The sequence below is a fragment of the Limnospira indica PCC 8005 genome, assembly GCF_000973065.1.
GTDB classification, from domain to species: domain Bacteria; phylum Cyanobacteriota; class Cyanobacteriia; order Cyanobacteriales; family Microcoleaceae; genus Limnospira; species Limnospira fusiformis.
Genome location: NZ_FO818640.1, coordinates 4235132 through 4350474 on the forward strand (window position 1 = coordinate 4235132; position 115343 = coordinate 4350474).

A 115343-nucleotide genomic window follows, 5' to 3' on the forward strand; every position below is an offset into this window, starting at 1 on the left:
TTCAGAACCCCAGGAATCTCCCTCCGTGTCTGTCCCCTCTTCTAAGGAGGTGCATCCCTCCTCAAAACCTACGAAATCCAAGATTTTACGCCCCCAATTACCGGCCGTAGAAGAGACTTTGGTCGAAATGACCCTAAAAGGATATGTGCGACGAGTGACTCCCAGCGCCCTGTCTCGTCCCCAGTCCCGTGAGGATATTACGATTGAGGCGATCGATGATTTTCCCGTAGCTTCTTATCTAACTACCACAGCGGAAACCCTGGTGATTATTAACCGCATGGGTAAGGCTTACCCCTTGAGCGTCGCTGATATCCCCAGTGTTTCTCAGAAGTCCCGTGGTGTACCTTTAATCACGTTATTATCCCCCTCCGCCACCAAAGATGCCAGTAGTCGCCCTCAAGATTTGATTGTAGCTGCATTTGCGGGGGCGGGTTTACAAAGCTCTCCCCTAAGACGGACAACTGATGGCGGAACCTCCCCCAAGAGTGCTTTTTCCCCAGAGACTGATTTAATCATGCTATCAGCAGAGGGGAAGATTAAGCGCTTCTCCGGGACTGATTTCATGGATTTGAGTGCTAGGGGGATTACGGTAATGAAACTCAAAGATAATGATGAGTTGAGTTATGCTAATCTGGCTGCTACAGGCGATCAAGTGGTTTTAGCTACCTCTGGAGGGCGGCTGTTGCGTTTGGATATTAATTCTGAGCAGATCCCGGTCATGGGAAGAACCGCTCAGGGTTCTGTGGCTACCCGACTCCGAAAAAATGAACAGTTGGTGGGCTGTATTACGCTGTCATCAACGGGTGAGTTAAACAACCAGTTTATTCTGTTGGTGTCAGAACAAGGGTATTTTAAACGGATTTCTCTACAAAGTCTCCAACGTTCCCGTCGAGGGGGAATTGGTACTCAAATGTTACAGTTTCACACCCGTGATGATGCTTGTCGGGGGTTGGCGGCGATTAGTCCCGGTGAGGTTGTCTATTGTTTAACCAGTGAAAATCGTATGGTAACTTTAGTTCCTGATGTGGTTCCGGTTTGGGGTAAGGATGGTTATGGCGATCGCATGGTGGAATTGAATTCTGGGGAACGCATTTTGTCGGTGGTTAGCCCCATTTACCGTACAACAATGGAGGGTTAATCACTGAGAGCGATCGCTTTTTCCGTCATATCTCTCCCTGTTGGGTTTCACCCTAGCAACAAATGTTGGGTGAAACCCTAGCAACAAAGAGCGATCGCTTTTTCCGTCATATCTCTCCCTGTTGGGTTTCACCCTAGCAACAAAGAGCGATCGCTTTTTCCGTCATATCTCTCCTCTCCCTGTTGGGTTTCACCCGAGCCACAAAGGGCGATCGCTTTTTCCGTCATATCTCTCCCTGTTGGGTGAAACCCGAGCCACAAAGGGCGATCGCTTTTTCCGTCATATCTCTCCCTGTTGGGTGAAACCCAAGCAACAAATGTTGGGTTTCACCCGAGCCACAAAGGGCGATCGCCTATTTGAGTAGGTTGGGTGGAGGTACGGAACCCAACACCACCATCTCACCCTACTAACTGAGCGCGAATCAAACGATCGCACCCGGTGGGGGTAGGCGGTTGATGATCAGATCGCTCCGAGTTATTAAAATCCCTCAAAAATGAATTGCGATCGCTTAAACCTCCATAGTCCAGTTAGTCCTTGGTACTCAGATGTTAAACTCTCCGTCATCATGATATGCTTGTCGGGGGTTAGCCGCGACTACTCCCGGTGAGGTTGTATATTGTTTAACCAGTGAAAATCATTAGGTAACTTTAGTTCCTGATGTGGTTCCGGTTTGGGGTAAGAATCGTTATGGCGATCGCCTGGTAGAATTGAATGCTGGGGAACCGATTTTGTCCGTGGTTAGCCCCATTCACCGTACAACAATCGAGGGTTAATCACTATGGCGATCGTCGTTTTGGAGAATATTTATAAGCGTTTTTCCCCGGAAAATACCCCCTCGGAAACCGACCGAGATAGAGCCGTCCTTCGTAATATTAACCTCACCGTCCGTGATGGTGAATTTATGGTGTTTGTCGGACCTTCTGGCTGCGGAAAAAGTACCCTATTACGCTTGATTGCTGGCTTGGAAACTCCCACAGCCGGAAAGATTTGGATTGGCGATCGCTTAGTTAATGATTATCCTCCCAAAAACCGCGATGTCGCTATGGTATTTCAAAATTACGCCCTATATCCCCACATTAAAGTTTATGATAATTTGGCTTTTGGGTTGCGACGTACTGGCCAACCCGAAAAATTGCCTCAAAGACTAGCCGGAACTATAAAGCGATCGCTCCCTTTTCCTAATTCCTTCCGTAACCAGTCTAGTCGGGAACGTTCCATTGCGCTGCGAGTACAACAAATTGCTGAGATGTTGCAAATTGAACCCCTACTAGATCGGTTTCCCAAACAACTTTCCGGCGGTCAAAAGCAACGGGTCGCTTTAGGAAGGGCTATGGCTCGAAATCCCCAGGTTTTTCTCATGGATGAACCCTTATCTAATTTGGATGCTAGGTTACGCACCGAAATGCGATCGCAAATTGTTGACTTACAACGACAGTTAGGAACTACCACTATTTATGTTACCCACGACCAAACCGAAGCTATGACCATGGGGACTCGAATTGCTGTCCTGAATGGCGGACAAATTCAGCAAATTGACAGTCCCATGGTTTTGTATAACTCCCCCGCTAATCGTTTTGTCGCCGAGTTTATTGGCTCTAGTCCCATGAATTTTATCACCGTTAAACTGTCCAAGTCCGGTGAGTTAATCCATCCCCATTTTCGCCTCAGTTTATCTCAGGAAACCATAGCTAATCTCACGAATTTGGCTGATCAGTCTATCGTTTTGGGCGTGCGTTCGGAACATTTAACCCTCGCAGAACCTAGCCCGAATCATCTTAATGTCAGGGTTGAACGGGTCGAATCCTTGGGACATGAAACCCTGTTATTTGCTAGGTTTACCCACCCCCCAGAAGATGGCTTACAGGTGAGGATTCCCGCAGCCATTGATGTCAGTTTGGGGGATAAAATTAACTTGGCGATCGCCCATGAAAAAGTGCATCTTTTTCACCCACAAACAGGCGATCGTCTTTGATTAACTATGTTTAATTAACTCTATAACTGCTTTTCCACAGGATATATAAGCCATACCTGGTCTCAGGGCATACCCAACAAATACTAGATATCTGTTAGGTTAACATATAGTTATATGTTCATTGAATCATAGTCTAGGGCTTCCAGATAGCCACGACAATTATAAAGTTTTACTAACAACAATTCACTCCCAGAAGCAGACGTGATAGCATTGCTGCTTAAACTTACCCAATTAGTTATTTGAGGTGAAAAAAATGCCCCTGAATAAACGGTGCATCGCCGAGTTTCTCGGTACGTTTTGGCTCGTGTTCGGAGGTTGTGGTAGTGCGGTATTAGCAGCCGAATTTCCACGGGGTGTTGATAATCCTTTTGGGATTGCCTTTATTGGTGTGGCGATCGCCTTTGGTCTCACCGTATTGACTATGGCTTATGCCATTGGTCACATTTCCGGTTGTCACCTTAACCCGGCAGTTTCCTTTGGTTTATGGGCAGCAAAACGCTTCCCAGCCTCGGATTTACTCCCCTATATTGTCGCTCAGGTTATAGGTGCGATCGTTGCCGCCGGTTTGGTCTATCTAATCGCCATAGGTCAACCAGATTTTATCCTTACTGGTACTAATCCTCTGGCTACTAATGGTTTTGGGCCTCACTCTCCCGGTGGCTTTTCCTTACTTTCGTGTTTAATCACAGAAGTAGTTCTGACATTCATGTTTTTGATGGTGATTTTGGGATCAACAGATAGCCGAGCCCCCAAGGGCTTTGCTCCTATTGCTATTGGTTTAGCCCTAACCCTAATTCACTTAATCAGCATTCCCGTGACCAACACTTCTGTTAACCCCGCTCGCAGCACAGGACCAGCCCTGTTTGCTGGCGTAGAATTGTTTAGTCAAGTGTGGTTATTCTGGTTGGCTCCCATTGTAGGAGCGATCGCCGCCGGATATGCCTATACAGCCTTATTTTCTGAAACGCCAATCGAAGAAACCCCCGCTATTGTCGAATAACTAACTATTGCGCTTCCCTCCATATACAACACCACAAGGATCCTCATTGTCTTTCTGTCAATTCTGTATATACACACAAACGATAGGGACAACTATATGTTGTCCCTACTCAATTTTTCCCACTATTGCGGTTGCTGACCCGACACCACCGGAGCCGAACTTCTTAATTCCAGTTCTGGATGTTCCGACTGTACCTGTTGACAATTCCACTCATTCTTAAATAACAAAACTGGGCGACCCCAACTGTCCTTAACAGTAACAGTATTAAACAGTCTTCCCACCTTGGTTAACGCTTCCCATCCCCCTGCTACCCATCTAGCCACACTATAGGGTAACAATTCTAGGCGAGTTTCCACCCCATATTCATTCTGCATCCGAAACTGAACTACCTCAAACTGAAGTTGACCCACCGCCGCCAAAATTGGATCGCGTTTAGAATCATCCTGAGAATACATGATCTGAATTGCTCCCTCTTCCCTCAGTTCTGTAATACCCTTATTGAACTGCTTAAATTTAGACGGATTAGGATTTTTCAGATAGGCGAAAAGTTCCGGCGAAAAACAGGGAATCCCCTCATATTCCAGTTTTTGACCATTGTAGATAGTATCACCGATCGCAAATACTCCCGGATTATTTAAACCAATGACATCCCCAGGATAAGCCGCCTCAATTGACTCACGATCCTGCGCGAACAGTTTTTGCGGACGTGACAGACGCACCGTTTTTCCGGTTCTAGCATGGCTAACCGTCATGTCCTTCTCAAATCTTCCTGTACATACCCGCACAAAAGCCACGCGATCGCGATGTTTCGGGTCCATATTCGCCTGTAACTTAAACACAAACCCTGTAAACTCTGGATAATCTGGGGGAATATCCCCAATCGTGCTATTGTGGGGACCTGGTTTTAACGAATATTCTAGGAAAGCATCCAGAAACAGTTGTACCCCAAAGTTAGTCATGGCGCTACCAAAAAATACTGGGGTCATTTTCCCACTATGTACCGCCGACAGATCCAAGTCTGAACCTAAAGCGTCCAACAGTTCCAATTCTTCCTTGAGTTGATAATACAGATCCTGGTCTAATAAATCCTCAATGCGCGGATCTCCCAAATCTATCACTGTATCTACCGCTTCCCGAGAACCGTGGGCTGTCCGTTCAAATAGATGAATTTGTCCCTTATGGCGGTCAAAAACTCCTTTAAAGCGATCGCCCATACCAATTGGCCAGTTTACCGGGTAAGGGTGTAACCCTAATTCCTGCTCAATTTCATCAAGAAGTTCCAAAGGTTCCCGACCAGGGCGATCCATTTTATTAATAAACGTAAAAATAGGTAAGCCCCGCATCTTACACACTTCAAACAGCTTCCGGGTTTGAGGTTCTAAACCCTTAGCTGCATCTTCCAGCATCACCGCATTATCCGCCGCCGCCAACGTCCTATAGGTATCTTCACTGAAATCTTGGTGTCCGGGAGTATCCAGTAAGTTAATCTGAGTGTTATGATATTCAAACTGCAACACTGTTGAAGTGATGGAAATCCCCCGTTGTTGTTCCATCGCCATCCAGTCTGATGTCGCGTGACGCTGCGACCTGCGGACTTTTACCGCTCCCGCTTCGTGAATGGCTCCTCCATACAGAAGTAGTTTTTCTGTTAACGTGGTTTTTCCCGCGTCTGGGTGGGAGATAATGGCGAAATTACGGCGGCGTTGCACTTCTAGCTGTAATTCGTCCTTAATTTCTGTTGACATAGGACCTTGATAGATTTTGCCATCTCCGACGTGACATCCTCCCGTCATCGAATCAAAGATTACGACACGGGCTTCCTTACCTCACGATAAGGCATTCCTGCTTCCTTGGTCTTCCCCAGCAGTTGTTGGTACAAGTGGCCGAAACCTCCCAACAGTCTTACCCCGTTCCGACAGCTCCACAGGCATTACCACCCAGAGTACCTGGGCTATTGAATTATCATAGCAGATACAAGACTTTTCTTTCCGCATTGACAGTAGGGGCGGGTGCTTCTGTCAGCTACTACCAACACCAGCAAGACTGCTACACCCGCCCACGGGGTGCTTCTGTCAGCTACTACCAACACCAGCAAGACTGCTACACCCGCCCACGGGGTGCTTCTGTCAGCTACTACCAACACCAGCAAGACTGCTACACCCGCCCACGGGGTGCTTCTGTCAGCTACTACCAACACCAGCAAGACTGCTACACCCGCCCACGGGGTGCTTCTGTCAGCTACTACCAACACCAGCAAGACTGCTACACCCGCCCACGGGGTGCTTCTGTCAGCTACTACCAACACCAGCAAGACTGCTACACCCGCCCTCGGACTGCTTCTGTCAGCTACTACCAACACCAGCAAGACTGCTACACCCGCCCTCGGACTGCTTCTGTCAGCTACTACCAACACCAGCAAGACTGCTACACCCGCCCTCGGACTGCTTCTGTCAGCTACTACCAACACCAGCAAGACTGCTACACCCGCCCTCGGACTGCTTCTGTCAGCCACGAACTGCTACACCTACCCTAGCCAAATAGCTGCCCAATTTTGGGATTAATGGGTAACTGTGTGTCCAAACATTAGCTTACAGACTAATCCCTTCCTACCAAACTAGAACTTTATTAACTTTTGTAACAAAATTTTAAGAAATGTTGCAAAAAATTTTTTTGGGGGGAGGGGGGGTTGCCTTTCGTGGCTACTTGCGCTATACTTTTAATATAATGGGATGGTTGTAAAATTTTTATTTGTGGCTATACCCAATTATTAAAGATATTGTCAATATAATAGCAGGAATGCCCTGGGTTGTCAATGCCCGCGAGGCAAAAAAGCGACCCCAATTTTTTTTTGAAAAAAAATCAAGATACATCAAGACCGAGGGGGTGGGACTTTAACTTCGGAAATGGAAGATTTAGGGTTTTGATCGTTGGCTTTTTGGTTCAATTCTCGGATGCGGCGAGATAGTAAGCGAATAATATTAACCGCAATACCAGGAGTCTCATCAATAGCATCATAAAGCTGCATCTGTGTGAGCATGAGACATTCACAGGGTTCTAGGGTAGTGACAGAAGCCGATCGCGGTTCAGCATCAAATAGAGACATTTCGCCAAAACAGTCTTCCTTACCCAAACGAGCCAATTCACGATCGCCATGATGAACCTTGACCTGACCAGAAACGACAATATAAAGCGATCGCCCTTCTTGTCCCTCAGTAAAAATACTTTGATTAGGGGGAAAAGACAATTCATCCATAACAGAAGCAAGACGCACCAAGAAATCATCCCTAAGTTCTTGAAAAATGGGGACTTTTCGGACAAACAATAGGCGTTGTACGCTAGTTAACATAATCAGACGAGGTAAAGCGCGAGTTAGTAAACTTGAATCCAGAGGGACTCCCCATTGCTCAAGGCATTTCGGTTTTTATGTGTACAGCTAATTCCGAGATTAATTGTTGTACTTGGTGAGCCACCAAAGGGTCTGGATCGGTTTGTAGCATTGGCAATAATTCTACCAAAGCCTGACGCGCTCCCATCTTGAGGTAAGCCAAAACAGCTTCCCGGACAAAACCTGTGGGATGTCTCAGACACATCAAAGTCTGTTCAGCGGTGAGACTCCAACTGGCGGACCGCGCTTGGTGGAAGCAACAAGCCAAAGACCAATCCGAGAGGAAATGGCGAAACTCCAGTAAACGACGAAGGCGCTCGCTAGGTGTCATTGGTTTATAGGAAATCAAAGGGGAGAGGTCCTCAATTTTTTGGACAATAGAGTGATTATCCAAAATGCCAATCAAGGCTCGTTTACGGGAAATATCAACAGTATTATCCAAGATTTCCAACCCACGAGCAATATTTCCCTGTTGTCCAGAGCGAATATTGAAAGCCGCCGCCTGAATAGATCCGAGGGAGTAAAGGAACTTCATCAGCAGAAAACAGCGGTCTATGGCATCAGATTCAAGATTACGGAGCGCGCGACAGAGCATTTCTAGGGGGGAAGCGACCTCAAGGGAGACAGTAGAAGGTAAGATAGGAGCTGTAGGTTTTTCAGGTTCGAGGTCTAAAAGAGTGCTATAGATTTGACCAATAAACATCAACTCCTGTTCAATTAACGTTTCCACCCCATTACGTCCAATGCGGTCTAAAGTTCTTTCAATCCCCGCATCATCGGGAATTTTCAGGAGAATGCGGAGAATATTACGTCGGGTGGTTCCCCAGGAAATTAACAGATTATCAATGAGAGTATCTAAGGCTTCTGGCGTACCAATTTCTCCCAAAGCAGACCAAGCCTGAAGTCTGACCAAATCTGATTTATAGATATCCGTTGCTATTCTCATTAATAGAGGAATAGCCTCATTTCCCAATCGGACTAAGGCCATTCTTGCTGCTTCTCTGGTAGAACGGTAGGAAACGGCTTTTAATAGGGAGCCATAGTATTCTTCCATCTTAGTAGCCGCAATGACTTCCAAGACCGAACAGCGGACCCTGAGAGATTCATCAGCGAGGAGGTCATTAAGATAAACTCGCAACCCTTGCAGATAATCAGCATCACCCAGAGCCCGGACTCCCATCACCCGTTCGGGTTCTTGATTAGAGACGATCATGCGGCGGATAGTATTAGTAGCCGCCGCTTTTTGTTCGCGATCGCCACGACGCATAATCAAGGCTGCGGCTGTTCCCCGTACCACCGGATCGACCCTTGGTTGTAGGTAAGGTTTCAACTGATTAATATCTGGGTTAGATTCAGTTAACCAGATATAGCGTAGTGCCAAAGCCAAAACTTCAGGAGGTAGACTGCTACGAGATAGGGATCTAATCGCCTCTAAATGAGCGGGATTAGGATAATCTAGCATCAGTTCTAGGGCTTGACGCTGAAGATTCGGGGACATAATCTCCAGTAGTGGAACCAGAGTATCCCCGACATTTTTAGGATCAAGTTGGCTGAGTAATTCAATACAGGAACGCTTATCAGCTTCTGGGGTTGGCTGTTTCAACTCATCGACCACCGATCGCTTGAGGCTACGCATATCAATATCTGTAGTTCCCAGGCGACCGCGTTCAGCACTACGGACTAGAAGTCTTACATATTGGGAGCGAATTTTCCAGACCACCCACAACCAGACAAAAGCCAACAAAATAATAGTTACGACAAAAATCAGACTTTGGTCTTGCAGGAAAATACCTTCTGGGACACCATCGGGTAAAAATAGGTTAATCAGCCACAGCAACAGCAAAATCCCGATACCACTCAAACCCGTTGACAGGGGTTCAAAGACACCATTAACCAGGGTCTGAATATCACTCCTAATATTTTCTGGTAGGGGTTGAAATAGAACCGTCCCGGTAGTTTCGATGAGAGTGTAGTGGAACAGTTCATCTAAAAATCTGAGAATCAAAAACCCTATAAATATGGTAAATAAACCCGTAGCCCCCCCTATCAAGGAAAACAGGCCCAAGGCGACTACCCCCACAGGAAGGATAGATGCTGTACCAAACACGCCTATTTTTTCGACCAAGCGACTGGAAGCAAACCACTGAGTGGCTACTTGGAAGGTACTCAAAACCCCCTCAAATAGTCCCAGGAAGCTAACAATCCAACTAGCGCCACCGATACTACGGTATTCTAATTGACTGAAAAACTGGAAATCGACCATGACATAGACGACTTCAGCCATGACGAAAAATAGCACCAAGGGAATGACATAGCCTTGTAGGGGACCTTTGAGGCTACGGGTACTAAATTCGGGGAGTTCGTCTTCGGGGGTCCACCGGGAAGAATCTGGGAAAGACTGTTCATATCTTTGGGACAGATAAAATAAAACACCTGCACCCACGAGAACCATAGTCCCAGATACTAGGGTGACATTGTTTAATCCTACAAATCTCAGCAATAGAGGTAGGGAGAAACCGCTAACCACCCCAGCCACCAGATAACCACTACTGATAATGGGATAGGTGCGCTTGATCTCCCGAATGTTAAAAAGTTGATTAGAGGTAATGGAGGTATTGAGATCGTTGAGAAGATAACAAGCCTCAACCCACAGCCACATGACAAATAGGGTAACAAACTGAAGACTTAATCCCAAGAACCTGAAATTTTCTATTCTCAAACCAAAACGAAATAGAAACAGGGGGATTGCCATCAGTAGTAAAATCAGAACAATCACCCGGCGCAGGGGTAAAAAGGTCTGTAACCGAGAGTAAACTACACCCAAACTAGACCCGATCCCAGCACTAGCAATATAAATCCAAGGCAGTTTTTCTGCCCCATATTGATCAATAAATAGGCCGACGGTACTTAGTTCTAACCAAATCAGTCCGATGGATGAAAAAGTATAAACTGCGAACATTAATAAGGTTCGCTCTACTTCTTCTGGGCGGAGATTTAGACCGCGTAGCACACCCTGTCCCACTCCTGCGGGTTCACCAATTCGCTTTTCCATCCCGTATTGAGACCCCTCAATGTTATCTGAAAACACCTGATAGCCACTTTGGCCGCCTCTCTTTATAGGGCGGATGTAGCGGCTAGGGCAAATTTATTCGCCTACCTACTATTGCTATCTTTTCATTGGTATCCTATAATAGCATAAGGTTGCTAGAGTGAGCAATGATTGTATACGAGTTCGCCCATCAAAGCTAAACCATCTCAGTACCAAGCTATAGACGAGGCTATTCGCACATCTCAGTTTATCCAAAACAAATGTTGGCGCTATTGGATGGATAATAAAGGGGGGGGTAAATATGACCTAAATAAATATTGTGCTGTCTTAGCGGCTGAGTTTCCTTTTGCCAAGGAATTGAACTCGATGGCTAGACAATCAGTGGCTGAACGCGCTTGGTTTGCTATTTCTCGGTTCTACGATAACTGTCAGAAAAAAGTTAAAGCCTTGACTTCGCTGAGTGTTAAGGGTAAAAAAGGTTTTCCTAAGTTCAAAAAACATAGTCGCTCTGTTGAATATAAAACTAGCGGATGGCAACTTTCGGAAACCAGAAAAGCTATTACCTTTTCTGACAAAAAAGGTATCGGGACTCTGAAATTAAAGGGAACCTGGGACCTGAACTACTACGACATCACACAAATTAAGCGAGTAAGATTAGTCCGCCAGGCTGATGGATACTATGCTCAATTTGCGATCGCTGTAGATGCTGTAGATGCTATGGTAGAGAAGTCTAAAAAGTACAGTTACGCTCAAAAGAAAGCCAGACAAAAACCATCTAAAAACTATCACAAAGCTAGAAATAGATATGCTCGTAAGCATTTAAGAGTAAGTAGGCAGCGAAAAGAATATTGCAAGAGATTAGCATATTCCGTTATCCAATCTACAGACTTGAATGTGAAAGGGCTGGCAAGAAATCGAAAACTAGCTAAATCTATTTCTGATGCAGGTTGGTCTACTTTTCGCAGTTGGCTAGAGTATTTTGGTGTGAAATATGGCAAGGTGACGGTAGCTGCAGAGCCTCGCTATACCAGCCAAGAATGCTCAAACTGGGGTCAATGAGTCAAGAAAACCCTATGAGAAAGAACACATAATGTGTTCGCACTGTGGGTATGTAGCCGACCGTGATGTTAATGTGGCAGTGAATATCCGGAAACGCGGACTAGCTAAGGCGGGGCACGCCGGAACTTACGCTGGGGGAGATTGGCTATCTTGGGCTGTTGGTGTAAACCTGCGGTCTAATGGCGAGTAGCGCGAACCAAGAATCCCCGTCTCTTTAGAACGGGGAGTGTCAACTCTTTTCTAAATTATCAGTTATGGGGGGGGAACTGGGGTTACTGGTTTATCATAACTGTAGCAGCAACAGGTTTGATAAATGACAATGGCCCGCAATTCCTAAGTCTCAGCTAGTTGTTTTTTTGGGAGCCAACAGCATCATCATGCTCCGTCCCTCTTGTTTGGGGGACTGTTGAACTTCTGCGTGTTCTTCTAGGTCTACTGCCATACGTTTGAGCAGTTCCCGGGCCAGGTTGCTATGCTGAATTTCTCGACCCCGGAACATGATTGTGGCTTTGACCTTATCGCCGGATTTAAGGAAGCGCTTGGCTTGATTCACACGCACCTGATAGTCGTGATCATCAATTTTGTAACGCATCTTAACTTCTTTGACATCGGCGGTATGCTGCTTTTTACGAGCTTCCCGAACTTTCTTTTCCTGTTCATATTTGAACTTCCCATAGTCCATAATCCGGCATACGGGAGGGTCAGCTTTATCGCTAACCAGAACTAGGTCTAGTTCCTTTTCCTGAGCTAGTTTCATGGCTTCCCTGGGAGTCATGATCCCTAGCTGACCGCCTTCGGTATCGATCAGGCGAATCTTAGGAAAGCGGATATTGTCGTTGATTTGAGGTAAGTTGCGATTTCTTTTTGATTCTATCACAGGCATTACAGGAATTTTAAGTTAATGAGGTTAACGAATGTCTCGAAAATTGTGGGTCGCACTAACCGAACATTGTACTGATTTCCCATATCAATAGGCTTGACATTTAATCTAAACTTTAGGGACCCTAGTATTTTAGGGGTAACTTTCAAGTTATGTTGCACTCAGGACGACGGTTAGATGGATTTACCAGACTTGCACAAACAGATGGGCTTTCAGCGTGATTGGATTTGGAGGGGTTGGAGAGTTCGCTATACTTTTCTGCGTTGGCAGCACCCTAAAGAGGCTAAATCGCCTATTTTTGAGGTTCAAGACCCACTCGGGAGCAACTCTCCTGTTCCTTTAATTTTCCTTCACGGCTTTGGTGCATCTATCGGCCACTGGAGACACAATTTGTCGGTCTTCAGTCATTCGCACCCAGTTTATGCTTTGGACTTATTGGGGTTTGGTGGTTCTGAAAAGGCGATCGCTCCATATAATGTTTCCCTCTGGACCGAATTGGTGCATGACTTTTGGCAAACTTTTATCCGCCGTCCGACCATCTGGGTGGGAAACTCTATTGGTTCTCTAATCGCCTTAGCAACTGTTGCTCAATATCCCAAAACCGCTAAAGGTTTGGTTATGCTCAGTTTACCCGATCCCGCCGCTCAAGCGGACTTATTACCTGGGTGGATGGTTCCCCCAGTTGAGTTAATCCAAAGTTTGGTTGCTTCCCCTATTATATTACGTCCCATATTCTATCTAGTGAGACAACCATCTGTCATCAGTCGTTGGGTTAAATTAGCCTATCACAATCCTGATGCAGTTACAGAGGAACTGATACATATTCTATCTACTCCACCCCAAGAACGAGGGGCAGCTAGGGCTTTTACTATTCTGTTTCGGATTATGGGGAGTTCTAAACTCGGCCCTGCTGTACGCAGTCTATTTCCCCAGGTGCAGGTTCCCATATTACTACTCTGGGGAAAACAGGATCGACTGATTCCCCTGAAACTGGCTAAACCTCACCTCTACCTAAAATATAATCCCCACATCAAGTTAGTAGAACTGGAGGGCGCGGGTCACTGCCCCCATGATGAATGTCCCGAACGGGTGAACCGGGAAATTTTCGACTGGATTAAAAGTTGCTTAGGGGAAACTCTAACTCTACCCTAACGCCGAACTCGTCACTGATATCGTCAGTCGTCCAGAGCTGTATCAATTTTCTGGCGGATTTGTTGATAATCCTGATGATTGAGGGCATACAACGGGGCTAATCCAATCCCCGCTGCGCTGTGAGACCAAGCTAGAAGACGCCAGTTCCCTAACCTGGGAGAAGGGTCAAATTCTGGAAAATCCGGTCAGTTGCACGCCAGGGGTTAGAATTGAGGCAGAAACTGAATTTTTCCGGATCCAGGAGACAGCCAGAAAACTCGCGCTAAGTTAATGAAGTCGAATTAACCGCCCGGGGGCGGCATCAGTCAACACATAGAGATGACCATCAGGACTTTCCCGAACATCCCGCACACGCTGACCGATCGCGATCGCTCGTTGGTCTATCACCTCACCGGACTCATTTAATTGGATATGATGCACGGATTGGGATACCAAACCCCCAGCAAACAAATCGCCCCCATGCACGGCTAACCCGGACGGAGCGATCGCTGGTGTCCAAACGATATGGGGGTCAACCATATCTGGATGGGTTTGGCGATCGGAAATCTGCCCCCCCGTATATTCCCGACTATGGGTTACAAGAGGCCAGCCGTAATTTTTCCCCCCTTTAATCAGATTTAACTCATCCCCACCAAGCGCCCCATGTTCCGTAGACCAAACGTGACCCCGTTGGGAATCAATGGCTAACCCCTGAATATTCCGATGACCATAACTCCAAATAGCAGGGTCACTATCAGGGTCTCCCTGCCAAGGATTATCACCGGGAATTGAGCCATCGTCATTCAGGCGTACAATCTTACCCAAATGACTCTCTCGATTTTGAGCCTGTAAGCGAATCAGTTCCCCATCGAGTTCCAGCGGTGGATTTCCGCCATCACCAATCGCCACCAACAGAGTATCATCGGGTAACCACACGATGCGCGAACCAAAGTGTTGTCCTCCCCGCTTCAAAGGAACAGCTTGGAAAATCACCTCGACATTCTCTAGGCTGTTTCCCCTTAACTCCCCTCTACCCACTGCCACCCCATTGGCTTCGGGCGTTCCTTGGGAATAGGTGAAATAAATCAATGAATTTTCCTCAAACCGGGGATGAACGGCAATATCGAGTAAACCTCCCTGATTCAGGACTAAGATTTCTGGCAACCCAGCTACAGGAGTAGGGTCGAGAACCCCATCGCGCACTATCCGTAAGCGTCCTGGTCGCTCAGTAATCAGCATTGTCCCATCAGGAAGCCACGCTAATCCCCAGGGATGTTCCAAATTCTCCACTACTGTGGTTTGTTCCCACTCCCGATTCAGAGGGATAGATGCACCAGACTCAACCTCGGTGGATAGGATTTGTCCTATAGGGTTTTCCGGTTGGGTTTCTACTCCGGTTGGTGTTGCACAAGCCATCAAGAGCAAACTTCCTAGCAAACTGCCAGCAATGGGAGTAAGGAGTTGAATCATCTTGAATCTCATGGGGCCTTGGTCACGGTCAACTGTTAACTATGCACTATTATTGATTTAGATAGCTGCGAAGAACTCTTTAGACTTAACTGGGTCGGGGTTCATGGTTTTATCTCCTGGCTTCCAACCTGCGGGACAAACTTCGCCGGGGTTAGCTTGCACATATTGGATCGCTTGTAAGGTCCGTAGGGTTTCGTCTACATTACGACCGAAGGCGAGGTTATTGATAGTGGCGTGTTGAATAATGCCATCTTTGTCAATAATGAACAGACCCCGCAGTGCAATTCCGGCTTCTGGGTCAAGCACATTGTAGGCGGCGCTGATTTCTTTTTTAATGTCAGACACTAGGGGATAGTTGAGGTCGCCAACTCCACCGGACTGGCGATCGCTTTGAATCCAAGCTAGGTGAGAAAATTCGCTATCGACAGAAACCCCTAAGATTTGGGTGTTAATGGCTGAAAATTCTTCAGCGCGATCGCTAAATGCGGTAATTTCTGTCGGACAGACAAAAGTAAAGTCCAGGGGATAAAAGAACAGAACAACGTATTTACCCCGATATTCAGATAACTTAATAGTTTTGAACTCTTGGTCAATAACCGCTGTGGCGGTAAAATCCGGGGCTGCTAAACCAACGCGAATACACTCACTTGTCATGGGTCAATCTCCTAATTCCTCTGAAAACCCAGTTTTTTATGGCTGAGTTTACCATTTGTTATGCTTGCATCATCCTGATCATACTATAATTGACCGCCAGATATTTCCGCCGGCGCGTTGGTTAGAGGCCCCGGTTTATGGGGGGCCTGGCTCAAAGGGTCCCATGTGTTTTTGTGTAGGACCCTAGGTTAAATCAGTTCAATAAATGGCTCTGGCGGGATTTGAACCTGCGACCTTGGGCTTATGAGTCCCCTGCTCTAACCACTGAGCTACAGAGCCTTGTTCTTCAACAATTTATAATCCTAGCACCTTTTCCCCATATATGGCAAGCTATCGCCCAAAAAATTTTCAACCTGTTAAGGGGGGGGAACAGACCAGGGGAAGATCTGGGTCTGTTCTTAGCCGCAAATTGGTCATTAATCCCTGGACAACAAAGCCATAGGATTGACAGCCCCATTTCCGGTGGGGTGAATTTCAAAGTGCAAGTGAGGACCAGTGCTAAACCCGGTGCTACCCATTTCCGCAATTAGCTGACCTTGGGTAACTTTCTGCCCTTTACTGACCAGATTCCGGTGATTATGAGCATAAAGGGTAACACTGCCATCAGGATGCTCTAGTTCCACCAAGTTGCCATAGCCACCGCTGTTCCAACCAGAAAAGATAACCACTCCCGGAGCGGCTGCTAAGATGGGAGTACCCACCGGACCGGCAATATCAATACCTCGGTGCATTCTTCCCCAACGCCAACCGTAGCCGGAGGTTAAAATTCCCTCGGCTGGCCAAATATAGCCAGCAAACCGTGTGGAGCCTCCCGGTAGGTAGGCATCCGGGCCAAGTAGTGGCGGTAAATCGGGGGAAACAATGCGACCGAGAGTAGGGTTCTGAAGTGGATCATAAGCACTAGCCCCCAGAGGAGCAGTAGCAACCAATGAATTGGGGTTATCTTCGGAACCTGGTTCTGGGCGGCGGGAAATCTCTTGAGTAGCCCCGTCTGAGGGTTTTTCCCCATCGATATCCTTTTGATATTGGTAGGCTGTGGGGTTAAACTCAGGGTTAATCCGTTGTAGTCGTCTGGGGTTAGGTTCAGTAGCAGCCAACACCTGATCAGCGGTTTCGGCTTTTTCGGCTTTCGCCTCGATCACTACTTCTTCTGGTTCCTGAGAAAAGCTGACAGTTTGATAGGAATAGGTGGGTTGAGACTGTTGAGCGTGGTACTCGTTTCGCAGTCGCTCAATCTCAGTTCTCAGGCGATCGCTATAGAGTCTACTGCCGCTGTGGCGGCGATTGAGAGGGGTAAGCCTTCTCTCCTCAGCATCAGCAAGACTAAATTCCCCATTACTACTGGGTTGGGACTCACCACTAGTTGATAGATCCTTTCGTGAAGCTGTAGTTGAGTTATCAGTATAGTTAGACTCTATGACAGGGGTTTGTTGACTGAGTTCCGAAAGTTTCCTGGGGGAAATGCGATCGCCGCCATCATTTGATGTACCCAAGCGATCGCCCAAATCCACTTTCAGGCCCACCGGTTTGGTGATATCGCCAGATATTTGGGACGGGAGAACTGTAGGAGTCACAGTTTGACTCAAGCGTAGTCTAACAGAAGCTCCCGGAGTATTGTTGTTAGTAGATGCTCTGTGGCTAGGAGTAGTAGTTTGGGCAGAACCCAAATCAATTCTGGAGTTGTTTAAGTTGTGATCTGCTGTGTAACTATCTCTTGGAGATGCCAGATAGTTATGCAAACGTTTAGGAATCCTCAGTTCTTGATCAACCTTAATCAAGTGAGGGTCAGTCAAATTATTAGCTCTAATCACATCATCTACTGACACCCCGTGGGCCTCAGCAATTCGAGCTATAGTGTCTCCTGAACTGACCTTATAGACCACCGAAACCGACTGAGTGGGGTCTGAGTCAATCACCAAGGTACCGGGAACCCTATTAAAGGAACTGATATCAGTTTCCCTAATTGTCTCCCTAACCGCATTGCTCACCTGGGAAGGTTGAGAAAACCGTGGGCTAGGGGCAGTGTTTTCCGTCACATCAGAGCTATAGGAGTCTGAACCGCTAATGCCATTTCCCACAGCCCTTTCTGTGGTGTCAAACCTTTCTATGGTGTCAAACTGATAGGGGAAAGGTTTTTCTTCAGATTTTGATAAAGACGGTTCCGAGACAACCACAGACCCAGGCTGGGCTTGCTCTTGGGCTTGAGTCTCGTTTTCCTGATGGTCAATAACTGCTGCTGGTTCTACTGGGGTTGCCGAACCCATAGACCCAGAATTAGATTCTGTCAGGTTTCGCAGAATGGATGGTTGCCAATCTGATGAATCAGATACTGAGTCGCCGTCTTGATTAAGTGCAGCTTGATTGGAAGAAGACTGCATCGATTTGGTGCTATCGGCTTTTAGTGACTCAGTAGCAGCACTACCCCCTTCGGGAAACAGAAGACCTGATGCAATCGCTAAACCCAAGAACGCAGCAGAGGTTTTTACCTTGCTCCGACTGGGGGCTGTCACCTGTTGTGTAGTTTCCACGTTCATATCTGTATTAATGGCATCCGTAACAACAGGCTGATTGTTGTGTGGAACTGTTCCTTTCAAAGAACGACCTCCTATGGAGAAGCGCTTAAACTGTTTTTGGGGCTGGTTTTCCTCAGTTATCTGTATTTAACACGGCTTTAAGCAGAACCTGCGATTACAGTAACTGATAAGTGATATTTATCATGCTGATTGCATGATGCCCACCACTGGCAGCCATATTGATATTGATTAGGTCAGATTACCTTGCTTTTTGAATTTCGACAAGCCACCTTTACCCATCAATTACCACAAAGTTGAGAGTGTGAGTTAACAATCTGGCAATTCCCTTGATGTCATAGATAAAAGACAGTTGGCAGGAAATGCAGATTGGGAATCCGTTGATCCCGAATCAAACTTTACACCATCTACCTCAAAAAACACAATGGCTTGGGAACCATGTTTTGTGGTTTCCCAACTTTAGCAGAGTAGTGTTAAGAATATACTCAAGTAGCCAACAACTTGATACATCAATCCTTACGCCGACTTTACCCTCTCACCCAGACATCCTTGGATTTATCACGAAAATCTATCAGAAGACATAGAGCTACTCCTCCTAGAGGATATAATCAAAACTTATGTTTGAACCGTGGGGGTTAAGCCAGCAAACCTAGTTGTCGGCGGGCTTCAAACAATCCTACAGCGGCACTAACGGAGAGGTTCAGGCTGCGGACATTCGGCTGACACATGGGGATGTAGACGGTAGCTTGACAGAGGGCTAGAACTTCTGGGGGGAGCCCTTCTGTCTCGCTACCAAACAGCAGCCAATCATTTTCCTGAAATTGAAAGGACACATAATTCTGTTTTCCACGGGCGCTAAATCCTACCCAGCGGCCCCCTAATGGTTGGTGAAAGGCTTGGAAATCCTCTATATGGGTATGGTATTTAAGGGGTACATAGGGCCAGTAATCTAGTCCTGCCCGTTTCAGATAGCGATCGCTAATTTCAAATCCCAGGGGGCCCACCAGATGCAAGGGTGTTTGGGTCGCCGCACAGGTGCGGGCAATATTCCCTGTATTTTGGGGGATTTGAGGATTAACTAGAACGAGTTGGGGCATAGTCGATCGCATTGAAAGGCCAGGAATTTACCCGCCAGAAGTTAATACTATATAATCCCCAACTCCTGAACTAAAAGCCACATTTCTATAGCTTTTCTTTATATTTCCTCCTTGGCTGAGGACATAAGATATATTAATAGGTCTTTTGCATCAACCCACTAGGTAACCAGTAATTGACATAATTTATCTTCAAGTTCCTGCTCCTGTTCATAAGCATCAGCGATCGCCTTTTTGATAATACTACGAGTATCGATGCCACTTTCATACTGTTTTAGCCACTGTTGGGCGCTGTTTCCCGACCGCAGAATCTTTTTGAGGGGAGACAGAAAACAGCTAAAACCACGCTGTTTAGCCACTGGCCAAACTTCTTGATACAGATTATCGATCCAATCGCGGGCTAAAATACTGCTGCCATCTTTCCAGTGTTTCAGGTTAGCATCCAGACTCCGGTGCGCTACTGCTTCCTCGTTGGCATCTGCGATCGCCACTAATTCCTGATTGCGGGTGTTTGCTGGTAGGCTACTCAATTCCAGGGGGTCTAGGTTCGGGGTCTCCATCAGTTGCCATAGCCTTGCCTCTAAGAGGGCTGTAGTCGCCAGTAAGGCTATGGGATTCACCATTAGGTCACAAATCCTTAATTCCAGGCGATTGAGGCTGTAGGGGCGACGAACCCCATTAGGACGCACGGAACACCACAGGTGTCGCACATTTCTCATAGTTCCGGCTTCTAGTTGTTCATTAGTCCACTGGATATAATGAGAATGACTTTCAAAGAGGGGAACGTGGCGGGGAGTTTTGGGGAACAAATGCCACCTATGGGAGTGATAACCGGTGGGTTTACCGTCCAAAAAGGGAGAGGAGGCACTTAGGGCGAGGTATAATGGTGCTTCTACCCGCACTAGGCGCACGGCACGCATTAGCACTTCTGGATCATCAATACCGATGTTAATATGGATGCTGGCCGTAACTACATCAGTTCCGTAGGTTTCCTGAATGTAGGCATGATAGGGGTTGTTGGGGTCAGAACGGTAAAAGCGCCGACTATCTCCCAGAGAGAGAGTGCTACCTGGTATAATGGTGTAGTTGCCAAGTTGGCGCAGGTATTGTCGCAGTTGTTGCCGAGGTTTGACTAAAGCGCAAAGAGAGCGATCGTAACTGCAAATTGGGGCGGTGATATACTCCACATTGCGGGTATCTGGTTCCCGGACAAACCCATCAAGATTTTTAACTATTTTATCGGAAAAGCCTACTATGTCCCCCTGGGGTGTACCCGTGTACATTTCGACTTCAAAACCTTTGGGTAGTAACACTTTTGTGCCTCACTTAAATTTAGATGAACGGAAACTAGGATAGGGTCCCTATAGTGGACAGTTGACAGCTATTAAGTAAGGACTCCGACTTTCCCAGTTCCCGTGTTTATAGACATGACGACTAAGACCCACTCTGAGAGTGAGTTTTAAGTTGATTCTAGCATTGATTCGGAGTTCCAAGGAAAAATACTTTCCGATTCCGAAAAGTTAAAAATATAGTCATAATCAAATTCTAGCGCCCGGATATGCCTAGTTACAGAAAAGCCACAGTTAACAATTTGGTCAGTGGTAAAAGTTGCCATAATTAAAGCCATGAGTTTTTGAGAACTGACTTCCGGTGGTTTCACAAAATAATCTCGTTTGGCAAAAAATACTTTTTCATCTTTCGGGACCACCAGGCGATTAATGCGGTGGGCATATTGAATAGGTTTAATATATTGTTTGATAAAATCGTCCTGATTTTTTTGCAGTCGGGCGAGTCTTTCGTGTTGTTGCCAACTCATTGTGAACATGATTTTAATCAATTCAAAGCCGACAATATAATTAAAAACGTTCTCTTTTTCTTGGGTGCTGGCTACCAATTTTAAAGCTGATTCCAAGTAGATATCTGGCTGACATCTGGCATCTTGGGCGGAGTGTATATAAAACTGACGGATATATTTGCGGAGAACTCCCTCGGTCAAGGGGCTAGTCACTTTAAACCAGTTAAAGTATCTTTGAATCCGATTAATTGAGTCGATATCTTCCAGTAATTTAGACACTAAGCCATCGGCGGTATATTCATCTAAAAATTCCGCCTGTTTTTCGGGAGGGGAGGCACAGAATATATAACACAAAGACAGTAAATAGCGCCGCTGTTTCCAAGGCAAACTTTCCGCCCATTCTTGGGCTTTGGGAGGTAGTTTATCAAATAAAATGTTATTTTTGAGAGGGGCTAAAATGTCAGCGTTTGATTCGAGTTTCATAGTAGTTGTGTCCCACTGTCGGTTTTTTGATATTAGCTGACAGCAATTCTAAGCCACTGCATCACTGGAGACATTGTTACCATTTTCACAGGGGCGATCGCCATTTTCCACCTATGCCAACCGGGGCAACTTTGTGGGGGGTAAAAATCCTATTTCACAACTTATGATCGCTGCCAATTACGTCTCAAAATTTTCGGAACTACCAACACCAGTACGATCGCCACTGTTATCGCCCCCAATATAGGCAGAGAAATCGCCAATACTGATAAGATCATAGCGCACAGCAACTCCATTGTGGATACCAATGGATTAGCCAAGCCTCCGGTGGCCATAGTAGAGGCGACACGGGTAATACCCATTAACATTTCAATCACTCCGGCTGATCCAGCCCCCAGAATTATAGAGACTGTCCACATCCACCGAGGTTCCATGTCTGGTAAAAATGCAGCTACAATCAAAGTAGCCACCACCATAGCGATCGGTGCTTCCAGGATATCCAAAGCATGATCGACTCCGGGGATAAAATAGACGATCGCCTCCACTGCTAACAGAGTAGCGACGGCTATCAACCCCGTCTCGGTTCCCAAAATCTCTAAGTCGGGGGGTAGGTCAAAATCGCCGTATATGGCGGCTGTGCTCAAAATTACCGGGGGTACAAATATTCTAAACCCACAGGCGGCGCTTAAACCAACGCCGCAAAAAATCCCTAACAGATAATTCATCATCATATTTTCACTTTCTACTATTATCTAATTACAGGCGATACTGGCGGTAAACGTCCGTAGCGGCGCGGTGTAGGAGAGAATGGCGGTAAACCAAACTCTGCATATCTTCACAGTAACCACCGCCAATAATTCCCGCCACCGGATATCCCATTCCCACACAGGTAGACAAAACTTGCATTTCCCGCCGCCATAACCCAGAGTCAGTTAGGGCCAATTTTCCTAAGCGATCGCCAATATGGGTATCTACTCCTGCATCATAGATCACTAGATCTGGGCGAAATTCCGTAAGCAAGTCAGGTAAATGACTGGCTAAAATTTGCAAATATTCTTCGTCTTCCATACCCACGGCTAGGGGAATATCGCGATCGCTTGTTTGTTTTTTAGCCGGAAAGTTAGCTTGACAGTGCATTGAAAAGGTAAATACATGGGGGTTATCTTGAAAAATTACCGCCGTTGCGTCCCCCTGGTGTACATCAAGATCCACAATCAGGATTTTTTTGGCTAGTCCTAATTTTTGCATGACACAGGCAGCGATCGCTATATCATTGAATATGCAGAAACCAGATCCATAGTTAGGGAAGGCGTGGTGAGTGCCTCCGGCCGTGTTGCAGGCTAAACCGTGAGATAATGCTAGTTTAGCCGTCAATATGGCACCCCCCACTGCGATACAGGTCCGCTGTGCTAAAGCCTGACTCCAGGGGAGACCTATGCGACGTTGTGCTTTCGGGTCTAGTTTCCCCTGACAGTAAGCCTCTACATAGTCCCGGTGGTGGACTAATTCGATCCACTCAGTAGGTGGCAGTTTGGGTAGGTGAAGTTGCGATCGTCTGATTACGCCTTCTTGGAGTAACATATCACAAAGTAACCCAAATTTCGGCATCGGAAAACGGTGTCCTGGTGGCAGGGGGGCTACATAGTCGGGATGAAAAACAATCGGCAAATTCATCGGTGCATATATTCAGGTTGTACAATCTAACTAATATTAAATTCAACTAGAGACAATTAACATGGATAGCACAACTATTTGGGAGTTAGGCAGCAGCAACCCTGATAATGCCAATAACCTGGAAGTTATTAGACAATGGTGGGCTAACCTCCAGAATATTAAAATCGACTGGCAACAGCGACTTATGCCACAGGATACAGACCCCAGTCAGTTAAACTGGGAACCCCAAAAGTTTGACGAAAATTTTGTAATTTGCAACCCCGAAATCAGGGGAATCACCATTTTTTGGAGTAAACCAAACAACCCCGACCAACGTAGTATCACCCCCCGGAAAATGGTGCTTTACCTTGACCACCAACAGCTTTATATTTTCTCTCAATCTCAACAGCAACTGGTGCTGAAAGTTAGTATCCCTGAGCTTAAATATGACACCATCAATATCGAAAATCCTCATATTGCCGTGGGCAATAATGGCTTAATGATACTATTTAGAGACCCGGCACAATTATTGGATGTCAAGGTAATTCTTACCCCAGAAAAATTACAGCAACTCAAGCAAAAATTAATTTAATAATTGAGAAACCGGGTTTCTTGACCTCTGGGACAAACGGGTTTCTTGACCGCGATATCGGTGGTGTGTCAGATGAATAAAATTTGCCGTTTACCCGATAGGTTATCCCTCGGACGCTACGAGGGTAATAATTATTAATTATTAATTATTAATTATTAATTATTAATTATTAATTATTAATTATTCTTGACCTCTGGGACAAACGGGTTTCTTGACCGCGATATCGGTGGTGTGTCAGATGAATAAAATTTGCCGTTTACCCGATAGGTTATCCCTCGGACGCTACGAGGGTAATAATTATTAATTATTAATTATTAATTATTAATTATTAATTATTAATTATTCTTGACCTCTGGGACAAACGGGTTTCTTGACCGCGATATCGGTGGTGTGTCAGATGAATAAAATTTGCCGTTTACCCGATAGGTTATCCCTCGGACGCTACGAGGGTAATAATTATTAATTATTAATTATTAATTATTAATTATTAATTATTAATTATTCTTGACCTCTGGGACAAACGGGTTTCTTGACCGCGATATCGGTGGTGTGTCAGATGAATAAAATTTGCCGTTTACCCGATAGGTTATCCCTCGGACGCTACGAGGGTAATAATTATTAATTATTAATTATTAATTATTAATTATTCTTGACCTCTGGGACAAACAGGTTTCTTGACCGCGATATCGGTGGTGTGTCAGATGAATAAAATTTGCCGTTTACCCGATAGGTTATCCCTCGGACGCTACGAGGGTAATAATTATTAATTATTAATTATTAATTATTAATTATTCTTGACCTCTGGGACAAACGGGTTTCTTGACCGCGATATCGGTGGTGTGTCAGATGAATAAAATTTGCCGTTTACCCGATAGGTTATCCCTCGGACGCTACGAGGGTAATAATTATTAATTATTAATTATTAATTATTAATTGGTTTCCAAGCCTTTTTGCTGGAATTTTAGGGTTTGGCAATTTTCCATAATTGTCCGGGCTACATTTTCCGGGATACCGTCGGGAATGTCTGCCTGAATTTCTAGGGTAATTTTTACCTTGGTGTTTTTGAGAGAGATTAAATGTTGAATGACTTCATCGCTAATTACTCCCGCGTCTCTGTTGAGTCGTAAAGCCTCAATTTCTACCACCCCGTAAAAGCGTCTTAGGGGCTGATTTTGAGCCGGGGAAACTCTATAATTTCCGGGGTTTATGTCCTCCCCTACGATCGCATTTACCTCCCTTTCCTGACCCGGTGAGGGGGCGGAATATTGCTCCAAGGAATTGGGGCTGGGCTGCTGGCTCAGTTGTAACTGTTTTTGGGCTACATCGGGCTTGACAATTAAACTATTTTGAGCTATTGTAGGATTGATGGATTCCCCGGCTTTCAGTCCCTGATAGGTGCCGGTTTCTGGATCGAAGCCTTCCGCGTAGGCAAACCACTGACTCCAAGCGGTCGAGGATACGCCGTCGGCGATCGCTTTTAGCAAAACCTGTTCATCCTTGAGGCGGGGCAGATAGGGATATTTAGTTAGATATTCCCAGATATCCTGTAGGCTGATGTGGTTTTTGTCGCGCCAGACGAAGGGTGCCAACACCTCTAAATATAGGTTTAGGGGGGCGTAGGTATCTGAGAGGTGGGATTCGTCGATCGCCTTTTTGCTGGCGTTAAGTGTCGGGGAGGACTCAAGATTACGGAGGCGGATAGTTTTCCAGGCGATCGCTTCTTTGGGGTCTGGTTGTTCAGGGACTAATAACCATTGGTAGGTTTCGGAAATCTGCTTTTGGACATCATCATCAAACTGCTGTAGTTTGGTGTGGGCTTGTTTAGCCTGAAAAGCATCTAGGTTCAACTCTTCCTTTTCGCGACAAATGGACTCCCAGGCGAGATATTGGGCGGCATTTTTTCCCAGGGTTTCCCACTTGGTTTTATCAGCAGCCAAAAACACCAGGGTATTTTGGTAATAGCGACGAGTCTCCCCCCTGTAGTCTAACACATCAGCCACCCGTTGGCAAGCCGGACTCTGTAAATTTAAGCCTTGGTCGTGGGGGAATTGTGGGGGGAGTATAACCAGACGCACACCGGAGCGGTTATCATCAGGGATATCCCCGCTAGAATTGGGGGCCACATGAACCGTGGTAAAGATACCCCGATCGCCAAATTTTTTGAGACGTTTAACAATTTCCTCCTCGACCAAATAGCGATCGCCTTCACCGAGAAACTGATCAGCCCTTTCTGCGGCTGTGCGGTTAACATTAGGTTGAGTGGAAATCCAGTAGCGGTTATTATCAACATAGAGATAGGTAGCGCGATCGCTGAGTCGTCGGAGTGCGTCCCCAAAAGTCGCGGCCGACTCTCCCGGTTGCACACAACCTAGTTTTATTCTACGGTCTTCCAAGCCACGGTTAGCCGCTTTCTGGGTTGGTGCTGACCCCATGTAGATAGTGCGGGTAACGCGACGACAAGCCGAATAACGGCCGAAATTAGGGTATTGGCGATCGATATCTAGGGGTAAAGATAATGGTCCATCGACATCTTTATCAATAATGGGAGTCCAATTATCTTCCAGGTAGCGGGTAAGTTCCGACTGCACTTGATGGTCATCCATCGGCACATTTCCCGGCATAATCAACAGATTAGCATCATTACGTTCCCATAGGGTATGAATCACCTTAGCCATGAGACGCAAAACCCCACGGGTCCGCTGAAACTTATCTAAACTCGACCAGTCCTCATAAAGGCGATCGAACAATTCTGGGTGAATAGGATAAGCCTCTCGCATACGGCGTTTATAGTTAGCCTCCTTGGTATCCGTGGGAAACTCCTGGCTATGTTCCCGATACATATTGTAAAAGGTATCTATCACCGCATCTCGTTGAGCCAAGAGAGTTGTATCCGTGGTAGACTGAAATAAGCGCCGCCGGACGATTTCAAAACCTTCTTCGGCGCTGGCAGGTCGCCAAGGGGACTCTACGCGACCGATCGCATTTTTCAGCCTGTCGGTCGCTTCGTATCCCTTCTCGCCGCCTTTTTCAATATCCGACGCGGGAACACTCACCACCAGCAGGGTATCCTTAGCATTTTTGGCGGACTCACTCAAAGTTTGGGCAAAAGTGAATTGAGTATCGAAAGTCCCCCCCACCACATCAGGTTTTTCGTGGAGTTGTCTAGCATAGGCGACCCATTCATCAATCAGAATTAGACAGGGGGAGAAGTGGTTAAACAGTTGTTTAAGTATATCACCGGGATTAGTTGCCGTTTCGTCAGCCTCCCGCAACATTTGATAACCTTCTTCTCCTCCCAACTGCCAAGCCAACTCCCCCCAGAGGGTTTTAATTATGGGGGGGCGGTTACGATCGCCTTTTCCATAGGGTTTAATGCCACTGGGGGGCAGTTTATTCCCCACCAACACAGCCACGTTAACATTTTGGGGAGGTTGAGATATACCCACCTGTTGAAAAATCTCTTCCATCCCTGGTAAGTTATGAATATGGCAGGCTTGGCAAAGGTGATAGAGGGATAACAGGGCGTGAGTTTTGCCGCCGCCGAAGTTAGTTTGCAATTCAATTACCGGGTCTCCCCCTTGACCACTCAACCGTAGCAGTGCATTACTGAGAAGCTGTTTTAGGCCTTCGGTGAGGTAAGTGCGGCGATAAAATTCGGTCGGGTCTCTATATTCATCAGACCCCTGATCGAGGTATACTTCCCATAAGTCCGCGGCGAATTCTGCTTGTTGGAAAGTCCCGCCAGCCACGTCAGGATGAGGTGTAACAATCTCTCGCCAGGGTTTGAGTCCGGTTTGAGGTTGTCCTTCCGTGGGGGTGACGGTGACTTTCCTTCTTTCGCGACGGGCTTCGGCTTCAAAACGCGATCGCATCAATTCATTTTTCTCTTTTTCCACTTGGCTGGCTTCTGGGGCGGAAATAGCGGTTAAGAGACGGGCGATATTATCAAGGATACGGTAAGCATCATCAGTGGAAAAAGTCCCTTGGTGCGCCCATTGGTTGCGGTTGTCGCGCAATTCGCTGGCAATGCTGCGTTCACTCCTTCCCAGAATTTGGCGAAATACGTCATTCCAATGTTCCCACAGGATAATCAGCAGGGCGGATACATCTTTTTTCAGGACTTCCTCGACAGATTGTCGGCTAACATAATTATCGGGGAGGGAGGCGCTGGCGGCGGTCAACCAGTGATTATCGCCATAATGCGATCGCATTTCCCTTTCCACGAAGGGATACAATCCTTCTTGGAGTATCCTTAAAGCGCGAGTAACTCTCTCATGATTGCTGATAGCCATAATCGGTAGGATGCGTAATTGAGATCAATTATATGCCAAAACCGCCAATTGTGTTCACCTGTTGAAGTCAAGAAACCCGGTTTCTCAAAGAAACCGGGTTTCTAACCCGCCACAAATAAGCCGGGTTTCTCAGCCTCCAGTCAACTGGGTTTCCCCCCCAGAAGTCAAGAAACCCGGTTTCCCACCAACAAGTCAACCGAGTTTCCCCCCGTAAGTCAAGAAACCCGGTTTCTCAAAGAAACCGGGTTTCTAACCCGCCACAAATAAGCCGAGTTTCTCAGCCTCCAGTCAACTGGGTTTCCCCCCAGAAGTCAAGAAACCCGGTTTCCCACCAACAAGTCAACCGAGTTTCCCCCCGTAAGTCAAGAAACCCGGTTTCTCAAAGAAACCGGGTTTCTAACCCGCCACAAATAAGCCGAGTTTCTCAGCCTCCAGTCAACTGGGTTTCCCCCCAGAAGTCAAGAAACCCGGTTTCCCACCAACAAGTCAACCGAGTTTCCCCCCGTAAGTCAAGAAACCCGGTTTCTCAAAGAAACCGGGTTTCTAACCCGCCACAAATAAGCCGAGTTTCTCAGCCTCCAGTCAACTGGGTTTCCCCCCAGAAGTCAAGAAACCCGGTTTCCCACCAACAAGTCAACCGAGTTTCCCCCCGTAAGTCAAGAAACCCGGTTTCTCAAAGAAACCGGGTTTCTAACCCGCCACAAATAAGCCGAGTTTCTCAGCCTTCAGTCAACTGGGTTTCCCCCCAGAAGTCAAGAAACCCGGTTTCCCACCAACAAGTCAACCGAGTTTCCCCCCAGAAGTCAAGAAACCCGGTTTCCCGCCAACAAGTCAACCGAGTTTCCCCCCAGAAGTCAAGAAACCCGGTTTCTCAAAGAAACCGGGTTTCTAACCCGCCACAAATAAGCCGAGTTTCTCAGCCTCCAGTCAACTGGGTTTCCCCCCCAGAAGTCAAGAAACCCGGTTTCCCGCCAACAAGTCAACCGAGTTTCCCCCCCAGAAGTCAAGAAACCCGGTTTCTCAAAGAAACCGGGTTTCTAACCCGCCCCTACAATTAATTATTAATTATTAATTGTTAATTATTAATTGAAAAGTTCCCCTTGGGAAGGTTTAGCCGCAAACTCACTGGCTAAACGGGTGATTTCCGGCCAGGATACTACTAGACTATTATAGGCGATCGCTTCCGATGACCATCCTTTGCGATCGCATAAATTATATAGACGATAGGCGAGGTCCCTGGCTATTTCTACCTCCGCTTTCTGTTGTCGAAGCCCAGACAGCAACTCCGCCGCCCCGGTTTCTCCCTTTTCTAGGAGTCGCTGAATTAGCCCTTGGGTGAGTTTCCAGTGGGGGAGGCGTGTATCTTTTTCCGCCGTCAATTTCTCCGGGAGTTCATCCCGTGTCAGCAACCGGACTTTCCCGGCTTTCGCGGTTAAAATTCCCGCCGTTTCTAACCCTTGTATACTGGTATTTCTCGCCTTCGACAGGGTTTCCGCTTCCCCATATAGTCCGGGGTCGAATTGGTATTGTTGAAACCATGTTAACGCCCAACGGGTATCGCTGTCAAATTCCCCTTCTTGGTCGGTCAGGTATTCATCTAGGAGTTGATTAATTAATTGTAGGGCGCTGCGGACGGTCAACTTGCTGCCATCGTTTTCTAAAACTTCGCTATACTTGCTATATATTGCCATACCCGGTCCGATACTGGCTTGGGCTAGGTCAACCGGGGCGATGTTTCCCTCTTGCAGCGTTTTTAGCGCCTGGGGGAGTTCGTTTTGCAATTCACTTAAAAATTTTCGCTTGGTCGTTGGTGCGGCATTCTCACCACGGGGACGACACACTAACACTATAGAAGAAGCGAGGGCGTTTGTACCACTGGCAACCATGCGGTTACTCAATTCGCTACGCATTGGCCATGTTCCACCAATGCTAAAGTTAGCCTGCATTAACCCTTCTAACATGGTTTCCCAACCCGTAGAAGCCACCTTATCTTTAGCATCAGTTTCGGCTTGTTTAAAAGCATAATAAACGGTCAGCGGATAGTTAGCATCAGCTATGCTATTCATGCGCTTAAACGCCTGCATTAATCCGGCTTCAAAAAATTCTTTAGCCCCTTTTTTGCTGCCTTCAAAGCGGTGCGGGGCTGCTATCAATTCTTGAGATTTCGGCACTAACAGGGTGCTGCAAATATCAGGGTATATTGAACCCAAAGATTGACGCAGCCACACATAGAAAAAGTCGGATAAATCCGCGTAGCCAATATTATCATAATAGGGCGGGTCGGTTGAGACTATTTTGGCTTGTGAGTCATTCTCATGGTTCACTTGTGCATCATGTTGAAATACCCCGGCTTTAACATTTACATTATCATGATTTTCAATAACTTTCCAAACCCAGTCAACACAAGCCATCCAGTTTCCTGATGATTGGCTAAAAGGACAACATTCTGCATAATCCCAAATCATTGGAATTGCTTGCCGTCCAAAGGTATTTCTCATTTTTTCACCAGAAGAATGCCAGCTACAAAGATTAGACCAATAATCAGCAGATTTATCTAAAGCAAACGCCAAATAAACTGCGATCGCTTCACTATAAGCCCTCGCGCCATTCCCGCCATTATTCAAGGGAATATCATCATCAGATAATCCCACAGCCAGGGCATCTTGAAAAGCCTTATCTTTAGCTTCCCCGACCAAATCACTAAAAGTAGTTAAAGCCACCAATTGACGGGAGGTGAATAAATCAGCGTGTTTCGTCATGCCATAATTTTGTACCCGAAACCCTAGCGCTTCTTTGGGTAACTCAGTTTCCGGCTTCCATGTTGGTTTAGCGGAAAAAGCAATATTTTCCTGTGGTTTGGTGGGGGGTAAATAAATCCTGCCATTTTTACCTTCAGCCACAATAGCCATTAATTTAGCCCCCATGCGCTTCTCACAGCCTTCTGACCGCACATAATCCAACTTTACAGAAGTGTCGCAAGCCAGACAAACCGCCCCCTGGCGGTTAACCGTCCCCTCCCGTGGTTTTCCCTTCCCCGTCTTCACCACAAAATCAATTTCGGGGGGGCTAGTTTCCCCGTTAATGGCATACTCAACCCAAGCCTCCTTTCCCTTCTTTGTGGAAAGCCAAAACTTACTCGTTAAAGGCATTTGACAGCCACAAGCCGGGTTAGGACAAGTCACCGTCCGCACCCATAACCAAGCAATAACCGTCGCCTTGTCGCCATTTTCCAAAGTCACCGGAGGATATAAATCCCCAATGCCGTTAACAGCCACCTCTCGCATCCAACTTCCATAATATCGCACATCGGCAGCCAACCCCTGTGCGCCACGCCAAGACTCCAACCCAGTCCGTTTTCTATCATCTCCATTCACCGGGGGTAAATTCGCAAACCGAGGGGGAATTTCAATCAACGCCTTATTAATTAATACCGCCACCGGGTTCAAATCACTAGCATGGGCTTCCAACCCCAACCGTTGCGCTTCCAGGGGAATAGACCCACCTCCCGCAAAAGGGTCATAGGCGGGTGGCGCATACTGGGCGATATACTCCCGGACCTCTTCCGGTTTCGTGGGTGGTTTTTCCCCCCTTCCCCACGCCAAACAGCGGGCTATCTCCCTTTGTGCGTCTTGAATAACCTGGGGGTCTTTGATATCATCCCAAGACACCAAACCCCGCACCACCTGTTTTTGTTTCCCCTTCTTATCGGTATCTACCACAATTCGGCCTAAGATATCAAAAAGGCGTTGTCTTTCCTGGGTTTGTGCTTCCAGGGTGGGGAATTTTTCCGGCCAACTACTGGGGTCATCTACCAAAGAAGCCCAAAGCACCGCCCTAGCTGTAGCCGTTGGTTTCCGCGACCACCACAAATGCAGAGTGGAGGGGTGTCCGTGACGAATAGACTTTTCCCGCGCGGACTCCATATTAATGGCTTCGAGGGGTAGGGCAACTTCGATGAGTTTTTTGCGGTAGGTCATGGGAAGCAGTGTAGACACCGACTCCCAGTATAGCTGGTCAGGCATCAATTAATAATTAATAATTAATAATTAATAATTAATAATGGATAATTAATTATTATCGCCCTCGTGGCGTTATATGGATAACCTACCCGGCTTTCCCCCCCCACAAGTCAAGAAACCGGGTTTCTCAAAGAAACCGGGTTTCTCAGCCACCACAAATAAGCCGGGTTTCTCAGCCACCACAAATAAGCCGGGTTTCTCAGCCTCCAGTCAACGGAGTTTCCCCCCACAAGTCAAGAAACCGGGTTTCTCAAAGAAACCGGGTTTCTCAGCCACCAGAAATAAGCCGGGTTTCTCAGCCACCACAAATAAGCCGGGTTTCTCAGCCTCCAGTCAACGGAGTTTCCCCCCACAAGTCAAGAAACCCGGTTTCTCAAAGAAACCGGGTTTCTCAGCCACCACAAATAAGCCGGGTTTCTCAGCCTCCAGTCAACGGAGTTTCCCCCCAGAAGTCAAGAAACCCGGTTTCTCAAAGAAACCGGGTTTCTAACCCTCCAGAAATAAGCCGAGTTTCTCAGCCTCCAGTCAACGGAGTTTCCCCCCAGAAGTCAAGAAACCCGGTTTCTCAAAGAAACCGGGTTTCTAACCCTCCAGAAATAAGCCGAGTTTCTCAGCCTCCAGTCAACGGAGTTTCCCCCCAGAAGTCAAGAAACCCGGTTTCTCAAAGAAACCGGGTTTCTCAGCCACCAGAAATAAGCCGGGTTTCTCAGCCTCCAGTCAACGGAGTTTCCCCCCACAAGTCAAGAAACCCGGTTTCTCAGCCACCACAACAGTTTTCCCCAATTATTAATTATTAATTATTAATTATTAATTATAAAGAAACCGGGTTTCTAACCCGCCACAACAGTTTTCCCCAATTATTAATTATTAATTATTAATTATTAATTATAAAGAAACCGGGTTTCTAACCCGCCACTCCCCAATTATTAATTATTAATTATTAATTATTAATTATTAGGTCTCGCCAACTATAATTGATACTGTGGGCGGCAAAATCGGGTTGTTGCTGAAACGGTTGGCGGATATAGGAAATGCGATCGCCTGGAACTTCCACTAATGCTAGGATATAGCTATCAGGTCGGTTTAAGGCCGTCAAAATCTCGTTTTTAGTCACCGTCACCGTTTGCGCCCCCTCAATGCGTCCTTTCACCTCGATAAACCGCAATTGTCCGGTTTCGGGAATGACCGACTCGATATCATAACCGCACTTTTCGGCGCTAACGTCTCGCGGTTGATAGCCTAACTCCCTTTCCTTCCGCATCACCGCCTCCATTGCCGCTAATTCCACGGCTTTCCGGTTTTGGGCAAAAGTGTCGGAAATCTTCCGCGAGGGGGGTTGTAGGGCTGCCAGACGGTGGCTGGGAATGATTAAAGCTGCCCCTACCACCACGGGGGGTAAAGGTGAAAGTCGGCGCTCGTCTTCCAGTTCGCGGAGCCTTTTTTCTAGGCGGGAGGCTAACTCGTCCGCCCGTTGCTGGGCTTTGCTAGAGTTAAGTTTAGCATTGGGTTTCCCGGCTTTTTCATCCAGGCGCAAACTGACAGCCCTTTGGTCCCAATAGTTAATTTCCTTGGTGAGTCGGTCTTTGACGGCGACTAGGGTTTTATCAATGAGTTCCTGTTTGGGTTTCTGGACCTCTTCCAGGTGGGGTTGGACTAAATGGGTAATGGCGTAGGTAGTCGCCTGTTTCTCAATGTCCTCTTTTGGCGGTAAATTAGGCAGAAAAGGAGCGATCGCTTTATGTTCCTCTTCGGTGAGGGGGCGATAGTCCAAATAAGGCGCATATCCCCCATTAATAGCGGGGGAGGGAGTCGGGTCGCCGTCGGGAAACAGACTACAGGGAAGTTCCACATATTGCATTCTGCGGGAGACTAACCGCCGCTGTCCGTTGGAGTCGGTTCGCGCGTCCTGAATGCTATGTTCCAGATAAACTAAGATTCTCTCTGGCTGCGGGTTAGGACTATCATCAACCAAAATGCTCCCCTGACGCAATAGATTTCGATGACGTTCTAAAATCAGGTCTAGGGTGGCATCAAGAAGGGGATGACCAGGACAAACTAGGTCGGCTATGGGTTTCCCCGGAAGGCTGATCAAGTCCTTCTCAAAACAGATCCGCTCATAACGTCTTAGTATAGGTTCACTCAGTCCTATTTGGCGATCGCGATGACGAATAACGGCGGGAACGTTGTTTATTTGATAACGTTGGGGTTCCCGGAGTCGCATGGTTCCCCCTAGGCGGGTAAAAGCCTCCTGGAAAAATAAGCCGATAAAATGGGGTTGGAGTTTCCGCGCTTGCGCCCTTTCCATGTCCTTCCGAATGGCTTGAACTTTGGTGGTATCCAAGGAGTCTCTCGCGAGGGCTTTTTCTTCGATGAGTGTTTGCAAATATTCCCGGTTCAGGCGATCGCTCAATTGCTGCTGTTTGGCTTTAATATCAGGGCGATCGCCATAGCGGATAGCTTGAATGAGTAACTCCCGCAATTCTACCTGAGCGATCGCTTTTCCCAACACATCAAACACCTGACCCCCCAGGGCGTTTTGCTCAATTTCCAGTTTCCGCAACAGGGATAAATATACATCCCCCTCCCGCGTTTCCCCGGCGACCAAATTCCACAAATGACAAACTTCCGTCTGTCCGATCCGGTGAATGCGCCCAAATCTCTGCTCCAAACGATTGGGATTCCAAGGTAGGTCATAATTAACCATAAGATGGGCGCGTTGTAGGTTAATTCCTTCCCCCGCTGCGTCGGTGGCTACTAATACCTGGACGGTAACATCCTGTTTAAAGTCTTCTTCGGCTTTTTTGCGTTCATCCCGTCCCATACCTCCATGAATGGTAACTACGGCTTCAGGACGACCTAAAAGGGTTTTAATGCGATCGCGCAAATAGTTAAGGGTATCGCGATGTTCGGTAAAAATTACCAGTTTCCGCAATGCTTTCTGTCCCGGTTCATCATCGCCATTGTGGGGGTTAGGAAAGGCAAAAATTTCGTTTTCCATAACCTTAGATAATTGTTCCCATTTGCAATCTTTCCCACTGCGGCGCACCCGTTGGGCTAACTCTTCCAATTGGCGCAAACGTTCGATTTCTGTCTGTAATTCCTGAATAGTCCGAGAAGCGGTCGCCAGGTCAACGACTTCGGTTTCGATGTTTTCCCTCTCGCTACTGGGTAAGTCTTCCAAATCATCATCAATGTCTTGTTGATCAATCATCCTTCCCGGGTCTAATTCCCCCTTGAGTCCTCGGTGGATTAGCTGTTCTTCCCGCAGTCTTTTTTGGAGGCGATCGCGCCGTCGTTTCAGAGACTGATAAATGGCTTCGGGAGAGGAAGCCAGACGACGCTGGAGAATAGTTAAGGCAAAACCTACGGTTCCCCTACGTCCTTTTTGGGTGAGGTTATCGGCGCGATTAAATTCTTCTTTCACATAGTCGGTTACTTGTTTATAAAGGATGGCTTCCAACTCGGAAAGACGATATTCCACCGTGTGGGCGCAACGTTCCGGAAACAGGGGACGACCATCAAATTTTAGCAGGTTTTCTTTAATCAGGCGACGCATCAAATCAGCGGTCTCGCAGACATGGACACCATCCCGAAATTTCCCCTCAAAGCGATCGGCATCCAACAGAGCCAAAAATAGCTGAAAATCCTCTTCTTTCCCATTGTGCGGCGTAGCGGTCATCAGCAAAAAATGGCGGGTCAAACCCGACAGAAGTTTCCCCAATTTATAGCGCTTGGTTTCCTTAATTTCCCCCCCAAAAAAGGAAGCCGAGAGTTTATGGGCTTCATCAACTACGACCAAATCCCAATCAGTTGTGCTGAGTTTCGCCTGTAAATCGGAATTACGGCTCAGTTTATCTAATTGGGCGACCAGTAGGGGAATTTCTGTAAAGGCGTTCCCGCTGCGGGCTGCTTCAAGGCGATCGTTTGTCAAAATTTCAAAAGGTAGGTGAAACTTATGATATAATTCATCTTGCCACTGTATCGCCAAACTCCCCGGACAGACAATCAAACACTTTTGTAAATCCCCCCTAATCAACAATTCCCGAATAAATAATCCTGCCATAATAGTTTTACCCGCCCCGGGGTCATCAGCCAACAAAAACCGCAAAGGTTGACGGTTCAGCATTTGGTTATAAACGGCATCAATTTGGTGTGGGAGAGGTTCCACCAAAGAAGTATGAACAGCCAGCCGAGGGTCAAACAAATGAGCCAGGCGAATGCGGTGAGCTTCCGAAACCAATCTAAATATAGCACCATCTCCGTCAAAACTCCAGGGCTGTCCATCCCTAACAATTTCTAATCTATCTTGGTCACTGCGAAATAGTAGTTCATTACCAGGTTTCCCCCGACTATCTTTATAGGTCAATTCAATCGCATCATCACCATACCAAGCAGCATCAATAACGGTAACATTTTCATTAGGCAAAATCCCTTTAATAATTGTACCACGAGTTATATCTTCTAGTCTAATCATATCCCTTTTTTACTCTGTGAAAAAATCTATTTGGTTCCGAGCCATTGAGATTCATTGACAATTCTCATCATCTGAGATATACTGTATATTGTAGGCTCTGGGACTGTCCTATGGCTCCTTTGTGAGTTAAGACCCCAGCGCATAGAAGATATAACTAGAACCCAGCCCTAATGCTAATGGGCTTTGTTCCCCCATAACTGCAAGGCTTCTGAGTACCGAAAGGGAAAAGAGCCTTTGCAGTTTTTCGCGCGGTTGTTACACCGGATAGAAAAGCGATCGCCTTTATAAATTATAGAAGTAGGGTGCGTCAGAGGGATAACCTATCGGGTTAACCGCAAATTTCATTCCTTTGACGCACCGCCCCTATCGTGGTCAAGAAACCCGGTTTCTTTGAGAAACCGGGTTTCTAAGCAAACCGTGGGGTGAGAGAATTAACAGCAGAACCCGGAGGGCGGGTTTATTAATATCCTGGTGGGGTGAGAGAATTAACAGCAGAACCCGGAGGGCGGGTTTATTAATATCCTGGTGGGGTGAGAGAATTAACAGCAGAACCCGGAGGGCGGGTTTATTAATATCCTGGTGGGGTGAGAGAATTAACAGCAGAACCCGGAGGGCGGGTTTATTAATATCCTGGTGGGGTGAGAGAATTAACAGCAGAACCCGGAGGGCGGGTTTATTAATATCCTGGTGGGGTGAGAGAATTAACAGCAGAACCCGCCCCTACCATTATTAATTATTAATTATTAATTATTAATTATTGGTCAAGAAACCCGGTTTCTCAAAGAAACCGGGTTTCTAAGCAAACCGTGGGGTGAGAGAATTAACAGCAGAACCCGGAGGGCGGGTTTATTAATATCCTGGTGGGGTGAGAGAATTAACAGCAGAACCCGGAGGGCGGGTTTATTAATATCCTGGTGAGGTCCGAGAATTAACAGCAGAACCCGGAGGGCGGGTTTATTAATATCCTGGTGAGGTCCGAGAATTAACAGCAGAACCCGCCCCTACAATTATTAATTATTAATTATTAATTATTAATTATTGGTCAAGAAACCCGGTTTCTCAAAGAAACCGGGTTTCTAAGCCAACCGTGGGGTGGGAGAATTAACAGCAGAACCCGGAGGGCGGGTTTATTAATATCCTGGTGGGGTGGGAGAATTAACAGCAGAACCCGCCCCTACAATTATTAATTATTAATTATTAATTATTAATTATTTATGTTGTATGATGGAAGTACAGAGTTTACAAAAGTTCACAATATGACCGCAACCCAACCGTCTGTTACTGTCCGTAGTTGTTTGGAACCTCTCGATTGGACCTGGAAAAGTCACCAAATCCGCTATACAGTCCAGGGAACAGGCCAACCCCTGATTTTAGTCCATGGGTTTGGGGCTTCTATTGGTCATTGGCGACAAAATATCCCCGTTTTAGCCGCTGGAGGATATCGGGTCTTTGCCTTAGATTTATTGGGTTTTGGGGCTTCTGGGAAACCAGCCGTTGATTATAGCTTAGACCTATGGGAAGAATTGCTGCGGGATTTCTGGAGTGAACAAGTGGGAGAACCTGCTGTTTTTGTCGGTAACTCCATTGGGGCGCTGCTGAGTTTAATGATGGCGGTAAATTACCCGGATATTTGCCGGGGGGCAGTCCTGTTAAACTGCGCGGGAGGCTTGAATCATCGCCCGGAAGAGTTGAATTTTCCCCTACGGGTGGTCATGGGAACATTTACTAAGCTAGTCGCTTCCCCGGCTATTGGGCCGTTTGTGTTTAACCAAGTCCGCCAAAAACACCGCATCCGCAACACCCTCCGCCAAGTCTACGGAAACCGAGACGCAATCACAGATGAGTTGGTGGATTTACTCTATCAACCCTCTAATGATGTGGGCGCACAACAGGTTTTTGCTTCCATTTTAACCGCCCCGGCTGGCCCTCGCCCTTCGGAACTTTTGCCGAAATTACAGCGTCCTTTATTAGTAATCTGGGGGGAAAATGACCCCTGGACTCCGATTAAGGGTGCTGATATTTATCGGGATTTAGCGACAACTGGTGCATCGGTTGAGTTTGTTTCTATTCCCGAAACTGGCCACTGTCCCCACGATGAACGGCCAACTGTGGTTAATCCTCTGATTCTTAATTGGTTGGACAACCTGGGTGGGTCGCTTTAGGGTCAGAATTTATCGAAGGTGGGGACTGACCCCCCCTATTCGCTGCTGAATGGGTCTAAGCAAACATCCATTGCTAACGGTGTGGGGAACTATAAAAATTACCTATTTGGCAAGGGTTTTGGGCATTCATCAAAATTTTTTTTGATAAAAGTGTTGACAAAACTATGGGGGTTGGCTAGAGTTACAATCGTGTGAGGAGCGAACCAGTTGGGACACCGAGACGAAACACGGCCAGTCGTCGGTGTCCTTTCTGAAAAAACAATAGTTATGTCTCTGCTAAATATGCTTCATTCTTATGTGGTGTGTGAGTGAAATGGGGCGATCGCTTTAATGGTCGCTCCCATAATCTCCGCTTTTAATTAAGAGTGCCATATATGGGCTTTGTCTGATGAAATTTTGATTGCAGATATGTGTCTGGCTGCTTAGATTGGAGTAAAAAGGATATAGAATTGTGGTTGTGATGGTAAACTGCCATGTGAGAGTTGGTATTTGCACCTAGTAAATATTCGGGTGAAATTGTGAGCGGTAGTTGAATGTCTGAGTATTTTGCGACGGTGGCTCATGGGTTGGAATCGGTGGCGGCTAATGAGTTGGAAAGTTTGGGCGCGAGACAGGTAAAGCCGGACTTTGCGGGGGTGAGTTTTAGTGGCGATCGCCACTTGCTTTATAAGGTGAATCTATGGTCGAGAACTATTTTTAGGGTTTTGGTTCCCATAGCGAAATTTCCCTGTCCGAATGGCGATCGCCTTTATAAGGAAGTCCAGAAAATAGACTGGGAAGAATATATTAAACCCCATCAGACTTTATCGGTTCACTGTACGGGTAAAAATAGACAGTTAAATCATACCCATTTTACGGCTTTACAGGTGAAAAATGCGATCGTTGACCAACAGCGAGACAAGTTTAGTCAGCGGTCAACGGTGGATATTTTGGATGCTGATCTACACATAAATCTGCATATTAACGGTAATCATGGCATCCTCAGCCTAGATAGTTCTGGTCCTAGTCTACATCGGCGGGGATATCGTCCGGCGGTGGGAAAAGCACCCCTTAAAGAAAGTCTGGCCGCGGGGTTATTGGACTTAGCACAATGGCAAGGCGATCGCCCGTTTTTAGACCCTTTGTGCGGTTCTGGTACTCTCCCCCTAGAAGCGACTTTAAAAGCCCTCAACGTCGCGCCAGGGCTATTTCGTGAAACATTTGCTTTGATGAAGTGGTCGGATTTTGATGAGTCTCTGTGGAAGCAGTTGGTCCGGGAGGCGGAAGCTAGTTGTCGGGAAGATTTGAAGATCTCTATCGGGGGATGCGATCGCGATTCAGAAGCGATCGCCCAAGCCAATTATAATGCCAAAAAGTGCGGCGTAGATAGTCATATTAGCTTATGGGAGGCATACCTATCAGAGGTGGAACCCACCGGGGATAATGGTTTAATTGTCTGCAACCCTCCCTATGGGGAACGTTTAGGAAATGTGGAGGAGTTGGGAGACTTATATCAGCAACTTGGGGATATTCTCAAACAACGCTTTAAGGGGTGGACGGCGTTTATCTTTACCGGAAACAAAGCCCTATCAAAGCGCATTGGATTAAGAACTTCCCAACGTATACCCCTATACAATGGGGCCCTACCCTGCACTTTACTCAAGTATGAGTTATACTAACAGCCCCCAAAGGTCAAGAAACCCGGTTTCTCAACACGGTGGGGCGAGTTTATTCATTAAGTCGTGGGGATGGAGAATTGACAACAGAACCCGCCCCTACCATTATTAATTAATTATCGCCGGGTTTCTCCCCCAAAGGTCAAGAAACCCGGTTTCTCAAAGAAACCCGGTTTCTCAACACGGTGGGGCGAGTTTATTCATTAAGTCGTGGGGATGGAGAATTGACAACAGAACCCGCCCCTACCATTATTAATTATTAATTGACTGGAATTTCAATGATAAATTCTGCTTTAACTTTGAGAAGAATGGGATGATTTAATATATCTCCCTGTTGTTCTACCACCAGTTCAATGGTACGGACTTGATCAATACCACCGGGAGCAGTTCCCCCACTCAGAGTTTGCAGAACTCCTATTTTTATAGGTTCTCCTGGGTTAATGGTAACGCAAGCGATCGCATCTGTGCATTCAAAAGGTGTCTCCTGAGTACAACCACTCAGTCAGGTAGCCACGGAAAGGGAAAGTGACAGTAAAGGTAGTTTAAACTTCAACATAATGGGAAATAGTTGAGAGTTGATTGTTTACAGTCGATGAATTACAAGGGGATACCTAATTAATTATCTTCATTGTAACTCCTAGATATGAAACTATGGGGAAATTCTTTTTTTAAGGCAGCTAAAACCGGACATGGTCTTTGTTTATCCTGGTTTTCTGGTCTGCGCCAATAAGAAGGGGCCCGTTGGGCGGCGGACATCCATAACAGCCGTTTGGCTCTAGTCATGGCTACATAAAGTAAGCGATATTCCTCAGCAGTTTTTAGGTATTTTGCCTGTTCCCAAGCCGTGGTTATATCCGGTAATTGCTGGGAATTATGGAGGTTAGCGCGAATTTGGGCGCGAGCGACTTCCGATAGGGTAAAATCCCCTAAAAATCTGATTTGGGGATTAACTCGCAGGTTGCCGGGGATAATTTTTTCATGTAAAAATGGCAGAAATACATAATCCCAGTCTAGTCCTTTGGCTTTGTGCATGGTGATAATTGTTACCTGACCGGGACGGGTAAAAATACTATCATCTGAATTTTCTTCCTCTTCTATGGTCTCAAATCTTTCGGAACTAACCATTTCATCCAAAGCCGTTAACATTGCCGATAAGGATTGATTTCCTGCGGTCTTCTGAGAAATTTTAGTGGCGAGTTTATCGGCGCTGGCGAGTTCGCTTTTTTCGTATTGTAAAGCGAGGGCGAGAAATGCAATTAATTCATAAGCGGGAAGTTCGACACGGGCTTTAATTAGGTTACAGCAAAGTTGACGACAGCGGCTGACTGTTTCTGGCTGAGGAGGTGAGAGAGGACTGGGATATAAAAATTGTTCTGGCTGTGCTGCTAGTATGTTAAAATCTTGGTTGGGAATACGATGGCGATCGCTTAATACTTTGAGAGCAGCCTTCAAATATTCGGGAGAATGGGGACGGTGTATAAATTGCAGTAAGTGCAACATTTCCCTAGGAATATGAGACTGACGAGTGCTTTCATAAGCATCAAATATGGTAATTGGATAATCACTAAAGTTAACCTCTAGGTCATATTCTTGGGGTTGACGCAGTGCATTAGCGATAAATTCTCCTTGGCGATGTTCTCGGACTAAAATTGCAAAACTTCCCTCCTTGTGTTGCTGAAAAATGGATATAATTCGCTTAACAATGAGGTTAACTGTATCATAAATATTTTCCGGCTCATATATTTCTAATCCTTTTCCTGTGGGATTAGGGTTGGCGTTTTCTTGTGGGTCATCCGGGTCAACCGGGCGAATTTCCTGTTCTCTAAACGGAAGTTCATTTGGCTGAGAAACTTTATGATTTACCCACTTTAATACAAAGTTAGCCGCTGCAATAATAATCTGATTACTACGTCCCGCCCTATCCATGGTGGCTAACCTTTCCAAGGCTTCGCAGTTTTCACAAAATTGACGAAAATACACCGGGTCGGCGGGGGTAAATGTTGAGTTAATCGCTTGATTTGGGTCTCCCACTCGCACTAAGTTTAAGTTATCCAAATCTGAGTTATTACTACTATCCTGGGCTAAAATTTCTATGAGTTTATTTTGCAATGGTGTCGAGTCTTGGGCTTCGTCCTCAAACACCGCAAAAACTCGCTGTTGCCAACGGAGACGGATTGGGGGATTTTCCAAGACTCGCAACGCCCCTAAAATCATTTCCTCATAATCCAAAAATGGCTGCTTTTGTAACAGTTGTTGATAGTTATAATATAACCCAGCCGCTATGTTCATGATTTCGTAATCGTCCGGGATTTTTTGCCCTAAACTTCGCAACTGGTCGGGAGTTAAACCAGAGCTTTTGGCTTCCTGAATAACTTTCCAGGCTAACTCTGGTAAAACTTCGGTACGCAAAACCGATCGCCGCCGCAATTTTTCGGTTTCTTCCGAGTCAAATTGACATCCCTCGATTAGGGTTTCGTACAGGCGGGGATTATGGGTTATCCACTGTTCCACACAGGCGCGGATTAGGCGGTGGCTGGAAGTGGGAACTACTAAGGTGAAGTTGTCTAGGTCTAAGCCTGATAATTCCGGGTGACTGGTCGCAATGTATAGCGCTAGTCCGTGGAGGGTATTCACCACGAAGCCGACGGGGGGAATGGATAGGTTGTTCAGGTGTTGGCGAATTTTGGCGCGGATATTACTGGCGGCGGCGCGGGTGAAGGTGACAACGATTAATTGGCGTTGGGGGTTGAGTTGATGACGGGCGATCGCTAAAGCTGCCGCCGCGGCCATTCCCGTCGATTTTCCCGCACCAGGAACCGCCGAAACCGCCAAGGGTCCCCCTTTCCATTTACCCATCGCATCCTGTCCCGGACGTAGGCTAGACTCTATGCTATCAAGGGCTTTTTGTCTTTCTCGCCTGCTGATTTCTGCTGTCTCCGAGTCGAGGTTATAGCTTGAGTCCCACAGGTTCCACCCGCTATCAGGGGACGGGTTTAATTGGTCTTCGGTATCTTTAGTCACAGACCGCGCCCATTTTATCGTATGATTTCCAGTTTAGCAGATTTGGGGATTTTTAGCAAGTGATTGGCTAAATTTTCCCGAAAAACCAAGTAATTAATCTGGGTTTTTTTAATCCTGAATTAATTGCCTAATTTTCGGCATACTAGAGACTATACCTTCTCCTCGGTCATTAAATATGGGATTATCATTTACTCCCCAAGTTCCCGTAGCTTCTAGGGAGTACAGGGTTCCTAACAAACGAGCGCCATTTTGGTCAATATTAGTATTTTCCGCCTGGGGATATACTGGCTTCCAGAGATTGATAATATAACGACAATAGGCGGCGACTAAACGACAGGATAAAGCATCATCAAGAAGCGATCGCACAATGGCTACAGGTCTCGGATAATCATCTAATAATTCACTATAGACTAATTCCGCCGTTTTGGGTTTAAATTGAGCCACCCCAATAGACCAGTTAGCCCAATAAACTAACCGAGGGAAAATTCTGGCAATAATTTCTTCCCAATCATCTTTAAAACCTCGCCGTTGTAATTCATCTAAAATAATCCCTCCCACAATTTCGGGAGAAATCGCAAACTCAGTGGCGGCACTATGAATATGATGGCGCAGTTTATGAATGATTATCTCTTTTTTAGACCAGCTAGAAATTGAAACCATGGCTTGATATTTACTCGCGAAAATTTGATAAATTTGTTAATGCCTGTATTAACATTTAATCAGCCTGTTAATTGCTGAAGTCCTGACCATAATGCAAACGTTCGGCTTCTACCTCCTCCCACATTTGTTGACGTAGCACAACTGGTGCAATTATTTCTCCCTTTGGTCGCCAGTCTCGCAGTCGCATCACTATGTTAATATCACCGACCCTCACCCATGCTTGATAGTAGGCATCATCAGGAGAACGTTGCCGCAAAATTTTCTGGATAAGTTGTCTTTCTTCCCTATTATTAATCTGGGTTTCAACGGAGCTAAATAATTCCGAATAAGGGATTTTTTGAAAAGTTGAATGTCTCACAGTATCATCCACATAATTACTAGCAAAGTCTACAGGAAAGCGCATAATCAATAGAGCTTTAGGTAGATAAAAATTAAACCCCCAGGCTTCCTCTAGTTGTTCTTCAATCCATCCAGGATTAGGAAGTGTACCAGTTTCGTGCTGTTTTTTGAGCAGTTGAGGAACTGCTGGATCATCCCAGGATAAAATCCTCAATTGGGGAGACATAATGCGATCGAGTCGATAATTATGCCAAGTAATTTCACCCCAAGGATCAACTCCATAAGCACTTAGATATTTAGCGCGTCTAGCATAGTGTAAACACACAGGATACACTGTAACTAAAGCCACCCGGTTTTCCCTTGCCACCCAGGTTTTAAATTGAATTATGCCACCATCATGATTATACCATAAGGATTCAATTTGTTGTTGCCAATCATCGACTTTTTCTTGAATTTCCGAGGATAGAATATAGTCAAAATGCAGAAATATCCGCCGATTTTTCTCGGTCAAATAGTCAGATGAGTTAGGCGTTGAGTTAGTCAATTCCTCCCACAATGTATTAATGGCGATGTCAATATCTGGCTGTACAAAAGCCACGTATTCTAATATATGGATAAGATGCGATTTCTGGCTAGAAGATAGTTGCTCAAAGTGGCGGTTAGACTGAGGGGCTATAGGTGGCTTTGGTAACTGTTGGGGAGGTAAAGAATAATAGCCTTGTCGGTTTCTATGCTTTAACCATCCCTGGGATGCTAACAGGGTTAAATCGTCTCGTAATGAACGGTGAACGGTAGCAAAAGGACAGTCATCTAGGTGAGTTTGAATTTCCGCGACAGATAAGCCTGTGCGTTGGGATGTTTCAGTTACCCATTCACTCAAACTTTGAGGTAAGTTACTATGGCTTAATATGGTACTAAGTGACTGATGACATAAACATTTGGGGTCAGAACAATTTACGGTTAATTCTTGGGCTGATAAAGTTTCGCCTTTGCTATGACTGAGAGAAAATAGACGATCGCGTAATTGGCTATAACGAAATGGCTGGGATAGAGATTGAACCCAGTTAAATTGTCCTCCATAAAGGCGATCGAGTATTAACCACATTCTGACTGATCTATGTAACCGACTAGGAAACTGTCCCTGACTCAACCATTGCAAAATCGCGGGAGTAGGTGGATAAGTAAACATACTAATTAGTTGTAGAAGTACCCTCTTCAATTGCTATGCCATAATACTCTACAATATTTGTAGCTTAATTTGTCGGTTAAAAAAAATGCCCCAGTCTGCTGAACCAGCGATTAAATTAACTTTAAGTCAATCCCGGTCTGTACAAGGGTTAAGTTATCAGATTCTGTCTATTGAATTGGTAACTAAAGACCGCCTAATCTCCCCGGAAGATTTGAGAGACCAGAATTTACCTGCCCACATTGACTATAAAGGTGGTATAGTTATTTCCGGGCGTGGTCCGATCTGGCTTTATGGCTATCTAATTCATGAACTACACCCGGCTGCTTGGGTGGCTTGCTACGATCCGCGCTTAGGTGCGGTGGTAGTTGCCACCCACTCCCGCCAAACTCAGGTCGGACAGGTTTTATCTATCGATGTACAGGAAAATTTACCCCCGCGTTTGTGTCCAGCCATGATGATTGTAGGACCACCTGACAGCGGTAAATCTGTCCTGTCCCACGCACTATTCCGCACCCTATTAACTGAGTATTCTGACATATATTTACAGAGGGCTCACTGGGATGGTGAAGGTAACTGGATTTTGGAGTTAGGGGAGATGACAAAATCAAGCGATCGCGAAGCCTATAAACTTGCTTATAAGGGTGGGATAACTGATAATTTTTTCCAGCATCATAGTCAAGCTATCCTTAATCTACGTCGTCAAAAAACTTTAGTTGTGGTAGATGTAGGTGGTCAAGTACAGACGGAAAAAGTACCGTTACTAGAAGCCTGTACTCATTATTTAATCATTAGTTCTAAGCCAGAAGAAATTGCCCCGTGGCATGAATTTTGTCGCGATCGCGGTAATCTCAAATGTCTGACGGTTCTGCATAGTTCTTTGGAAATAGAGGAAGTAATCCATAAACGGGAACCTTGGCTAGAAATGACTTGGGGTGTACTGGAACAAGGGGGTATTTGCCAAATTCCCACAGTTTTACTAGAGCAGGTAAAAACACTCCTAAACAAACCGCAGTAAAGTCTACTTTAATTCACCAATTAATCGAAGGTTATCTCATGTATAAAATTTGGTGTAATCATCTAGTATGTTGAGGGGGAAATTTACCTGTTAGGGAGAGTTTCCCCCAGGTGATATGTGATGGTCATGGGTTGACAAATTGGTGATTTGGTGATAGATTTAATCTCATGTCTTGAGAAGAGAGTTAATTGTTAAATTCAGGTTGGATTTATCGGGAACAAGTCGATCGCCTTAGCGCCGGATTAACTATCTTGGATTACTATAGCAAGCGATATACCCATTCCAGTAGAAATGAATGGTGCGATCGCATTAATAAGCAGCAGATTTGGTTAAATGGAAAGCCAGCGACAGCAGAAATAGAACTTCAAGCCGGACAGCAACTCGCCTATCATCGACCCCCGTGGAGTGAACCAGATGTTCCCCTATCTTTCCAGGTAATTTATGAAGATGCAGATATTTTAGTAATTGCTAAACCGTCAGGACTTCCAGTGATACCTGGTGGCGGTTTTTTGGAACATACCCTACTGCGACAATTACAAAGGGAATATCCCCAGGATACACCGATACCAATTCATCGCTTAGGTAGGGGAACATCAGGACTGGTGCTATTGGCGAGGTCTACCTTAGCGCGATCGCATTTAACCCAACAAATGCGCCACCGACAAATTACTAAGGTTTATTTAGCCTTAGCTGAAGGTTGTAGTCCTAGGGATTATTTTAGTATTAATTGTGCGATCGGCAAAATTCCCCATCCGATTATCGGGTATATTTACGGCGCGACAGAAACCGGATTATCCGCCGAAAGTCACTGTCAAGTAATTAAGCGAGACACCGATAAAATGATCGTACAAGTAACCATTCTGACAGGTAGACCCCATCAAATTCGCATTCACCTCGCCGCCGCCGGATTTCCCCTAGTGGGAGATCCTCTTTATACCATTGGCGGAAAGCCACGCATACCCGACCCAACCTCAAACCATCATAGCACATTTCCGGGAGATTGTGGATATTATTTACACGCTTATTCTCTGAGTTTCCAACATCCTCAAACTGGCGCAAATCTCCATCTAACCGCTACCCCACCCCAGGAATTATCTACCGAATATCCACCTATGTAGATATTTGGGTTTTAATCATTTCACAAAAACTAGCATTTATCCCGTAGGGGCGGGTTCCACAGTCAATTAAATTTCCCAGCGACCATATTGCTAAACCCGCCCCCATATCCCAGGAGTCAATTAAATTTCCCAGCGACCATATTGCTAAACCCGCCCCCATATCCCAGGAGTCAATTAAATTTCCCAGCGACCATATTGCTAAACCTGCCCCCATATCCCAGGAGTCAATTAAATTTCCCGGCGACCATATTGCTAAACCCGCCCCCATATCCCCAAGGTGGGTATTTTACCCACCTGATTTACTAACTATTTCAATGCGTCAATTAGCTGAGATTTTGCTGTTGATAAAGCCTCGGGTAATTTACTAGGGTCGCGTCCGCCAGCTTGGGCTAAATTCGGACGACCACCGCCGCCACCGCCGCATAATTTAGCGATCGCACCAATAAACTTACCAGCCTGCAACTTCTTATCCTTAACTACCACCGGACTAAAAGCCGCCACTAGGCTAACCTTACCATCACTTACAGACCCCAAAACCACCGCACTTTCGCCTAATTTCTGCTGTAAACGTTCCGCCGCCGTTTTCAGGGACTCTCCATCAACTCCGGGAAGTTCCGCCACCAGAATTGGCAAATCTCCCACCCTTTCAGCAGTAGATAATAATTGGTCAGATTGTGCTATAGCCAACTCAGCTTTCACAGCTTCCAACTGTTTCTGAGTCGTTTTTAATTCAGCTTGTAAATTAGTGAAGCGTTCTGGCAATTCCTCCGGTTTAGCTTTCAAGCGATCGCCTAATTCTTTAACCACCGCATCTCGGACATTCAAATAATCCAAAACCGACTGTCCCGCGACAGCTTCAATGCGCCGAATACCCGCCGCAATTCCGGTTTCCGAAACTATCTTAAATAATCCAATTTCCGCCGTATTAGTAACATGAGTTCCGCCGCACAACTCCATAGATACACCCGGGTAATCAACCACCCGCACCACCGCCGCATATTTTTCGCCAAACATAGCGATCGCCCCCTTATTTTTAGCCTCCTCTAAAGCCATTTGTGTCACCGTGGCTGGGTGTGCTTCAGCGATCCAACTATTCACCTGATTTTCCACCTGTTGTAACTCCTCAGTTGTCAAAGCACGAGGACAGTTAAAATCAAATCGTAGGCGGTCAAAAGCCACCAAAGAACCCGCCTGAGAAATACCCGGATCAACAATTAATTTTAGTGCCGCTTGCAATAAATGGGTAGCCGTATGATTAGCCTGCGCGCGACGACGACAAGCGCGGTCAATGCGTGCATTCACAGTAATTCCCGCAGTTAAAGTTCCCCTTTCCACCCTACCAAAGTGAATAAAAATATCCGAATCTTTTTTCACATCATCAACCCGGACAATCACATCAGAAGTAGTCAAATAACCGCGATCGCCAATTTGTCCCCCAGACTCCCCATAAAAAGGAGTTTGGTCAAGCACAATTTGCACCTCACTTCCCGCCACCGCTTCCGTCACCGATTTACCAGCAATTAAAACCGCTTCCACCGTCGCTTCAGAGTCCGGGAAATCATAGCCCAAAAATGTCGTTGGGTGGATCTGTTCTGCCAACTTATCCAAACTACCCTGAACAGTTAAATCAATAGTTTCATGGGCGGCTTGCGATCGCTTTCTTTGGGCAGACATTTCCGCCTCAAAACCATCCACATCAACAGTTAACCCATTTTCCTCAGCTATTTCCTGAGTTAATTCTAGGGGAAATCCATAGGTATCATAGAGAACAAAAGCATCCTGACCAGAAATTTGATCCGGCTGTTTTGCCAACAATTCAGCCAGCAGTTTTTCTCCTCTTTCCAAAGTCTCCAAAAACCGCGATTCTTCCCGTTGCAATTCCCCCTTAATCACCCTTTCCCGTTCGCGGGTATTCGGGTAAACATCTTCCGATAAACCAATCGCCGTTTCCGCCACCTTGGTAGTAAATTCTCCGGTGATACCAATCAAGCGCCCATGACGTACCACCCGGCGAATTAAGCGCCGCAGAATATAACCTCGCCCCACATTAGAAGCAGTCACCCCATCAGCAATCAGATGAACCACCGCCCGCAGATGGTCCCCTATCACCTTGAGAGAAACCTTAGTTTTATCATCACTTTTAGCGTAATCAATACCCGCCAGATCCGCCGCCGTTTTAATAATCGGGAAAATCAGATCAGTTTCATAGTTGTTCGGCACACATTGCAGAATTTGCGCCATTCTTTCCAACCCCATACCCGTGTCAATATTCTGATTTTGTAAAGGGGTCAGGTTGCCATCAGCATCCCGGTTATATTGCATAAAAACCAGGTTGTAAAATTCAATAAATCGGCTATCATCTTCCAAGTCGATATTGTCATCCCCCTTTTCTGGGTGGAAATCATAATAAATCTCCGAACAGGGGCCACAGGGTCCCGTCGGTCCAGATTTCCAGAAGTTATCTTCTTCACCCATACGTTGAATGCGGTGGGGGGGGATACCAATTTGATCTCGCCAAATCGCAAAGGCTTCGTCGTCCTCCTCAAATACACTAACAATTAAACGTTCTGGCGGCAGTCCGAATACCTCGGTAGAAATTTCCCAACCCCAAGCGATCGCTTGTTCTTTAAAATAGTCTCCAAAGCTAAAATTACCCAACATCTCAAAAAAAGTATGATGGCGGGCGGTGCGTCCTACATTTTCGATATCATTGGTGCGGATACATTTCTGGGACGTAGTGGCGCGGTTAACTTCCCGGGGTCGCTGTCCTAGAAATATGGGTTTAAACTGTAGCATTCCCGCGATAGTTAGCAGGACGGTAGGATCTTCTGGGACCAAAGAAGCGCTAGGCATAATTTTATGCTGACGTTCGGCGTAGAAATTGAGGAATTTCTGACGAATTTCGCTCCCGCTGAGGAATTGTGGTGAATAGGACATAATCAATTAACAATTTGGAACTCTAAAATCTCAGGATCAATGAAGGATCGAGTTTTCAATCTCATCACCTCTATTTGCATTGTCGCACTCGCAGCTTTAGGCGGCGGTTTGGCGGGGATCTTGTTTCGGGTGTCCGTGGTAGTTCCGGTGAAAAGCCAGGTAACTACCCAATTACTAGCCTGGAAGTCCCCTAAAAACCCCCTATTGGCTGCTCTGAAAGCCCAAAGGGAACATTCAGTCGCCATTCAACCGGGGGAAGTGCGACCTCTCCCCGGCGCTTTGGACGATATCCCAATGTTTAATAGTAACAGCCCGGAGTGGGTGAAGCAGGAGGGAATTTTGCTATCCACATTTCCCCCTCATGGTAAGGCTGTCCCAGAAGCCCATCTTGATTATCCTCTGGGGGGTGAGTTTGAATTGTTCGCCCATCACTTCGTACATACGCCACCAGAGTCCAAAACCCTCTATATAGGTATTTTGGTCTACAACCCCCATAACGAGCCTGTGAGGCTGCATATTCCGGCGGTGGCGAGTTATTTGTTGGAACCTGATGCCCCTTTTCAGGAGAAACCGCCCATGGCTGATAATTCCCTGGGAAATGTCTATTCAGGACCCGGTATTCGCGCCGTTGATGCGGTGATGCGGGGAACCCGACTAGCCGATTTTCCCTCTCAGTTAGAAATTCCCCCCGGCGAAATGCGGATGTTGTTAAATCATCCAATTCCGGTTAAAGGCTTGGAACGTCCGGTCAATGGGCGATCGACTTTTATGCGCCTCAATTGTACCACCAGTGGCACTGTTCCCACTCCTTCTCATCTGTATGTGGCAAGTTTGGCAATGTATGCCAAGATTTCCCCTGATGGTAAGGAGCGATCGCCAGAATTACAAGAATGGCAAAATCTCCTGTATAATGGCAGTTTAGCACAGCCTCGCGATCGCTTACCAACTCCACCCGAACAAACTACTGGTCAGTTAGTTTATAGTCGAGTCGCTGGAGTACAAAAGGGTTCTAAATGGCAAGCCGATTTAGTTGATGAAGCCGCTAACTACCTAACTATTCCTGAAGCCGGAAAAGCCATTTCTTATGTGATTAGTACCATCCGAAGCGGCACCTTGGGAACCCGTCAAATTCAAGCCGCCGAATTAGCCGTTCGCTATCCTGATACTGCTTATCAATCCCATGGTAATTATGGCGTTCATTATGATCTAACTACTCCCCTGTTTAATCCTACAGATACTCAACAGGTAGTCACCATTACTTTAGAAACTCCTCAAAAGGAAGAAAACCTATCCCAAGGCGGGTTGATGTTCCGACAGCCTCCCTGGGATTTCCCCTATTTTCGCGGCACCGTCCGCCTACAATATCACGACGATCGCTCTGTGGAAAATACTAAATATCTGCATTTATGGCATCGTCGCGGACAAATTCTTGAACCCCTACTAACTCTCAAGCTGAAGCCACAAGAAACCCGTTTAGTTCGGTTAGATTTCCGCTATCCCCCAGATGCTACACCTCCCCAGGTGGTGACTATCAGAACCTTAAAATAGTCCCGTAAATCTCCGTTATTTAATCACCTGTAAATCCTCACCCATGAGACTTATCAAACTGCCCAAAAATCAACCGCACTATTAGGGCAAATCAATCATAATCACAAGTCATCAACCAAAACTCACCCTGCAACTTTTCCCCATATCCATCAACGACAGCTTATAATTGGCTATTGTCGTAATATCAACTTAACCGTCAAATCAGACCTATAGCATATCACTGTTAACATGAGAGCAAATCTAATTTTCGCCCATCTCAACCATAGCGCCGATTTGGTGAATCTGCTTACAGCCGATCCGAATTTAACTACAATTCTGGTAGGGGTAGCCATTGCCTTTGGTCTAGGTGCAATTCATGCCCTATCCCCAGGACATGGTAAAACCCTAGTAAGTGCCTATTTAATCGGCAGTAAGGGAACCCCACAACAAGCCATTTTACTAGGAGTCACCACCACAGCCACCCATACCCTCAGTGTTTTTGTCTTAGGTGCGATCGCCCTATTTGCTTCCCAATATATCTTACCAGAACAATTGTATCCCCTACTGAGTGGTTTCAGTGGATTCGCCATTTGTCTCATTGGCTTAGACCTACTCAGAAAAAGATTAAATTCCCACAGCCACAGCCACAGTCACAGTCACAGCCACAGTCACAGCCACGGTCACAGTCACAGCCACAGACACGGTCACAGCCACGGTCACAGCCACAGCCACAGTCACACCTCAAGTAGTGTATCATCTCTGATTAAATTAGGGATTGCTGGCGGGTTAGTTCCTTGCCCTACAGCACTTGTTCTGTTATTAAGTGCAGTAGCCCTACACCAGATCGTCTATGGATTATTTCTAGTGGGCAGTTTTAGTTTAGGGTTAGCATTAGTCCTAGTCAGTTTAGGCTTAGTAGCCGTTTATGCTGGTCAGTGGCTGGAAAAGTTCCCAGAAAATCAGATGATTTTGCAGAAGTTATCTATTGTAAGTGCCTTCTTTGTCGTTTTGATTGGCATGGGTTTAACATTTATCTCAGCCCACTCTTTCGCCTAAAACGACCGATATCAGTAGTGCCAATTAGTCAATTTTAGTAGTCTCAAAAGCCGATGAAATTTAAACAGTTTGTAGTAGCGATCGCCATTTTTATTAGTCTCCTAGGTTTTCCCGGAGATGCCTTAGCCCATAGTGTCCTCACCAACTATCATCTACAAGGGGAAGCCCTAGAAATCGAGGCCGTATTTAGTACCGGAGAAGCCTTTTATAATGCCGATGTAGTCGTGCATCCTCCCGCCGACTCCAATTTGCCCGAGACCAAAGGAATAACAGACGAAAACGGTTTATTTTTGTTTGAACCTGATTACTCAGTCATGGGTAGTTGGGCTGTAGAAATTGGCGAAGGTAGCCACTGGGATAAGTTGATGATTCCCATCAGCGATCGCATTATTGACTTAAATGCTATCAGCCAAGTTCATTATCATTCCCCCCAACGCCATCACCATTTTGGTGATCAAATCATTGTCGCAGAAATTGCCCTTTGTTTCGGACTTTTCGGGCATTTTATGAAAAACAAAATCCGCTTTTAACCCCCAGCTACCCTAGTTCCCGTAGGGTGCGTCAGACACCGAGAATTATCCTGAACACCCGATAATTGATTGAAGGTGCGTCAGCCGATAGTTATTCGGTGAGGATTTATATAGCCGGGTTTGGACGCACCCTACCAAAATCATGATTAGAGAATTATCCTGAACACCCGATAATTGATTTCTGACGCACCCTACCAAAATCGTTAAATGGTAAATTAACCGACCACAAAATTGACTAACTTACCAGGTACAACAATCACCTTGCGTAGTTGCTTACCCTCCAGGTGTCGTTGAGCAATTTCTGAGTCTTTGGCTAGTTGTTCCAAAGTAGACTTATCCGCCCCACTAGCCACCTGAATAGTGCCGCGAGTTTTACCATTGATTTGAATTACTAAGGTGATTTCATCCACCACTAAAGCACTGGGGTCAAATGTCGGCCAAGACTGTAGATGAACTGAATCACTATGACCAATTTGATGCCACAAATCCTCAGTAATATGGGGACTAAAAGGAGCCAGAAGTTTTAACAGAGTCTCGATTCCTTCCTGATAAATGGGGGAGTCTTGAATTTTGCTGTTATCAGATAGGGCGTTACTCAATTTCATCATTTCCGATACGGCTGTATTAAATTGGTAATCCCCCTCTAAATCCTCGGTAACTTCTTTAATAGCATTATGGATAGCGCGGCGCAGGTCTTTTTCGGCTTTATTCAGATTCCCAGTAGTTGATTTGGTACTACTAACCGAGTGATTAGCCGCAAATTCGGTAACTAACCGCCATACCCGATTCAGGAATCTAAATTGTCCTTCGACATCAGCATCATCCCATTCTAAATCCTTTTCTGGGGGTGCTTTAAAGAGGATAAACATACGGGCGGTGTCTGCGCCATATTTTTCCATTACCAATAATGGATCAACTCCATTATATTTGGATTTCGACATTTTCTCAAAGAAAACCTGCAAGCGATCGCCTGTTTCTGGATCTTTGGGTTCATTGGTGTTAACTAGATTCGGGGGGATATATTTACCAGTTTTCGGGTTTTTGTAAGTAATCCCCTGCACCATCCCCTGAGTTAATAACCGTTGGAAAGGTTCATCAAACTTTAATAAATTGCGATCGCGTAGTACCTTAGTAAAAAAGCGAGAATACAACAAATGTAGAATCGCGTGTTCAATCCCCCCCACATACTGATCAACAGGCATCCAATCATTAGTCTGAGCCACATCAAAAACCTGGTCAGCATTTTGAGCATCAGGATAGCGCAGGAAATACCAGGAAGAATCAATAAACGTATCCATAGTGTCAGTTTCCCGCTTGGCTGGCGTGCCACAACTAGGACAGGGAACATTAACCCAATCTTCCAAAGTTGCCAACGGAGACGGACCACGGCCGCTAAATTCCACATTTTGCGGCAATTTCACAGGTAAATCCCCATCAGGAACCGGAACCGCCCCACAGTCAGGACAATGAATAATCGGAATCGGACAACCCCAATAGCGTTGACGAGAAATCAACCAATCCCGGAGGCGATATTGAACCCTTCCTTCCCCATAGCCTTCATCTTCCGCATACTCAATCACCGCCTGTTTACCGTGGCTAGAGTGTTCGCCGCTAAAAGGTCCTGAGTCTACCATAATTCCCGGTTCCGTGTAGGCTTGCTTCACCTCATCATCCGGGTCATTATCGTTATCAGCATCATCAGGAACAATCACCTGGCGAATGGGTAAATTGTATTGAGTAGCAAAGGCAAAATCTCTGACATCATGGGCGGGAACCCCCATCACCGCGCCAGTTCCGTATTCATAGAGGACATAATCCGCAATCCAAATAGGAACCTCTTTTTTAGTAAAAGGATTGATAGCTTTTCCACCCGTGGGAATGCCGCGCTTGGGTTTATCCTCAGCGGTGCGTTCCATTTCGCTTTCAGCCGTCACTTGTTTAATAAAGGCTTCTACCTCAGCTTTGCGGTCTTTTGTGGTAACTTGGGCGACTAAGGGATGTTCTGGGGCGAGAACAACGTAAGTCACCCCATAGACCGTATCAGGACGGGTGGTAAACACAGAGATTTGATCATCAACTCCCACAATGGGGAAATCTAAACGCGCCCCCACAGATTTACCAATCCAGTTAGCCTGCATTAGTTTCACTCGTTCTGGCCAACCGGGGAGTTTTTCCAGGTCATTGAGGAGTTCTTCGGCGTAGTCGGTAATTTTGAGGAACCACTGGCGCAATAATTTCCGTTCTACTATGGCACCAGAACGCCAGGAACGCCCCTCATTATCTACTTGTTCGTTAGCTAATACGGTTTGGTCGATGGGGTCCCAGTTAACCGCCGATTCTTTTTGGTAGGCGAGTCCGGCTTGGAAAAATTGCAGAAAAATCCACTGAGTCCAGCGATAATATTCCGGCGAACAGGTGGTTACTTCAGCATCCCAATCAATGGAAAATCCCAGCCGTTGGAGTTGTTCGCGCATTTGGGCGATGTTTTGATAAGTCCAGGTTTGGGGAGGGATACCGCGATCAATGGCTGCATTTTCGGCTGGTAGTCCAAAGGCATCCCATCCCATGGGGTGTAGGACGCGATATCCTTGCATCCGCTTCAGTCGCGCGATTACATCGGTGATGGTGTAATTACGCACATGACCCATGTGCAGGCTTCCCGATGGGTAGGGAAACATGGATAGGGCATAAAATTTGGGTTTATTGGGGTCTTGATGGGTTTGGTACAACCCCTGTTCAGCCCATGTGTTTTGCCACTTCTGTTCGATGGATGCAGGATTATATCGGGACTCCACAGTTTAACTCCGCGCTGTTGATGATCATAGAACTCTCTGGGATTATTTTTGCACATTGAGGGCTAGATGGCATCTGTGAAATGCAGTTAGAGGAAATACCCCAGGGAGCGGTTATTATTATCCCGGTTGAATGGATAAAAATTCAATGGTGGGAATCAGGGGGTCTTTGACCATCCCCAAGCCAGAAAATCCCCAACGTTGAACAATGCTTTGGATTTGAGAACCTGAGATAGATTCAACGGTAAAGCGATCGCTAACTTCTGCGCCATGTTGGTTCAGGTAGCTAAGGGCTTCAAAATGTTCGGCAAATAGCAGCACATAGCTTTCGGGTAAATCCGGGTTAGGATGAGCGGCTACATATTGACCATCTTTTTGAGAGCAGAGTAAATAATAAACTTGGGAAAACATTTGTCAATTATCCATTATCTTGATGAGAAAACACCTTTGGGGTAAGCGATACGTTTATGGTTAACTTGTTCCCAGACCCGGACGAAAATTTCGGCAATTTTTGCCATGTCTTCCCGTGTTAATCCCGAATCTACTAATTGATTATCTTGCCACCGAGCGCGCAGAATTTTATTAACCATTTGTAAGGCTTCTTCGTGGGTGGCATCTTTAAGCGATCGCAATGCCGCCTCACAGGAATCTGCTAACATGACAATACCAGTTTCCTTAGATTGGGGGATAGGTCCATCATAGCGGAAATCTTCTTCCTTAACTACAATGCTATTATCTTCTTTGGCTTTTTGTTGGGCTGCATAGTAAAAATAAGCAATCAACATTTGTCCCTGATGTTCGGGGATAAAAGCCTGAATAGCTTTAGGTAAGCGACATTTACGAGCCATAACTAAACCCTCGCTGACGTGCTTTTTAATAATGCGAGCGCTTTCTGTGGGGTCGTCAATTTCATCATGTTTATTCGGACCACCCATCTGATTTTCAATAAATCCTAGGGGGTCGTGCATTTTACCAATATCATGGTAAAGGGTTCCCGTCCGTACCAGTTCCACATTACAGCCTAGGTGACTGGCGGCGGCTTCTGCTAAACTAGCCACAAACATGGTATGCTGAAAAGTGCCAGGAGCTTCTGTGGCTAATCTTTTCAGTAGGGGGCGATTCGGATTAGCTAATTCTGCTAGTCGTATGGGTGTAATTAGGTCAAAAACGTGCTCTAAATAGGGGCTTAATCCTAAAGCGACAATACTCCAAGCCAAACCTTCCAAAACTTTGAGAGTGACCGCCCCCAGCAGCACATGAAAAATCACCGTAGCCGTAGAACTTACCATCAGGGTAGCGATTAAATAAACTAGCCCTTGAGTTATACCTACCGCCCCACCTAGGAGGGCTAATTCTTCACGCGATCGCAACTTTCCAGCCATTAAACTACCCACCAGACCACCAGCGGCACTAGCCACCAGGGAAATGGTCTCAATTTCCATACCAATGGGAAGCATTATTGATAGGAGAGTTACCACAGTCACACCGACTGCAGAGCCATAAAAACTCCCGATTAATAACCCCACCGCTGGCAAATTCGTAGCTGGTATTTTTAAAAGTAATAACACCGGAGTGCTGAGACTTAGTATCAATAAGAGAATATAATCTCGTCGTCGCAAACCCGGACGGAATTTTCTTTGTACTACAAGCACAATCACAATCGAGACTGTCACTAAGCAGACAAACCCCATTAAGCCTCTCCAATTAATCCCCCGTTCACTCTTCCCAAAATAGTCAAGGATGACAAATTCTCGCTGAGTGATCGTCTCACCTTCTTGGATAATCACATCACCTTTATTGACAGTCACCACCACGGTTTCAACTTTTTGGGCAGCTAATTCAGCTCGTCGTCGGGTAGCTACGGGATCTTTAATCAAATTAGGTCGGAGATATCTGGTTAAAACTGTATTAGCAAAGCCTTGGGATTCTGGGGGAATTGCACCGTTAACATGGAGACTGGCAGCTTGTCTGATAATGTCATTAGGTAAACCTAGAGCGATACCTTGGGATAGCATTTGTCTAGCTATCTGTAAAATGCCAAATTGGGTCTCTTGCCATAGTTCATCAGACCAGTTTAATACAGTGCTATCATATAGATATCTAGCTTCTGAGGTCTGTTGTTCGGAGAGTAAATCAACGGCTTGGGCATAGCTGCGACGAGCATTTGATATTTCCCCAATTAAATCTGAAAAAACTTCCTCGTCAACTCGGTTGCGGTATTGAGACAGTTGTAAATAAGCCTTACGTTGCTGTCTTTCCTGCTCCAATTTACTCTTAAACTTTTGGATATTAGATTTATCGACCGTGACGGTTTCCGGTTCGTCGGTGGTTTCTAAACTAGGGGTCTGATTAACTTTGGTAATCAACTCTTGCCATTGTCGTTGTGGTAGCTGGCGAATATGGCTCTGGACATCTGTGGAGACAATGCCAGTGTTAACATAGGGAAGGGGTCCAGCTAATTCTCGAATGGTGTTAATTTGATCAAATACTGATTCCAGGTTTTGCAGAATTTCCCGGTCAATAGTCGGATCGATAACCAGAACGGATATCTCGCCAATTTGAGCGGCTCGGCGCTTTTCTTCGGTGGTTTTTATGTCTTCAATAGTAGCATCAGCCGGAGCGATAAAGGATTCGGGAGCATATCTGCCGACTGATAATCTGGGTTGGTTATAAAAGCGAACCCCCATGACACCTGTGAGGGTGCTAATTGCTATTACCCACAGGAGGGGATAACCGATTTGAGACGATCGCCTTTTCCGGGTCGGGGAACCGTTACCGTTTCCCGCCGGAGTTTCTGAGTTCTTCAATGCGATCGCACTAGATTTTTGCTTATTTGTACCCTGATTTACCACTTCAGCCGTCCCTCCTCGCGATGATAAATGGCGAGTATGACTCCGAAGCCTTTCAATCTGTCGGGTGATTGACTCAAACCTATCCATACAAACCTATCCGGCACAATTTAAATTTAACCTAAATCCCCGGCGCGATATTCCTCAATTGGGATGAGTCATATTTCCGCACCAGTAGTTATTTAGGTCCTAGACCCCTCGAATCCGCCCCTTTTCTGCCTAGCGGCGGGCAGTATTTGTTATTTTAACTTGTGTTTTGTTCGGACGGGTATAAGTCCCGCGAACCACCCCCTTTTTTGAGTGTCGGGATACATAGATTGGCGGCGGGAATTGAGGGGCGACTTGCCCGGAAAATCGACAATCACCTATCCTCTGATGGTATTATAGTGCTAATGGTGCGATCGAGTTTATTCACAAGGGAGTCAAAGCCAGAATCTATCCGCCGGGAACCCCCGCCTTGAGACCATAGCCACCCCCCAAACCTCCTAAGAAACCTTTACCACCCTCGCCGCCATCACGGATAGGAGTTTTTTATGAAACAATCAATCACCGTTCTCTTTTGTAGTATAAGTCTGCTTTTTGGCAGTCAATTGCCATCTTTTGCACAGTCTAATTCTTGTCGTAATGCAGTAATAAACGTTAGGACCACTATTCAAAATCGTCGGAATATCGTTGTTAACTTTGAAGTTAGGGACGTTAGAGAAAGGTGGCGGGCTTTTCCTTCCGGTCGATTGGCTCATCTAGTAGTTAAGTTAGGTGGATACCCCTTTCATCCACGACAATTTGAGTGGGCGGATGATATATTAAATTCTCCTCAAATGCTTAACTCTCTATCGCACCAAATAATCAGCAATTGTGGCGATGTCAGTGCTGTTACCTATGCCAAATATAGAACAGGTCTGAGTCGAACTTTTGGAATAGTCAATGGTTCTGTTCGGCAGTTTCAATGTATTGATCCGGGCAATGTTCTCAGGTGGGGACAACATATGTGCAGTGTGTAGAGTGTGGCTGGGGTAAAGTTACTCCCACGCCCTCAGCTTGGATGAGTTATGGGACGAAACCCAACACCCAGAAAAATCTCACCAGCGAAAAGGCTAAAGAAATGGCTGCCAGTAACGAGGACACCGCCGCCTAAAATTTGGGATATTTCTAGTTAATATTAGGGGTCGAGAATGGAGTCGCCTCCATCCCCTCCCATTCAAAACCGGACTTGAGACTTTCGCCTCATCCGGCTCCTAGTTTGACTGTTCCATTGTTAAGGATACAGCATTAGCGTTATCTAACGCCGTCTTATCATCGTGGCAGTGGCGGTGTAATAGCTGAAGATTCTTGTATTCATCCTTTCCGCCTTGGCTTCGGGGTACAATGTGGTCTACTTCAACTAAGTCTGATGGGGTAAAGTATTGCCCGCACCAAGTACACTTGCCTTTTTGCTTCTTGAGTAGTTTGGCTACCCTGTTTGGCGTGTCGATTGCTTGTCCTTTTCTGGTTGCCCAGTAAGTCCAATTTCCGTCGTATGGTGTTGCGTCCGGGCGTATTAAGGTATGTCTGACAATCGGAGTCCAGTTATGTTGCCATAATGTGAATCCATCCTTGGTCCTGAATAACCAGGATTCATGTCTTTCTTTCCCATTGCTAAGTTTAACCGTTCCTTTGCAGAAGTAGTTTTTTAGCTTTTCGTAGCTTGCCTCTCCGCATCTTGATGCTGTCCATGCCCGTAACATTAACCAGATTGTGTAATCTAGTTTATTGAAGGTCTCTGATGAGACGACCCCTGAGTAGTAGTTTGACCACCCTCTTATGATTGGGTTTAGTTTACTAATTAGGGCTGATTGAGGTGCTGTTTTATGTTGTTTAATTACACCTTTTATTACTTCAATATGGGCTTTAACTGCCTTTTTACTGGGTTTAATGTGGGTTTTGTGACCGATTAATCGTCTTGCTATTCCACCTGTTTTCCCAGATTTATATTTCCCTACAGGATATTGCCTAATGTTGAATCCTAGAAAATCAAACCCAGGCTCCTCTATCTTACCATTGTACTCAATAGGATTGAGTGTGTGGCAGATTCTAGTTTTTTCAGGTTTAATCTCTAAACCAACCGGTTCTAACCATTTGGAAATAGCAGTTTTGCACTGTTCAATGATTTCTAAATTTTTGGATATAACCACGAAATCATCAGCGTATCTTATTAGGTTAACCTGGGTGGTTGTTCCTTTATTAGGATACATCTCTTTAACTAACCTTTCCAATCCATCCAGTGCGATGTTGGCGAGTATTGGACTTATTACCCCTCCTTGAGGTGTCCCTGTTTCTGTATCCTCAAATACGCCGTTATCCAACACACCCGCTTTTAACCATTGTTTCAGGTCTCTTTTTAGGCTACTTGGACAATGAATTTTGGACAGAAGGTAGTCATGGTTTATTCGGTCAAAACATTTTGCTATATCTGCATCCAGAACGTAATAACCTCCTTTGTGGATACTCTGAAAGATTCTGGATATTGCATCATGGGCAGACCTTCCAGGTCGAAACCCATAGCTTGTGCTTTCAATTCTCGATTCCCATTCAGGTTCGAGAGCCGACTTAACCAAGGCTTGCCTCGCTCTATCTTGGATTGTGGGTATTCCCAGAGGGCGTTTTTCATCCTTTCCAGGTTTTGGAATCCACACCCGTCGCAGTGGTTTTGCTTTGAGGTTTCTTTTAATATTCTCAACAAGTTCAAACCTTTGCCTTGGTGAGATTGCTCTCATTCCATCGACACCGGCTGTTTTCTTGCCTTGATTATCTTGGGTCACTCGCCGCACTGCTAAGAGTCGGGCATAATATGATTTCACCAATAGACGTTGCAACCTTCGTGCCTTTGCATCCTGTCCCGATTTAGCTGCTTGAAATATCCTCTTTTGGAGCTTGAAAACTTTTCTCTGAACTTTCGCCCAGGGAATTTGTTTCCATACGTTCGTAGTCTTGATTGGTTTTGATTTCTCAAACCCTTTCTTTAAACTCGCTTTCGTCATAGTAACTCCTACTAGACTCTATTCTTTACAATCAAACCGTGACCCGTTAGCATATCCCTACCATTACAGTCGGGCGTTGGCTTTTGGTCACATCTCACACCCTAATAGGCTTACGCTTACACTTTCACTACTAACTATCTCGACCGGATTAATTAGAGCCTATAAGGGATTAAAACGTTCCATTTATATGGGCATTCCATCTTTAGATTTGTCCTATCCACCGGGGTACTTATTAAAGGTCTGTGTAGGTGTTGATTAGAGAACCCTACTTTTCCCCTTGCTCTTTTTGAACGCAGCGTATCAACCTATTTCGCTACTTATTCTTTACGATGGTTCAAGCCAGACATTCGGTTTCCCTAATCATGGATGGTTGGCAGTGGTCGCTTTTGGTAGTAGGTTCTACTTCACGCCTTCCGTTCCCCGCTTCAGTCCCAAGGTTGTGAATCCTAAAACTGGGGGTGGCTATCGCCGTTACTCTCAACGCAATTGTTAAGGAATCATTAAGATTTCTGATTTTGCGTTTTGACCTTGAGTTCCCTGCCTTGATTTGGTATCACAGAGATACAAATCGTCGGGACATATAAATAGTTATGGGATGGTCAGGGTACGAGTCCCTTGTATTTCACCGAGGGGTGAAAGTCCCACTAGGAGGTTATTTCAGGCATTGCATCCTTATTTAACTCCTAAACGTCTCGCACCTAACCATGGAATATGGCAGAATTTATGTTAATTGAAAAAATCATCCAAGAATTACAAGCTATTCCCGAAGACAAACTCACCGAAATTTATGACCTAATTCACTATTTCCGTTTGGGTTTAAATCCAGAAAAATCTGCCACTGTGACCGATAACGAAGCGGAACCGCGCCGCCCTGGTTTACTCACCGGAGAACTCTCAGACGCATTTTTTGAACCTTTACCAGAAGAAGAATTGCAGCGATGGGAATAAGCTATCTCGTTGATACTCATATCCTCCTCTGGTGGCTTTTCAATGACCACAATTCGTAACCCCAACCATTACATTATGGTTAGCAGTCCCACCGTCTGGGAAATTGCCACCAAATATCGGATCGGCAAACTTCCAGAAGCAAAACCCCTGATCTAAGACTATGGAGAATAATGCGATCGCCTTTCGATCGCTAGATAACCCCCGCCATATTGTGGACCTGTTAAATTAAAGCACTGTCCAGGGCGCATGGATCAACCCCAGACCAAATTTTAAATAATTTTTCTCCTAGGTCAAGCATAGAGATTTCCGCTGGGGGGTGGGGAGTTTGATGGTTGATTCTCCAACCGACAGGAATGCCTAACAGAGTATTATAGGCTCCCGATAATATACCACTGATGATGGTTGTCAGTGCAGACCTTGAATTAACTTGGGATGAACGCTTTAGGGTTAATAGGGGTTGCTCAGGTGTACTCAGAAAACAGTACAATCCTAGGGCTAGGCTGGAATGAGGAAAACTCGACAAATGCGCCTGTGTTTGTATCAGCGTCATTGATTCAGCTAGGGCTATTTGCACCTGAGACAGTTGCTGCTCAACCCTGGTGTTGTTGGTGGATAGGTTTTCTAATATCCTCGGTATTATGGGGCGATTATCCCTTGCTGTTGCCATGATTTGGGCTATGATTTCACCCATCACTAACATTGTGGCTTCCCTTTCCAGACTGCCATCACTCTCAGACCATATTTCGGCTAATTGTTTTAATTGCTGTTGCTGGAGGGGTCGGTTTTCATGGAAAAATAGAGCTACAGGGAAGGCAATTAAAGCCGCTTCATCGGGGTTTGGTGGGCTATCTGGGGGGCGCTGGCAGCTTTTTTGCCAAATTTGACCCCAATGGTCTAAATCTAAGCCTTGATGCTCAATGAGACTGGCGGTGAAAGCCATAGTTAAACCCACCCAGTCCGGTTCGGGTGGGTGATGACTGAGATAACTACCGCAAGCCGCGCCTAGCAAAGCGCCTTGGAACTTTGCTAATAATGGGTGTTCCATGTGGAAGGTTTGGGTTTTAGGGCGATCGCAGATAGTTTACCAATGCTCTCAAACCTAAACAATAACTATCAGCCCCAAAACCGCTAATCTGACCGATCGCGATCGGGGCTATATAGGAATGATGCCTAAAGGGTTCGCGGGTGTAAATATTACTCAGGTGAACCTCAACAGTGGGAATTTTGACTGCTGATATAGCGTCCCTAATAGCAATACTGGTATGAGTATAGGCTCCTGCATTGATCAGCAAGCCATGATGGTGATCTAATGCTGAGTGAATGGCATCGACCAAGACTCCCTCGTGATTAGACTGCCTAGCCACAACCTCAGCCCCTAATGATGCTGCCTCCTGTGTTAGCAGTTGGTTAATGTCATCTAAAGTGGCTTTGCCATAGATACCCGGTTCCCGCTGACCTAAGAGGTTTAGGTTAGGACCATGCAGCACCAGAATACTTAACAATTTCTTAATACCTCAGCAGTTGACTTTAAACTGATTTACCACTATCTCTGGCGAGGAAAATCTCTTACTGGCACAGGAACTGGTTCCGCTTCCGGTTGTGCTTCTGGACCTAATAATGCTTCGATTAGATCCCGCGCCCATTCCCGGAGTTTCTCCAGTACCTTTTCAATGTATTCCATTGCAAAAATGGCTCCTTTTTACAAATTCGCAGGCTAATCTAACTCCAACCCGCAATTTCTTTGATTTTAGGGTAGTAGCAATTTCGGAACTGCTCCTACACGAAATGGGTAGACAGACTATTAGCCTTCAGTGCCTACTGTTAGCAAAACTGACATACCCTAAGATTAGCTAGTTGCCCAGCACTGATTTAATCATAACAAATCTTCATAGAATTTGGCAAGTTGATCAGGTTAAAATTGGCGGCGGAGTAGGTCTAGGGCGCTACAGGCGCTGGCTCGTTGAATCCAGGAGCGTTCTCGCTGGTCCCCGAAACGAAATTCTTTGGCGGTAGCGGTTCCGTCGGGTTGGGCTAGTCCGATGTATACTAATCCGACGGGTTTGCTGTCTGTACCTCCTGATGGTCCAGCAATTCCGGTTATGGATAGTCCCCAGTCGGTTTGGAGGAGCGATCGCACTCCCAGAGCCATTTGTTCGGCAACTGTAGCGGATACTGCCCCCAATTGCTCTAAGTCGGTGGCATTAACTCCCAGAAGTTGGTGTTTGATGCGGTTATCGTATGCGATAACTCCACCTAAGAAATATTCGGAACTGCCAGAAATTTCGGTAATCATTTTACCCAAACCGCCGCCGGTGCAGGATTCAGCTACACTCAGGGTCTGTTGTGTTTGTCGCAAATGCTGACCGACCACGGAGGCGAGGGTGTCATCATCGGCACCATAACAGTTTAATCCGGCAATTTGTCTTAATTGGGTTACGATTGGTTCAATGAGTGCGGCGGCGCGGGTGGCAGATTCGGCACAGGCGGAAATTCGCAGTTTGACTTCGCCATAATTAGCATAGGGGGCTACTGTGGGATTTTGTAGGTCTAGGAAGGGGGCTACTTTTTCGGCTAATGCTGATTCGGTAATGCCCCAAAATTTGAGGATGCGGCTGTAGATGGTCTGAGAACACCAGCCTTGTAGCCGTAGGTAGGGAATGGCGATTTCTACCCACATTCGTTTCATTTCGGCGGGAACTCCGGGGAATGTTAGGATGGTGAGGCGATCGCCTTTTGGTTGCCAAATAATCCCCGGAGCGCTACCAATAGGATTGTAGAGGATGTCTGCCCCTTGGGGAATTAGGGCTTGTTTGCGGTTACTGGGAGACATTTCTCGCCCACGGCTGGCGAATTTTTGGGCAATATCTTGGATGATTTCTGGTTTTTCAATCAGGGGGGTCTGGAAAAAGTCGGCAATGGTTTCTACCGTCAGGTCGTCGGGAGTCGGTCCCAAGCCTCCGGTAAAAATTAGGAGTTGTGATCTTTCCGAGGCGATCGCGATCGCTTTTTTGAGACGTTCTGGGTTATCTCCCACCACAGTTTGATAATAGTGAGGAATACCAAGTTCGGCTAATTGTTCTCCCAGAAATTGGGCATTAGTATTAGTAATGTTACCCAGGAGTAATTCTGTCCCCACACAAATAATTTCAGCCGTCATATATTTGATGATGAAAAATCGTCAGAGATTATTAACTTGATGATTTGGCACGCTTTACGGCTTTCCAACTGGTATAACCCAACAATCCGGTAGCCCCCCAAGCATAGACCAAACCACTGGGAAAACCGGAGAAAGCCAGAGCCAAACTCCCTACCCATAGGGTGAGAGTATAGATAAAGAGAACGGTTAACCTTTGAGATAAACCCGCTTTTAGTAGTCGGTGATGCAGATGGCGGTTATCAGCAGCAAAGGGAGATTTTCCATGTCGTAATCGTTCAATAATAACTGCTGACATATCCAAAATCGGCACAGCTAGAATTAGATAGGGTAGTAAAACAGAGGTTACGGCGGTAGTTTTAACTAAACCAATAACTCCGACACCAGCCAAGGTAAACCCCATAAAATAGGAACCGCCATCGCCCATAAAAATCTGAGCGGGGTTAAAATTATATCGGAGAAATCCCAGACACCCCCCAGCTAGGGCGGCGGCAATGAGGGCGGCGGCGGGTTGATTCATATATAGAGATGCGATTAACATCACCACGGCTGCAATACCGGAAACTCCAGCAGCGAGACCGTCGAGACCGTCAATCCAATTTATAGCATTAGTCATTCCCACTAACCAAAGGACGGTGACGGGTAAACTTAACCAGCCGATATGTATTAAGCCGCCAAAGTAGGGGATACTCAGAAATTCAATGCGGACTCCGACCCACCAGACTGAACTGGCGATCGCTGTTTGTAAGATTAATCGAGTTAAGGGAGACAGACCAAATAAATCGTCTCCCAAGCCAATGAGAAAGAATGCTATAGCGCCTATAGCAACCCCTAAAATTTCAAATTCTTGTTTAGGGGGGAGGGGCTGACCATCTGCGCCGATAAAACCACCCAAGCACCAAACTAATAGTAGTGCGATGAGTGTACCGATGAAGATAGAAACTCCCCCCAAGCGAACCATAGGACGCTTATGCACTTTGCGATCGCAGGGTAAATCTACTCGTCCACTTTTCAGCCCGATATTTTTGACTATCGGTGTACTCCACAGGACCACGACGGTAGAAATTACAAAGGCCAGCAGATGATAAAAAGGATAGGGCATCTGATCAAAGTTTTTTTGGGATGGGTGCTAAAAGCTAGTTCAGGGTGAGTCTACTATATTTTGAACCGCCTGATCACAGTCTCCCTTTAAAAGATGGGGGTATTGTTGGTTATTTTGGCACCCATCAGACCCAGAAATTGATTAAGTCAGTGCGGGAACTTTGATTTGTAGATGGGGATATAGGGGGAAGCGATCGCAAAGTTGGGCGACGCGCGCGCGACAGTCGGCTGTCACTGTGTCATCATCAGGATTTAATAGGCGATCGGCGATAATATTACCGATTTCCATAAATTCTGAAATTCCCATCCCTCTGGTGGTCATGGCTGGAGAACCTAACCGCAGACCACTGGTGACAAAGGGTGATTCTGGGTCAAAGGGGACTGTGTTTTTATTGGCGGTGATGTTGATTTCACTCATCAAGCGATCGGCAATTTTTCCGGTCATTTTCACCGATCGCAAATCCACCAACATCAGATGGTTGTCTGTACCACCAGAAACAATTTTTAAGCCCCGTTGCTGTAAGCAGTTAGCTAACGCTTGAGCATTGGCGATCACTTGGCTTGAGTAGGTTTTAAATTCCGGTTTTAGTGCTTCCCCAAAGGCGACCGCTTTACCAGCAATCACGTGCTCCAGGGGTCCGCCTTGAGTACCGGGGAAAACCGCTTTATCTAGTTTTTTGCCCAATTCTGGGTCACGGGTAAGGATTAACCCCCCCCTAGGTCCCCGCAGAGTTTTATGGGTGGTGGTGGTGACCACGTGACAATGGGGTAATGGGTTGGGGTGATGACCTGTGGCGACCAGTCCCGCAATATGGGCGATGTCCGCTAGGAGATATGCTCCCACCTCATCGGCGATCGCTCGGAATTTGTCAAATTCAATAATCCGGGGATAGGCGGAATAGCCACAAATCATCAGTTTGGGTTGATGTTGTTTAGCCAGTTCCAAAATCTTGTCATAGTCCAAGGTTTCCGTTTCTGGACTGACTCCATAGTGGCAAACATTAAACCATTTACCCGACACATTGACCGGGGAACCGTGGGTTAAATGTCCCCCGTGGGATAGATCCATCCCCATGATTGTATCTCCCGGCTGTAGGAGAGCCAGGAACACGGCAAAATTAGCTTGAGCGCCTGAATGGGGTTGAACGTTCGCATGGGTAGCATCAAAGAGCTGACAAGCGCGATCGATGGCTATTTGCTCGATTTGATCGATAAATTCGCAACCGCCATAGTAGCGTTTTTTGGGGAGTCCTTCCGCATATTTGTTGGTGAGGACTGACCCTTGGGCAGCTAAAACGGCCGCGGAGGTAAAGTTTTCGCTGGCGATTAGTTCCAGGTGTTCCCGTTGACGCTGTAATTCCTGTCCGATGAGTTCTGTTACCGTTGGATCACTTTGGGCTAATTGGTCTAGGTTGGTGTCACTCACTGTATAAATTCCCCTTTCAGAGTTCTTAGGTTTTGGTACTATGGAGCGATCGCTTGAAAGTGCGCCCCAAATTCACCATCATAACCCGCTTACTGCCCCCAGATACATTTAACCCAGAAAAATCTGGCCGCGGCCAGTTGATATTTCCACCCCAGCCAACAAAATCTGAGCATTGGATGTATCCCGTGACACAACCTGATATTAATGGCCATGTTAAGTTGTGCATCAATCCTGGGGTCTTAACGAATCTCAAAATATAATGGGGATAGGGCTTCAGCAATCGCGGGGAGGGAGGATTATGTTAGTCATGGTCATGGAAAACCAAATTATTGAAAGCCATCAAGTGTGTCAGGGGTGTTTACTCGCCGACCATAGCGGTCAACCCCGATGGCGTGGCGACCATCTCAGTTGTGGTCATCTGATCCGTAAACCCGGAGATAATCAACCCGGTCAGTATGAGTGTCAGATGGGATTCCGCATTGCTAATATTTAACTGGCGGCGTGGGTTGAGCGATCGCTATTCATACTCCCGTTAGGTTTGGCTATAACGGGAGCTGTCTCTGTGAAATCTAAATTGGTAGTTGAGCCATATTCCGTCGTCACTGCGTTATCCTGGGAGTATCGACTTTTTTTGGTTAACAGGAGAGCTGACTATGAATTGGCGTGGGACAACGACTGTTCGCGATCGCATTTTTGCTTGTTTGCCCTATATGCTACCCTTGATGTATGGAGTACAGTTCGGCAGATTTTTATTAACTCAATTTCCCATACTACAGATTATTTTGATTCCCGTAGCTCCCCTAATGGCAATTTTTCAGTCTATTCCTTTTGCGGGTCTGATTGTCTTTTTCTTGCTGTATCTGCTGGTGGTGCGTAACGAAAATATCCCCCACTTTATCAGATTTAATGCCATGCAGTCGATTTTGTTGAATATTATCATTTTGGGCTGTAGTCTGATTTTGGGGATTATCCCATTGCAAGGGTTTATCCAAGAAACTCTGTTTAATATGATTTTCTTGGGTGTTTTAGCCTCTGTTAGTTATGGTATTGTCCAATCTATCCGGGGACAGTATGCAGAAATTCCGACTATATCCGATGCCGTTTATATGCAGGTTCGCTAAAATTACCAACTGTTAATATCTGGGGGCGGTCTTAGGGGCTGCCCTTGTTTTCCGACAGTCGGAAATAACTATTATATAGTAATCTCAAAAATACTGCCTTGTGGTTGGTTAGGGATAACTCTAATGTGTCCGCCGTGTGCTTCAACAACCATTTTACAAAAAGCCAATCCCAAGCCAATTTGAGAGACATTTTTAACTATTTTACCGATGTCATATTTATTAAAAATACTCGCTCTAAATTCCTCCGGGACTCCCGGACCAAAATCAACTACTTGGACCCTAGCACCTTTGGGGGTAAGATAATCAGCATTAATAATAATTTCACTATGACGGGGTGAGAATTTCGTGGCGTTGGAAAGTAAGTTATCTAAAACTCGTGTAAATAGTGCCTCATCCACTCTAATTGTACCACCAGGCGCGGGAAGTTGACAAATAAGTTGGATATTTTTTTGAGTGGCGATAACCTGGAAATTTTCCACAGTGGATTGAATAGTAGTACACAGATCAACATCCGCCAAATTTAACTCAATGTGTCGGTTTTCCATTTTCCCCATGATTACCAAGTCGTTGATTAACGCTTGTAAACGTTGGGCGGAGAGTAAGCATTTACCAATTTTATCTTCAATTTTATGGGGAAGTTCTGTCCTCTGTAAAAGATATAGGCTAAATAATAAACTCATTAAAGGATTCCGCAGGTCATGAACTATCATATTAACCATATCTTCGCGGGATTTTAGAATAGCTTCCAGGTCATCATATTGAGACTTTATCCGCAACATAGAGTTAACTCTAGCAACGAGTTCCACCCGATTAATGGGTTTACTAATAAAATCATCAGCCCCGGTTTCTAAGCAGCGGGCGAGGTCTTCTTTACTGTCTAAGGCGGTGACCATAATAATGGGTAAAGTTTGCCATTTGCGAATGTCTTTAATAGCGCGACAAACTTGCTGGCCATCCATGTCGGGCATCATGACATCGAGTAAAATTAAATTGGGTTGCAGTATATCCAAGGAGGCGATCGCCCGAGTCCCATTAGATGTATAATGCAACTGATAATTTTGGTCTGATAATAAAGTTTCGATTACATCAAAATTATCGGGGTCATCATCTACAATCAGAATAGATGGCAAGGAAGATGTCATAAGTTAACTTTTCAGATGATATCCCAGTAGTTGTCGCAACTACCAAGACACGGGAGCCAGTCTAATTTGGGCTATTATAACATACATTTACCAACAAGGCTCTCCCAAAAGTAGACTATCGCAACCGCCAGACGGTGTATCTCGCAGTCGAGAACCTAATCCCTCAAAAGAACTGTAACTATCATAAATGTTAGGAATTACATCTTGAGGGTCATCAAAACTGCCAACAGGAACAGATCCGATCGCAAAATCTACCGTTCCCGTGCTACTTCCGGCGGGAATGGCGGTCAAGGCGAATTGAATCATTTGGGGCGGTGGAGGATTGGTATTAAATGATAGATTTAAACCCGTGCGGCGAATTAAGCCGATAAAATTATTAAAGGCTTGACCGCTACTAAAGCGGGTTCGTAGAGCCTCTGGGTCTGCGCGTCCGGTTCCTTGACCTTCGATCGCAAAATCCCCCGACTCAAAGGCTTGGGCGTTGGGGGCATTACTAACCGAACAGAATCGATTGACCAGTTGGGCTTTCCCAGCGGAACCGCGACCGTGAACGCCGACCACGCGACCTTGCTTGTCAAATACAGGACCGCCACTCATTCCCGGACGGGTATTGTCTAAGTAAAAAATGCTATAACCGTTTTCGCTGCTGGCGGGGTTAACTACTCCCGTAACCGGTCCCCAGGTAAATCGTCTTTGGCGACGGGCTGCTCTCCCGAGACAGCGTCCGGTGGTGGCATCTCTTTCTTTTTCGGGGTCAGGCCAGCCGGAAACATAAATAGGGTCGCCCACATTGAGGGAGTTTTCGGTCGCGGAAGGGGCTACAGGATAGTGATGATCGCTTTCAAATACTACTACGGCTAGATCCGGTCCGTCTACTCTCGTGGGTAGGCTGATGGAATAACAGCCAAATCTCATTAAATTTCCTGGGGTGGGAGAACCGTTGAGGGGACAGCCTCGCCCATCGTTGGGTTGTTGGACTATATGAACTTTACCGTCACTGGTGCGGATACCGTAAGAGATTCCAGCATTTAGGTCTCGCTGTCGGAAGTTGTGGCTAACAGTCAGAACATAGTGGCGATTACCTTCGCGGGCGATAATGACACCAGAGCCGGGATGCCATACGCCATCGGGGTTGTTTTGGCTGGCTAGGGGATTTCTGTAGTTATTTTCTAGGGCTTCGATGAGTTCCGGTCGCAATTCTGGCGCAATTAATACGGTGGTTTGGCTGGCGATGGAGTTGATTTCTGCGGGGGAAAGTGCAGCCAGGGCGGCGGGCGCTAGAGTGGCTAATAGGGAGACTCCGGCTAACAGTAGTAGATTTTGAGTAAGCGATCGCATTTTTGTCATTGTTCCTAACCTGATATTTGTTCTGGTTTACCAAAACCATTGCGAGGGTGAGGATACCGGTTCAACGGGTTCAACGGGGGGTGAGGGTTTGGGGTTGATGGTGTTTGCTGATGTGAAATTGGGGGCGAGTTGTAACACGGTGTGAATGGGAACCGCCCAACTGTACTCAACCAGTTTTGCTGCTAGGGCGGGGTCCGGGGATGAACCGTCTACAAATTCATAAGCATTTCCCCACAGTGGATATTTGTGCATTCCATTAATAGCCACCAGTTCCCCTCGGCGATTTAATAGGGGTCCGCCACTCATTCCTGAAAAAATGTCGTTGGTGTATCCTACCTGATAACCTCCGATAAATGGCTGTGGCATCCAAAGGGAGACTTCACCTTCTGTAATCACAAACCCTTGGAGGGCTGATGGGTCGGGTTCTAAGGGAAATCCAGCCGCGATTACGGTTTCTCCTAGGTCTACTGGGGTGGAGGCGATCGCTGCTACATTATAGGAGTGATCTACACTGCGAAATTGCACAATCCCTAAATCATTGTGAAACCAAGATATAGAGTTAACTATTTCGGCAGCATGGATGCGGTTATCGTAGGTCTGGACTCGATAATTTTGCCCTCCCCCTGGTAGCAAAACATGATCATTGGTGACCACTGTATAAATGCCACCCTGATGGTCAATAATTACCCCGGTTCCCCACATCCTTCCTGAATAAACGCGGACAGTAATCTGTCTAGCTTTTTGGTGCAGTGCGGCTGTTGAGGGAATTGGTGGACTGGTGTTGGCGGCTAGGGTTGGTTCCCGCTGAAATTGTCTGCTTTCTTCTTCTGTCAGCACTTGTGCTTGACAGCTTAATCCTAACAGGGGAAAACTAATGGCGATCGCTCTCGCTAAAAATTTGAGTGGTTGCTGCACCTTAGATACTTGAGATACTTGGTAGATATTTGAAGGCTCACCACGCTGTCCCCGGTTGAGAACTGGGGGGGTCTGATGGTGTCATGGGTGCGGGGGTAGAACTTTCGGCGGGAACTCCCCCTAAAAATTGATCAAAGTTGATGTAGACACCTGCATCATCTTCGCTTTCAAATAGGATATCACTGGCTCCTCGGCGGATGTTGAACAGTCGCTGAAGTTTACTTTCGGCGGGTTCGGGGTCGTCCGCTTTCATGGTAAATAATATGGTGTTACTAGCGCAGGGCATTCCATGATCGGAAACTACGCAAATTACTGGTAAATTGTTGACATATCCGGCGGTTAGATATCTCAGTTGTCCAGTATGGGAAAAGTTGGTAAACCTTTGGGCGATTTCCTGACAGCGGCGTTCTGGGGAATAGCCAGAGGCGCTGAAATATTCAGAATATAAGCTAACTATGGGTTTATTTCCGGCGGGTGTGCGAGCATAGACGGTGGGATAGCCTATGGGGGAGTTCATGTCGCAGTAAAAGGATGTTGCTTGCGCTTGGGCGACATCAGGCGGCTGAAATACGGCGAAACCTCCCAAGGCAATGGCTGCTACAGTTGCTAGTTGCACAGTTGGATTTTTTTGCATTTTATAAGCCCTTGAGACCTTACCTTATATTATGGACGGTTTGGGGGCGATCGTCAACTATTAAGAAATGATTATGTTTTGGGAATTTTAGGAAAATTTATGCTAAATAATAATTCTAGTAACTTGGTGTAATCTAGTTAACCATAATCAGTTAGGCGGGTTAAGCAATGTTGGGGGTGAGATGATCAACCTGAATAATTGCTCCCGCCTTTCTAGGTGGAAATAGCTAGGCTGTTATTAAAGTAAGTTTCTATGGGTAAATGGTTTAGGATTATTTCCGGCGTAAGTGGCGACGATATGACCATCCCCAATTAATTGATATTTATAGGTCACTAATCCTTCTAAACCTACGGGACCTCTGGGGGGCATTTTGTGGGTACTGATACCAACTTCCGCCCCAAAACCATAGCGAAAACCATCAGCAAAACGGGTGGAACAGTTATGAAATACTCCGGCTGAATCTACAATTGCCATAAAGGTTTGGGCGGCTTCTTGGTCTTCGGTAATGATGCCATCTGTATGCCCTGAACCGTAGGTATTAATATGAGAAATGGCGGCTTCTAAATTTTCGACTACTTTAATTGAGAGAATTAAATCAGTATATTCTGTCTGCCAGTCTGCGTCTGTGGCTGGGGCAATATTGACGATTTTTTGGCTGTGACTATCCCCCCTTAATTCTACTCCTTTTTGTTGGAGTTCTGCGGCTAGTTTGGGTAAAAATTGCGGGGCTATTTGCTGATGCACTAACAGGGTTTCTAGGGCATTACAAGCGGCTGGATATTGGATTTTTGAGTCAATGACTATGGGTAGGGCTTTGGATATATCTGCCTCCCGGTCTATATATAGATGACAAATACCATCCGCATGACCTAAAACGGGAATCCGGGTATTTTCCTGGACGAATTGTACAAAAGAATTGGAGCCCCTGGGGATAATTAAATCGACATATTTATCTAACTGCAATAACTCAATAATTTCGGAGCGAGTAGTTAATAACTGTACGACTTCGGGATTGACTGCTGTTGTGGCTAGTCCCTGGCGGATGGCTTTGACGAGTTCTCGACAGGAATTAATCGCCTCTTTGCCACCTTTTAAGATTACGCCATTTCCCGACTTGACGGCTAAGGCGGAAATTTGAATAACGGCATCTGGTCGCGCCTCGAAGACTACTCCTAAGACTCCTAAAGGACAAGTTAGCCGGCGCAAGTTTAAGCCTTGGTCTAGTTCCCGATTAATTTGAATTGCGCCTACTGGGTCGGCTAATTTTTCGACATCTCGCAAGCCGGAAATCGCGCCTTTTAACTTGGCTTCATCGAGTTTTAAGCGGTTATAAAGAGGTTTCGCAATACCATCAGCTTGGGCTTGCTGACAGTCCATCTGGTTGGCGGCGAGAATGTCTGGGGCGGCATTTTCTAGGGCTTGGGCTATGGATGCGATCGCCTGATTTTTGGCATCTGTAGATAAAACAGCCAATTGGCGGGCTGCTGCTTGGGTTTTTTGGGCGGTTTCAATTAGCAACGGAGAAATAGTCATGGTCAGCAATTTATGTAAAATATAGTTAAGCAGTAGTAGTGGACAGTAGACAGCTATAATAATTATAGCAAACAATTGACGGGGAACCTATCAACTGTGAAATTTTCTGGTCTATAATATATCCAAATCACGGGCTAAATCTGGAGTGAAACCATGACTAAAAAACGGAAAAATTGGTTAACTATTGCTGGGATTGTGGGCGGGGTGCTGATTGTCCTAGCTGCGATCGCCAATGTGACTTTATCAAGGGTAGATAGCCAATTGCAAAACTACCTAGAAAATACAGTGAGTTCTACCCTAGGAGTACCGACCGAAATTCAATCTTTGAGTTTGGATAAATTGCGGGGTGATTTGCGGATTAATAATCTGACCATCAACAATCCTGATAATTTTAGCACTCCCCATGTTCTCAAGATTCATCAGGTGGATATTGATGTGACTCCGAGAAGCCTGTTAACTGATGTGGTGGAAATCAATAATTTCGCGATTAACTATATTGATGTCAACATCGAACAGAGACTACTAAACAACAATATCCTGGCAATTATCAATAATCTGAAATCCACCCAACCTTCGGAACCGCAGACACGGACTGAAACCACAGAGGAAACCTCGAAAACTAAGCTAAAAATTAACTTTGATGTTATCGATGTTCAGAATACTAAAGTTAATGTGACTTTAGCACCTTTGGGATTTGCCAGTTCTCTCGATTTTCAACTCCCTAACCTGCGTCTAACTAATGTGTCATCAGAGGACTTTGAAGAAATTTTGACCAGCGACTTGATTCGGCAAGTTGTACAAGATATATTCGAGAGTATTATTAGAGATGGTGGGGAAAAAATCCCGGAGATTTTACAAGAAGCGATCGCCCCGGAAACTAATCCGAGCTAAATGATGATAACTTGTAGCCAGTTGATGGTAAAATGGTAGTGGTTATCTAAACTACACGGTCACAAATCAGTCATGTCTACTACCCAAATCATCTATATCCGTGGCGCGAATATTCTGCTACCGGATGGCAATTTCAGCTTAGGAGATGTTAAACTGGGGGGGGGTAAAATTCTGGAAATTAGTTCAGAACTTCCCGCCGCCGGAGAGTCAGAAATGGACCTAAATGCAGAGGGGTTAACTCTGTTACCGGGAGTAATTGACCCCCAGGTTCATTTTCGGGAACCGGGACTAGAATATAAAGAAGATTTATCAACAGCCAGTCGCGCCTGCGCTAAAGGTGGCGTTACGTCGTTTTTGGAGATGCCGAATACTCGCCCTTTAACTAGCACAAAGGAAGCGTTGGCGGATAAACTAGAAAGGGCTGCCCAAAAGTGTTTGGTAAATTATGGCTTTTTTATGGGGGCGACTCCTGAGAATTTACCGGATTTATTAGAGGCTAACCCGAGTCCTGGGATTAAAATTTTTATGGGGTCAATGCACGGACCTTTATTGGTCGATCACGAAGAAATTTTAGAACCGATTTTTGCTAAAGGCGATCGCCTAATTGCGGTACACGCGGAAAACCAGGACCGGATTAATCGTCGGCGCGAGGAATTTGCGGGACAAACAGATCCAGCCATTCACTCCCAGATCCAGGATGAACAAGCCGCCCTAGAAGCCACCCAACTGGCTCTGAAGCTGTCTAAAAAGTATCAACGAAGATTGCACATTTTGCATCTATCTACAGGTATAGAAGCCGAATTGCTGCGACAGGATAAACCCGCCTGGGTAACAGCAGAAGTTACCCCCCAACATTTGGTGCTAAATATCACCGATTATGGTAAAATTGGCACCAAAGCTCAAATGAATCCGCCTTTGCGATCGCCTGAAAATAATGAAGTTCTCTGGCGAGCGTTGTTGGATGGAGTCATCGACTTTATTGCTACAGATCACGCCCCCCACACCCTAGAAGAAAAAGCCAAACCATATCCCAATAGCCCTTCAGGAATGCCGGGAGTTGAGACATCCTTACCAGTGATGCTAACTCAGGCGATCGCCGTCGGACGTTGTAGTGTTGCCCAGGTATCTAACTGGATGTCAACAGCCGTAGCAAAAGGTTATAATATCCCGAATAAAGGAGCGATCGCCCCTGGTTATGATGCTGACTTAGTGTTAGTTGATTTAAACAATTATCGCCCAGTTTTAGCCTCAGAATTGCAAACCAAGTGTGGCTGGAGTCCCTTTGAGGGTTGGCAGCTAACCGGGTGGCCAGTGGTTACTATTGTCGGAGGTCAAGTAGTGTATGACCATGGCAAACTTAACTTAGAAGTAAGAGGGAAAGCCTTGACATTTGACCATCATTAAACCCCTAAACATCAGCAAATATTGACGAACAGAAATTCAACCTATGGCACAATCAAAACTCAATAATGATCCGCTTTGGTTCAAAGATGCGATTATTTACGAAGTGCCAGTCCGCGCCTATTGTGATAGTAATGGCGATGGTATTGGCGACTTTGCTGGACTCACGGAAAAATTAGATTATCTGGAAGAACTCGGCATCACTGCCATCTGGATTTTACCATTTTTCCCCTCTCCCTTGCGAGATGATGGTTATGATATTTCCGATTACCGAGATGTTAATTATATCTATGGTAATTTAGATGATTTTAAAACCTTTCTGGATGCCGCCCATGAAAGGGGAATTAGGGTAATCATCGAGTTAGTAGTTAACCACACTTCCGACCAGCACCCGTGGTTTCAGCGGGCGAGGAGACTCCCCAAAGGCAGTAAAGAACGGGAATTTTATGTATGGAGTGATACCCCCGACAAATACCCAGAAGTTAGGATTATTTTCCAGGATTTTGAGACCTCTAATTGGGCGTGGGACCCGGTAGCAAAAGCCTATTATTGGCATCGTTTTTACTCCCATCAACCGGACTTAAATTATGAGAGTCCCGAATTGCAGCAAGCCGTGTTAGAACTCGCGGATTTTTGGTTAGGAATGGGAGTAGATGGGATGCGCTTAGATGCAGTCCCCTATCTGTGTGTGAGGGAAGGAACCAACTGCGAAAACCTGCCAGAAACCCATGCCTTTTTGAAAAGATTACGGGCTTATATTGATAGCAAATATGAGGATCGGATGCTATTAGCGGAAGCCAATCAATGGCCGGAAGATGCCGCCGCTTACTATGGGGAAGGTGATGAATGTCAGATGAATTTTCACTTCCCGTTAATGCCTCGTTTGTTTATGGCATTACGAATGGAAGATAGTTTCCCCATTGTGGATATTCTCAACCAAACTCCCTCTATTCCTAATAATTGTCAGTGGGCATTATTTCTGCGTAACCATGACGAGTTAACCTTAGAAATGGTGACAGACGAGGACCGAGATTATATGTATCGGGTCTATGCAGAAGATACCCAAGCGCGACTAAATTTAGGCATTCGTCGCCGTCTCGCGCCACTACTGGGGAACGATCGCCGCCAAATTGAACTAATGAATAGTCTGCTGCTTTCCTTACCAGGAACTCCTGTGCTGTACTATGGTGATGAAATTGGTATGGGGGATAATATATATATAGGCGATCGCAATGGAGTTCGCACCCCCATGCAGTGGAGTCCTGACCGTAACGCTGGCTTTAGTCGTGCCAACCCTCAGAAACTGTATCAACCAGTTATTTTAGACTCTGAATATCACTACGAAGCCATCAACGTGGAAGCGCAAAGCGCTAATCCTAATTCCCTGCTGTCATGGATGAAACGTTTAATTGCGATGCGGAAACGTTTTCAAGCCTTTGGACGTGGAACTTTTGAACTGTTACATCCCGAAAACAGGAAAGTATTAGCATTTGTCCGCACCTACTCTGGGGAACATATTTTAGTAGTGGCAAACCTGTCGCGATTTGTGCAGAGTGTAGAATTAGATTTAACCCCATTCCAGGGAATGGTTCCCGTGGAAATTTTCGGGCGAAATCAGTTCCCCAAAATTGGTGAATCTAGCTATTTTCTGAGTATCGCACCCTATGGATTTTACTGGTTTATGCTTCAGTTTGATCCAGCCACCAGCCTGCTACCACGTCCCCGCCACCAACTGCCAGCTTTAGAAGTGGCTAAAAGTTGGCATCAAATATTTTCTCAGTCGGATACCCGCGAACGTTTAGAGTCTTTATTCCCGGAATATCTGCATCGATCCTCGTGGTTTATTAGTAAATCTAGGGTTATGCAGTCGGTGACAATTGCTGATTTTATTCCGATTCCTTTTCCGAAACAGGAAGCAGCTATTGTCATGCTAAATGTAGACTATACGGAAGGGTTTGCCGAAACCTATGTAGTGCTGTTATCTTGTGCTATTGGTGAACAATCAAAAGAAGTTAGTGCTAACTTTCCTAGTGCGGTACTGGCTTCAGTAAAAATCGATGATCAGGAGGGAATTTTATTTGAAGCAAGTGCTGATCAAGACTTCTTAACTCTCCCCTTAGATATGATTCGGAACCGCCAACAGTATAAGGGTAAACATGGCACTTTAACGGCCACGACTACGGAGGCGCTGGCGGGGGTAGATATGAGTCAAGAGAAACTCAACCCTCAGCTAATGGGAAAAACGGATAAAAATGCCTTAGTTGTTTATGGCGATCGCCTAATTTTCAAATTCTTCCGCCGAGTCGAACCGGGTATTAATCCCGAATTAGAAATTCGCAGTTTTTTGGGACAGAAACAACAATTAGAACACATTGCGCCAGTAATGGGAGGGTTAAAATATCAACCCCGTCGCGGAGAGTCTACAACTTTAGGAGTTTTGCAGGTATATATTCCCGATGGTGTTAAGGCTTGGAATTATACTTTAGATAATCTCCGAGACTTTTTCGATCGCATAACTTTACCAACCACGGAAACTCCGGTGGAGGTTCCCTCAGAATCTCTGCTAACCTTAAAAAATGAGGAAATTCCCGAAGAAGTAGGGATGGTGATCGGATCATATCTGAGTAATATTCAACTACTAGGTCAACGCACAGCCGAGTTACATATTGCCTTATCCAGCGATACGGACGATCCGAATTTTACCCCAGAACCCTTTTCATCTTTGTATCAGCGATCGATTTATCAATATTCCCGAAACCTGACCGGACAGGTAATGCTGAAGCTGAGAAAAGGACTGGGTTCTATGAAACCGGAAACCCAGGAATTAGCCAAAAAAGTTCTGAGTAAACATGAGTATATTTTAGGGCGTTTTCAATCCCTACTCAACCTCAAAATTACCGGACTGCGAACCCGTTGTCATGGGGACTATTCCTTAGAAGAAATCCTCTATACAGGTAAGGATTTTTGGGTGATTGACTTTGAGGGAGAAACCTACCGCACTTTAAATGAAAGGCGAATGAAGCGATCGCCTTTGCGGGATGTCGCCGCCATGTTACAATCCCTCAATTATGGCACTCGTGTGGCTTTACTCAGCGAGGTAGAAAATGGCATGATTCGACCCGAAAACGTACCCGAAATGGAACAATGGGCGAAAATCTGGTATAATTGGGTAGGTGCTAAATTTTTGGGCAGTTATTTAGAAGTAGCTAAAGAGGATGGATTTTTACCCAAGACCAAGCAGGAATTACAGGTATTGCTGGACAGCTACCTCCTAGAGCGAATTATCCAAAGTTTAGACTTCCACTATAATCGCAATCAACAACTAATTGATATTCCCTTACAGCAACTCTTAGAGGTTGTGGTCTAAAGGTTTATCGAATCGATGGGGAGGCGGAGCATTGACAGTGTAACCCGCCTCTACCGGGTCATGAATAATTGATAATCAACCATTAATTATTCATCATAGTCTTGCTCAAGAATCCGCCAACTCACAGATTTAATCGAAGGATCTAAACTTAATCGGCTAATTATTTGCTCCAACAAATTATCATCACGATTCTGGGCTATCATTTCAGCTTCAACCTCAACCAAATGATTAAAGTCATCCAAATCTTGACTCCGCAAAGAACGCAGCTTAATTTTCTTCATTTGACCCAGAGCATCCAGTAACAAAATCCTGACATTAGCTTCCTCATTACCCCGACAAACCAGGGAACAGAGATAATTAAATTCCAATTCAGTCCCTTCTGTAGGTTGCTGGTTAATGCGAAGACTCAAGGGGCGCAAAACCGTGTTAGCAATCAAAACCGCACCGGCTCCCATAAATGCTTCGGAAAAAAAACCAGCCCCCGATAAAGTCCCAATTGCCGCAGCGCACCAAATAGTCGCCGCCGTATTCAACCCCTTAACCGTGAGGCCTTCTTTTAAAATTACACCCCCAGCCAGAAAACCAATTCCAGACACAACTTGAGCCGCAATGCGGGTAGGGCTACCCTCTCCGGGAGTCATCACGGAAAGAATAACAAACATAGACGCTCCCGTGGCTACCAATGTATTAGTCCGTAACCCAGCCATGCGCTGTCGCCACTGACGTTCAATTCCCAAAGCCGAGCCTAACAAAAATGCCACAGTCAGTCTCAGCAATGTTTCTGTCCACTCCATGTATCACCTTCCGATTGTGGTTCGATGGACTCTGTACACAGTTGAGTTAAACTATGCCAAGAACCTACTGACTGCTGATTTTAGGATATTTTCGGCAGCACTCACCGGAAAAATAAGTGATGGGGAGGGGTTCAACCTCCCCATATTGCCCTATTCGGGAGCGGTTATGATTCGGGTTGGGAGTCTTGCAACTCCTCCCACAACTGTTCCAGACGCTCCATTGCTTGTCCGGGTGAGATTTTACCACTGGTTTCTAAAGCACAGGCGATCGCCACTTGATTAGAAAAATCCTGAAAAACTTGGTTAAAACGCAGATGTTCTGAAGTCAGTTGTCCGCGATAGCGACAATGGGGAGATAACATTTGTTGCAAAACCAGCCGATCTTCGCTCCGATCATTGATAGCAGCAGTAGTTTTTTGTCCATATTCAGCCAAAATTTGATTCAAATAATAGTTATCCTGTGCCTCTAACTTCTGAATCAAATGCAAAATCAAGGGAAGATTAACTTGGGCAATTAATTGATGCCATGACCGCTGCCACCATGAATATTTGAGACTAGGTACTGATTCCCCTAACTGGTTCAATGTGCAAGCTGGAGATAAAATAGATTGCTCGGAGGAACTCGCCATTTTGCGTAAAGTCTCCCGACGGGATGCCGAAGATTCCCGTTTTGCCATAGCTTTGTAAATTTGTGCAATTTCCTGTTTCCGCAAACAAATTTGTTTGAGGGTAGAAATAACACTGGGGCGGGAAGTGATAGCTTGACTCATCATCATGTTCTTATCTCCTTAGTTGTTACAATCTTTTTGCCAGCTTAGGGTGATTCCGTGACTCAGATACTGGGTTTAATGGCAGTTAACTAACGCCAACCAGTAACCCCACTAGGGAAAAATAAATCCACAGACCGGAAAAGTCTTTAATTGTGGTGATAAATGGATCGGCACCAGGACCGTGATCAAAGCCTAGTCTTAGCATAATCATCGGTAACATTGCCCCTAAAATTGCTCCCAGAGTAATTACACAAGCTAGGGCAATTCCGACGGCTAAACCGAGTTGGGGGATATCGTTAGGTAATCCTTGCCAGAAGTAGGCGGCTACTCCCGCCACAGTGCCTAAAATCACCCCCATAATCAAGCCAATGCGAATTTCTCGGAATAGATAAGCAGTAAACTGGCTGGGGTGAATTTGACTCCAGGCTAAACCACGGGCGAAAATAGTGCTTGATTGAGTGCCGACATTTCCTCCCATATCCATGACTAGGGGAATAAATACGGCAGCCGCCACGATCGCCTCTAGGGTATCTTCAAACCTTTCGATCACACCACCGACTAAAAAACCGCCAATCAGGGTGACAATTAAGAAAATTATCCGCAGTCTAATGGCATATATGGAAGGACCACGCACCAGTTTTTCACTCCAGCCTTGATCGCGGGTTAATAAATTCCCGACTCCGGCTTGGCCTAAAATTGTCTCGGTGGCTTCTTCTTCCACTAAGTCAATCACATCATCAAAGGTGATATCTCCAATTAATCGCCCTTCGTTATCGACTACGGGAATGGCGGGAAGGTCGTTATTTTTCAGGAGTTGAGCTGCTGTTAAATCGCGATCGCTGGCGCGGACGGCAATGGTTTCTCCCTCGGCTAATTCACCAATAATTTGATGGGGGTCGAATCTAATCAGGTTAACGGTAGAAACAAATCCGCGATAATATCTTTCGGCATCAATAATAAACACAACCGCCAGTTGATTCGGGTCTAATTCCGATTGGCGGATAATGCTTAGGGCATCCGCAACGGTCATGTTACTGCGGACTGTAATAAACCGCAGATTCATAATTCTTCCCGCACTATTTTCGGGATATCCCAGTAGTAAGTTAACGGTTGCCCTGGCTTGGGGACTGAGTTTCCCTATCAGTCGCTTAGTCACTTTAGCCGGAAGTTCCTCAAATAGCTGCACACGATCATCAGGATCAAGTGCTTCCAGAAGCGTCATTACTTCGGGATTTTCCATATCTTGAATTAGATCGGCTTGTTCTTCCGGGCGTAAATATTCAAAAACAGCGATCGCTCGGTTTTTTTCTAGTAATCGAAACGCTATCACTCGCTTATGGGGTTCAATTTGCATCAGCAGTTGTACCAATTCCGAAGCTGGTAAACTATTCGCCTCTTTTTTCGCCGCTTCTAATGCAAAAGGTTGTAGTAAATCGTTCAAAACATTGCCACGCATTTTTCACCTCTACTCACGAAATACCGGATAATTGGCAGCATCAAACCATGTTTATTGCCTTAATTTTTTGAGGATATTTGCCAGCAAAAACCGACTCACAAAAGGTCATTTTGGGAGTGGCAAAAGTAGACCAAACACAGTTTCAGGCTGAATAAATCCTCAAAGATCCAACCTGTCAACCAGTCCACTGGCTGCACTATTTATTCAATAATCAAACATCCAAAAACAGCCTGGCTTTTTATTCCAATAACCAGAAAAAACCAACTCGAAATTGATTGAAATATTCAGTAATAGTCTAGGGGGTTTACCTCCTTCCTTCCCAGTCACTATGCCCAGCAGTGACCGGAGATGAACCCCCTAATCTCTAATAAAGCGATCGGGGCAAATTCATCAAACCAATCAACTGCCAGCCACACCTAGGGCCAGGGTCAGGGTCTTCTTTAGACGAATCGGACTCTTGATGTGTAGTTATAAAACCACTACTACCAGGAATCTCCATTGGTTTAGTTTCCTCAAAAAGTTAAAGCAAACTTGTGGCATCCAAGCTGGCATAAACCAGCCTTCTGCCATACACCTTAGCATTGTAAGCATACAATCTGGTTTTTGTCAATACCATTGACCGGAAAAAATACTTTTCACCCCCAGAGATATCCGATTAAGATCTTCTTGGAGTAGGGGAGGCCATTCGACACCCTGTTTAGACTTGAGAATCAATTGCTGATGGCTTTCCATGGCTAATTGATACAAAGCCAACACCAGGGGGCGATCGAAGTTATCGGTTTCTTTGAGGGAGTCATACACCAGTTTAATTGCTAACAAAATCGATGTCACTTGACCAGGAACCGGGGGCTTACCTTCTTTCAGACGAATTAAAAAGGCATCGGGGTTATTTTGTATTTCCAAAGCCATACCCTGGTCAATTAAGAAACTACGGGCAGTTTTATAGTCCATTTTTCATCAGTAACAATGAATAATTAACAATTAATAATTAACAATTAATAATTAACAATTAATAATTAACAATTAATAATTAACAATTAATAATTAACAATTAATAATGATTCGGGTGGGGGTGATGATTTACCGCTGTGGGGCGGGTTTACCAAAACCCCCGTGGGGTGATGATTTACCGCTGTGGGGCGGGTTTACCAAAACCCCCGTGGGAATGATGATTTACCGCTGTGGGGCGGGTTTACCAAAACCCCCGTGGGAATGATGATTTACCGCTGTGGGGCGGGTTTACCAAAACCCCCGTGGGAATGATGATTTACCGCTGTGGGGCGGGTTTACCAAAACCCCCGTGGGAATGATGATTTACAGCAGAACCCGCCCCTACAGGATGAACAACTAATAATAATTAATTATTAATTATTAATTATTAATTATTAATTATCCGGGTGGGAATGATGATTTACCGCTGTGGGGCGGGTTTACTAAAACCCCCGTGGGAATGATGATTTACAGCAGAACCCGCCCCTACAGGATGAACAACTAATAATTATTAATTATTGATTATTAATTATTAATTATTAATTATCCGGGTGGGAATGATGATTTACCGCTGTGGGGCGGGTTTACCAAAACCCCGGTGGGAATGATGATTTACAGCAGAACCCGCCCCTACAGGATGAACAACTAATAATTATTAATTATTAATTATTAATTATTAATTATTAATTATCCGGGTGGGAATGATGATTTACCGCTGTGGGGCGGGTTTACCAAAACCCCCGTGGGAATGATGATTTACAGCAGAACCCGCCCCTACAGGATGAACAACTAATAATAATTAATTATTAATTATTAATTATTAATTATTAATTATCCGGGTGGGGTGATGATTGACGGGAGTGGGGCGGGTTTACCAAAACCCCGGTGGGAATGATGATTTACAGCAGAACCCGCCCCTACAGGATGAACAACTAATAATAATTAATTATTAATTATTAATTATTAATTATTAATTATCCGGGTGGGGTGATGATTGACGGGAGTGGGGCGGGTTTACCAAAACCCCGGTGGGAATGATGATTTACAGCAGAACCCGCCCCTACAGGATGAACAACTAATAATTATTAATTATTAATTATTAATTATTAATTATTAATTATCCTACTCCCATTCGATGGTTCCTGGGGGTTTAGATGTGATATCGTAAACTACCCGATTGACCCCTCGCACTTCATTGACAATGCGGTTAGAAATAGTTTCGAGTAAATCGTAGGGAACCCGCGACCAGTCGGCGGTCATACCATCTTCACTAGAGACAAATCGCAACACGACGGGATAGGCGTAAGTACGCTGATCTCCCATAACTCCTACACTGCGGACGGGAAGCAATACGGCGAAGGCTTGCCAAAAATCATGATAAACGCCGGATTTGTGAATTTCATCACGGACGATAAAATCAGCATCACGGAGAATATTCAGTTTTTCGGCGGTAACTTCCCCCAGAATACGAATGGCTAAACCCGGACCGGGGAAGGGGTGGCGGCGGACGATTTCTTCGGGTAAACCTATCGATCGCCCAACTTTGCGAACTTCATCTTTAAACAGTTTACGGAGAGGTTCAACTAATTTGAACCGTAAGTCCTTGGGTAAACCGCCAACGTTGTGATGGCTTTTGATTTTCACGGCTACCCTTTCCCCAGTTTTCGGGTCAACATTGGTATCGGCTGACTCAATGACATCAGGATAAAGGGTTCCCTGGGCGAGATAGTCAAAGGGTCCCAAACGGGCTGATTCTTCTTCAAATACCTGGATAAATTCCGCCCCAATGCGTTTGCGTTTTTCTTCGGGGTCGGTCACTCCTTTGAGTTTTTCCAGAAAGCGATCGCGGGCGTTAACGTATTCAACAGAGATATGAAACCGATCATCAAATAATTTTACCAGTTTTTCGGGTTCATATTTCCGCATAAACCCCTGGTCAATAAACATACAGGTAAGTTGATCTCCGATCGCCTGATGGAGTAAAAATGCCAGAGTTGAGGAGTCCACGCCGCCAGAAAGGGCTAATAATACCCGTTTATCTCCTACTCTAGCCCGAATCTCGCGGATAGCTTCTTCGACAAAGGTTTCTGTCGTCCAGGTCGGTTCACAGTCGCATATATGATAAACGAAATTCCTGATTAAGGCTTGACCACCAATAGAGTGAACTACTTCGGGGTGAAACTGAACTCCATAGAGTTGGCGTTCATGGTGAGCGATCGCTGCACAGCGTGTATTCTCGGTATGGGCGAGAACCTCAAACCCTTCTGGTAGTCTGGTACAGGAGTCACCATGACTCATCCACATGGTAGACCCTTGCTCTACATTAGTGAGTAAATCGGTCGGATCATCAATAGTTAGGGAAGCCTTACCATATTCGGCTAGTTTAGCCCGTTCTACCTCGCCCCCCAGTTGTTGAACCATTAACTGCATTCCATAACATACACCCAACACCGGAACCCCCAGATTCCAAATTTCTGGGTCACAATGGGGGGCTTTTTCGTCATAGACCGAACTAGGTCCACCGGATAAGATAATCCCTTTTAAGTTCAGGTCGGCTAATTTTTGGGCGCTGGTGCGATAGGAAATGACTTCGGAATAGACTTCGGTTTCCCGAATGCGACGGGCGATCAGTTCGGAGTATTGGGAACCGAAATCTAAGATGACAACCATTTCCCGATTAACTGAGGTAACCGGTTCGGCTATTGGTGTCGGTCGAGTTTGCTCTGGGGCTGAGGTTTGCACAGTCATATTTAGTTCAGGGTTGTAGATGTTAATAGAGTCATGGGGCTAGTGGGTTCTGGTAGCACCGGGAGGAGTACAAACGCGAGAATTTTGCTGATAATTTGTTGAGAGACTATCTTAACCAGCATAACAAATTTGCTGCCAAATTGTATCACCGATCGCACTTTTGCAGATAATTTGACGTTGGCGATCAAATAACACTGACCCCACCTGGACATTTACTTCGGCGTGGGTGTGGATATAGGCGGCGGCGCGATGATCAATAGCCGAGGCGATCGAACCATATATGCGATCGACCCAATCCCCTTTTAGTTCCCGCAGGTACAATAAAGCATCTTCGGTGGTCGGAGAATGCAAAACCTTCTGTAGATCTGGGGTTGGTAATCCCATATCCGCACAGTGGGCGGTTAAAATTTCTAAGCGTCCGTCTGCGAGGTGGTGATGGGTGTGGAAAATACCCCCAGCCATTTTGATCAGCTTTCCGTGATATCCAAATAGTAAAATTGATTCAACTTCCACAAATCCTGCTGTTACTAGCATTGGTCCCAACCAGTTAGCCGTTTTGACAATTTGTTCGGGCTTAATACCTAAATGGGTGGCTAGGTCGAATCCATTTTCACCAATACAAAATACTAGGGTCTGAAAGTCGGTAGCTTTGGCTTCCAGGGTCTCCCGATACACTTCCAACTGTTCCGGGACGCTGAGGGGTTGGGATATACCTGTTGTCCCCAGCAATGATAGTCCTTGGATGACTCCAAAGGCTTCGTTAGATGTGCGTTTGGCTAGTTTTTTGCCTTCTGGTAAAATAATGGTAACTTGAATGCGATCGCCTAGTGATACCAGGGATTTCAGGTTACTTAAAATCAGGGATTTGGCATATTTATAAATCGCCGCCTGTTCCCCTTTTTCCTGGACTCCCACCCCTTCACCACCGACAATTTTAATGGGGGTTTCTAGGGAGTTAATATTACGGCCTATTATTTCTACTATTGCCCAAACTGGTGTATGGCGAGTAATATCTAAGTTATCTCCTGGGTCTGAACGAGTAATTCCTAAAGCGGCATGATCACTAATACGAGCCACCTGTTCGATCGCAATTTCCGCCGTTTCTGGTGGGTCAATTAAATCCACGTTCACCGTATTTTTATCATTAGGGGTCGGGTCTTGGAGATGCTCCAAAGCTGCGATCGCCGCCGCACAAGCAAAAACCGGGAGTGTATATCCAGAACGAGGTTTAGTCATAAGTCAAACCTAGATATGAGTAAATTATATATATCATCTTCTCCCATATTTTACCCTACCTTATTAATCAATTTACCTACCCCTGTCACTTCCACAACTACCTCATCTCCAGCAGTTAGGAAACGGGGGGGATTAAATCCCATACCTACCCCCGCCGGAGTACCTGTCGCAATAATATCTCCTGGTAATAGAGTCATTCCCGCCGACAGAGTAGATATAATTGCGGGGACATCAAAGATAACTTGATCAAACTTAGCTTGTTGTCTTTTTTCCCCATTCACCCAACAGCAAATCTCAATATTTGCCGGGGGTGGCATAATCGAACGATGCACCACTACCGGACCCATAGGCGCAAAACCATCTAGGCTTTTTCCCCGAAACCATTGGCGGTGATCTGATTGCAAATCCCTAGCCGATACATCATTTAAAGCCGTATAACCGAATACATAATCCCAGGCATTTTCCGGTAAAATATTACTGCCTTTTTTACCAATAATAATCGCCAATTCTGCCTCATAGTCTAATTTCGAGGTTAAATGGCTATAGCTAGGAATTATGTCACCGGTAGCGATCGCCGTAGTGGTAGCTTTAGTAAAAATAATCATTTGGGTGGGTAGTTTATCGTCCTGGTCAACTCTACCCAGCATTTCTTTAGCATGATCTAAATAGTTTTTACCCAAACAAAAAATATTGCGTTTAGGATGAGGAAAAGGCGCGAGAATTTGAGTATCTGTCAACGGCGCACAGGCAATTTTTGCCGCCATCGCTTTCTCGGTCAAATCCCCAACCGCCTGAAGGGCAGTTTCTCCAGCTTCTACTAATTCTAATAAAGTCTGAGTAGTTAAGGACTCATCCAAAATCTGACTAGCTTTAACTAAGTCCACAACAGTCTGAGCAACTAAAGTCCCCAATTGTCCATTTTTTAGGGTTACAAACTTCATACTTAGAATCTCACCCACTGCACATCCTACATGACCACAATTGTATCAGGCTATTGATAGCAATCCTGAATCAACCGACAAATAAGCCCTCGCCCCCAAGCCCTCTCCCAGAAAGGGAGTACCCAGCGACCAAAGGCGATCGCTGGGTCTGAGAAATGCAAATCTGAGAAAATCAGAAAGTCTCAGCGGGTTGGTGGTGAAATCAAATCAATAGTTAAATAGGACAGCACAAACCGCCAGCCCGTTGGCTAAAGCGGGCATTTTCCCGATAGTCTACGGGACAATCAATCACCACAGGAACTTCCGAAGCCAGTGCTTCTTTAAGAATAGGAACCAAATCAGTCGCCGCCTGAACCCGGTATCCTTTCAATCCCATACTTTCAGCAAACTTGACAAAATCAGGATTACCGAATTTAATAAACGAGGACGAGCCAAACTGGTCTTCTTGTTTCCATTCAATCAAACCATAGCCACCATCATTAAAAATCAGGGTGACAAAAGGTGTACCAACTCGCAGGGCGGTTTCTAATTCCTGACAGTTCATCATAAAACCGCCATCTCCAGTAACAGCCACTACTTTTAATTCAGGATTGACAAATTTAGCGGCGATCGCCCCGGGAATAGCAATTCCCATAGCCGCAAAACCATTGGAAATCAAACAAGTATTAGGGCGATCGCAGTGGTAATGTCTTGCCATCCACATTTTATGGGCCCCGACATCAGAAATCACGATATCTTCCGGTCCCATCACCTGCCGCAAATCATAGATAATTTTTTGAGGTTTAATGGGGAAACCATCATCATTAGCATAGCGTTCATAATCTTGGCGAATCTCTGAGCGCAGTTTTACCCCATAGGGGTCAGGTTTACCAGTGCGGTCAGACCGACGCAGAATCTCATGAAGAGAATCTGAAATATCCCCAACAATTTCGGCAATAGGAATATAACTGCTATCGATTTCCGCGGCATTAGCCCCCACATGAATAATCGGAATTGTGCCTTTAGGATTCCATTTTTTCGGGGAATATTCAATCAAATCATAGCCAATGGCAATCACCAAATCAGCTTTATCAAAAGCGCAACTAATGAAATCGCGCTGCTGAAGTCCTGTAGTCCACAGAGATAAAGGATGGGTATAAGGAATCGCCCCCTTACCCATAAAAGTATTAGCTACAGGAATATTTAGTTGGGTAGCAAATTCAGTCACCGCCTCACTAGCATTAGCTCTCAAAGCTCCATTACCTACTAGGATAAGGGGATTAACAGCTTTAGAGATAGCGCTGGCTGCTTCATTCATGCTTTGATAAGCACAATAAATTTTTTCGCGGCGATCGCGATTTAGCGGCTGCCCTTCCACAGCCATACTAGCAATATTTTCCGGTAAATCAATATGAACCGCACCGGGTTTTTCCGTTTGGGCTAATTTAAAAGCCTTACGGACAATTTCCGGGGTAATGCTAGGTCGGACAATTTGAGCATTCCACTTAGTTACAGGGGAAAACATTGCCACCAAATCCAGGTATTGATGGGATTCAATGTGCATTCTGTCTGTACCCACCTGACCCGTAATTGCCACCAAGGGAGCGCCATCAAGGTTAGCATCTGCGACCCCTGTCATTAGGTTAGTAGCACCAGGTCCCAAGGTAGATAAACAAACCCCTGCTTTTCCGGTCAAACGTCCGTAGACATCTGCCATAAATGCAGCACCTTGTTCATGGCGGGTGGTGATAAATTGGATAGAAGAATCTTTCAGGGATTCGAGAACTTCCATATTCTCTTCTCCCGGTAGTCCGAAGACATATTTCACCCCTTCATTTTCGAGGCATTTTACCAAAAGTTCGGCTGTATTCATTGGGCACTTTTTCAACTATACAAATAGATTAAAACAACCGGAGAATTATCGGCATAATTTCCGCAGTTTTTTTGGGTCAAATATAGGCGGAAAATATCCCAGCCAAAATGTCATATATCAACAATTAACCAGGTAATTTTTACCCCTTATTTGGAGTCGGAGTTATTTAATCCAGACCGTTTTCACATTGACAAACTCATGAATGCCTTGGATGCTTAACTCTCGTCCGTAGCCAGAGCGTTTAATGCCACCAAAGGGCAAGCGCGGATCGGATTTGACCAAACCGTTAATAAACACGGCTCCGGCTTCTAGTTCTAAAGTTAAACGATCCTGTTCGGCAGTGTCTGTAGTCCATGCACTTGCACCCAGACCAAAAGATGTGCTATTCGCTAATGCGATCGCCTCATCTAGGCTTTTCACCCTAAATAAGAGCGCCACAGGTCCAAAAAATTCCTCCTGATCAGCAGGTGTTCCGGGGGGGATGGAAGCTAAAATAGTAGGCGCATAGAAGTTTCCCGGACGCTCAGAGAGTCGATGACCGCCAGTGAGCGCGATCGCTCCTGCTGCTAGGCAAGTTTGCACTTGTTCGTCAATATCCTTGAGAATTCCCGGCGTAGCCAGGGGACCTACTTCTGTATCTGGGAGCATTGGGTCTCCCACTTTCAACGCCTTAAATTTGGCGACCAGTTTTTTTTCAAATTCTCCGGCGATGCGATCGGCAAGAATAAACCGCTTGGCCGCAATACAAGACTGACCGTTATTCAGCATTCTAGCTGTCACCGCCGTTTGTACTGCTGCTTCTAGATCGGCACTTTCTAGCACAATAAATGGATCGCTGCCTCCTAATTCTAGCACTGTTTTTTTGAGATTTTTACCAGCTTCCGAAGCTAAACTAGCTCCAGCCGGTTCACTTCCTGTCAGGGTGGCCGCTTTAACGCGCGGGTCAGCCACAATTTGAGCTACTTTGTCTGCTCCCACTAGGAGGGTTTGGAAAACTCCAGGGGGAAACCCAGCCGCTTTGAAGATTTCGGCAATAGCTAAAGCACATTGAGGCACGTTAGAGGCGTGTTTGAGCAACCCCACATTTCCCGCCATTAAAGCCGGAGCCGCAAAGCGGAACACCTGCCAAAATGGGAAATTCCAAGGCATGACCGCTAAAATGGCTCCTAGGGGTTGATAGCGCACGAAACTCCGAGTCGCATCACTGGCAGCCGGAACATCAGCCAGAAACTGAGGCGCGTTTTCCCCATAAAACCGACAAACCAAGGCGCTTTTTTTCGCTTCGGCGATCGCATCTTTGATAGGTTTTCCCATCTCCAATGTCATGATTTGAGCAAATCTCTGTGCATCTCGCTCCAAAATCTCCGCCGCTCGGTTCATCCATTCAGCTTTTTTGTCAAAAGGCAGATAGCGGTAACGGGTAAAGGCTTGCTCTGCTGATTCCAGACAGGCTTCTATCTCCGAGTCAGTCAGGGATTCAAAGGTTTTGACCACTTCTCCCGTGGCTGGGTTGATGGTGGCGATTCCCATAACAAATTGATGTTTTTCATAAAATTAAATGTTTACATCTAATCATCCTACCTCTGAAAAACCATCTATTATCAATTAATTTCCCCTTCAGCCAACTGTTTACACAAATCTATAACTTTATTTAAATAACTTAAAATTTATGAGAAAACATCCGGCTCTAATTCCCGACAAATTTAATTTTTCTTCATCTTACTTACAAAACTAAAAGAACACCCAGAAAGCTGTTCTCTGGGTGATATAAGACCAAATTATGGTTCAGGCTGTAGGTATCCCCTAGCGAATATACTCTTTGAGAATACTATTGCGGTTGGGGTGACGTAACTTTCGTAAAGCCTTAGCTTCTATCTGGCGAATGCGCTCCCGAGTCACGTTGAATATCTGCCCTATTTCTTCTAGGGTTTTCATCCGTCCGTCATCGAGTCCATAGCGTAGTCGCAAAACATCTCGTTCCCTGGGGCTGAGAGTATCTAATACACTTTCGAGGTCTTCCCGTAGCAAATTCTTAGAAACCTGATCTTCTGGGGTTTCTCCATCAGACTCAATAAAGTCTCCCAAGCGAGAATCTTCTTCTTTACCAATGGGAGTTTCCAGAGAAATAGGTAGTTGAGCAGATTTCGCAATAAATCTTAACTTTTCGATGGTCATTTCCATCCGGGTAGCGATTTCTTCCTCCGTCGGTTTACGACCCATTTCCTGAGATAGGAGTTTAGTAGTCTTTTTGATCCGAGAGATAGTTTCATACAGGTGAACTGGAAGTCTTATCGTCCGAGACTGATCAGCGATCGCCCGAGTAATAGCCTGACGAATCCACCAAGTCGCATAGGTACTGAACTTATAGCCTTTCTCGTGATCGAATTTTTCCGCCGCCCGGATTAACCCTAGGCTTCCCTCTTGAATTAAGTCTTGAAACGACAAACCCCGATTCATGTACTTTTTAGCAATGGAAACCACCAACCTCAAGTTAGACTGAACCATTTTATCCTTAGCTCGTCTGCCCAGAAATAGGCGACGGCGGAATTCTGGTAGCCTCATATCAACCGCATTTGCCCATTCCTTTTCGTTAGGTTCGCGATGATAATGCTCTATTAGCTTTTCGCGTATTCGTTCCAACTCCAGCAAATCGGCAATTTTACGAGCCAGTTCAATTTCCTCATCGGCTCGCAGTAAGCGAATCCGACCAATTTCCTGAAGATACAGTCGAATCGAATCTTCTGTATAGTGCTTTTTTTTTGTCTGGGCACGTCGCCGAGATTTCCCGGCACTCCCAGCCTTAGCTAGTTCTGTTTCAGATTGAGACTCCTCTAATTCTTGTTGGAGAGATTCTCCATGTTCAAACAAATTTTCAACTAAATCTGGATCAGATTTCGGGTCAGATAATTCAATTGTTTCCATTTCAGGCTCAATGGTGGTTGCGAGTCCGTCTTTTATTTGGATCATGCCGCGTTCCTCATGCTCCTCAATTCAAGAATCCATCACGAGAGACAGAATATATCTGTCTTATGACAGTTTAGCCAATTACCCACTGGGTCTGACTGTAACATCGGCTTGATCATCATAAACTATTGATGATTTAATTCCGACACAGCCAATCAGCTAGGGGTGACAAAAGTTGTTCAAACCATATAGATAAAATATCTCAGGTTTCATTGACCAGGGTCGGCCCTGACCGGGTGAACTACAACAGCCAACTCAGTCCCATTAGCAACAGCATTGGAGACCAAGGGAGTTTGACTACTACTGCCATCGATTCATTCTGGCTTACCCTACCCCTAGCGTGTCAAGGAACACAATAAGTATGGTAGGTACAATTCATTAAGTTATTTATGAATCGCTTTCCCAATCTATGTTAGCCCAGATCACGAACTATGGGGGTTAGGTTAATTGAGCAATCCTATTTTAATTTTCATCCCAAACCTCGCGGAGAAACTTCGAGGAGTTTAATTCAGAATTGAAATACATATCTGGTCAGCACCATCTCGGTGATTCCATAGCTGGCGCTACTTCAGGTCTCAATCCCTTGGTCTGTCCTCAATAGAGAATTTTCAAGACTGGGTATTCTCAAACCGGCCAACTGGGTTGTCGAATACAGGATATCCTCAGTTTTCCCGCTTTCACAGGACTAATGCCAACTTGCATCATATAGAGGCTAAGTTGCTGGGTTTGGTCAGTAGCCAAGGGATCTGCTCAAAAAACTGAAACCAGATGAATCGGAGAACTCCAGTTCAATAAAGACTTCCACGGTAAACGTGATCATTGAGTTCTCAGATTGCGTCAGCCTTTTCTGTTAAGGTAGCTCAAATTTGAAAAAATGGAATCCCATAAAATGTTAAATCACATTAAGTTTTTGCTGTCATCTCTTAATATTTGGTGGTCAATTGTTGATTTATTCATCATTTTCTGGGTTTAACTTTGATTTCGGGTCTTAGGATTTATCCACTCACTAATTCCCTCTCCTAACAAAGATAGCCCCACTACCATGATGGTAAGGGCTAATCCGGGAAACAATGTACTCCACCAAATCCCGGTGGGAAGGGCTTCTAAGGCTAGGCGTAAATCATGGCCCCATTCAGGAGTTTCTGGTGGTAGCCCTAAGCCTAAAAATCCTAATCCTCCTAAAATCAGGATCGCATCGGCTGCATTCAGAGTTAACAAAACCGGGACACTCTGAATTACATTTAAGAACAGGTAGCGAGAAAGCACTGTCCAAGTATCAGCCCCCATGGCTTGGGCGGCTTCGACAAATAATTCGGTTTTGACGCTGGTGGTATGGTTACGAACTACCCGATAATACTGGGGGATATAGGCAATACTAAGGGCTAAGGCTGCATTAAACACCCCACGACCAACGACAAAGGCTAAGGTAATGGATAGCAGCAGTCCCGGTAAGGTGTAGATGGTATCCATCAAAAACAACAAGCAACGATCTATTTTCCCGCCCTGATAGCCACTCAGAAGCCCCAGAGGAACGCCGATACATAAACTTAATACTGTTGCTAACAGTACCACCTTCCAGGCTGCTTGAGTGCCGAATAGGGTACGAGAAAAGATATCATACCCCTGGCGATTGGTTCCAAACCAGTGCTTGAGTCCGGGGGGTTGATGAATGGGGTTGGCGAGAAATTCGGTGGGACTCTGTATCCATCCCCAACTTTCTAATACTGGGGAGAAAATAGCGATCGCCACAAAAACAGTTGTGATCACAAAACCAATTGTCATCATCCAACTGGAAACACTAGGGGAACCCGCGCGGGTCCAAAATCGAGCCAATCGAGATTTAGTGGAAGTCATTGTTCAGTTAACAGCTAACATACCGAAAGGATAACTATAAATTACTTTGAATGACATCTCGATACTGACTTTTTTGTTTAACCCCCTTCATTTCTCTGACTAACTCCTTATGTTTAAAAAACTGAATAGTTGGAGTTCCCATCACTCCGGCATTTTGTGCAATTTCCGGGTCCTGTTCTATATCAATTTCGACAAAGTGGATTTCACCATCAAACTCATCGACCAATTTATTTAAAATCGGTTTGAGGCTGTGACAGGGGCCGCAGGTGGGGGATACATATTTAACCATAATTAGGCGATCGCTCTCATGGTAGAGTTTCCGCAGGGCATAACTTCCTTTATGCTTAGTTTTATTGATATCGTAAGTTTCCTCAGTGTCTGCGGCCTCAGTTTCTGGGTGAGTGGCTGTTGTCTCTGATGATGATTGAGTTTGTGCAAATTCCCGAGCCAAATTATGAGAGGATAACCATCGTTCTGCCAACATCGCCCCCATGCAGCCACTACCCGCCGCTGTCACCGCTTGACGAAATTCATGATCTTGAACATCTCCAACGGCATAAACACCCTCAACGCTGGTTTCTACGCCATTATTTTTAGTGACAATATAACCGACAGCATCCAGTTCTAACTGTCCCTCAAAAATATCAGTGTTGGGAGTATGACCAATGGCATAAAATAAACCATTAACCCGCAATTCACTTTCCTGGTTGGTGCGATTATTTTTGACGACAATTCCCCCAAGTTTACCATTGCCAAATACTTTAAATGCCTGGGTATTCCAATGAACGGTTATTTGGGGGTTTTGTAAAACCCGCTGCTGCATAGCTTTACTAGCACGCAACTCATCTCGACGCACCAAAAGATGTACATGACTGCCATATTTAGTTAAATAAACCGCTTCCTCTGCGGCTGAGTCGCCGCCACCGATAACGGCTAATTCCACTCCTTTAAATAGGGGACTAGCGCCATCACAAATAGCACAGGCGGAAATGCCATTACTCCAGAAAATTTCTTCCCCTGGTAGGTTTAGGCGTTTAGCAGTAGCTCCCGTAGCAATAATAATACTATGGGTAGAGATTTCCCGCTCTGGGGAAGTGAGGGTAAAGGGTCTTTGACTGAGATCCACTTTAATCACGTCTTCGGTAATTAATTCAGCCCCCCAGCGCGCGGCTTGTGCTTTCATGCGATCCATTAATTGCGGTCCGGTGATACCATCAGGAAAACCGGGGAAGTTTTCTACTTCTGTGGTGGTCATTAATTGTCCACCGGGAACCCCACCCTTATGATATCCTTCAAATACAATGGGTTTGAGGTTAGCGCGTCCTGCATAGATAGCGGCAGTGTATCCAGCGGGACCAGAACCGATAATCACTAAATTTTCAACCATTTTCAATATGGTAGGGGGAAATTATACAATCTTTCATTATAAACCATCAGGACTTTGTTTAAGGCAAGTTTCCTAAAATCATCCGAGGAGGGTTCAGGACTTGACAATCAATAATTCATCAATAATAATTTAAGGTTAATAAATGATTTTTTGTCAAAGTTGATGGCTAAAGGAATCTAAATGAAACGAGTGTTAGAACCGGAAGTAATGGATAGTTGGTCGGAGGCTGTAGAGTATGACTCTATGGACTTTTTAGAGGTGAATAGAGCTTTTGCGGAACAGGCGATCGCCGTTTTACCCAAATCGAAAGGGATGGTATTAGATGCGGGAACGGGAACAGCGCGCATCCCGATTTTGATAGCCCAACACAAGCCAGGATGGCAAATTATCGGGATTGACTTATCCGAAAATATGCTGAAAATAGGGGAGAGTAATATCAAGGCTGCGGCAGTGAGTAATCAAGTGGAATTAGCCTTAGTGGATGCCAAAAAGTTGCCATATATTGACGGTCAGTTTGATTTAGTAATTTCCAATAGTATAGTGCATCATCTAGGGGACCCTTTACCTTTTTTGTGTGAGGTAAAACGAGTATTAAAACCGGGGGGAGGGATTTTCCTGCGGGACTTACAGCGACCGCAAAATGAAGCCGATCGCGATCGCCTAGTAGAGGAATATGCAGGGGACTGTAACCAGCATCAAAAACAACTATTCCGAGATTCCCTACAGGCGGCATTTACCTTAGAAGAAGTGCAGGAGATGGTAAACCAAGCTGGATTAGGGGATATTAAAGTTTATACATCAAGCGATCGCCACTGGACGGCGGAAAAAATAGCGATCGGCTAACATAACTGTTAATCAACGGAACTCAGAAGTATGATAGTCAAAGTGCGAAACTGGAGTCAATGGCTAAATTTACTGGCCCGATAGCGATTTGATGAGCTGATCCGAATTTTCGCCAATACCCGATCAAAATATTATTGTTAAATGTCAAACCCATGAGTATACGCGGTATAGATGTTTCAGACTACCAACCCAACGTTGACTGGAAAGCAGTGGCTAATTCCGGTATGGAGTTTGCTGTAATTAAATCAACGGAGGGAGCCACCTTTGTGGCGGATGTTTTTGCTCCCTATTGGAAAGCAACCAAAGCCAACGGCTTAATTAGGGGAGCATATCACTTTTTTAGGCCGGCCAGCAATATTCAAGGACAAATCGATAACTTCCTGAGAACTGTTCCCCTGGAACCGGGAGATTTACCCCCGGTGTTAGATATTGAAACCACGGACGGGCTAGATTCCAAAACAATATGCGATCGCGCTGCTGTGTGGCTAGAAGCGATCGAAGCAGCCACCGGATATCAACCGATAATTTACACCTATCCAGGATTTTGGCAACAACTGAACACCGATCGCTTTTCGGAATATCCCCTATGGATCGCCCACTATACCCAAGCCGAAAAACCAGCCATACCAGGAAAATGGAAAACCTGGGTATTTTGGCAATATACAGATCGCGGTCAAGTTGATGGTATCCGAGGCGGGGTAGATATAAACATCTTTGAGAGTATCCGCAGAGGGGAACGGGGACCGAAAGTAGAATTGATGCAGACAATGCTGAAAAAACGCGGCTTTGAACCCGGAGTAATTGACGGCATTTTTGGCGCGGGAACCGAAAGGGCTGTCATCAGTTTTCAGGATAACAAAGGCATTAAAGAAAAAAATGGGGTAGCTGGCTTAAAAACCTGGACTGCATTAATGGGTCAAGTGGAAAACTTCGTCCCACCAAGGGTAGAAGCCGAACCGACACCAGAACCGACACCCGCACCCGCACCGGAACCCGCACCGGAACCCGCACCGGAACCCGCACCGGAACCCGCACCCGCACCCGCACCCGCACCCGCACCGACACCAACCTTAGAACTAATTGATATCTGTAGGATCTATCGTGGTTCTGCGACGGAAGATAAAGCCTTAGTCTGGTTACAGGAGAGAATCCCATCGGAGACCTTATTAGAGTTTGCGCGTTTGTGGAGAAATCAGGCTATTCCCCAAACCCAGTCGATTAGAATTATAGATGTGTGCCGTTATTATCGGGATCTGCCGAACCAAAATCAAGCTCTGCGGTGGTTACAGCGGGAAATTCCAGCGACTATCTTGCTGGAATTTGAGCAGAAATGGAACGCCACCCCGGAAGTAGTGGTTGATATTCGGTTACTCGATGTCTGTAGATTCTACAGTGGGACTGCTACCCAAAAAGAGGCGATCGAATGGCTACAAACGCAAATTCCCGCCCCTACCATGGTAGAGTTTGCCAGATTATGGCGTAGACCCAGTTCTCGATAAACTGCTATATAGGGGGTAAGGCGATCGCCAAATCTAGGATAGGTTAAGATTAACCTCACTGTTCCCAGTTCCCACTATCTACCCCAAGTAGTTACCCCGCCAGAAGTTCAACAATAATCAATTTTTGATTTGTTGGAGCAGATGGAATCCTCCTCTGTTTCATGGCGGGTCTGATATCAAGTTAAGAAAGATATTTTGAGCGTGCGACAGTAACCCTTATGGACACATCCTTTGAGATCACCATGCTGATGGTCATAACCATCATTAGTGGTATCGGTGCTCAAGTTTTAGCGGACTACCTGAAAGTTCCTGCCATTGTCTTTCTACTGATATTCGGTATCCTAGTAGGCAATGATATTTTAGGGCTAGTCCATCCCAACTTACTCGGCGATGGCTTAGAAGTCATTGTCTCCCTTTCGGTAGCCCTAATTCTGTTTGAAGGGGGATTAAGTCTAGAACTGAGAGCTTTAGGGGCTGTTTCGGGAAGTATCCGTAACTTAGTAACAGCCGGAACATTGATCACCTTGGTCGGTGGTGGTATGGCTGCTCATTGGCTAGGGGAATTTCCCTGGCCGATCGCCTTTCTGTATGCGTCCTTAGTCGTTGTGACCGGACCTACTGTAGTTGGTCCCCTACTCAAACAGGTTTCTGTGGATCGACCCGTAGCCGCGATTTTGGAAGGGGAAGGAGTGCTAATCGATCCCATTGGTGCTATTCTCGCCGTCTTAGTGCTTAATGTAGTTCTCAGTGGTAGTGCTGACCCCGTGGAGTTGTTCCGGGAATTAATCACTCGTCTAGGAATTGGTGCCACTATCGGGGTCGTCGGTGGTGCATTAATGGGGTGGAGTCTCAAACAAGCTAAGTTTATGTCTGAGGATCTCACCAGTTTAGTCGTCTTAGCTGCTCTGTGGGGACTCTATGATGCTGCTGAATTGGTCAGTAGTGAATCGGGGCTAATGACTGCAGTTGTCGCCGGTATGGTGGTGCGTTCTGTCGGGGTTCCAGAAATGCGTCAACTGCGCCGCTTTAAGGGACAACTGACCATGTTATGTGTGTCCGTGCTGTTTATTCTGTTAGCCGCGGATCTGTCTTTAGAAAGTATTGTCGCCTTGGGGTGGGGGAGTGTGTTAACTGTACTCGCTCTGATGTTTATTGTCCGTCCCATTAACGTTTTGATTTGTACCCTATCGAGTAAACTTAACTGGCGACAAAAGTTTTTTATTGCTTGGATAGGACCTAGGGGAATTGTATCAGCCTCTGTGTCTTCCCTATTTGCGATTCTGTTGACTCAACGGGGAATGAATGGGGGAGACTCCATTAAGGCTTTGGTTTTCCTGACGATTATTATGACTGTTGTCACCCAAGGACTAACGGCTAAATATGTGGCTCAACTATTAAGAGTTACATCATCTACAGCTACCGGAGCCGTAATTGTCGGTTCAAATCCTATCAGCCGCCTGATTGGACAAATGTTCCAAGAACGCAATGAGTCCGTGGTGATTATTGATACTGACCCAGAGGCTTGCGAACAGGCTAAGGATGAAGGGTTGCGTGTTTATCAGAGTAGCGCCCTTGATCCTAATGTCTTGGAAGAGGCGGGACTTGAGTCTATGGGGACTTTCCTGGCTATGACTAGCAATGGTGAGGTGAATCTAGTTTTAGCACAACGGGCGGCGGAAGAGTTCCAGCCTCCCCGTGTGTTGGCGATTTTTCCCCAAGAACCCCAAAAGAAAACGGCTAACAGTAATGGTAAAGAGAAGGTACAACAGGCTTTTATTCCAGAGTTTCCCCTTAAACAGTGGAGTCAATATGTCCAAGACCGTGAGGTGAAGTTGGGGGAAACTTTGCTGAGACAACCGGGACTGGAGTTTCAGCGATCGCATTTACAAGCGATGATTCGGTCAGGGGAGTTTCTCCCTCTATTACTGTTGCGTCAAGAACAGCTAATGGTAGTCCCAGTGGCGGAAACTTGGCAAGCAGGCGATCGTATTATTTACTTACTCCATGACCCTAAACCTAAACTACTTAAACGTTTATCCGGTTCTCAACAAACCGATCTCACCCTCGATAAGCATCCTGTCGTCGAGGAAGTTCCGATTCCATCTCCTCACCTCGAAACTATTTCCGCTAAAGAACCTAGTAACTAGCTAGTCAACCAGCCTTCACGCCACAGATACCCAGGTAAGTCTCCGGCGTTGACGAGATTAATCAGGCTTTTATCTTGGCTGGCTTTTGAGATTTTGGTGATTCCTTGTTCTTTGGTGAGCCAGAAAATACTGTCCAGGGGAACAGCATTGAGAAAGTCTGGAGAGTGGGTAGATACAAAGACCTGTCCGCCTCTAGCAGCATAGCTGGCAAATTCTTCAGCCAGTTCATATAAAAGACTCGGATAGAGTTGATTTTCTGGTTCTTCGACACAGAGTAAAGGGTGAGGTTTAGGGTCAAACAGGAGGATTAGATAAGCAAACATTTTCATGGTTCCATCGGAAACATAGCGATCGATAAAAGGATCTTTAAAGGCTTGGTCTTGAAATTTAAGGATTAATCTACCATCTGGCGTTTCTTGAGCTTCTACCTTAGAAATTCCTGGGACTCTTTGCTGCATTCTCTGGATAATTTCGTCAAATATTTCCGGGTGTTCTTGATAGATATATTGGGCAACGACTGCCATATTATCGCCTGTGGGGGAGAGGTGTTCGGCATAGCATCCTTGCTGCCTCTGGCTTCGCTAATATGAAAATCGGAAACGTGCCAGTTTTCGATAAGTGAACGGAAGGCACTGGCGGCTTTGAATCTTTGAAATTGTCCTAATCCTTTAATGGCTAAAATATCGCTGGATTCAAGTTTTTGTTCTTCCCGTTTTAGGTGTTCATCAGGTTGGCTAAAGTCTTCTTCGTTGATAATAGCATATCCCTGACCTTTTTGAAATTCCAGAAAGTGAAATGGTTTACCATGTTCACCACGTTTATAGCGGAGAATTTCTCGATAGATGATGGGTCTTCTTTTCTCTTGACCGACAATCAAAATATAGGTAACCAGGCGTTCTGTGTTGGATATTTCCATGCGGAATTTTAATTCTATTTCAATATTTTCGTGGCTTTTTCCTCTGGTAACTACTTCGTTAAATCCGCCTCTAACTTGCAGGGCTTGCCGAATATTATTTTGGAGAGCATCACGCAGAAATCCAAAGATATCGAAGAGGGTTGATTTGCCGGTGCCGTTGGCTCCAATGATGACGCAGAAGGGGGGAATATCTTTAATTTCTAAGGATTCAAAGGCGCGATAGTTTTTAATTCGGAGAGCTACTATTTTCATAAAAAAGGGGGCATATTAATTATCGATTTGGGGAGGGATGAGCTGATGGCTGAATGGGAATAATTGTTAATTTAATTTATTTCGGCTCAGGGCGATCGCTATTACTACATTACTATCGACAGATTTCTAATGCTCAGTGGAAGGGACTCGTGGAATCTCAGGGATTTGTGCCATCTAATCACCAGTAGACGAATATTATACCAGGAACTCAGGCCATGATACAGCCATCTATTTTAAGTAGGTTGGGTGTAACGCAGTGGAACCCAACATCAGGGGGTTTTGCTGTGACTGTAGTGGAACCCAACATCAGGGGGTTTTGCTGTGACTGTAGTGGAACCCAACATCAGGGGGTTTTGCTGTGACTGTAGTGGAACCCAACATCAGGGGGTTTTGCTGTGACTGTAGTGGAACCCAACATCAGGGGGTTTTGCTGTGACTGTAGTGGAACCCAACATCAGGGGGTTTTGCTGTGACTGTAGTGGAACCCAACATCAGGGGGTTTTCTGTAACTGTAGTGGAACCCAACATCAGGGGGTTTTGCTGTGACTGTAGTGGAACCCAACATCAGGGGGTTTTGCTGTGACTGTAGTGGAACCCAACATCAGGGGGTTTTGCTGTAACTGTAGTGGAACCCAACATCAGGGGGTTTTGCTGTGACTGTAGTGGAACCCAACATCAGGGGGTTTTGCTGTAACTGTAGTGGAACCCAACATCAGGGGGTTTTGCTGTGACTGTAGTGGAACCCAACATCAGGGGGTTTTCTGTAACTGTAGTGGAACCCAACATCAGGGGGTTTTCTGTAACTGTAGTGGAACCCAACATCAGGGGGTTTTCTGTAACTGTAGTGGAACCCAACATCAGGGGGTTTTCTGTAACTGTAGTGGAACCCAACATCAGGGGGTTTTCTGTAACTGTAGTGGAACCCAACATCAGGGGGTTTTCTGTAACTGTAGTGGAACCCAACATCAGGGGGTTTTGCTGTAACTGTAGTGGAACCCAACATATTTAATAGGTTGGGTGGATAGAGCGTGGAACCCAAGATCCATTTGAGAAGACTACAGAAGGAACCAGTTAGGTAACTGTCTACGAAATGGGGGTAGCCCTATAGGTTGAACGATGGGGGAAAAGGAGCGATCGCGCTGATGTCTAAATCCTTATCCAGAGGGAGTTTGAGCGAAATAGGTTCGAGAGTGATATTCACATAGTGGGTCAGTTCACCCTAGCAGTGATTGCAGTTACTTAAAAGAGTGGAACAGTTCAGACCCTGTTTGAATGTGGTTGCTCCTACTATTCAAATTGTAGAGAGTTGAATCAGGACAGGGAAACAAACAAGCCAGCCAAGACCTTGCACCTACGCCTCAACCTCTGCAACAGCCCACTTATACCAGGTAATTAAAATGTTTAATACTAATTCTACCAACGTCGTCGCCGCCCCTGAACTGTCAGATAACAGTGTTGAGACCTTACATACTCAAACGGTAGTTAACAGCCTCCTAGAGGAAATTCAGCAAGTTCTGAAACTGAAACCAGCCAGCAGCGAGTCAGTAATGATGCGAATTGCTATAGAAGTCGATCGCATTTGCAGCAAAAGCAAGCGGATTCAAGATTCCGGGGAAGTAGGAACCTGGCAACTGAACTTAGCCCGCCATCGCCTGCAAAAATGCTTACAATACTATCGTCTGGGTTCTCGCCAAGGTCGGGTTGAACTGCACTCAAATTTGGCCGCGATGGTGTACCGCCATGTAGCTCCTTTTAACTCTAATCTGCATTTCCAGGCTCGGTATAATTTGATTGAAGATTTCCTCCAAGGCTTCTATATTGAGTCTCTGCGGGCGTTTCGTCGTGAACATCAACTGGAAGCGGAATACACCCCCCAAACTCGGTTAGAACTCTCGGAATATATGGCTTTTACAGAACAATATGCCAAGCGTCAGATTGGTTTACCGGGTCGCAACCGCCAACGGTTAATCGTCCTGCGGGCTCAAGGTTTTGCTAAAGGTCAACCCCCAGAAATGTCTCTTGATATTGAATTGGCGGTTGAGGGGGGCAAAACTGAGGAAGCTGAGGCTCAAAGTCGCACCCACGCTATGCAGCAAATTCGCGATTTGATGGTGTCTGAGATGGTTGACCCGGCTGATGCTGTATTGCGCGATCGCGTGATTGCAGAACTGATACAATATTTGGAAGCTCAGGGTCAGAATGATTGTGTAGATTATCTGGTTCTGAAACTTCAGGATTGGCAAGCCGGCGATATTGATAAGGCCCTTAATCTCACCCCTCGTCAACGGGACTACTTACAACAACGGTTTAAGTACCATGTCGAAAAGTTTGCTCACTCTAATAACTGGAAACTGGTTCATGAGTGGTTGGGAGCGGACTTAGACCAAAAACTGGGGATGACTACTGAGCAATGGCGGGTGTTTCAAGATAATCTGTCTCTGGCGGAAAGGACTTTATTGCAACTCAAGCGGGATGGAGAAACTGATAAGGCGATCGCAGTCGCTCTCAAATGTACTCCCAAACAGGTACAGAAGCGTTGGTCTAAATTGCTTAATCAGGCGGCTAGTTATCGCAACAGTGAAGCATCAGCTTAGGGTGGGGAAAAATGGGCATCGGCAATTCCACCCGATCGCCCCATCCTTCCCTAAAATGGCAGTTAGTAAGTATATATAAGAATTAGTAAGTATATATAAGAATTTTAAATCTAAAATCGTCCTTAAATCAGCCGAAATCCCACATCAGGCCTGATAAATTCGATACAGTAGATGTAGGTAAAGGTTTATTAAGAAATCGACGGCTATGTCAGTCAATCTTGTCCCGGCTTCTGCATCCTTCTCCAGTTTATCGAAAACTTGGGAAAATGCTCAGAAGCAATATGTTGAGTCTACGGCTATGAGTCGGTCAGCACTTATTCAAGTCTTACAGGGAATTGATGCGGATAGCTGTCCCACATCCTACAATTTCCATGCTCATACCACGAAATCGGATGGACAGCTTGACCCGATCGCCCTAATTCAACAGGCGATCGCTATTGGACTCAAAGGACTTGCCATCACAGACCACCATACCACTGAGGGCTATCAAATCGCCCGGCATTGGTTAAATCACCGGAAAAGTCATGCTTGCAAACCAGACAACATCCCATCCCTGACCCTGTGGACGGGTGTTGAAATTAACGCCCACCTCCTGGAAACCGACGTGCATATTTTGGGCTATGCTTTTGACCCAGATGCTCCCAGTATCTATCCCTATTTACAGCATCATTCCGCCCCTCGTCAAAATTCCGGGGCTGGGGCTGTGATCGCCGCTATCCAAAATGCTGGCGGTCTAGCTGTTTTAGCTCACCCAGCACGCTATCGCCGCCCATCCGCAGAACTCATCCCCGAAGCCAGTCGCCTAGGAATTGATGGCGTTGAGGTTTTCTATGGCTATCGCCGGACTAACCCCTGGTATCCAACGCCGAAAATTACTGAAGAAATACAACAACTGGCTTGGGATTACAATTTACTGCCTACCTGTGGCACCGATACCCACGGCCTTAACCTATTAGTGCGACTTTAAATTTCCAACTCCCCCGCTCAAAAGAGACGGGGTGTATTTTTGGTCATTGAGCATAGTGCATCGCGATAATTCGATCATCTCTAATCTCAAACGGTGCCTGCCATACTAATCATCAGGAAAAAACTCAACAGCAGCACCAGGAGTAAAAATGTTTGGATTAGGGTTGATACTGATTCTTTATGCCAAACAGAGGTTTTCATAATCGGATTGACTGTTGTCAATTTGAACTGATACATTTACGCGACATTTTTCCGGTTGTTCCCGGACAATGCGACGATAGCACTATTACCCGTTAAGGTAACAGAGGCGGTATCCCGCAAAGCTTTTAGAAAGATTCCAAAAGCACCGTTCCAGTCCCGTGGTAGAGTGAACCCGCACTCCGGACATCGGAACACTTTTGAGCCACCTAGCTGGGAATGGACATGACCACAGTGAGTACAGGTTTTGCTGGTGTATTCTTCGGTCACATCTACAACTGTTCAGTTATTTCCCCTTGATGTCTCAGGGTTAGTTTGAATCGATAATGCGCCCATGTCAGCATGGCGCGGGCAGTCTTAGACCTGATTAGACGCTTCACCTTGGCAACCATATTGGAAGTCTCGAAGGTGGGCCAAAAAATCAGGCTGTGTTATGGGATGGCCAGGGATGCGACCCAATCAACCAAGGGGTTGAAGTCCTCACCGGGTAGTTATTTCGCCCATTTCAGCTCTATTTCATACCCGAAGGTCTCGCACCCATACTTGGTATTATACTGTATTGCCGTAAAATGTTAACCTAATTTGAGATTAAATCATGCTCTCTGACTGAATGCTAACAAAAAAATGGAGATTTCATGATGATTCTCAATAAATCTTAACAAATACCCAAGTATTTTCACTTGGTTAAACCGTGTTCGAGAGCATAACGGACTAATTCAGTGCGGCTATTAGTTCCAGTTTTAGTAAATAACCGACTCACATATTTTTCGACATTGCGGACACTGGTTTCTAAACGGCTGGCTATTTCTTTATTCATTAGTCCTTGAGCGACTAAATCTAAAACACTTTGTTCTCTGGGTGTTAGGTCAATTTTAATGGGGGAAGGACTCAAATTGATGCCAGTTTTACCCTTGAGCATATTTTCAATGCGGGCAATTTGTCCAGCTAAGGCGGTAATATCTGGGGTGCCTTCTTCGGCTTCCTGGCGGGTGGCGGCTCGACGTTCTAACAGGTTTTTAACAATGGCTACCAGTTCTTCTGGGTCAAAGGGTTTAGATAAATAGGCATCACAACCGGCTTGATAACCTTGAATGCGATCGCCTTTCATACCTTTAGCAGTTAAAAACACCACAGGAAGTGCTTTAAATTTGGGTTCTGACCGCATTTGTTCGAGGAATTGATAGCCGTCAACTTCCGGCATCATAATATCAGTAATTACCAAATCCGGTAGATTTTGCTGTAGTAATTCCCAGCCCAGTTTAGCATTCTCCGCGACATCTACAATAAAGTTACTGTCCTCTAAATAGGCTTGGACAGCTTCCCTTAATCCCGGTTCATCATCTACTAATAAAAGTCGAGGAGATACTGGGGGTATTTCTTCCCCTTGTGGCTCATTTTCTGGGATTTGATTTGACATTTTTATAAAGTTGATAAAAGTTAACAGGTTTGATGACTTATCAGCCGAAGCCGGGGAAAGTGGATCTCTCCTCAACCCTAGACCCAAGGGAGGGGGTATTTAGTAGGGTTGAGGAAAATTTACCTGTTTTGGCTGGTGGGGTATCTGTTTAGACTTGATGGCGATCGGTTAAAATTTCGTAGCCGTTTTCAGTCACTAATACAGTATGCTCAAATTGGGCAGATAAGGCGTTATCAACCGTAACTGCCGTCCAGCGATCGCTAAGGATACGGGTAAATCGAGAGCCAGCGTTTAAAATAGGTTCAATGGCTAGGGTCATACCTGCTTTGAGCTTGACATTAGGTAAATCATAGGTGCGGACATTAAACACCGAAGGTTCCTCGTGCAGGTTTTCTCCTACCCCATGACCTGTAAACTCTTGGACAATCTGAAAGTTATTAGCTTCTGCGTGGTCTTGAATAGCTCCAGCGATGTCTAGCAAGTAGGCTCCAGCTTTGACTTGTTCAATGCCTTTATACAGACATTCTTCAGCCACTCTAATCAGTTTACTAGCTGATGGTGTCACTTCACCAATAGCAATAGTGATGCAGGAGTCTCCATGAAAACCCTGGTAGTAGGCTCCTGTATCGACTTTTACCACATCTGAGTTACGGATCACCTTATTTTTACGGGGGATACCGTGGACTACTTCGTTATTAATGCAGATGCAAATACTAGCCGGGAAGCCGTGATAGCCTTTAAAGCTAGGAACAGCGCCTAATTCCCTAATCCGCCTTTCAGCGTAGGCATCGATTTCTGCGGTAGTCATACCAGGTTTGATCTGTTGTGAGATCTCTTTGAGGACTGTCGCGACTATTCTACCCGACTCTCGCATGATTTCGATTTGTTCGGGGGTTTTAATGCTGATACCGCCACGGCGTTTTTTAATTTGGGGGGGTTGGGGTTGGGGTTGGGCTGGGGGTGCTGGTTTGGAAATTAAATCGCTAAACAGTTTTCTCATTATCTCGAAGATTGGATCAATGGAATTTTACAGGGGTGCAATATCTTATTGTAGAACACCTGTTGAGGAATGTCTGGGTTATATGGGTCTGAAACATTCAGTATTATTACTCATGGTAGCAATTCCGCGTCAGAGGCTGACCGTAGAAATCAAAACAGGAAGAAGGTTTGTGATAGTCTCTTCCTGTCTTGGTTGCGTTGCTAACAGTTTAGTGGTGGGTAATCCTCAAATTTCATCCCAGCCACTCACCCCAGAAGACATCACATAACTGGTAACACTGGCTTCAAAGAAGTTCGCCTTAGTGTGAGCTTCTTTTTTAGTATCCGAGAAACGCTCTAAATGAGTATAGGGACTCTTTTGGTATTTGGGGTCACTATAGAGGGATTCTAAACCAATAGAACGCAGTCGGATATTAGCGAGATATTTAGTGTACTGTTCTGTACTGTGTTCAGTAATTCCCAAAATGTTGTTACCAACAATATGATTGGTCCAGCGGCATTCATGTTGAACAGCCGCATCGAACATTTCATAAATCCGGTCTTGGGAATGGGGAAAAATTGCCATAGCTTCCGGGATAATTTTCTGGAATAACCGCACATGAGAAAGTTCGTCCTTTAATGTTCAGTAGGGGTCGCTATTCCCTACCCGCTTGATTTAAGCAGCTACCCGTCGCCGAATAGAACAGACCATATCACAATCCTTAACTTATGTAAGAAGGATTCCCCCCGCTTCGAGTCGCTTGACTCTACTCCATTTCTGGATGGTCTTTGCACGTCCCTTGTTCATAACAGTTACCAGATTTTAACTCTGACATAGTTTGAACATTCTGCTAATTAGCATAGGTTTCGCTCAGGATTATCTCAATGAGACTTCCCCTGAATTCAAGGGGTTTTCTATTATCATTACTGACAATAGCCGCTAACATTAACGGTTAATCATCTTGAAAATATCGGCACTTCCAGGCATTAACATTCGCGATGCCAAATTGTAGAAGAAAATGAACCCATTATAAAAGTACATTCCTTCTAACAAGTAATCTGCCATCAATGAGACAAAGTAATTTTCCGGGGTGGGATCATCAACATATTCTTGATAAAGTCCGGCGATAAACTCACATCGATCGCGTAAAACTTTATCGGTGCGCCAAAAGTCATAAACGTAGTTTCTCCGTTCCGAAGGAATGATAGTTTCAATCATGTATTGATAACTCTGATTGTGCATTCCTTCTTGAGAGATTTGTTCGGCCATACAGAGGCTGACTTCTGGGGCAGTTACACTATTTTTCAGATACGGAATGTTGCAGGTTTGAATGGAATCCAAGAAAGTTAAATAAGATAGAATTCCATCAAATGCCGTCCGTTCATCAGGGGTTAAATTAGTGTAATCGACAACATCCTGGGTGATGTCTAATTTTTCAGGTCATTGATGTTCAACAACAGTCGCTAGGTGTTGCCCGCTTTATTCAAGCTGCTATGTGTCACCACATAGATCGGACTATATCATCATCTCTTGTGAAACAAAAGAGCCCCCCGCTTCGACAGTCAACCGCTTACTGCCTACTCCATAACCTGGATAGTCTCTACACCTTCTCAGTATCTGTGAGCTGGGCACGGGATTGTCTGTAGTGCTATATGCGATCGCCATTAGCGCAAAAAAACCTTTTCTTTGTTTAACATCAACTTGGTAAGGTTCCTTGTCGGTTATCCCCAGTTTTGGCGAACCATGCAACTCCAGAGTTCCCCCGTTTTCAAGGGGTTTAATCTGGGCTACCTAATTAACCCAGAAATTTTCGCGCATTTGCTTGTATAAACCGACTGCCCAAGAATAGCGAACATCATTGAGTTGCATTAGGTTGGTAGTCTCGCCAAACCACATTGAACGGTGAGCCACATCATCGTTACCATCAGGATTAAAGATGGGATTGAGAGGCATTTTGTTGATTTGCTTATTGTTGTGACCGTTAAAGTTTAGTACAAGCGTCATTTTTTCCATCCAAAACGGGAGTTTTTGTTGATGTTCATCAATGCTGAAAAGTTGTATTTATCAGCGGCTGATTTTCATCAACAACACTAAACTAATCGGGAGAATTTAGGATTCCCCCGACCAGAAGTTTAGTGGTAACGGATATTATAGCTAATTTGCACAAGCTGTGCAGGCATCTTCGGATTCTTGAAAGCTGTCCCGCTGAACTGTCCTCACATAATAGATGGCTTTGCACCCCTGTTCCCAAGCCGCCATCAGGGTGTCAAAGATATCTTTAGCTTTAAGGCTGCGCGCGGGTTCTTCGGGGAAATATACGCCTTGATTGAGGTTAAACATCAACTCCATTGATATCCCTGTATCAATCCATTGCTGCATGGTGGCTACGGCTTTGACAACAATTTGCTGGTCTAGGGTTTTATTCTCTGGGTAAAACCAGAAGTTTTCTTTAATAAAGGGAGGCGCAATGGGTACGGTTCCTTTCGCCCATTTGTCATAGAAGAAACGACTATAACAGGGTAATACACTGGCGGTACAACCTTGGACTAAGGATGATGATGTGTTGGGAGCAATGGCGGTTATATGAGAGTTCCTAATCCCATATTTTTGGATATCTTCGCTTAATTCTTTCCACCTTTGTTTATCGTCGGCGTGGGTTAAAAACCAATCCACTGGTTTAGCACCAATTAACTTACCTTGACTCCAGGAACTTCCAGCAAATGCCGGATAAGCCCCCCTTTCTTTGGAGAGTTCCATTGAGGTTTTAGTGCAGTAAAATCCGATATCTTCAAACAGGTTGCTAATTTCCTGTAAATGGCTATAGGAAAAACGCCGTTTGGCTAACCAATCCGCTAACCCCATGACACCCACGCCAATGGTGCGATAACGTTGATTATGGTCAATACTGGCTTGAAATGGTGGGTGAGTAATTTCGATGGTGTTGTCTAAAATGCGGACGGCTATTTCGCAAATATTGGGTAGGTCTTGCCAATCTAAATTAGAGAGATTTAGACTATTTAAGTTGCAGGTATGCGCGAGTTCCCCTGGTTTGACGTTAGACCAAGATTCTTGGCACAAGTTACCCCCAGGAATATATCCTTCGTGTTGGTTAGGATTGGCGGCGTTGCTAGTATCTTTAAACCACAGATAAGGCATCCCGGTTTCTACTTGCGATCGCATAATGTTTTTAAACAGTTCCCTAGCATTTATCCGCTTATATAGTTTTAATTCATAGTCTAAAGACGCTTCTATTTTTTGATAAGCTGACTCAAATTCTTCACCCCATAATTCTGATAATTCTATGCCCAATTTTACCCGGACTTCGTAGGGGTCTATCAGAGTCCAGTTTTCGCAGTTACGCACCCGGCGCATGAACTCATCAGAAATGACTAATTGAGGGAAAATATCATAAGCCTTCCGGCGCTGGTCTCCATTCTCGGTTTGCATCTCCAAAAATTCGAGAATGTCTAAATGCCACACATCTAAACTGACGGTAATTGCGCCAGCGCGACGGCCTCCCTGATTGACAGCAATGGCGGTATCATTTAACAGTTTAATCCAGGGAATCACGCCACCGGATGCGTTAGGCTTACCCATTACCCAGCTACCTGTTGCCCTAATGCGGCTGACATTTACGCCAACACCGCCGCCATTTTTGGAAATCCGGGCAGCATCTTTAATGGTGTCAAATATGTTCTCTAAATTATCATCCATACCGATAATAAAACAGGAACTCAAAGACCCGTTAGGAATCCGCAAATTAGCTAAAATCGGGGTGGCTAAAGAAATCTGACGCAGGGCGATCGCTTTATAGAATTTCTGCGCCCAAAACATTCGTTTTTCTGGGGCTTCGACTACGGCTAATAATAAGGCACAAGATAATAAGGCTTCTTGGGGTAATTCCTCGGGTAATAAATAACGTTTAGTTAGTAAAACCGCCCCCGCATAATCATAATCTTTATCCCATTGGGGGTTAATCCAGCTTCCCGCTTCTCTCAACTGGTCGGGGGTATATTTTAATAAGCGCGCGTCATACTGACCAGATTTCACTTTGCTAGTAACGGTTTGGCAATAATCCTCATATTGGTAGCCACGGCTAACTAGGGTATCTTTCCACAAGTTCCAAATATGCAGCCTCCCGGCTACATACCGCCAGTCTGGGTCTGAGGGGCTACACAACTCTAAGGCACAACCTATTAAGTTATCCTGAATTTCCCTGGTGGTGACTCCATTTTTCAGGCGAGTGGTCAGTCCAGCTTCCAAAGTAATGGGGTTAGCATCTAAGCCTTCACAAGCCCAGTTGACGACTGCGCGAATTCTGGACACATCCAAAAGAGTTAATGATCCATCCCGCCGGATTACCTGAATTTGGCGATTGAAGGGGGTATCAGTTGTGGTTGATAGGGTTTGCATGGTCTGTTTCTGTCTGGAATTTGAATCAGCTTTACTAATTTACTCTATATATATATTTAGTGACAGGTATTGACAAATTTCTCGTTTTACGCTATATCTAGTGCTAAATGGCCCAATTAATAATTTTTAACAGTTGGGGGTTTCTGTATAAATTGATACAATCCTCTGTTAAATACTCGAGATATTGTAAAGTAATAAGTAGACTGTATTGTAGCGATCGCATTTTTAACTTTTGTGTCTACTCTATCAACGAACACCAACCTATCTCCAGAAGAACGCATAGCCTTAGATGACAAGCTCTCCCAGCGTTTTATTAAACTCGATCCGGGGGGCTATTTTATCATTTATATTGACCGGGACAAGGGCTTAATTTGCGCGGAACATTATAGCAACGATATCAACGAACAGGGTCTAGCTGTGGATCCAGACACGGGGGAACCTTTCCCGTGTAAAGGGGAACTCAAGCGGACTCCGATTGGTATTTACCGGGGAAGAACGGCGAAAGAATTAGGTATTAAAATCACAGAAGAAGCAAGTACCTGTCCGCTGACTTGTTTTGATCATGCCCTATACCTGGGGCGGGAGTTCGTCCGGGCGGAAATGGCTTTAGTG

At 45.5% G+C, this 115343-nt stretch carries 82 protein-coding genes, 1 tRNA gene and 4 pseudogenes (2 of these 87 running past the window's edge); 29 read left to right on the forward strand and 58 right to left on the reverse strand.

Annotated elements, in window-relative coordinates; translation table 11 throughout:
* The 4 genes from XZ46_RS18505 to aqpZ form a co-directional block, all read left to right on the forward strand.
* A protein-coding gene (locus XZ46_RS18505; protein WP_008052472.1) for a DNA gyrase/topoisomerase IV subunit A crosses the window boundary here: on the forward strand, positions 1 to 1138 show its 3' portion. 1493 nt of this gene lie to the left of the window's left edge; the window shows 1138 of its 2631 coding nt (coding positions 1494-2631); its start codon lies beyond the left edge, outside the window; its stop codon occupies positions 1136 to 1138.
* Positions 1139 to 1259: 121 nt separating this feature from the next.
* On the forward strand, positions 1260 to 1502 hold the full coding sequence (locus tag XZ46_RS34555; RefSeq protein ID WP_157883451.1) for a hypothetical protein: 243 nt from the start codon (positions 1260 to 1262) through the stop codon (positions 1500 to 1502).
* Between the two features lie 414 nt (positions 1503 to 1916).
* Entirely contained in the window at positions 1917 to 3110 is a 1194-nt protein-coding gene (locus XZ46_RS18510) for an ABC transporter ATP-binding protein (protein ID WP_008052841.1), read from the forward strand.
* Positions 3111 to 3363: 253 nt separating this feature from the next.
* Positions 3364 to 4110 (forward strand): aquaporin Z, encoded by a 747-nt coding sequence (gene aqpZ, locus XZ46_RS18515; protein ID WP_006624338.1) that lies wholly within the window; start codon positions 3364 to 3366, stop codon positions 4108 to 4110.
* A 122-nt stretch (positions 4111 to 4232) separates the two neighbouring features.
* Here the strand turns inward: aqpZ and XZ46_RS18520 are convergent, their stop codons facing one another.
* Positions 4233 to 5855, reverse strand: a complete 1623-nt coding sequence (locus tag XZ46_RS18520) for a peptide chain release factor 3 (RefSeq protein ID WP_035760108.1) — start codon at positions 5853 to 5855, stop codon at positions 4233 to 4235.
* A 264-nt stretch (positions 5856 to 6119) separates the two neighbouring features.
* On the opposite strand from XZ46_RS18520, the gene XZ46_RS34560 reads away from it, so the two are divergent.
* The gene (locus tag XZ46_RS34560) at positions 6120 to 6671 is read left to right on the forward strand and encodes a hypothetical protein (protein WP_008052523.1); all 552 of its coding nucleotides are present in this window, start codon (positions 6120 to 6122) and stop codon (positions 6669 to 6671) included.
* A 308-nt stretch (positions 6672 to 6979) separates the two neighbouring features.
* Here the strand turns inward: XZ46_RS34560 and XZ46_RS18530 are convergent, their stop codons facing one another.
* Both XZ46_RS18530 and XZ46_RS18535 read right to left on the reverse strand, forming a co-directional pair.
* Positions 6980 to 7456, reverse strand: coding sequence for a Crp/Fnr family transcriptional regulator (locus tag XZ46_RS18530; RefSeq protein ID WP_006624335.1), 477 nt, complete (start codon positions 7454 to 7456; stop codon positions 6980 to 6982).
* Positions 7457 to 7514: 58 nt separating this feature from the next.
* Complete coding sequence (locus XZ46_RS18535) at positions 7515 to 10547, reverse strand: HEAT repeat domain-containing protein (RefSeq protein WP_006668437.1); 3033 nt, start codon at positions 10545 to 10547, stop codon at positions 7515 to 7517.
* 168 nt (positions 10548 to 10715) lie between these two features.
* Here XZ46_RS18535 and XZ46_RS37385 point away from each other — a divergent pair.
* A pseudogene (locus XZ46_RS37385) lies at positions 10716 to 11821 on the forward strand (RNA-guided endonuclease InsQ/TnpB family protein).
* Positions 11822 to 11943: 122 nt separating this feature from the next.
* Here XZ46_RS37385 and infC read toward each other — a convergent pair.
* Positions 11944 to 12486: a translation initiation factor IF-3 gene (infC, locus tag XZ46_RS18550; protein ID WP_006624331.1), complete on the reverse strand. Its 543-nt coding sequence runs from the start codon at positions 12484 to 12486 to the stop codon at positions 11944 to 11946.
* Positions 12487 to 12660: 174 nt separating this feature from the next.
* On the opposite strand from infC, the gene XZ46_RS18555 reads away from it, so the two are divergent.
* On the forward strand, positions 12661 to 13635 hold the full coding sequence (locus XZ46_RS18555) for an alpha/beta fold hydrolase (protein ID WP_006624330.1): 975 nt from the start codon (positions 12661 to 12663) through the stop codon (positions 13633 to 13635).
* Positions 13636 to 13902: 267 nt separating this feature from the next.
* Here the strand turns inward: XZ46_RS18555 and XZ46_RS18560 are convergent, their stop codons facing one another.
* From XZ46_RS18560 to XZ46_RS18600, 9 genes are all read right to left on the reverse strand, one after another.
* On the reverse strand, positions 13903 to 15084 hold the full coding sequence (locus XZ46_RS18560; protein ID WP_008052530.1) for a PQQ-dependent sugar dehydrogenase: 1182 nt from the start codon (positions 15082 to 15084) through the stop codon (positions 13903 to 13905).
* Between the two features lie 57 nt (positions 15085 to 15141).
* Positions 15142 to 15738, reverse strand: a complete 597-nt coding sequence (locus XZ46_RS18565; RefSeq protein ID WP_006624328.1) for a peroxiredoxin — start codon at positions 15736 to 15738, stop codon at positions 15142 to 15144.
* 206 nt (positions 15739 to 15944) lie between these two features.
* A tRNA-Met gene (locus tag XZ46_RS18570) sits at positions 15945 to 16017 on the reverse strand.
* Positions 16018 to 16154: 137 nt separating this feature from the next.
* Complete coding sequence (locus XZ46_RS18575; protein WP_006668433.1) at positions 16155 to 18332, reverse strand: peptidoglycan DD-metalloendopeptidase family protein; 2178 nt, start codon at positions 18330 to 18332, stop codon at positions 16155 to 16157.
* Positions 18333 to 18904: 572 nt separating this feature from the next.
* Positions 18905 to 19366, reverse strand: coding sequence for a tRNA (cytidine(34)-2'-O)-methyltransferase (locus tag XZ46_RS18580; protein ID WP_035759327.1), 462 nt, complete (start codon positions 19364 to 19366; stop codon positions 18905 to 18907).
* 158 nt (positions 19367 to 19524) lie between these two features.
* Positions 19525 to 20676, reverse strand: coding sequence for a glutamate--cysteine ligase (gshA, locus tag XZ46_RS18585; RefSeq protein ID WP_008052535.1), 1152 nt, complete (start codon positions 20674 to 20676; stop codon positions 19525 to 19527).
* A 146-nt stretch (positions 20677 to 20822) separates the two neighbouring features.
* Positions 20823 to 21641, reverse strand: a complete 819-nt coding sequence (locus XZ46_RS18590; protein ID WP_006624324.1) for a hypothetical protein — start codon at positions 21639 to 21641, stop codon at positions 20823 to 20825.
* 161 nt (positions 21642 to 21802) lie between these two features.
* Positions 21803 to 22369 carry a DUF4126 domain-containing protein gene (locus tag XZ46_RS18595; protein ID WP_006624323.1) on the reverse strand — a complete coding sequence of 189 codons (567 nt, stop codon included), beginning with the start codon at positions 22367 to 22369 and terminating at the stop codon, positions 21803 to 21805.
* 25 nt (positions 22370 to 22394) lie between these two features.
* Positions 22395 to 23312 (reverse strand): histone deacetylase family protein, encoded by a 918-nt coding sequence (locus tag XZ46_RS18600; protein WP_006624322.1) that lies wholly within the window; start codon positions 23310 to 23312, stop codon positions 22395 to 22397.
* Positions 23313 to 23373: 61 nt separating this feature from the next.
* Here XZ46_RS18600 and XZ46_RS18605 point away from each other — a divergent pair, with 61 nt between their 5' ends.
* Positions 23374 to 23883 (forward strand): hypothetical protein, encoded by a 510-nt coding sequence (locus XZ46_RS18605; protein ID WP_006624321.1) that lies wholly within the window; start codon positions 23374 to 23376, stop codon positions 23881 to 23883.
* A 929-nt stretch (positions 23884 to 24812) separates the two neighbouring features.
* Here the strand turns inward: XZ46_RS18605 and XZ46_RS18610 are convergent.
* The 3 genes from XZ46_RS18610 to XZ46_RS18625 all read right to left on the reverse strand — a co-directional run bounded on the left by XZ46_RS18610 (position 24813) and on the right by XZ46_RS18625 (position 36668).
* Positions 24813 to 28175 (reverse strand): Swt1 family HEPN domain-containing protein, encoded by a 3363-nt coding sequence (locus tag XZ46_RS18610; RefSeq protein WP_008052582.1) that lies wholly within the window; start codon positions 28173 to 28175, stop codon positions 24813 to 24815.
* A 1082-nt stretch (positions 28176 to 29257) separates the two neighbouring features.
* Complete coding sequence (locus tag XZ46_RS18615) at positions 29258 to 32152, reverse strand: DUF1156 domain-containing protein (RefSeq protein WP_008052584.1); 2895 nt, start codon at positions 32150 to 32152, stop codon at positions 29258 to 29260.
* A gap of 982 nt (positions 32153 to 33134) precedes the next feature.
* On the reverse strand, positions 33135 to 36668 hold the full coding sequence (locus XZ46_RS18625) for a DUF8742 domain-containing protein (RefSeq protein ID WP_008052586.1): 3534 nt from the start codon (positions 36666 to 36668) through the stop codon (positions 33135 to 33137).
* Positions 36669 to 37924: 1256 nt separating this feature from the next.
* Here XZ46_RS18625 and XZ46_RS18630 point away from each other — a divergent pair.
* Positions 37925 to 38830, forward strand: a complete 906-nt coding sequence (locus XZ46_RS18630; RefSeq protein ID WP_046321873.1) for an alpha/beta fold hydrolase — start codon at positions 37925 to 37927, stop codon at positions 38828 to 38830.
* Between the two features lie 533 nt (positions 38831 to 39363).
* Complete coding sequence (locus tag XZ46_RS18635) at positions 39364 to 40488, forward strand: THUMP domain-containing class I SAM-dependent RNA methyltransferase (protein WP_008052590.1); 1125 nt, start codon at positions 39364 to 39366, stop codon at positions 40486 to 40488.
* A 612-nt stretch (positions 40489 to 41100) separates the two neighbouring features.
* On the opposite strand, the gene XZ46_RS18640 is transcribed toward XZ46_RS18635, so the two are convergent.
* The 3 genes from XZ46_RS18640 to XZ46_RS18650 form a co-directional block, all read right to left on the reverse strand.
* Complete coding sequence (locus tag XZ46_RS18640) at positions 41101 to 43506, reverse strand: ATP-dependent helicase (protein ID WP_006624312.1); 2406 nt, start codon at positions 43504 to 43506, stop codon at positions 41101 to 41103.
* A gap of 108 nt (positions 43507 to 43614) precedes the next feature.
* A complete protein-coding gene (locus XZ46_RS18645; RefSeq protein WP_008052592.1) occupies positions 43615 to 44166 on the reverse strand; it encodes a hypothetical protein in 552 nt (183 codons plus the stop codon).
* A gap of 67 nt (positions 44167 to 44233) precedes the next feature.
* The gene (locus XZ46_RS18650; RefSeq protein WP_008052595.1) at positions 44234 to 45694 is read right to left on the reverse strand and encodes a TIGR03985 family CRISPR-associated protein; all 1461 of its coding nucleotides are present in this window, start codon (positions 45692 to 45694) and stop codon (positions 44234 to 44236) included.
* An 85-nt stretch (positions 45695 to 45779) separates the two neighbouring features.
* On the opposite strand from XZ46_RS18650, the gene crn3 reads away from it, so the two are divergent.
* Both crn3 and XZ46_RS18660 read left to right on the forward strand, forming a co-directional pair.
* On the forward strand, positions 45780 to 46709 hold the full coding sequence (crn3, locus tag XZ46_RS18655) for a CRISPR-associated ring nuclease Crn3/Csx3 (RefSeq protein ID WP_006624309.1): 930 nt from the start codon (positions 45780 to 45782) through the stop codon (positions 46707 to 46709).
* Positions 46710 to 46897: 188 nt separating this feature from the next.
* Positions 46898 to 47827 carry an RluA family pseudouridine synthase gene (locus tag XZ46_RS18660; RefSeq protein WP_008052599.1) on the forward strand — a complete coding sequence of 310 codons (930 nt, stop codon included), beginning with the start codon at positions 46898 to 46900 and terminating at the stop codon, positions 47825 to 47827.
* Here the strand turns inward: XZ46_RS18660 and XZ46_RS18665 are convergent.
* Together XZ46_RS18665 and alaS are read right to left on the reverse strand one after the other, a co-directional pair.
* The gene (locus XZ46_RS18665) at positions 47820 to 48095 is read right to left on the reverse strand and encodes a hypothetical protein (RefSeq protein WP_048895171.1); all 276 of its coding nucleotides are present in this window, start codon (positions 48093 to 48095) and stop codon (positions 47820 to 47822) included. The genes XZ46_RS18660 and XZ46_RS18665 overlap by 8 nt on opposite strands.
* A 38-nt stretch (positions 48096 to 48133) precedes the next feature.
* Positions 48134 to 50764, reverse strand: a complete 2631-nt coding sequence (alaS, locus tag XZ46_RS18670; protein WP_006668426.1) for an alanine--tRNA ligase — start codon at positions 50762 to 50764, stop codon at positions 48134 to 48136.
* A 39-nt stretch (positions 50765 to 50803) separates the two neighbouring features.
* On the opposite strand from alaS, the gene XZ46_RS18675 reads away from it, so the two are divergent.
* The 3 genes from XZ46_RS18675 (at position 50804) to XZ46_RS18685 (ending at position 53877) form a co-directional block, all read left to right on the forward strand.
* A complete protein-coding gene (locus XZ46_RS18675; RefSeq protein ID WP_006668425.1) occupies positions 50804 to 52312 on the forward strand; it encodes a DUF3370 domain-containing protein in 1509 nt (502 codons plus the stop codon).
* 228 nt (positions 52313 to 52540) lie between these two features.
* On the forward strand, positions 52541 to 53347 hold the full coding sequence (locus XZ46_RS18680; RefSeq protein ID WP_006624303.1) for a nickel/cobalt transporter: 807 nt from the start codon (positions 52541 to 52543) through the stop codon (positions 53345 to 53347).
* Positions 53348 to 53400: 53 nt separating this feature from the next.
* On the forward strand, positions 53401 to 53877 hold the full coding sequence (locus XZ46_RS18685; RefSeq protein WP_006624302.1) for a hypothetical protein: 477 nt from the start codon (positions 53401 to 53403) through the stop codon (positions 53875 to 53877).
* 215 nt (positions 53878 to 54092) lie between these two features.
* On the opposite strand, the gene leuS is transcribed toward XZ46_RS18685, so the two are convergent.
* The 3 genes from leuS to XZ46_RS18700 all read right to left on the reverse strand — a co-directional run bounded on the left by leuS (position 54093) and on the right by XZ46_RS18700 (position 59608).
* The gene (gene leuS, locus XZ46_RS18690) at positions 54093 to 56672 is read right to left on the reverse strand and encodes a leucine--tRNA ligase (RefSeq protein WP_008052602.1); all 2580 of its coding nucleotides are present in this window, start codon (positions 56670 to 56672) and stop codon (positions 54093 to 54095) included.
* 117 nt (positions 56673 to 56789) lie between these two features.
* Positions 56790 to 57080, reverse strand: a complete 291-nt coding sequence (locus tag XZ46_RS18695; protein WP_006624299.1) for a hypothetical protein — start codon at positions 57078 to 57080, stop codon at positions 56790 to 56792.
* A 14-nt stretch (positions 57081 to 57094) separates the two neighbouring features.
* The gene (locus tag XZ46_RS18700; RefSeq protein WP_008052603.1) at positions 57095 to 59608 is read right to left on the reverse strand and encodes an HD family phosphohydrolase; all 2514 of its coding nucleotides are present in this window, start codon (positions 59606 to 59608) and stop codon (positions 57095 to 57097) included.
* Positions 59609 to 60506: 898 nt separating this feature from the next.
* On the opposite strand from XZ46_RS18700, the gene XZ46_RS34570 reads away from it, so the two are divergent.
* Positions 60507 to 60653 (forward strand): hypothetical protein, encoded by a 147-nt coding sequence (locus XZ46_RS34570; protein ID WP_006624295.1) that lies wholly within the window; start codon positions 60507 to 60509, stop codon positions 60651 to 60653.
* Positions 60654 to 60753: 100 nt separating this feature from the next.
* Here the strand turns inward: XZ46_RS34570 and ltrA are convergent, their stop codons facing one another.
* On the reverse strand, positions 60754 to 62535 hold the full coding sequence (ltrA, locus tag XZ46_RS18710; protein WP_008052606.1) for a group II intron reverse transcriptase/maturase: 1782 nt from the start codon (positions 62533 to 62535) through the stop codon (positions 60754 to 60756).
* 723 nt (positions 62536 to 63258) lie between these two features.
* Between ltrA and XZ46_RS18715 the strand changes: the two genes are divergently transcribed.
* Entirely contained in the window at positions 63259 to 63483 is a 225-nt protein-coding gene (locus XZ46_RS18715) for a hypothetical protein (protein ID WP_035759317.1), read from the forward strand.
* Positions 63484 to 63703: 220 nt separating this feature from the next.
* Here the strand turns inward: XZ46_RS18715 and XZ46_RS18725 are convergent, their stop codons facing one another.
* The 6 genes from XZ46_RS18725 to glyA form a co-directional block, all read right to left on the reverse strand.
* Positions 63704 to 64528: a hypothetical protein gene (locus XZ46_RS18725; protein WP_008052607.1), complete on the reverse strand. Its 825-nt coding sequence runs from the start codon at positions 64526 to 64528 to the stop codon at positions 63704 to 63706.
* A 16-nt stretch (positions 64529 to 64544) separates the two neighbouring features.
* A complete protein-coding gene (aroQ, locus tag XZ46_RS18730; protein WP_006624291.1) occupies positions 64545 to 64985 on the reverse strand; it encodes a type II 3-dehydroquinate dehydratase in 441 nt (146 codons plus the stop codon).
* A 41-nt stretch (positions 64986 to 65026) separates the two neighbouring features.
* Complete coding sequence (locus XZ46_RS35500; RefSeq protein ID WP_006624290.1) at positions 65027 to 65164, reverse strand: hypothetical protein; 138 nt, start codon at positions 65162 to 65164, stop codon at positions 65027 to 65029.
* A 231-nt stretch (positions 65165 to 65395) separates the two neighbouring features.
* Complete coding sequence (locus XZ46_RS18735) at positions 65396 to 66640, reverse strand: competence/damage-inducible protein A (RefSeq protein WP_008052608.1); 1245 nt, start codon at positions 66638 to 66640, stop codon at positions 65396 to 65398.
* Positions 66641 to 66671: 31 nt separating this feature from the next.
* A complete protein-coding gene (locus XZ46_RS18740) occupies positions 66672 to 67739 on the reverse strand; it encodes a glycosyltransferase family 4 protein (RefSeq protein ID WP_006624288.1) in 1068 nt (355 codons plus the stop codon).
* 141 nt (positions 67740 to 67880) lie between these two features.
* The gene (glyA, locus tag XZ46_RS18745; protein ID WP_008052609.1) at positions 67881 to 69164 is read right to left on the reverse strand and encodes a serine hydroxymethyltransferase; all 1284 of its coding nucleotides are present in this window, start codon (positions 69162 to 69164) and stop codon (positions 67881 to 67883) included.
* A gap of 298 nt (positions 69165 to 69462) precedes the next feature.
* Here glyA and XZ46_RS18750 point away from each other — a divergent pair, with 298 nt between their 5' ends.
* Positions 69463 to 69657, forward strand: a complete 195-nt coding sequence (locus tag XZ46_RS18750; RefSeq protein ID WP_006624285.1) for a hypothetical protein — start codon at positions 69463 to 69465, stop codon at positions 69655 to 69657.
* A gap of 160 nt (positions 69658 to 69817) precedes the next feature.
* A complete protein-coding gene (locus tag XZ46_RS18755) occupies positions 69818 to 70285 on the forward strand; it encodes a Tic20 family protein (protein WP_006624283.1) in 468 nt (155 codons plus the stop codon).
* 71 nt (positions 70286 to 70356) lie between these two features.
* Here the strand turns inward: XZ46_RS18755 and XZ46_RS18760 are convergent, their stop codons facing one another.
* From XZ46_RS18760 to XZ46_RS18780, 5 genes are all read right to left on the reverse strand, one after another.
* The gene (locus XZ46_RS18760) at positions 70357 to 71427 is read right to left on the reverse strand and encodes a hybrid sensor histidine kinase/response regulator (protein WP_006668417.1); all 1071 of its coding nucleotides are present in this window, start codon (positions 71425 to 71427) and stop codon (positions 70357 to 70359) included.
* Positions 71428 to 71514: 87 nt separating this feature from the next.
* Entirely contained in the window at positions 71515 to 72765 is a 1251-nt protein-coding gene (locus XZ46_RS18765; RefSeq protein ID WP_006624280.1) for a S1 family peptidase, read from the reverse strand.
* 36 nt (positions 72766 to 72801) lie between these two features.
* Positions 72802 to 73689 carry a S1 family peptidase gene (locus XZ46_RS18770; protein WP_006624279.1) on the reverse strand — a complete coding sequence of 296 codons (888 nt, stop codon included), beginning with the start codon at positions 73687 to 73689 and terminating at the stop codon, positions 72802 to 72804.
* Positions 73690 to 73726: 37 nt separating this feature from the next.
* Positions 73727 to 74323 carry a COP23 domain-containing protein gene (locus XZ46_RS18775; RefSeq protein WP_008052611.1) on the reverse strand — a complete coding sequence of 199 codons (597 nt, stop codon included), beginning with the start codon at positions 74321 to 74323 and terminating at the stop codon, positions 73727 to 73729.
* 237 nt (positions 74324 to 74560) lie between these two features.
* Positions 74561 to 75856 (reverse strand): glutamate-5-semialdehyde dehydrogenase, encoded by a 1296-nt coding sequence (locus tag XZ46_RS18780; RefSeq protein WP_008052612.1) that lies wholly within the window; start codon positions 75854 to 75856, stop codon positions 74561 to 74563.
* Positions 75857 to 76009: 153 nt separating this feature from the next.
* Between XZ46_RS18780 and XZ46_RS18785 the strand changes: the two genes are divergently transcribed.
* The 3 genes from XZ46_RS18785 to treS all read left to right on the forward strand — a co-directional run bounded on the left by XZ46_RS18785 (position 76010) and on the right by treS (position 81515).
* Complete coding sequence (locus XZ46_RS18785; protein WP_006624276.1) at positions 76010 to 76747, forward strand: AsmA family protein; 738 nt, start codon at positions 76010 to 76012, stop codon at positions 76745 to 76747.
* A 72-nt stretch (positions 76748 to 76819) separates the two neighbouring features.
* Positions 76820 to 78151 (forward strand): dihydroorotase, encoded by a 1332-nt coding sequence (locus XZ46_RS18790; RefSeq protein WP_006624275.1) that lies wholly within the window; start codon positions 76820 to 76822, stop codon positions 78149 to 78151.
* Between the two features lie 43 nt (positions 78152 to 78194).
* Positions 78195 to 81515 (forward strand): maltose alpha-D-glucosyltransferase, encoded by a 3321-nt coding sequence (treS, locus tag XZ46_RS18795; RefSeq protein WP_008052613.1) that lies wholly within the window; start codon positions 78195 to 78197, stop codon positions 81513 to 81515.
* Between the two features lie 86 nt (positions 81516 to 81601).
* On the opposite strand, the gene XZ46_RS18800 is transcribed toward treS, so the two are convergent.
* From XZ46_RS18800 to trxB, 12 genes are all read right to left on the reverse strand, one after another.
* The gene (locus XZ46_RS18800; protein WP_006624273.1) at positions 81602 to 82309 is read right to left on the reverse strand and encodes an MgtC/SapB family protein; all 708 of its coding nucleotides are present in this window, start codon (positions 82307 to 82309) and stop codon (positions 81602 to 81604) included.
* Positions 82310 to 82473: 164 nt separating this feature from the next.
* On the reverse strand, positions 82474 to 83085 hold the full coding sequence (locus XZ46_RS18805) for a DUF7219 family protein (protein WP_006624272.1): 612 nt from the start codon (positions 83083 to 83085) through the stop codon (positions 82474 to 82476).
* A 79-nt stretch (positions 83086 to 83164) separates the two neighbouring features.
* Positions 83165 to 84535, reverse strand: a complete 1371-nt coding sequence (gene mgtE, locus XZ46_RS18810; RefSeq protein WP_008052614.1) for a magnesium transporter — start codon at positions 84533 to 84535, stop codon at positions 83165 to 83167.
* Positions 84536 to 85141: 606 nt separating this feature from the next.
* Positions 85142 to 85486, reverse strand: a complete 345-nt coding sequence (locus XZ46_RS18815; RefSeq protein WP_006624269.1) for a hypothetical protein — start codon at positions 85484 to 85486, stop codon at positions 85142 to 85144.
* A 1161-nt stretch (positions 85487 to 86647) separates the two neighbouring features.
* Complete coding sequence (guaA, locus tag XZ46_RS18820; protein WP_008052617.1) at positions 86648 to 88273, reverse strand: glutamine-hydrolyzing GMP synthase; 1626 nt, start codon at positions 88271 to 88273, stop codon at positions 86648 to 86650.
* A 111-nt stretch (positions 88274 to 88384) separates the two neighbouring features.
* Entirely contained in the window at positions 88385 to 89509 is a 1125-nt protein-coding gene (gene cbiD / locus XZ46_RS18825) for a cobalt-precorrin-5B (C(1))-methyltransferase CbiD (protein WP_006624264.1), read from the reverse strand.
* Between the two features lie 50 nt (positions 89510 to 89559).
* A complete protein-coding gene (locus tag XZ46_RS18830; protein ID WP_048895172.1) occupies positions 89560 to 90450 on the reverse strand; it encodes a fumarylacetoacetate hydrolase family protein in 891 nt (296 codons plus the stop codon).
* Between the two features lie 214 nt (positions 90451 to 90664).
* The gene (locus XZ46_RS18835) at positions 90665 to 92302 is read right to left on the reverse strand and encodes an acetolactate synthase large subunit (protein ID WP_008052622.1); all 1638 of its coding nucleotides are present in this window, start codon (positions 92300 to 92302) and stop codon (positions 90665 to 90667) included.
* Between the two features lie 162 nt (positions 92303 to 92464).
* Positions 92465 to 93832, reverse strand: coding sequence for an NAD-dependent succinate-semialdehyde dehydrogenase (locus tag XZ46_RS18840; protein ID WP_006624260.1), 1368 nt, complete (start codon positions 93830 to 93832; stop codon positions 92465 to 92467).
* A gap of 273 nt (positions 93833 to 94105) precedes the next feature.
* Positions 94106 to 95269, reverse strand: a complete 1164-nt coding sequence (gene rpoD, locus XZ46_RS18845) for an RNA polymerase sigma factor RpoD (protein ID WP_006668411.1) — start codon at positions 95267 to 95269, stop codon at positions 94106 to 94108.
* Positions 95270 to 96235: 966 nt separating this feature from the next.
* On the reverse strand, positions 96236 to 97120 hold the full coding sequence (locus tag XZ46_RS18850; protein ID WP_006668410.1) for an ABC transporter permease: 885 nt from the start codon (positions 97118 to 97120) through the stop codon (positions 96236 to 96238).
* Between the two features lie 34 nt (positions 97121 to 97154).
* A complete protein-coding gene (gene trxB, locus XZ46_RS18855) occupies positions 97155 to 98507 on the reverse strand; it encodes a thioredoxin-disulfide reductase (RefSeq protein ID WP_006668409.1) in 1353 nt (450 codons plus the stop codon).
* 180 nt (positions 98508 to 98687) lie between these two features.
* On the opposite strand from trxB, the gene XZ46_RS18860 reads away from it, so the two are divergent.
* The 3 genes from XZ46_RS18860 (at position 98688) to XZ46_RS18870 (ending at position 102996) form a co-directional block, all read left to right on the forward strand.
* The gene (locus XZ46_RS18860) at positions 98688 to 99350 is read left to right on the forward strand and encodes a class I SAM-dependent methyltransferase (protein ID WP_008052624.1); all 663 of its coding nucleotides are present in this window, start codon (positions 98688 to 98690) and stop codon (positions 99348 to 99350) included.
* A 152-nt stretch (positions 99351 to 99502) separates the two neighbouring features.
* On the forward strand, positions 99503 to 100849 hold the full coding sequence (locus XZ46_RS18865; RefSeq protein ID WP_006668408.1) for a GH25 family lysozyme: 1347 nt from the start codon (positions 99503 to 99505) through the stop codon (positions 100847 to 100849).
* A 218-nt stretch (positions 100850 to 101067) separates the two neighbouring features.
* A complete protein-coding gene (locus tag XZ46_RS18870; RefSeq protein ID WP_006668407.1) occupies positions 101068 to 102996 on the forward strand; it encodes a cation:proton antiporter in 1929 nt (642 codons plus the stop codon).
* On the opposite strand, the gene XZ46_RS36055 is transcribed toward XZ46_RS18870, so the two are convergent.
* Together XZ46_RS36055 and XZ46_RS36060 are read right to left on the reverse strand one after the other, a co-directional pair.
* The gene (locus XZ46_RS36055) at positions 102993 to 103454 is read right to left on the reverse strand and encodes an AAA family ATPase (protein WP_006624252.1); all 462 of its coding nucleotides are present in this window, start codon (positions 103452 to 103454) and stop codon (positions 102993 to 102995) included. The two genes, XZ46_RS18870 and XZ46_RS36055, sit on opposite strands and share 4 nt — an antisense overlap.
* Positions 103421 to 104164, reverse strand: a complete 744-nt coding sequence (locus tag XZ46_RS36060; RefSeq protein ID WP_008052632.1) for an AAA family ATPase — start codon at positions 104162 to 104164, stop codon at positions 103421 to 103423. The genes XZ46_RS36055 and XZ46_RS36060 overlap by 34 nt, the downstream gene beginning before the upstream one ends.
* 53 nt (positions 104165 to 104217) lie before the next feature.
* Between XZ46_RS36060 and XZ46_RS37620 the strand changes: the two genes are divergently transcribed.
* Complete coding sequence (locus tag XZ46_RS37620) at positions 104218 to 104352, forward strand: hypothetical protein (protein WP_257720169.1); 135 nt, start codon at positions 104218 to 104220, stop codon at positions 104350 to 104352.
* Between the two features lie 487 nt (positions 104353 to 104839).
* On the opposite strand, the gene XZ46_RS18890 is transcribed toward XZ46_RS37620, so the two are convergent.
* Entirely contained in the window at positions 104840 to 105130 is a 291-nt protein-coding gene (locus XZ46_RS18890; protein WP_071829365.1) for a hypothetical protein, read from the reverse strand.
* A gap of 431 nt (positions 105131 to 105561) precedes the next feature.
* On the opposite strand from XZ46_RS18890, the gene XZ46_RS18895 reads away from it, so the two are divergent.
* Together XZ46_RS18895 and XZ46_RS18900 are read left to right on the forward strand one after the other, a co-directional pair.
* Positions 105562 to 106758: a HetZ-related protein gene (locus XZ46_RS18895; RefSeq protein ID WP_006624247.1), complete on the forward strand. Its 1197-nt coding sequence runs from the start codon at positions 105562 to 105564 to the stop codon at positions 106756 to 106758.
* 205 nt (positions 106759 to 106963) lie between these two features.
* Complete coding sequence (locus tag XZ46_RS18900) at positions 106964 to 107725, forward strand: PHP domain-containing protein (RefSeq protein WP_006624246.1); 762 nt, start codon at positions 106964 to 106966, stop codon at positions 107723 to 107725.
* 236 nt (positions 107726 to 107961) lie between these two features.
* Here the strand turns inward: XZ46_RS18900 and XZ46_RS30265 are convergent.
* From XZ46_RS30265 to XZ46_RS18935, 7 genes and pseudogenes are all read right to left on the reverse strand, one after another.
* Positions 107962 to 108353 (reverse strand): annotated as a pseudogene (locus tag XZ46_RS30265) (zinc ribbon domain-containing protein); the annotation flags it as partial.
* A gap of 245 nt (positions 108354 to 108598) precedes the next feature.
* A complete protein-coding gene (locus XZ46_RS18905; RefSeq protein ID WP_006624244.1) occupies positions 108599 to 109339 on the reverse strand; it encodes a response regulator transcription factor in 741 nt (246 codons plus the stop codon).
* Positions 109340 to 109487: 148 nt separating this feature from the next.
* Entirely contained in the window at positions 109488 to 110339 is an 852-nt protein-coding gene (gene map, locus XZ46_RS18910; protein WP_006624242.1) for a type I methionyl aminopeptidase, read from the reverse strand.
* Positions 110340 to 110564: 225 nt separating this feature from the next.
* Positions 110565 to 110945: pseudogene (locus tag XZ46_RS18915) on the reverse strand (ribonucleotide-diphosphate reductase subunit beta); the annotation flags it as partial.
* Positions 110946 to 111263: 318 nt separating this feature from the next.
* Positions 111264 to 111746: pseudogene (locus XZ46_RS18920) on the reverse strand (ribonucleotide-diphosphate reductase subunit beta); the annotation flags it as partial.
* Between the two features lie 363 nt (positions 111747 to 112109).
* Positions 112110 to 112322: a hypothetical protein gene (locus XZ46_RS18930; protein WP_006668400.1), complete on the reverse strand. Its 213-nt coding sequence runs from the start codon at positions 112320 to 112322 to the stop codon at positions 112110 to 112112.
* A gap of 150 nt (positions 112323 to 112472) precedes the next feature.
* The gene (locus XZ46_RS18935; RefSeq protein ID WP_008052687.1) at positions 112473 to 114731 is read right to left on the reverse strand and encodes a ribonucleoside-diphosphate reductase subunit alpha; all 2259 of its coding nucleotides are present in this window, start codon (positions 114729 to 114731) and stop codon (positions 112473 to 112475) included.
* Between the two features lie 234 nt (positions 114732 to 114965).
* Here XZ46_RS18935 and XZ46_RS18940 point away from each other — a divergent pair, with 234 nt between their 5' ends.
* A protein-coding gene (locus tag XZ46_RS18940) for a DUF4346 domain-containing protein (RefSeq protein WP_008052689.1) crosses the window boundary here: on the forward strand, positions 114966 to 115343 show its 5' portion. The gene runs 27 nt beyond the window's last position; only the first 378 of its 405 coding nucleotides appear in the window; it begins with the start codon at positions 114966 to 114968; its stop codon lies beyond the right edge, outside the window.

Coding starts and splice junctions, on each gene's coding strand:
- XZ46_RS18510 (WP_008052841.1), top strand. CDS start 1,917: ATGGCGATCGTCGTTTTGGAGAATATTTATAAGCGTTTTTCCCCGGAA.
- aqpZ (WP_006624338.1), top strand. CDS start 3,364: ATGCCCCTGAATAAACGGTGCATCGCCGAGTTTCTCGGTACGTTTTGG.
- XZ46_RS18520 (WP_035760108.1), bottom strand. CDS start 5,855: ATGTCAACAGAAATTAAGGACGAATTACAGCTAGAAGTGCAACGCCGC.
- XZ46_RS18530 (WP_006624335.1), bottom strand. CDS start 7,456: ATGTTAACTAGCGTACAACGCCTATTGTTTGTCCGAAAAGTCCCCATT.
- XZ46_RS18535 (WP_006668437.1), bottom strand. CDS start 10,547: ATGGAAAAGCGAATTGGTGAACCCGCAGGAGTGGGACAGGGTGTGCTA.
- infC (WP_006624331.1), bottom strand. CDS start 12,486: ATGCCTGTGATAGAATCAAAAAGAAATCGCAACTTACCTCAAATCAAC.
- XZ46_RS18555 (WP_006624330.1), top strand. CDS start 12,661: ATGGATTTACCAGACTTGCACAAACAGATGGGCTTTCAGCGTGATTGG.
- XZ46_RS18560 (WP_008052530.1), bottom strand. CDS start 15,084: ATGATTCAACTCCTTACTCCCATTGCTGGCAGTTTGCTAGGAAGTTTG.
- XZ46_RS18565 (WP_006624328.1), bottom strand. CDS start 15,738: ATGACAAGTGAGTGTATTCGCGTTGGTTTAGCAGCCCCGGATTTTACC.
- XZ46_RS18580 (WP_035759327.1), bottom strand. CDS start 19,366: ATGCCCCAACTCGTTCTAGTTAATCCTCAAATCCCCCAAAATACAGGG.
- XZ46_RS18590 (WP_006624324.1), bottom strand. CDS start 21,641: ATGAAACTCGAATCAAACGCTGACATTTTAGCCCCTCTCAAAAATAAC.
- XZ46_RS18595 (WP_006624323.1), bottom strand. CDS start 22,369: ATGATGATGAATTATCTGTTAGGGATTTTTTGCGGCGTTGGTTTAAGC.
- XZ46_RS18600 (WP_006624322.1), bottom strand. CDS start 23,312: ATGAATTTGCCGATTGTTTTTCATCCCGACTATGTAGCCCCCCTGCCA.
- XZ46_RS18605 (WP_006624321.1), top strand. CDS start 23,374: ATGGATAGCACAACTATTTGGGAGTTAGGCAGCAGCAACCCTGATAAT.
- XZ46_RS18610 (WP_008052582.1), bottom strand. CDS start 28,175: ATGGCTATCAGCAATCATGAGAGAGTTACTCGCGCTTTAAGGATACTC.
- XZ46_RS18615 (WP_008052584.1), bottom strand. CDS start 32,152: ATGACCTACCGCAAAAAACTCATCGAAGTTGCCCTACCCCTCGAAGCC.
- XZ46_RS18625 (WP_008052586.1), bottom strand. CDS start 36,668: ATGATTAGACTAGAAGATATAACTCGTGGTACAATTATTAAAGGGATT.
- XZ46_RS18630 (WP_046321873.1), top strand. CDS start 37,925: ATGACCGCAACCCAACCGTCTGTTACTGTCCGTAGTTGTTTGGAACCT.
- XZ46_RS18635 (WP_008052590.1), top strand. CDS start 39,364: ATGTCTGAGTATTTTGCGACGGTGGCTCATGGGTTGGAATCGGTGGCG.
- XZ46_RS18645 (WP_008052592.1), bottom strand. CDS start 44,166: ATGGTTTCAATTTCTAGCTGGTCTAAAAAAGAGATAATCATTCATAAA.
- XZ46_RS18650 (WP_008052595.1), bottom strand. CDS start 45,694: ATGTTTACTTATCCACCTACTCCCGCGATTTTGCAATGGTTGAGTCAG.
- crn3 (WP_006624309.1), top strand. CDS start 45,780: ATGCCCCAGTCTGCTGAACCAGCGATTAAATTAACTTTAAGTCAATCC.
- XZ46_RS18665 (WP_048895171.1), bottom strand. CDS start 48,095: ATGGGGGCGGGTTTAGCAATATGGTCGCCGGGAAATTTAATTGACTCC.
- alaS (WP_006668426.1), bottom strand. CDS start 50,764: ATGTCCTATTCACCACAATTCCTCAGCGGGAGCGAAATTCGTCAGAAA.
- XZ46_RS18675 (WP_006668425.1), top strand. CDS start 50,804: ATGAAGGATCGAGTTTTCAATCTCATCACCTCTATTTGCATTGTCGCA.
- XZ46_RS18680 (WP_006624303.1), top strand. CDS start 52,541: ATGAGAGCAAATCTAATTTTCGCCCATCTCAACCATAGCGCCGATTTG.
- XZ46_RS18685 (WP_006624302.1), top strand. CDS start 53,401: ATGAAATTTAAACAGTTTGTAGTAGCGATCGCCATTTTTATTAGTCTC.
- XZ46_RS18695 (WP_006624299.1), bottom strand. CDS start 57,080: ATGTTTTCCCAAGTTTATTATTTACTCTGCTCTCAAAAAGATGGTCAA.
- XZ46_RS18700 (WP_008052603.1), bottom strand. CDS start 59,608: ATGGATAGGTTTGAGTCAATCACCCGACAGATTGAAAGGCTTCGGAGT.
- ltrA (WP_008052606.1), bottom strand. CDS start 62,535: ATGACGAAAGCGAGTTTAAAGAAAGGGTTTGAGAAATCAAAACCAATC.
- XZ46_RS18715 (WP_035759317.1), top strand. CDS start 63,259: ATGTTAATTGAAAAAATCATCCAAGAATTACAAGCTATTCCCGAAGAC.
- XZ46_RS18725 (WP_008052607.1), bottom strand. CDS start 64,528: ATGGAACACCCATTATTAGCAAAGTTCCAAGGCGCTTTGCTAGGCGCG.
- XZ46_RS35500 (WP_006624290.1), bottom strand. CDS start 65,164: ATGGAATACATTGAAAAGGTACTGGAGAAACTCCGGGAATGGGCGCGG.
- XZ46_RS18735 (WP_008052608.1), bottom strand. CDS start 66,640: ATGACGGCTGAAATTATTTGTGTGGGGACAGAATTACTCCTGGGTAAC.
- XZ46_RS18740 (WP_006624288.1), bottom strand. CDS start 67,739: ATGCCCTATCCTTTTTATCATCTGCTGGCCTTTGTAATTTCTACCGTC.
- XZ46_RS18750 (WP_006624285.1), top strand. CDS start 69,463: ATGTTAGTCATGGTCATGGAAAACCAAATTATTGAAAGCCATCAAGTG.
- XZ46_RS18755 (WP_006624283.1), top strand. CDS start 69,818: ATGAATTGGCGTGGGACAACGACTGTTCGCGATCGCATTTTTGCTTGT.
- XZ46_RS18760 (WP_006668417.1), bottom strand. CDS start 71,427: ATGACATCTTCCTTGCCATCTATTCTGATTGTAGATGATGACCCCGAT.
- XZ46_RS18765 (WP_006624280.1), bottom strand. CDS start 72,765: ATGCGATCGCTTACTCAAAATCTACTACTGTTAGCCGGAGTCTCCCTA.
- XZ46_RS18775 (WP_008052611.1), bottom strand. CDS start 74,323: ATGCAAAAAAATCCAACTGTGCAACTAGCAACTGTAGCAGCCATTGCC.
- XZ46_RS18780 (WP_008052612.1), bottom strand. CDS start 75,856: ATGACTATTTCTCCGTTGCTAATTGAAACCGCCCAAAAAACCCAAGCA.
- XZ46_RS18785 (WP_006624276.1), top strand. CDS start 76,010: ATGACTAAAAAACGGAAAAATTGGTTAACTATTGCTGGGATTGTGGGC.
- XZ46_RS18790 (WP_006624275.1), top strand. CDS start 76,820: ATGTCTACTACCCAAATCATCTATATCCGTGGCGCGAATATTCTGCTA.
- treS (WP_008052613.1), top strand. CDS start 78,195: ATGGCACAATCAAAACTCAATAATGATCCGCTTTGGTTCAAAGATGCG.
- XZ46_RS18800 (WP_006624273.1), bottom strand. CDS start 82,309: ATGGAGTGGACAGAAACATTGCTGAGACTGACTGTGGCATTTTTGTTA.
- XZ46_RS18805 (WP_006624272.1), bottom strand. CDS start 83,085: ATGATGATGAGTCAAGCTATCACTTCCCGCCCCAGTGTTATTTCTACC.
- mgtE (WP_008052614.1), bottom strand. CDS start 84,535: ATGCGTGGCAATGTTTTGAACGATTTACTACAACCTTTTGCATTAGAA.
- XZ46_RS18815 (WP_006624269.1), bottom strand. CDS start 85,486: ATGGACTATAAAACTGCCCGTAGTTTCTTAATTGACCAGGGTATGGCT.
- guaA (WP_008052617.1), bottom strand. CDS start 88,273: ATGACTGTGCAAACCTCAGCCCCAGAGCAAACTCGACCGACACCAATA.
- cbiD (WP_006624264.1), bottom strand. CDS start 89,509: ATGACTAAACCTCGTTCTGGATATACACTCCCGGTTTTTGCTTGTGCG.
- XZ46_RS18830 (WP_048895172.1), bottom strand. CDS start 90,450: ATGAAGTTTGTAACCCTAAAAAATGGACAATTGGGGACTTTAGTTGCT.
- XZ46_RS18835 (WP_008052622.1), bottom strand. CDS start 92,302: ATGAATACAGCCGAACTTTTGGTAAAATGCCTCGAAAATGAAGGGGTG.
- XZ46_RS18840 (WP_006624260.1), bottom strand. CDS start 93,832: ATGGGAATCGCCACCATCAACCCAGCCACGGGAGAAGTGGTCAAAACC.
- rpoD (WP_006668411.1), bottom strand. CDS start 95,269: ATGATCCAAATAAAAGACGGACTCGCAACCACCATTGAGCCTGAAATG.
- XZ46_RS18850 (WP_006668410.1), bottom strand. CDS start 97,120: ATGACTTCCACTAAATCTCGATTGGCTCGATTTTGGACCCGCGCGGGT.
- trxB (WP_006668409.1), bottom strand. CDS start 98,507: ATGGTTGAAAATTTAGTGATTATCGGTTCTGGTCCCGCTGGATACACT.
- XZ46_RS18860 (WP_008052624.1), top strand. CDS start 98,688: ATGAAACGAGTGTTAGAACCGGAAGTAATGGATAGTTGGTCGGAGGCT.
- XZ46_RS18865 (WP_006668408.1), top strand. CDS start 99,503: ATGAGTATACGCGGTATAGATGTTTCAGACTACCAACCCAACGTTGAC.
- XZ46_RS18870 (WP_006668407.1), top strand. CDS start 101,068: ATGGACACATCCTTTGAGATCACCATGCTGATGGTCATAACCATCATT.
- XZ46_RS36055 (WP_006624252.1), bottom strand. CDS start 103,454: ATGCAGCAAAGAGTCCCAGGAATTTCTAAGGTAGAAGCTCAAGAAACG.
- XZ46_RS36060 (WP_008052632.1), bottom strand. CDS start 104,164: ATGAAAATAGTAGCTCTCCGAATTAAAAACTATCGCGCCTTTGAATCC.
- XZ46_RS37620 (WP_257720169.1), top strand. CDS start 104,218: ATGGGAATAATTGTTAATTTAATTTATTTCGGCTCAGGGCGATCGCTA.
- XZ46_RS18890 (WP_071829365.1), bottom strand. CDS start 105,130: ATGTTGGGTTCCACTACAGTTACAGAAAACCCCCTGATGTTGGGTTCC.
- XZ46_RS18895 (WP_006624247.1), top strand. CDS start 105,562: ATGTTTAATACTAATTCTACCAACGTCGTCGCCGCCCCTGAACTGTCA.
- XZ46_RS18900 (WP_006624246.1), top strand. CDS start 106,964: ATGTCAGTCAATCTTGTCCCGGCTTCTGCATCCTTCTCCAGTTTATCG.
- XZ46_RS18905 (WP_006624244.1), bottom strand. CDS start 109,339: ATGTCAAATCAAATCCCAGAAAATGAGCCACAAGGGGAAGAAATACCC.
- map (WP_006624242.1), bottom strand. CDS start 110,339: ATGAGAAAACTGTTTAGCGATTTAATTTCCAAACCAGCACCCCCAGCC.
- XZ46_RS18930 (WP_006668400.1), bottom strand. CDS start 112,322: ATGACGCTTGTACTAAACTTTAACGGTCACAACAATAAGCAAATCAAC.
- XZ46_RS18935 (WP_008052687.1), bottom strand. CDS start 114,731: ATGCAAACCCTATCAACCACAACTGATACCCCCTTCAATCGCCAAATT.